The 109832-nt window shown below is 61.7% G+C and carries 114 protein-coding genes, 2 tRNA genes and 3 pseudogenes (1 of these 119 cut by a window edge); 58 read left to right on the top strand and 61 right to left on the bottom strand.

Annotation, left to right across the window (positions count from 1 at the left end):
- The 4 genes in view from ACS4RR_RS01725 to phnG are tightly spaced (at most 4 nt apart) and all read right to left on the bottom strand, a layout consistent with a single transcriptional unit that may run on beyond the window.
- A protein-coding gene (locus ACS4RR_RS01725) for an alpha-D-ribose 1-methylphosphonate 5-phosphate C-P-lyase PhnJ (RefSeq protein ID WP_064653503.1) crosses the window boundary here: on the bottom strand, positions 1 to 293 show its 5' portion. The gene continues 583 nt to the left of window position 1, outside the view; the window shows 293 of its 876 coding nt (coding positions 1-293); the start codon lies at positions 291 to 293; its stop codon lies beyond the left edge, outside the window.
- A complete protein-coding gene (locus ACS4RR_RS01720) occupies positions 290 to 1396 on the bottom strand; it encodes a carbon-phosphorus lyase complex subunit (RefSeq protein ID WP_456189623.1) in 1107 nt (368 codons plus the stop codon). Before ACS4RR_RS01720 ends, ACS4RR_RS01725 begins: the two co-directional genes overlap by 4 nt.
- A 4-nt stretch (positions 1397 to 1400) precedes the next feature.
- A complete protein-coding gene (gene phnH / locus ACS4RR_RS01715; protein ID WP_456189622.1) occupies positions 1401 to 2009 on the bottom strand; it encodes a phosphonate C-P lyase system protein PhnH in 609 nt (202 codons plus the stop codon).
- Positions 2009 to 2485, bottom strand: coding sequence for a phosphonate C-P lyase system protein PhnG (gene phnG, locus ACS4RR_RS01710; RefSeq protein WP_017966505.1), 477 nt, complete (start codon positions 2483 to 2485; stop codon positions 2009 to 2011). The genes phnH and phnG overlap by 1 nt, the downstream gene beginning before the upstream one ends.
- Positions 2486 to 2602: 117 nt before the next feature.
- Here phnG and phnF point away from each other — a divergent pair, with 117 nt between their 5' ends.
- The gene (gene phnF / locus ACS4RR_RS01705; RefSeq protein ID WP_017966506.1) at positions 2603 to 3340 is read left to right on the top strand and encodes a phosphonate metabolism transcriptional regulator PhnF; all 738 of its coding nucleotides are present in this window, start codon (positions 2603 to 2605) and stop codon (positions 3338 to 3340) included.
- A 144-nt stretch (positions 3341 to 3484) separates the two neighbouring features.
- On the opposite strand, the gene ACS4RR_RS01700 is transcribed toward phnF, so the two are convergent.
- The 7 genes from ACS4RR_RS01700 to ACS4RR_RS01670 form a co-directional block, all read right to left on the bottom strand.
- Entirely contained in the window at positions 3485 to 4120 is a 636-nt protein-coding gene (locus tag ACS4RR_RS01700) for a 2,3-bisphosphoglycerate-dependent phosphoglycerate mutase (RefSeq protein WP_017966507.1), read from the bottom strand.
- A gap of 21 nt (positions 4121 to 4141) precedes the next feature.
- Positions 4142 to 4966 (bottom strand): 4-hydroxy-tetrahydrodipicolinate reductase, encoded by an 825-nt coding sequence (dapB, locus tag ACS4RR_RS01695; RefSeq protein ID WP_260297510.1) that lies wholly within the window; start codon positions 4964 to 4966, stop codon positions 4142 to 4144.
- 15 nt (positions 4967 to 4981) lie between these two features.
- Positions 4982 to 6769 carry an ABC transporter ATP-binding protein gene (locus ACS4RR_RS01690; protein ID WP_260297511.1) on the bottom strand — a complete coding sequence of 596 codons (1788 nt, stop codon included), beginning with the start codon at positions 6767 to 6769 and terminating at the stop codon, positions 4982 to 4984.
- A gap of 146 nt (positions 6770 to 6915) precedes the next feature.
- The gene (locus tag ACS4RR_RS01685; RefSeq protein ID WP_260297512.1) at positions 6916 to 7941 is read right to left on the bottom strand and encodes a glucokinase; all 1026 of its coding nucleotides are present in this window, start codon (positions 7939 to 7941) and stop codon (positions 6916 to 6918) included.
- Between the two features lie 17 nt (positions 7942 to 7958).
- Positions 7959 to 8339 carry a methylglyoxal synthase gene (locus ACS4RR_RS01680; protein WP_260297513.1) on the bottom strand — a complete coding sequence of 127 codons (381 nt, stop codon included), beginning with the start codon at positions 8337 to 8339 and terminating at the stop codon, positions 7959 to 7961.
- Positions 8340 to 8467: 128 nt separating this feature from the next.
- Entirely contained in the window at positions 8468 to 9544 is a 1077-nt protein-coding gene (gene mepA / locus ACS4RR_RS01675) for a penicillin-insensitive murein endopeptidase (protein WP_456189621.1), read from the bottom strand.
- Positions 9545 to 9667: 123 nt separating this feature from the next.
- Positions 9668 to 10240, bottom strand: coding sequence for an isochorismatase family protein (locus tag ACS4RR_RS01670; RefSeq protein ID WP_260297515.1), 573 nt, complete (start codon positions 10238 to 10240; stop codon positions 9668 to 9670).
- A gap of 35 nt (positions 10241 to 10275) precedes the next feature.
- Here ACS4RR_RS01670 and ACS4RR_RS01665 point away from each other — a divergent pair, with 35 nt between their 5' ends.
- The 8 genes from ACS4RR_RS01665 to pncB all read left to right on the top strand — a co-directional run bounded on the left by ACS4RR_RS01665 (position 10276) and on the right by pncB (position 19768).
- Positions 10276 to 10905: a TetR/AcrR family transcriptional regulator gene (locus ACS4RR_RS01665; RefSeq protein ID WP_456189620.1), complete on the top strand. Its 630-nt coding sequence runs from the start codon at positions 10276 to 10278 to the stop codon at positions 10903 to 10905.
- Between the two features lie 113 nt (positions 10906 to 11018).
- Complete coding sequence (locus ACS4RR_RS01660) at positions 11019 to 12851, top strand: extracellular solute-binding protein (protein WP_456189619.1); 1833 nt, start codon at positions 11019 to 11021, stop codon at positions 12849 to 12851.
- 150 nt (positions 12852 to 13001) lie between these two features.
- Positions 13002 to 14090 carry a microcin C ABC transporter permease YejB gene (locus tag ACS4RR_RS01655; protein ID WP_260109798.1) on the top strand — a complete coding sequence of 363 codons (1089 nt, stop codon included), beginning with the start codon at positions 13002 to 13004 and terminating at the stop codon, positions 14088 to 14090.
- Positions 14090 to 15238, top strand: a complete 1149-nt coding sequence (locus ACS4RR_RS01650; RefSeq protein WP_260109799.1) for an ABC transporter permease — start codon at positions 14090 to 14092, stop codon at positions 15236 to 15238. Before ACS4RR_RS01655 ends, ACS4RR_RS01650 begins: the two co-directional genes overlap by 1 nt.
- Positions 15235 to 16872 carry an ABC transporter ATP-binding protein gene (locus tag ACS4RR_RS01645; RefSeq protein ID WP_260109800.1) on the top strand — a complete coding sequence of 546 codons (1638 nt, stop codon included), beginning with the start codon at positions 15235 to 15237 and terminating at the stop codon, positions 16870 to 16872. Before ACS4RR_RS01650 ends, ACS4RR_RS01645 begins: the two co-directional genes overlap by 4 nt.
- Before the next feature lie 8 nt (positions 16873 to 16880).
- Complete coding sequence (locus ACS4RR_RS01640) at positions 16881 to 17840, top strand: 2-hydroxyacid dehydrogenase (protein WP_456189618.1); 960 nt, start codon at positions 16881 to 16883, stop codon at positions 17838 to 17840.
- 88 nt (positions 17841 to 17928) lie between these two features.
- A complete protein-coding gene (locus ACS4RR_RS01635; RefSeq protein ID WP_260109802.1) occupies positions 17929 to 18276 on the top strand; it encodes a hypothetical protein in 348 nt (115 codons plus the stop codon).
- Positions 18277 to 18463: 187 nt separating this feature from the next.
- Positions 18464 to 19768: a nicotinate phosphoribosyltransferase gene (gene pncB, locus ACS4RR_RS01630; RefSeq protein ID WP_260109803.1), complete on the top strand. Its 1305-nt coding sequence runs from the start codon at positions 18464 to 18466 to the stop codon at positions 19766 to 19768.
- On the opposite strand, the gene ACS4RR_RS01625 is transcribed toward pncB, so the two are convergent.
- From ACS4RR_RS01625 to ACS4RR_RS01610, 4 genes are all read right to left on the bottom strand, one after another.
- Complete coding sequence (locus tag ACS4RR_RS01625) at positions 19750 to 19989, bottom strand: CrpP-related protein (RefSeq protein ID WP_017966522.1); 240 nt, start codon at positions 19987 to 19989, stop codon at positions 19750 to 19752. The genes pncB and ACS4RR_RS01625 overlap by 19 nt on opposite strands.
- 152 nt (positions 19990 to 20141) lie before the next feature.
- Positions 20142 to 20366 (bottom strand): hypothetical protein, encoded by a 225-nt coding sequence (locus tag ACS4RR_RS01620; protein WP_456189617.1) that lies wholly within the window; start codon positions 20364 to 20366, stop codon positions 20142 to 20144.
- Positions 20367 to 20426: 60 nt separating this feature from the next.
- Positions 20427 to 20636, bottom strand: a complete 210-nt coding sequence (locus ACS4RR_RS01615) for a KTSC domain-containing protein (RefSeq protein WP_170280170.1) — start codon at positions 20634 to 20636, stop codon at positions 20427 to 20429.
- A gap of 241 nt (positions 20637 to 20877) precedes the next feature.
- Complete coding sequence (locus ACS4RR_RS01610; protein ID WP_260109804.1) at positions 20878 to 21498, bottom strand: RBBP9/YdeN family alpha/beta hydrolase; 621 nt, start codon at positions 21496 to 21498, stop codon at positions 20878 to 20880.
- Positions 21499 to 21539: 41 nt separating this feature from the next.
- On the opposite strand from ACS4RR_RS01610, the gene ACS4RR_RS01605 reads away from it, so the two are divergent.
- Positions 21540 to 22016: an Lrp/AsnC family transcriptional regulator gene (locus ACS4RR_RS01605; RefSeq protein WP_260297520.1), complete on the top strand. Its 477-nt coding sequence runs from the start codon at positions 21540 to 21542 to the stop codon at positions 22014 to 22016.
- A gap of 63 nt (positions 22017 to 22079) precedes the next feature.
- Here ACS4RR_RS01605 and ACS4RR_RS01600 read toward each other — a convergent pair.
- Positions 22080 to 22169, bottom strand: a tRNA-Ser gene (locus ACS4RR_RS01600).
- Between the two features lie 228 nt (positions 22170 to 22397).
- On the opposite strand from ACS4RR_RS01600, the gene ACS4RR_RS01595 reads away from it, so the two are divergent.
- The 9 genes from ACS4RR_RS01595 to deoA all read left to right on the top strand — a co-directional run bounded on the left by ACS4RR_RS01595 (position 22398) and on the right by deoA (position 31106).
- Positions 22398 to 22715 carry a hypothetical protein gene (locus ACS4RR_RS01595; RefSeq protein ID WP_018070333.1) on the top strand — a complete coding sequence of 106 codons (318 nt, stop codon included), beginning with the start codon at positions 22398 to 22400 and terminating at the stop codon, positions 22713 to 22715.
- 317 nt (positions 22716 to 23032) lie between these two features.
- On the top strand, positions 23033 to 24025 hold the full coding sequence (locus ACS4RR_RS01590; RefSeq protein ID WP_064247499.1) for a BMP family lipoprotein: 993 nt from the start codon (positions 23033 to 23035) through the stop codon (positions 24023 to 24025).
- An 88-nt stretch (positions 24026 to 24113) separates the two neighbouring features.
- Positions 24114 to 25625 carry an ABC transporter ATP-binding protein gene (locus ACS4RR_RS01585; protein ID WP_260109806.1) on the top strand — a complete coding sequence of 504 codons (1512 nt, stop codon included), beginning with the start codon at positions 24114 to 24116 and terminating at the stop codon, positions 25623 to 25625.
- Between the two features lie 7 nt (positions 25626 to 25632).
- Complete coding sequence (locus ACS4RR_RS01580; protein WP_260109807.1) at positions 25633 to 26736, top strand: ABC transporter permease; 1104 nt, start codon at positions 25633 to 25635, stop codon at positions 26734 to 26736.
- Positions 26737 to 26746: 10 nt separating this feature from the next.
- Positions 26747 to 27718 carry an ABC transporter permease gene (locus ACS4RR_RS01575; protein WP_260109808.1) on the top strand — a complete coding sequence of 324 codons (972 nt, stop codon included), beginning with the start codon at positions 26747 to 26749 and terminating at the stop codon, positions 27716 to 27718.
- Between the two features lies 1 nt (position 27719).
- Positions 27720 to 28109 carry a cytidine deaminase gene (locus tag ACS4RR_RS01570; protein WP_162115540.1) on the top strand — a complete coding sequence of 130 codons (390 nt, stop codon included), beginning with the start codon at positions 27720 to 27722 and terminating at the stop codon, positions 28107 to 28109.
- The gene (locus ACS4RR_RS01565) at positions 28106 to 28906 is read left to right on the top strand and encodes a purine-nucleoside phosphorylase (protein ID WP_456189616.1); all 801 of its coding nucleotides are present in this window, start codon (positions 28106 to 28108) and stop codon (positions 28904 to 28906) included. Before ACS4RR_RS01570 ends, ACS4RR_RS01565 begins: the two co-directional genes overlap by 4 nt.
- A 114-nt stretch (positions 28907 to 29020) precedes the next feature.
- A complete protein-coding gene (deoC, locus tag ACS4RR_RS01560) occupies positions 29021 to 29797 on the top strand; it encodes a deoxyribose-phosphate aldolase (protein WP_260109810.1) in 777 nt (258 codons plus the stop codon).
- A gap of 1 nt (position 29798) precedes the next feature.
- Positions 29799 to 31106 carry a thymidine phosphorylase gene (deoA, locus tag ACS4RR_RS01555; RefSeq protein WP_260109811.1) on the top strand — a complete coding sequence of 436 codons (1308 nt, stop codon included), beginning with the start codon at positions 29799 to 29801 and terminating at the stop codon, positions 31104 to 31106.
- Between the two features lie 6 nt (positions 31107 to 31112).
- On the opposite strand, the gene ACS4RR_RS01550 is transcribed toward deoA, so the two are convergent.
- The 7 genes from ACS4RR_RS01550 to ACS4RR_RS01520 all read right to left on the bottom strand — a co-directional run bounded on the left by ACS4RR_RS01550 (position 31113) and on the right by ACS4RR_RS01520 (position 36673).
- On the bottom strand, positions 31113 to 31682 hold the full coding sequence (locus ACS4RR_RS01550) for a TIGR02281 family clan AA aspartic protease (protein ID WP_260109812.1): 570 nt from the start codon (positions 31680 to 31682) through the stop codon (positions 31113 to 31115).
- Positions 31683 to 31807: 125 nt separating this feature from the next.
- On the bottom strand, positions 31808 to 32437 hold the full coding sequence (gene upp / locus ACS4RR_RS01545; protein WP_003544477.1) for a uracil phosphoribosyltransferase: 630 nt from the start codon (positions 32435 to 32437) through the stop codon (positions 31808 to 31810).
- A 106-nt stretch (positions 32438 to 32543) separates the two neighbouring features.
- Positions 32544 to 33512 carry an adenosine deaminase gene (locus tag ACS4RR_RS01540; protein WP_260109813.1) on the bottom strand — a complete coding sequence of 323 codons (969 nt, stop codon included), beginning with the start codon at positions 33510 to 33512 and terminating at the stop codon, positions 32544 to 32546.
- Positions 33509 to 34729 carry a phosphopentomutase gene (locus ACS4RR_RS01535; protein ID WP_222292119.1) on the bottom strand — a complete coding sequence of 407 codons (1221 nt, stop codon included), beginning with the start codon at positions 34727 to 34729 and terminating at the stop codon, positions 33509 to 33511. Before ACS4RR_RS01535 ends, ACS4RR_RS01540 begins: the two co-directional genes overlap by 4 nt.
- Positions 34730 to 34931: 202 nt before the next feature.
- Entirely contained in the window at positions 34932 to 35513 is a 582-nt protein-coding gene (locus tag ACS4RR_RS01530) for a TadE/TadG family type IV pilus assembly protein (RefSeq protein WP_260109814.1), read from the bottom strand.
- Positions 35513 to 36148, bottom strand: coding sequence for a TadE/TadG family type IV pilus assembly protein (locus tag ACS4RR_RS01525; RefSeq protein ID WP_260109815.1), 636 nt, complete (start codon positions 36146 to 36148; stop codon positions 35513 to 35515). The genes ACS4RR_RS01530 and ACS4RR_RS01525 overlap by 1 nt, the downstream gene beginning before the upstream one ends.
- A gap of 114 nt (positions 36149 to 36262) precedes the next feature.
- Complete coding sequence (locus tag ACS4RR_RS01520) at positions 36263 to 36673, bottom strand: pilus assembly protein N-terminal domain-containing protein (RefSeq protein ID WP_017966539.1); 411 nt, start codon at positions 36671 to 36673, stop codon at positions 36263 to 36265.
- Between the two features lie 380 nt (positions 36674 to 37053).
- On the opposite strand from ACS4RR_RS01520, the gene ACS4RR_RS01515 reads away from it, so the two are divergent.
- The 10 genes from ACS4RR_RS01515 to ACS4RR_RS01470 all read left to right on the top strand — a co-directional run bounded on the left by ACS4RR_RS01515 (position 37054) and on the right by ACS4RR_RS01470 (position 46838).
- Positions 37054 to 37266, top strand: a complete 213-nt coding sequence (locus tag ACS4RR_RS01515) for a Flp family type IVb pilin (protein WP_456189615.1) — start codon at positions 37054 to 37056, stop codon at positions 37264 to 37266.
- A 124-nt stretch (positions 37267 to 37390) separates the two neighbouring features.
- Positions 37391 to 37903 (top strand): A24 family peptidase, encoded by a 513-nt coding sequence (locus tag ACS4RR_RS01510; protein ID WP_260109817.1) that lies wholly within the window; start codon positions 37391 to 37393, stop codon positions 37901 to 37903.
- Positions 37904 to 38013: 110 nt separating this feature from the next.
- Positions 38014 to 38829: a Flp pilus assembly protein CpaB gene (gene cpaB, locus ACS4RR_RS01505; RefSeq protein ID WP_222248561.1), complete on the top strand. Its 816-nt coding sequence runs from the start codon at positions 38014 to 38016 to the stop codon at positions 38827 to 38829.
- Positions 38830 to 38841: 12 nt separating this feature from the next.
- Positions 38842 to 40341, top strand: coding sequence for a type II and III secretion system protein family protein (locus ACS4RR_RS01500; RefSeq protein ID WP_260109818.1), 1500 nt, complete (start codon positions 38842 to 38844; stop codon positions 40339 to 40341).
- A complete protein-coding gene (locus ACS4RR_RS01495) occupies positions 40338 to 41096 on the top strand; it encodes a CpaD family pilus assembly protein (protein WP_456189614.1) in 759 nt (252 codons plus the stop codon). The genes ACS4RR_RS01500 and ACS4RR_RS01495 overlap by 4 nt, the downstream gene beginning before the upstream one ends.
- Before the next feature lie 14 nt (positions 41097 to 41110).
- Positions 41111 to 42388, top strand: coding sequence for a CpaE/TadZ family protein (locus ACS4RR_RS01490; RefSeq protein ID WP_260109820.1), 1278 nt, complete (start codon positions 41111 to 41113; stop codon positions 42386 to 42388).
- Positions 42389 to 42520: 132 nt separating this feature from the next.
- Positions 42521 to 43996, top strand: coding sequence for a TadA family conjugal transfer-associated ATPase (locus ACS4RR_RS01485; protein WP_260109821.1), 1476 nt, complete (start codon positions 42521 to 42523; stop codon positions 43994 to 43996).
- Positions 43997 to 44001: 5 nt separating this feature from the next.
- Positions 44002 to 45009 (top strand): type II secretion system F family protein, encoded by a 1008-nt coding sequence (locus ACS4RR_RS01480; protein ID WP_260109822.1) that lies wholly within the window; start codon positions 44002 to 44004, stop codon positions 45007 to 45009.
- Between the two features lie 15 nt (positions 45010 to 45024).
- Positions 45025 to 46011, top strand: a complete 987-nt coding sequence (locus ACS4RR_RS01475; RefSeq protein ID WP_260109823.1) for a type II secretion system F family protein — start codon at positions 45025 to 45027, stop codon at positions 46009 to 46011.
- 194 nt (positions 46012 to 46205) lie between these two features.
- Positions 46206 to 46838 carry a LysE family translocator gene (locus tag ACS4RR_RS01470; RefSeq protein WP_260109824.1) on the top strand — a complete coding sequence of 211 codons (633 nt, stop codon included), beginning with the start codon at positions 46206 to 46208 and terminating at the stop codon, positions 46836 to 46838.
- A gap of 47 nt (positions 46839 to 46885) precedes the next feature.
- Here ACS4RR_RS01470 and ACS4RR_RS01465 read toward each other — a convergent pair whose 3' ends face one another.
- A complete protein-coding gene (locus ACS4RR_RS01465; RefSeq protein ID WP_456189613.1) occupies positions 46886 to 47722 on the bottom strand; it encodes a tetratricopeptide repeat protein in 837 nt (278 codons plus the stop codon).
- A gap of 144 nt (positions 47723 to 47866) precedes the next feature.
- On the opposite strand from ACS4RR_RS01465, the gene ACS4RR_RS01460 reads away from it, so the two are divergent.
- From ACS4RR_RS01460 to ACS4RR_RS01450, 3 genes are all read left to right on the top strand, one after another.
- On the top strand, positions 47867 to 49258 hold the full coding sequence (locus tag ACS4RR_RS01460; protein ID WP_456189612.1) for a leucyl aminopeptidase family protein: 1392 nt from the start codon (positions 47867 to 47869) through the stop codon (positions 49256 to 49258).
- 170 nt (positions 49259 to 49428) lie between these two features.
- Positions 49429 to 49779 (top strand): MarR family transcriptional regulator, encoded by a 351-nt coding sequence (locus ACS4RR_RS01455; RefSeq protein WP_064247479.1) that lies wholly within the window; start codon positions 49429 to 49431, stop codon positions 49777 to 49779.
- 11 nt (positions 49780 to 49790) lie between these two features.
- Positions 49791 to 50648 (top strand): C40 family peptidase, encoded by an 858-nt coding sequence (locus tag ACS4RR_RS01450; RefSeq protein WP_260109827.1) that lies wholly within the window; start codon positions 49791 to 49793, stop codon positions 50646 to 50648.
- Between the two features lie 68 nt (positions 50649 to 50716).
- Here ACS4RR_RS01450 and ACS4RR_RS01445 read toward each other — a convergent pair whose 3' ends face one another.
- The 12 genes and pseudogenes from ACS4RR_RS01445 to ACS4RR_RS01390 form a co-directional block, all read right to left on the bottom strand.
- Positions 50717 to 52144: an amidase gene (locus ACS4RR_RS01445; protein ID WP_456189611.1), complete on the bottom strand. Its 1428-nt coding sequence runs from the start codon at positions 52142 to 52144 to the stop codon at positions 50717 to 50719.
- A 36-nt stretch (positions 52145 to 52180) separates the two neighbouring features.
- Positions 52181 to 53044, bottom strand: coding sequence for an ABC transporter permease (locus ACS4RR_RS01440; RefSeq protein ID WP_260109829.1), 864 nt, complete (start codon positions 53042 to 53044; stop codon positions 52181 to 52183).
- 3 nt (positions 53045 to 53047) lie between these two features.
- The gene (locus tag ACS4RR_RS01435; RefSeq protein ID WP_260111087.1) at positions 53048 to 53995 is read right to left on the bottom strand and encodes an ABC transporter permease; all 948 of its coding nucleotides are present in this window, start codon (positions 53993 to 53995) and stop codon (positions 53048 to 53050) included.
- Between the two features lie 322 nt (positions 53996 to 54317).
- The gene (locus ACS4RR_RS01430; RefSeq protein ID WP_260111088.1) at positions 54318 to 55847 is read right to left on the bottom strand and encodes an ABC transporter substrate-binding protein; all 1530 of its coding nucleotides are present in this window, start codon (positions 55845 to 55847) and stop codon (positions 54318 to 54320) included.
- A 150-nt stretch (positions 55848 to 55997) separates the two neighbouring features.
- Complete coding sequence (locus tag ACS4RR_RS01425; RefSeq protein WP_260109830.1) at positions 55998 to 56918, bottom strand: LysR substrate-binding domain-containing protein; 921 nt, start codon at positions 56916 to 56918, stop codon at positions 55998 to 56000.
- 56 nt (positions 56919 to 56974) lie between these two features.
- Positions 56975 to 57970, bottom strand: a complete 996-nt coding sequence (locus tag ACS4RR_RS01420; RefSeq protein WP_260109831.1) for a P1 family peptidase — start codon at positions 57968 to 57970, stop codon at positions 56975 to 56977.
- 232 nt (positions 57971 to 58202) lie between these two features.
- Positions 58203 to 58397: a hypothetical protein gene (locus ACS4RR_RS01415; RefSeq protein WP_003544544.1), complete on the bottom strand. Its 195-nt coding sequence runs from the start codon at positions 58395 to 58397 to the stop codon at positions 58203 to 58205.
- 522 nt (positions 58398 to 58919) lie between these two features.
- Positions 58920 to 61841: an aminotransferase gene (locus ACS4RR_RS01410; RefSeq protein ID WP_456189610.1), complete on the bottom strand. Its 2922-nt coding sequence runs from the start codon at positions 61839 to 61841 to the stop codon at positions 58920 to 58922.
- 120 nt (positions 61842 to 61961) lie between these two features.
- Complete coding sequence (gene purU / locus ACS4RR_RS01405; protein WP_018070299.1) at positions 61962 to 62846, bottom strand: formyltetrahydrofolate deformylase; 885 nt, start codon at positions 62844 to 62846, stop codon at positions 61962 to 61964.
- A gap of 215 nt (positions 62847 to 63061) precedes the next feature.
- A pseudogene (locus ACS4RR_RS01400) lies at positions 63062 to 64079 on the bottom strand (acyltransferase family protein).
- Between the two features lie 46 nt (positions 64080 to 64125).
- Complete coding sequence (locus ACS4RR_RS01395; protein WP_260109834.1) at positions 64126 to 65418, bottom strand: hypothetical protein; 1293 nt, start codon at positions 65416 to 65418, stop codon at positions 64126 to 64128.
- A 2-nt stretch (positions 65419 to 65420) separates the two neighbouring features.
- A complete protein-coding gene (locus ACS4RR_RS01390) occupies positions 65421 to 66470 on the bottom strand; it encodes a glycoside hydrolase family 5 protein (RefSeq protein WP_260109835.1) in 1050 nt (349 codons plus the stop codon).
- Between the two features lie 135 nt (positions 66471 to 66605).
- Here ACS4RR_RS01390 and ACS4RR_RS01385 point away from each other — a divergent pair, with 135 nt between their 5' ends.
- Together ACS4RR_RS01385 and ACS4RR_RS01380 are read left to right on the top strand one after the other, a co-directional pair.
- Positions 66606 to 68213 carry a GumC family protein gene (locus tag ACS4RR_RS01385; protein WP_260109836.1) on the top strand — a complete coding sequence of 536 codons (1608 nt, stop codon included), beginning with the start codon at positions 66606 to 66608 and terminating at the stop codon, positions 68211 to 68213.
- A 59-nt stretch (positions 68214 to 68272) separates the two neighbouring features.
- On the top strand, positions 68273 to 68605 hold the full coding sequence (locus tag ACS4RR_RS01380) for a hypothetical protein (protein WP_260109837.1): 333 nt from the start codon (positions 68273 to 68275) through the stop codon (positions 68603 to 68605).
- 123 nt (positions 68606 to 68728) lie between these two features.
- Here the strand turns inward: ACS4RR_RS01380 and ACS4RR_RS01375 are convergent, their stop codons facing one another.
- Both ACS4RR_RS01375 and ACS4RR_RS01370 read right to left on the bottom strand, forming a co-directional pair.
- Complete coding sequence (locus ACS4RR_RS01375; RefSeq protein ID WP_456189609.1) at positions 68729 to 69013, bottom strand: poly(hydroxyalkanoate) granule-associated protein; 285 nt, start codon at positions 69011 to 69013, stop codon at positions 68729 to 68731.
- A 228-nt stretch (positions 69014 to 69241) separates the two neighbouring features.
- A tRNA-Leu gene (locus tag ACS4RR_RS01370) sits at positions 69242 to 69328 on the bottom strand.
- Between the two features lie 168 nt (positions 69329 to 69496).
- Between ACS4RR_RS01370 and ACS4RR_RS01365 the strand changes: the two genes are divergently transcribed.
- Positions 69497 to 69916 carry a BA14K family protein gene (locus ACS4RR_RS01365; RefSeq protein ID WP_260109838.1) on the top strand — a complete coding sequence of 140 codons (420 nt, stop codon included), beginning with the start codon at positions 69497 to 69499 and terminating at the stop codon, positions 69914 to 69916.
- 9 nt (positions 69917 to 69925) lie between these two features.
- Here ACS4RR_RS01365 and ACS4RR_RS01360 read toward each other — a convergent pair whose 3' ends face one another.
- A complete protein-coding gene (locus ACS4RR_RS01360; protein WP_017966569.1) occupies positions 69926 to 70219 on the bottom strand; it encodes an Rdx family protein in 294 nt (97 codons plus the stop codon).
- Positions 70220 to 70422: 203 nt separating this feature from the next.
- Between ACS4RR_RS01360 and ACS4RR_RS01355 the strand changes: the two genes are divergently transcribed.
- Both ACS4RR_RS01355 and ACS4RR_RS01350 read left to right on the top strand, forming a co-directional pair.
- Positions 70423 to 71199, top strand: coding sequence for a type 1 glutamine amidotransferase (locus tag ACS4RR_RS01355; protein ID WP_456189608.1), 777 nt, complete (start codon positions 70423 to 70425; stop codon positions 71197 to 71199).
- A gap of 11 nt (positions 71200 to 71210) precedes the next feature.
- Positions 71211 to 71759, top strand: a complete 549-nt coding sequence (locus tag ACS4RR_RS01350; protein WP_260297548.1) for a sugar O-acetyltransferase — start codon at positions 71211 to 71213, stop codon at positions 71757 to 71759.
- Positions 71760 to 71927: 168 nt separating this feature from the next.
- Here ACS4RR_RS01350 and ACS4RR_RS01345 read toward each other — a convergent pair.
- Positions 71928 to 72873 (bottom strand): IS630 family transposase gene (locus ACS4RR_RS01345; RefSeq protein WP_222282285.1). Its coding sequence is split into 2 segments (ribosomal slippage): positions 71928 to 72533 and positions 72535 to 72873, totalling 945 coding nucleotides; the frame shifts between segments, so codons are not numbered across the junction.
- 122 nt (positions 72874 to 72995) lie between these two features.
- Between ACS4RR_RS01345 and ACS4RR_RS01340 the strand changes: the two genes are divergently transcribed.
- Positions 72996 to 73448, top strand: a complete 453-nt coding sequence (locus ACS4RR_RS01340; protein WP_260297549.1) for a GFA family protein — start codon at positions 72996 to 72998, stop codon at positions 73446 to 73448.
- Between the two features lie 2 nt (positions 73449 to 73450).
- On the opposite strand, the gene ACS4RR_RS01335 is transcribed toward ACS4RR_RS01340, so the two are convergent.
- The 4 genes from ACS4RR_RS01335 to tenA all read right to left on the bottom strand — a co-directional run bounded on the left by ACS4RR_RS01335 (position 73451) and on the right by tenA (position 76645).
- Positions 73451 to 73750, bottom strand: coding sequence for a CcdB family protein (locus ACS4RR_RS01335; RefSeq protein WP_260297550.1), 300 nt, complete (start codon positions 73748 to 73750; stop codon positions 73451 to 73453).
- Complete coding sequence (locus ACS4RR_RS01330) at positions 73750 to 73980, bottom strand: type II toxin-antitoxin system CcdA family antitoxin (protein WP_260297551.1); 231 nt, start codon at positions 73978 to 73980, stop codon at positions 73750 to 73752. The genes ACS4RR_RS01335 and ACS4RR_RS01330 overlap by 1 nt, the downstream gene beginning before the upstream one ends.
- A 58-nt stretch (positions 73981 to 74038) precedes the next feature.
- Positions 74039 to 75871 carry a translation elongation factor 4 gene (lepA, locus tag ACS4RR_RS01325; protein ID WP_017966575.1) on the bottom strand — a complete coding sequence of 611 codons (1833 nt, stop codon included), beginning with the start codon at positions 75869 to 75871 and terminating at the stop codon, positions 74039 to 74041.
- 75 nt (positions 75872 to 75946) lie between these two features.
- On the bottom strand, positions 75947 to 76645 hold the full coding sequence (gene tenA, locus ACS4RR_RS01320; RefSeq protein ID WP_260297552.1) for a thiaminase II: 699 nt from the start codon (positions 76643 to 76645) through the stop codon (positions 75947 to 75949).
- Between the two features lie 138 nt (positions 76646 to 76783).
- Between tenA and ACS4RR_RS01315 the strand changes: the two genes are divergently transcribed.
- Together ACS4RR_RS01315 and ACS4RR_RS01310 are read left to right on the top strand one after the other, a co-directional pair.
- Positions 76784 to 77350, top strand: a complete 567-nt coding sequence (locus tag ACS4RR_RS01315; protein ID WP_456189607.1) for a helix-turn-helix domain-containing protein — start codon at positions 76784 to 76786, stop codon at positions 77348 to 77350.
- A gap of 24 nt (positions 77351 to 77374) precedes the next feature.
- Entirely contained in the window at positions 77375 to 77893 is a 519-nt protein-coding gene (locus ACS4RR_RS01310; protein WP_260109844.1) for a GNAT family N-acetyltransferase, read from the top strand.
- A 15-nt stretch (positions 77894 to 77908) separates the two neighbouring features.
- On the opposite strand, the gene ACS4RR_RS01305 is transcribed toward ACS4RR_RS01310, so the two are convergent.
- Positions 77909 to 78520 (bottom strand): HAD-IA family hydrolase, encoded by a 612-nt coding sequence (locus ACS4RR_RS01305; RefSeq protein WP_260297553.1) that lies wholly within the window; start codon positions 78518 to 78520, stop codon positions 77909 to 77911.
- 133 nt (positions 78521 to 78653) lie between these two features.
- On the opposite strand from ACS4RR_RS01305, the gene ACS4RR_RS01300 reads away from it, so the two are divergent.
- The 4 genes from ACS4RR_RS01300 (at position 78654) to ACS4RR_RS01285 (ending at position 82630) form a co-directional block, all read left to right on the top strand.
- Entirely contained in the window at positions 78654 to 79679 is a 1026-nt protein-coding gene (locus ACS4RR_RS01300) for a histone deacetylase family protein (protein ID WP_456189606.1), read from the top strand.
- Between the two features lie 9 nt (positions 79680 to 79688).
- The gene (gene recX, locus ACS4RR_RS01295; RefSeq protein WP_260297555.1) at positions 79689 to 80237 is read left to right on the top strand and encodes a recombination regulator RecX; all 549 of its coding nucleotides are present in this window, start codon (positions 79689 to 79691) and stop codon (positions 80235 to 80237) included.
- Between the two features lie 237 nt (positions 80238 to 80474).
- A complete protein-coding gene (locus ACS4RR_RS01290; RefSeq protein ID WP_456189605.1) occupies positions 80475 to 81413 on the top strand; it encodes an IS110 family RNA-guided transposase in 939 nt (312 codons plus the stop codon).
- A 305-nt stretch (positions 81414 to 81718) separates the two neighbouring features.
- The gene (locus ACS4RR_RS01285; protein ID WP_260109848.1) at positions 81719 to 82630 is read left to right on the top strand and encodes an EamA family transporter; all 912 of its coding nucleotides are present in this window, start codon (positions 81719 to 81721) and stop codon (positions 82628 to 82630) included.
- A 146-nt stretch (positions 82631 to 82776) separates the two neighbouring features.
- Here the strand turns inward: ACS4RR_RS01285 and ACS4RR_RS01280 are convergent, their stop codons facing one another.
- Positions 82777 to 83256, bottom strand: a complete 480-nt coding sequence (locus tag ACS4RR_RS01280) for a group III truncated hemoglobin (RefSeq protein WP_222385598.1) — start codon at positions 83254 to 83256, stop codon at positions 82777 to 82779.
- 172 nt (positions 83257 to 83428) lie between these two features.
- On the opposite strand from ACS4RR_RS01280, the gene mbfA reads away from it, so the two are divergent.
- Positions 83429 to 84412 carry an iron exporter MbfA gene (gene mbfA, locus ACS4RR_RS01275; protein WP_222313406.1) on the top strand — a complete coding sequence of 328 codons (984 nt, stop codon included), beginning with the start codon at positions 83429 to 83431 and terminating at the stop codon, positions 84410 to 84412.
- A 421-nt stretch (positions 84413 to 84833) separates the two neighbouring features.
- Here mbfA and ACS4RR_RS01270 read toward each other — a convergent pair whose 3' ends face one another.
- Both ACS4RR_RS01270 and ACS4RR_RS01265 read right to left on the bottom strand, forming a co-directional pair.
- The gene (locus ACS4RR_RS01270) at positions 84834 to 85433 is read right to left on the bottom strand and encodes a transglutaminase-like cysteine peptidase (RefSeq protein WP_170260307.1); all 600 of its coding nucleotides are present in this window, start codon (positions 85431 to 85433) and stop codon (positions 84834 to 84836) included.
- 165 nt (positions 85434 to 85598) lie between these two features.
- Positions 85599 to 86453 (bottom strand): alpha/beta hydrolase, encoded by an 855-nt coding sequence (locus ACS4RR_RS01265; RefSeq protein ID WP_260297557.1) that lies wholly within the window; start codon positions 86451 to 86453, stop codon positions 85599 to 85601.
- Between the two features lie 178 nt (positions 86454 to 86631).
- Here ACS4RR_RS01265 and infC point away from each other — a divergent pair, with 178 nt between their 5' ends.
- The 5 genes from infC (at position 86632) to pheT (ending at position 91799) form a co-directional block, all read left to right on the top strand.
- A complete protein-coding gene (infC, locus tag ACS4RR_RS01260; RefSeq protein ID WP_075225634.1) occupies positions 86632 to 87168 on the top strand; it encodes a translation initiation factor IF-3 in 537 nt (178 codons plus the stop codon).
- Positions 87169 to 87479: 311 nt separating this feature from the next.
- Positions 87480 to 87683: a 50S ribosomal protein L35 gene (rpmI, locus tag ACS4RR_RS01255; protein ID WP_003570998.1), complete on the top strand. Its 204-nt coding sequence runs from the start codon at positions 87480 to 87482 to the stop codon at positions 87681 to 87683.
- A gap of 38 nt (positions 87684 to 87721) precedes the next feature.
- On the top strand, positions 87722 to 88126 hold the full coding sequence (gene rplT / locus ACS4RR_RS01250; protein ID WP_017966587.1) for a 50S ribosomal protein L20: 405 nt from the start codon (positions 87722 to 87724) through the stop codon (positions 88124 to 88126).
- Positions 88127 to 88276: 150 nt separating this feature from the next.
- Positions 88277 to 89359, top strand: a complete 1083-nt coding sequence (gene pheS / locus ACS4RR_RS01245) for a phenylalanine--tRNA ligase subunit alpha (protein ID WP_017966588.1) — start codon at positions 88277 to 88279, stop codon at positions 89357 to 89359.
- A gap of 16 nt (positions 89360 to 89375) precedes the next feature.
- On the top strand, positions 89376 to 91799 hold the full coding sequence (gene pheT / locus ACS4RR_RS01240) for a phenylalanine--tRNA ligase subunit beta (RefSeq protein ID WP_260297558.1): 2424 nt from the start codon (positions 89376 to 89378) through the stop codon (positions 91797 to 91799).
- 54 nt (positions 91800 to 91853) lie between these two features.
- Here pheT and ACS4RR_RS01235 read toward each other — a convergent pair whose 3' ends face one another.
- Together ACS4RR_RS01235 and ACS4RR_RS01230 are read right to left on the bottom strand one after the other, a co-directional pair.
- Entirely contained in the window at positions 91854 to 92213 is a 360-nt protein-coding gene (locus ACS4RR_RS01235; RefSeq protein ID WP_222385595.1) for a nuclear transport factor 2 family protein, read from the bottom strand.
- A 91-nt stretch (positions 92214 to 92304) separates the two neighbouring features.
- Positions 92305 to 93300, bottom strand: a complete 996-nt coding sequence (locus ACS4RR_RS01230; protein ID WP_260297559.1) for an aldo/keto reductase — start codon at positions 93298 to 93300, stop codon at positions 92305 to 92307.
- 233 nt (positions 93301 to 93533) lie between these two features.
- Here ACS4RR_RS01230 and ACS4RR_RS01225 point away from each other — a divergent pair, with 233 nt between their 5' ends.
- Positions 93534 to 94442 carry a LysR family transcriptional regulator gene (locus tag ACS4RR_RS01225; RefSeq protein WP_456189604.1) on the top strand — a complete coding sequence of 303 codons (909 nt, stop codon included), beginning with the start codon at positions 93534 to 93536 and terminating at the stop codon, positions 94440 to 94442.
- A 148-nt stretch (positions 94443 to 94590) separates the two neighbouring features.
- Here the strand turns inward: ACS4RR_RS01225 and ACS4RR_RS01220 are convergent, their stop codons facing one another.
- Positions 94591 to 95088 carry a YciE/YciF ferroxidase family protein gene (locus tag ACS4RR_RS01220; protein WP_017966593.1) on the bottom strand — a complete coding sequence of 166 codons (498 nt, stop codon included), beginning with the start codon at positions 95086 to 95088 and terminating at the stop codon, positions 94591 to 94593.
- Positions 95089 to 95201: 113 nt separating this feature from the next.
- On the opposite strand from ACS4RR_RS01220, the pseudogene ACS4RR_RS01215 reads away from it, so the two are divergent.
- Positions 95202 to 95894, top strand: a pseudogene (locus ACS4RR_RS01215) (hypothetical protein).
- Between the two features lie 21 nt (positions 95895 to 95915).
- On the opposite strand, the gene ACS4RR_RS01210 reads toward ACS4RR_RS01215, so the two are convergent.
- Positions 95916 to 96365, bottom strand: coding sequence for a GNAT family N-acetyltransferase (locus ACS4RR_RS01210; protein WP_170280213.1), 450 nt, complete (start codon positions 96363 to 96365; stop codon positions 95916 to 95918).
- 14 nt (positions 96366 to 96379) lie between these two features.
- Complete coding sequence (locus tag ACS4RR_RS01205; RefSeq protein ID WP_456189603.1) at positions 96380 to 97327, bottom strand: aldo/keto reductase; 948 nt, start codon at positions 97325 to 97327, stop codon at positions 96380 to 96382.
- A 178-nt stretch (positions 97328 to 97505) separates the two neighbouring features.
- Between ACS4RR_RS01205 and ACS4RR_RS01200 the strand changes: the two genes are divergently transcribed.
- A complete protein-coding gene (locus ACS4RR_RS01200; RefSeq protein WP_170260315.1) occupies positions 97506 to 98492 on the top strand; it encodes a Gfo/Idh/MocA family protein in 987 nt (328 codons plus the stop codon).
- Between the two features lie 103 nt (positions 98493 to 98595).
- Here the strand turns inward: ACS4RR_RS01200 and ACS4RR_RS01195 are convergent, their stop codons facing one another.
- Together ACS4RR_RS01195 and ACS4RR_RS01190 are read right to left on the bottom strand one after the other, a co-directional pair.
- The gene (locus tag ACS4RR_RS01195; RefSeq protein ID WP_170257332.1) at positions 98596 to 98973 is read right to left on the bottom strand and encodes a GtrA family protein; all 378 of its coding nucleotides are present in this window, start codon (positions 98971 to 98973) and stop codon (positions 98596 to 98598) included.
- On the bottom strand, positions 98970 to 99977 hold the full coding sequence (locus ACS4RR_RS01190) for a glycosyltransferase (protein WP_260109859.1): 1008 nt from the start codon (positions 99975 to 99977) through the stop codon (positions 98970 to 98972). The genes ACS4RR_RS01195 and ACS4RR_RS01190 overlap by 4 nt, the downstream gene beginning before the upstream one ends.
- A 160-nt stretch (positions 99978 to 100137) precedes the next feature.
- On the opposite strand from ACS4RR_RS01190, the gene ACS4RR_RS01185 reads away from it, so the two are divergent.
- A complete protein-coding gene (locus ACS4RR_RS01185) occupies positions 100138 to 101985 on the top strand; it encodes a hypothetical protein (RefSeq protein WP_260297561.1) in 1848 nt (615 codons plus the stop codon).
- A 100-nt stretch (positions 101986 to 102085) separates the two neighbouring features.
- Here ACS4RR_RS01185 and ACS4RR_RS01180 read toward each other — a convergent pair whose 3' ends face one another.
- Positions 102086 to 102331 (bottom strand): hypothetical protein, encoded by a 246-nt coding sequence (locus ACS4RR_RS01180; RefSeq protein WP_222248472.1) that lies wholly within the window; start codon positions 102329 to 102331, stop codon positions 102086 to 102088.
- A 341-nt stretch (positions 102332 to 102672) separates the two neighbouring features.
- Here ACS4RR_RS01180 and xseA point away from each other — a divergent pair, with 341 nt between their 5' ends.
- Positions 102673 to 104253 (top strand): exodeoxyribonuclease VII large subunit, encoded by a 1581-nt coding sequence (xseA, locus tag ACS4RR_RS01175; protein WP_456189602.1) that lies wholly within the window; start codon positions 102673 to 102675, stop codon positions 104251 to 104253.
- A 2-nt stretch (positions 104254 to 104255) separates the two neighbouring features.
- Positions 104256 to 104849, top strand: coding sequence for an NAD(P)H-dependent oxidoreductase (locus ACS4RR_RS01170; RefSeq protein ID WP_456189601.1), 594 nt, complete (start codon positions 104256 to 104258; stop codon positions 104847 to 104849).
- A 3-nt stretch (positions 104850 to 104852) separates the two neighbouring features.
- Here the strand turns inward: ACS4RR_RS01170 and ACS4RR_RS01165 are convergent, their stop codons facing one another.
- The gene (locus ACS4RR_RS01165) at positions 104853 to 105353 is read right to left on the bottom strand and encodes a MarR family winged helix-turn-helix transcriptional regulator (RefSeq protein ID WP_170280218.1); all 501 of its coding nucleotides are present in this window, start codon (positions 105351 to 105353) and stop codon (positions 104853 to 104855) included.
- Between the two features lie 81 nt (positions 105354 to 105434).
- Here ACS4RR_RS01165 and ACS4RR_RS01160 point away from each other — a divergent pair, with 81 nt between their 5' ends.
- Positions 105435 to 106346, top strand: a complete 912-nt coding sequence (locus ACS4RR_RS01160; RefSeq protein ID WP_456189600.1) for an EamA family transporter — start codon at positions 105435 to 105437, stop codon at positions 106344 to 106346.
- On the opposite strand, the gene ACS4RR_RS01155 is transcribed toward ACS4RR_RS01160, so the two are convergent.
- Positions 106294 to 107547 carry an aminopeptidase gene (locus ACS4RR_RS01155; RefSeq protein ID WP_456189599.1) on the bottom strand — a complete coding sequence of 418 codons (1254 nt, stop codon included), beginning with the start codon at positions 107545 to 107547 and terminating at the stop codon, positions 106294 to 106296. The two genes, ACS4RR_RS01160 and ACS4RR_RS01155, sit on opposite strands and share 53 nt — an antisense overlap.
- A 126-nt stretch (positions 107548 to 107673) precedes the next feature.
- The gene (locus ACS4RR_RS01150; RefSeq protein ID WP_456189598.1) at positions 107674 to 108357 is read right to left on the bottom strand and encodes a glutathione S-transferase family protein; all 684 of its coding nucleotides are present in this window, start codon (positions 108355 to 108357) and stop codon (positions 107674 to 107676) included.
- Positions 108358 to 108439: 82 nt separating this feature from the next.
- Here ACS4RR_RS01150 and ACS4RR_RS01145 point away from each other — a divergent pair, with 82 nt between their 5' ends.
- A complete protein-coding gene (locus ACS4RR_RS01145; protein ID WP_456189597.1) occupies positions 108440 to 108883 on the top strand; it encodes a MarR family winged helix-turn-helix transcriptional regulator in 444 nt (147 codons plus the stop codon).
- 74 nt (positions 108884 to 108957) lie between these two features.
- Here the strand turns inward: ACS4RR_RS01145 and ybaK are convergent.
- Positions 108958 to 109430: pseudogene (gene ybaK, locus ACS4RR_RS01140) on the bottom strand (Cys-tRNA(Pro) deacylase).
- Positions 109431 to 109462: 32 nt separating this feature from the next.
- Positions 109463 to 109813: an ArsC family reductase gene (locus ACS4RR_RS01135; protein ID WP_456189596.1), complete on the bottom strand. Its 351-nt coding sequence runs from the start codon at positions 109811 to 109813 to the stop codon at positions 109463 to 109465.
- Between the last annotated feature and the right edge of the window lie 19 nt (positions 109814 to 109832).

Here is a 109832-nt window from a genome sequence, read left to right as displayed (position 1 = left end):
GTATGCGTCGTCACCGCGACATTGGCGACCTTCTGGAAGAAGGCGCGGATGGAAACGGCGTTGGTCGTGTCGTCGGCGCCCTGGTCGATGACCTTCAGCACGTCATCAGGTCCGATGATCGAGGCCGTCACCTGCACGCCGCCGGTGCCCCAGCCATAGGGCATCGGCATTTCGCGCGAGGCGAAGGGCACCTGGTAACCCGGAATGGCGATTGCCTTCAGGATGGCGCGGCGGATCATCCGCTTGGTCTGTTCGTCGAGATAGGCGAAGTTGTAGCTGGCCAGATCGGTCATTCGGCGGCTTCCTTCATGGCTTCGCCACCGTTGCGGGCGGCTTCGAATTCGCGGCGCATGCGGCGGACGAGATCGAGTTCGGCCTGGAAGTCCACATAATGCGGAAGCTTCAGATGCTCGACGAAGCCCGTCGCCTGGACGTTGTCGGAGTGCGAGATGACGAATTCCTCGTCCTGTGCCGGTGCGGTGATATCCTCGCCGAGCTCTTCGGCGCGAAGCGCACGGTCGACCAGCGACATCGCCATCGCCTTGCGCTCGCTCTGGCCGAAGACTAGGCCGTAGCCGCGGGTAAATTGCGGCGGCGCCTTGGCCGACCCCTTGAACTGGTTGACCATCTGGCATTCGGTGATCTGGATCGTGCCGAGCGAGACGGCGAAACCGAGTTCCGGCACGTCGAATTCCACCTCGACGTCGCCGATGCGGATTTCACCGGTGAAGGGGTGGTTGCGGCCATAGCCGCGCTGGGTCGAATAACCGAGCGCCAGCAGGAAGCCCTCGTCGCCGCGGGCAAGCGCCTGCAGGCGGAGATCCCGGGTCATCGGGAATTCCATCGGTTCGCGGGTCAGGTCGCCGATCTCGTGATCTTCCGGCATGTCGCCGTCGGCCTCGATCAGGCCTTCCTCGCCGAGGATCTCGGAGACGCGCATGACACGGCCGGTCTCGGCCGCGCGCTGAGCGGGCGTCTCCACCGCCTCGTCCGAAAGCAGCGAGGGATCGAGCAGCCGATGGGTATAGTCGAAGGTGGCCCCAAGAAGCTGGCCGCCCGGCAGATCCTTGTAGGTCGCCGAGATGCGGCGTTCGATCGTCATATCAGCCGTGTCGAGCGGCCTGGAATAGCCGAAACGTGGCAGCGTCGTGCGGTAAGCGCGCAGCAGAAAGATCGCCTCGATCAGGTCACCGCGCGATTGGCGAATGGCGAGGGCTGCGAGTGTGCGGTCGAAAAGCGAAGCCTCGGCCATGACGCGGTCGATGGCGAGCGCCAGCTGCGCCACGATCTGTTCGATGCCGATCGCCGGCAGCGAACGGTCGCCGCGGCGGCGGTCGGCGAGCAGGCGGTGGGCATTGGCGATGGCGGTCTCGCCACCCTTGACGGCAACATACATGAGCTCAGATCTCCGTTGCTGTGATCTTGGTGGTGCGCGGCAGGCAGAGGAAACGCTTGCCCGCGGTCAGCACGATGTCGACGCCGCGCGGAAAGAGCGCGCGGTTCTCGGTCCAGAGCCGCAGGAAGGTCTCCGGCAGGCCGATCGGCGCGATCTCCGTCATGCTCTGGATGCCGGGACCCATCAGCGCCAGCCTGCGGCCACCCTCGAGATTGGCGAGTTCGATGATGAGGGTCGTCGAGCGGTCGGGATATTCCTGCGTGCCTGATGCAAAGAGGCCGAAGGAGGAAAGCGCGGTGCCGGCCTCGGTGAAGGCAAAGCGCGCCTCGGCTTTTTCGGTGGTCAACGGTGCGCCGGTATGGAAGCCGAGCCACTCCGGCACGGCGGATCTCGCCAGTCCCTGGGAAAGCCAGACTGATGTGTCGTGGTCGCAAAGCGTCAGCGCGATCGTGCCGGCGGCGATGCCGAGCGGTGCCGGCGGAGCGACATCCGGCTGAGCGGTCTGGATCGTGCCGGGGCGGGCCATGCCGTCCATCAGCATCTTGAAGACGCTTTGGGCATGGAAGACCGGCTCGGCAAAGCCGCCGGTCAAAGCTTCTGTCTTCAGGCCCATCAGTTGTCTCCCCGCACCATGGTGAAGAAATCGACGCGGGTTGCCGCCGTCTCGTCCGCCTTGCGGCGTTCGGCATCGGCGATCCGCTCTGTGATCGGTAAAAGCAGGGCCTGTTCGACGAAGTCCTTCGTCGCCTCCTCCTGCCAGAGCGCGTCGAAGATCGCGGCAAGCCTGGCCTTCTCGCGGTCGGTGCCGAGCGCCTGGGCATGGCCGACCGAGCCGGAGCCAAGCCGGACGGTCGCTCGCGTCACAGTCACTTCTCCCAGGTTGAAAGGAGCGCCGCCGCCGCCGATGCGTCCGCGCACCATCACCAGCCCGGTTTCCGGTCCGCGCACCGGATGGGCCACAGGCTTTTCCGGCAGCGCATCGAAGACCGCCTGGAGTTCGCTGCGCTCCGCGCGCGCCAGCAGATCGGCGGCGCGTTTGCGCCCGGATGCCGTCTGTGACGCAGCGTCTGTCCTGTCCGCTGATATCATCGCCGCTTCCCTTAAAATGTCTATTGATATAGACAACCATACAAGATATACTTAGCTCTAAATCGATGTCGTGACAAGCGTGTGACATCTAGAGTTAAATGGACGAGCAGGGGCGGAATGGCGGGATTGAAGCAGGTGCAAAGGCAAACCGGCGTGGCGCTCTGGCGCCAGATCGCCGATCGGATTCGGGAGGCGATCAGCACGGGAGCCTATGACGAAACGGGAATGGTGCCGCCGGAAACCATGCTGGCGCTGCAATTCGGCGTCAACCGGCATACGGTGCGCAGCGCGCTGGCGGCATTGGCGCAGGAGGGTATCGTCCGTGCAGTACAAGGTCGCGGCACGCTGATTGAGCGCAAGGAGCGGCTGAATTTCCCGATCACGCGGCGCACGCGCTTCACCGCCGGCATTGGCGATCAGGCGCGTGAAATGCGGGGCCTTCTGCTCGATGAGGCGAAGGAAGAAGCGAGTGCCGAGATTGCCCGCTGGCTGGGCCTGAAGCCGGGAGAAGAGGTGATCCGCCTGGAAACATTGCGTCAGGCGGACAAGCGGCCGGTTTCAAGGGCGACGAGCTGGTTTCCCGCCAAGCGCTTTGCCGGTATCGGTGAGGCCTACCGGACGGGAGAATCGATTACCAAGGCTTTCGCTGAACTCGGCCTGCCGGATTATGTCCGGGCGACGACCGAAGTGACGGCCGCCCATGCGAGTGCGGCCGACATGGCCGACCTCGAACTCACCCCCGGCGCGATCCTGCTGATCGCCAAGGCGATGAATACCGATCTTGAGGGTGTGCCGGTGCAATATTCGATCAGCCGCTTCGCGGCCGACCGGGTACAGTTCACCATCGAGAATTGAGCGCCTTTCCCCGCCTAGAGCAATTCCAGCAAAAGTGCGTAGCGGTTTTGCGTCCGGAATTGCGTGAAAACAAAGAGATAGAGCATCTCCGTGATTCGTAGAAAAACGGAAATGGTCTAAGAAGCGGGGAAAGATCAGCCAAGATTAATGCGCGCCCGACATGTCGCCGAGCACTTCCTTGGAAGCGACGGTGGAATCCGCCTTCAGCTTGTAGACCATCGGCACGCCGGTCGCGAGGTTGAGGGCGAGCACGCCTTCGCGGGTGAGCTTGTCGAGCACCATCACCAGCGAGCGCAGCGAATTGCCGTGCGCGGCAACCAGCACCTTCTCGCCTCTGAGCACGCGCGGCAGAATTTCGGTGAGGTAGTAGGGCCAGACGCGGGCGCCGGTGTCGCGCAGGCTTTCACCGCCGGGCGGCGGCACGTCATAGGAGCGGCGCCAGATATGCACCTGTTCCTCGCCCCATTTGGCGCGCGCATCATCCTTGTTGAGGCCGGAGAGATCGCCGTAATCGCGCTCGTTCAGCGCCTGGTCGCGGATCGTCAGGAGATCGGGCTGGCCGACCTTGTCGAGGATGAGCTTCAGCGTGTGCTGCGCGCGCACCAGCACGGAGGTGTAGGCGACGTCGAATTTGATGCCGTATTCGGCGAGCGCCGCCCCGCCGGCATTGGCTTCCTGGATGCCGAGCTCGGTCAGATCGGGATCCTTCCAGCCGGTGAAGAGATTCTTCAGGTTCCAGTCACTCTGGCCGTGGCGAACGAGGACGAGGGTACCGCTCATGAATATGCCTCCGTAGTATCGTTATGAGGAAGAAAGCCCGAGCACGTCGAGCATGGAATAGAGACCCGGCTTCTTGTCGCGCGCCCAGAGCGCCGCCTTGATGGCGCCGCGCGCAAAGATCGAGCGGTCGGCCGCACTGTGCGACAGGGTGACGATTTCACCTTCGCCGGCGAAAAGCACGGAATGCTCGCCGATGACCGAGCCGCCGCGCAGCGTCGCAAAGCCGATCGTGCCCGCTTCGCGGGCGCCGGTATGGCCGTCGCGCACCCGGACCGATTTCGCGGCAAGATCGATGCCGCGCCCCTTTGCCGCAGCCTCGCCGAAAAGAAGGGCGGTGCCGGACGGCGCATCTACCTTGTGCTTGTGGTGCATTTCCAGGATCTCGATGTCCCAATCATCAGGATCGAGCGCACGTGCTGCCTGCTCTGCGAGCACGCTGAGCAGATTGACCCCGAGGCTCATATTGCCCGACTTGACGATGCGGGCATGGCGGGCGGCGGCGGCGGTCCTCGCATTGTCGTCGTCCGAACAGCCCGTCGTGCCGATGACATGGACGATGCGGGCCTGCGCGGCGAGGCCTGCGAATTCCACTGTTGCAGCAGGCGAGGTAAAGTCGAGCACGCCTTCGGCGTCGAGAAAAGCGTTGAGCGGATCGTCGCCGATGATGACCCCTGTCGGGCCGAGACCGGCGATCTCGCCGGCATCCTTGCCGACGAAGGGCGAGCCGGCACGCTCGACCGCGGCATGCAGCGTGACACCTTCGATGGAATGGATGAGCCGGATCAGCGTTTGACCCATGCGTCCGGCTGCGCCAACCACCACCAGTTTCATCGCAGCATCGCTCATATCAGTCTCACCAGGTCAGTTTGAATCGGAGGCCGAAGGCCTCTGCAGGTTGTTGAGGCGAGCGTAAAGACCGTCGCTGACCTTCGCAAGCGTCTCGTGATTGCCTTCCTCGACGACACGGCCCTGCTGCATGACGACGATCTTGTCGGCGCGCACCACGGTCGACAGCCGATGGGCGATGACGACGACGGTGCGTCCGCTCATCGCTTCGTCGAGCGCCTTCTGCACGGCGGCTTCGGATTCGGTGTCGAGGGCCGAGGTCGCCTCGTCGAGAAGCAGGATCGGCGCATTGCGCACCAGGGCGCGCGCGATCGATAGCCGCTGGCGCTGGCCGCCGGAAAGCGTCACGCCGTTTTCGCCGACCGGCGTCTCGTAACCTTGCGGCTGTGCTGAGATGAAATCATGCGCATAGGCAAGCCGCGCCGCCTCTTCCACCTCGGCATCGGTCGCTTCCGGCCGGCCATAGCGGATATTGTCGCGGATCGTGCCCTCGAACAGATAGGGCTGCTGCGAGACATAGGCGAGCTGCTGGCGCAGCGACTTCTTGGTGATGTGGGCGATATCCTGCCCGTCGATCAGAATTTCGCCCTCGCGCGGATCGTAGAAGCGCGGAATGAGGCTGATGACGGTGGATTTGCCGGCGCCGGAGGGCCCGACAAGTGCTGTGGTCGCACCGCCCTCGGCGGTGAAACTGACGCCGCTGAGCACGCTCTCATTGCCGTAAGCGAAGGACACATTGCGGAATTCGATTCTTGCCTGCGTCACCGTCAGCGGCCGGGCATCCGGCAGGTCGCGCTGGCGCGGTTCCATGTCGAGCAATTCATAGATCATCCGCGCATTGACGACGGCGCGCTCCATCTGCACCTGCAGGCGGGCAAGCCGGCGGGCCGGGTCATAGGCAAGCAGCAGCGCCGTGACGAAGGAGAAGAAGGCGCCGGGTGGCACATTGAAGTAGATCGAGCGGTAGGCGGCATAGGCAAGCACGCTGGCGACGGCAAAGCCCGCGAAACTTTCCGTCAGAGGAGAGGTGCGCTCGGAAAGCCGGGCAATCCGGTTCGCCCGGCTTTCGGCGCCTTTGATGAGCTTGTTGACCTTGCGCTCCAGCTCTTCTTCCATCGTGAAGGCTTTCACGATGGCGATGCCCTGGATCGTCTCCTGCATGGCGCCGAGAACGTGGCTGTTCAGATGCACGGCCTCGCGGGTCGCCGAGCGCAGCCGCTTGGAAACATAACGCAGTGCATAAAGCAGCGGCGGCGCCATGATGAACACCGCAAGGCTGAGCAGCGGATCCTGGAGGATCATCACGGCGAGCAGCGAAACGAAGGTCAGCAGGTCGCGCACTGTCGAGGTGATCGTCAGGTTGAGCACGTCGCGAATGCCGCTGACGTTTTGGCTCACCTGCGCAGCGATATGGGCAGAGCGCGCCTCGCTGAAGAAGCCGACTGAAAGCGTCATCAGATGCGCATAGAGCCGGCGCTGGTAGCGGGCGACGATATCGTTGCCGACCTTGGAAAGCGCCACCGCCTGACCGTAGCTCGCAAAGCCGCGCAGCACGAAGGCGATGAAGATCGAAAGACAGATGATCCAGACGACGTCGGCGCGGCGATTGGCGAAGGCCTCGTCGATGATCGCCCGCATGATCCAGGCGGTGAACGCCGTCGAAACCGCCACCACGATGAGGCAGGCGATCGCAAAGACATAGCCCCACAGATGATCGCGGCCGTTTTCAGCGATGATGCGCTTCAGGATGCCGGTTACGGTATCGCTGCTGACGCCCTGCGTTCTGCTTTCCGCCGCTTCCAAATAGGGTTTCCTGTCTCGGACCAAGCGCCCCGCGATGACGACGCGCACTTTTGCCGGGGTCTATAAAGAGTTGGGACTGGTTTGGCTAGAGCGCCGCGCGTCCGCCAGGACGCGCCAAGAACGCTGTATTTCTTTGCGCGCCAGGCTTAACGCCGCCAGCGGCGGCCTTCTGTCGAGACGCCGAAATTCGCCGGCATGCGCGCATAGGAGGAAAGCCCGGCAAGCGCTGCCAGCGGATGTGTCACCACATAGGTCGGGATGGTGCGAAGCAGCGCCGTATGCGGCGCCTTGTCCTCGAAGGCAATCCGGAATTCCGGCTTCTTCAGCGCCGGGATGATCTTCTGCGAGATGCCGCCGGAGAGATAGACGCCGCCGCGCGCCATGAACACCATCGCCATGTCGCCCGCCACGCGGCCGAGATAGGTGGCAAACAGCGAGATGGTCTCTATGGCTGCCTTGTCGCTGCCGGCAAGCGCGTGCGAAGTGATGTCGGCGGGATCCTTCATCGTCGGCTGGATGCCGTCGACAATGCAGATGGCATGGTAGAGATTGACGAGGCCGCGCCCGCAGAGGATCTGCTCGGCCGAAACGCGGCCTTCGATCGTCTCGATATGCGGGAAGATTTCATAGTCGCGCTTGCTGCGCGGCCCGAGATCGACATGGCCGCCTTCGCCGGGAACCGGGATCCAGCTGTGCTGGGCATGCACGAGCCCGCCGACGCCGAGGCCGGTGCCCGGTCCGAGCACGACGCGGGAGGCGATCATGTCGCCGGTGGCGTCGCCGATGCGTTCGCGGTTTTCATCCGAAAGCGCGGCGATTGCCAGCGCCTGCGCCTCGAAATCGTTGACGACGAGCACATCCTCCATGCCGAGGCCCTCGATCATCGTCTTTGGCCGCACCACCCAGTCGCAATTGGTCAGCGGGATCTCGTCGTCGTTGATCGGGCCGGCGACGGCGAGGATCGCCGAGCGCGGCCGCACGGCGGTCTTGTCGAGAACGCCGTGCTGGATCGCTTCGTCGATCGTGGCGAAATCCGCCGTGCGCACGTTCGGGAACTGTTTCGGCTCGGCATAGGCATCGGTGAGGATGGAGAAGCGGGCATTTGTGCCGCCGATATCGCCGATCAGGATCGGGAAAGGCAGCGGAGCGGTGCTGTTGTTCGGTTTTGGCATGGCCGGTTCCGTGCTGATCAGGCTTTAAGTGTCGGAAGAAGTTTTATAGCGGTCGCGTGATTGAGCGCCATCGGAATATCGTAAACGATCGCCAGCCGCATCAATGCCTTCACGTCGACATCGTGCGGCATCGGCGTCAAAGGGTCGACGAAGAAAATCAGGGCGCCGACCTCGCCGGTCGAAATCAGCGCGCCGATCTGCTGGTCGCCGCCGAGCGGTCCGCTTTTCAACCTGGTGACGTGGAGGTCGGGGGCGGCGTCGAGCACGCGCCCGCCAGTGGTGCCGGTGGCGACGATCTTCCAACGGGAGAGAATGTCCCTGTTGGCGCGGGCGAAATCCGCCATGTCGTCCTTCTTCTGGTCATGCGCAATCAATGCAAGGCATTTGCCGCCGGCCATCAACCCCTCCGCCCGAACAATTCAATCGATTTGACCGCTTCTATACCAAGAGTTTGCGATTTGAAAGGCAGCGCACCCCGGGTCTCCGTCCGCGGGTTTGGTCTCAGGGCGGGATCCCAGAACCTGGATCATTGTATCGCCGGCTTGTCGTTCGGAACCGGGCCGACATCGGGTAAAGCGCCATCGGCGTCGGTGGCGGGCGCTGCGGCCGGAGCGGCGGCCAGCACGCTTGCGGCGGAAGCTCCGCCATAGGTGGCGGCCTGCATCGAGGCCACGGAAGCAGCATCGAGCACGGCGGCGCAAGCTTTCGGCAGGTCGGAGACCATCATCTCGCGCGGCGGCTTCGGCGGCTTGGCGCCGGGCTTCGGCGGTTTCGGCGGTGCCCAGGGCGCCGGCGTGAACCACCAGGCGAGCGACTTGTCGCAGCCGTCGCCGGCAGCGACGGGGGCCTGCGGTGTACATCCCGCAGCACCGGGCGGGCACTTGATGCGCATGTGGAAATGCGAGTCGTGGCCGTATTCCGGCCGGAGCTTGCCGAGATTGGTGCGGTCGCCCGTCCAGGTGTCGCACATCTTCTTCTTGATCGCCGGATTGACGAAAATCCGCTCCACTTGGGGATAGCTCGCGGCCAGCATCAACAGCCGCGCGTGCGATTCCGTCCAGACCTTGGGATCGATCGTCAGAAACTTGTTCTTCTCCAGCATCGAGGTGAAGGGAAGATCCTCGCGCTCCTCGGCCGTCATCCGGCGCGCGGGCATCGGCGTGAACCAGATGTCCGCATCGAGGCCGATCTGGTGGGAGGCATGACCGCTGGGCATCGGTCCGCCGCGCGGCTGGGCGATGTCGCCGACGAGAATGCCCGGCCAGCCGGCATGTCTGGCGGCGTCCTGTGAAAATCGTTCCAATAGCGCGATCGTGGCCGGATTGCCCCAGCGGCGATTGCGCGACAGCCGCATCGCCTCCCAGGTCGGCCCGTCGGTCGGCAGCGCCACCGCACCCGTCATGCAGCCCTTCGCGTAAAAGCCGATCGGCTGCGCCGGTCCCTGCGTCGGCAGGCTGACGGCGCCGAACTGCCCCTTGGCACTGCCCGGACTCGGCGTCTTCTGCTCCGCGCCGACGTCACCGGCGGCAAGGCTCGCGCCGATTGCGCCGGCAAGCGTCAGTTTGCCGAATGTCCTGAAAGCCTGAGTGAAGCCGAAAGCCATACTGTTCCCTTGAAGCGCTGCCGAAGTGATTTGCGATCGAACCTATCGTGAAAAGCGATTTTGGTGAATCGATGATTTGGCTGGCGGTGGGAGAAGAAGGCGGTGACGGATCGCCGCAGCGGCTCAGCTATTGGTGACGACCTCCGCGGTTTTCCGGATGCGCGCCAGCCGCGGCAGGATATACCGGCAGGAAAAATCATGCATTTCAGGCGCAAAGCTGGTCATCGCATCCTCGGCGGCGATGACGGCATAGTTATGCGCGAAGGCATCGCGTATGGTCGATTCGACGCCGAAATTGGTGGCGACGCCGGCAAGAATCACCGTCCTGATACCGCGGCGGCGCAGCTGCAGATCCATCTCGGTGCCGTAGAAGGCGCTCCAGTGATGCTTGACGATATGGACATCGGCGGTAAGGGCCGCAATCTCCGGCGGCACGGCAAGGGCAGCGGCCGGCAGGCCGCCTTCCGGAAAGTGCAGCGTCTCATCGGCCGGTTGGTTGACAGCATCGGCATAGTCCGGGGAGAATCCGACGGTGACGAGGATGATCGTTCCGCCGGCCGCCTTCAGGCTGGTGGCGATGGCGGCGGTATTTTCGACCACCTGCTGGCCGGAATGGGGCGCCAGCGCCCGGCCAAGGACGAGGCCTTGCAGATCGATGGAAATGAGCGCGGTGGTTTTGGGATCGTAAAGCGGCATGAAAGGGCTCCATAAAATATGAGGATATCCTCACAATGAGTAATATGAGGGATACCTCACAAAAATCAAGCCCCGAGCCGCAGACCCGTGTCCCGAAGCGCCAGCGCGGCCATGAGCGCGTAGCCGTCCTGCTCGAAGCCGCGGCAAAGGTCTTCCTCGAAAAGGGCTACGATGCCGCGACGATGACCGAGATCGCCGCCGCCGCCAACTCTTCTATCGGCTCGCTCTATCAGTTCTTCCCGACGAAGCTGCTTCTTGCCGAGGCGCTGCATATCGACCGGCTGCAGCATTTCAATGCGGCATTGGCCGCGCTCGAGGACGAATCCGCGGGAAGGACTGCAGCCGAGATCGGCGATGTGGTCTTCACGCGGCTCGGACGCTACATCGAGGATTTCCCGGAATTTCCTGTTCTGGCGGCCAGACGCGACATTCCCAAGGAACGCAAGGCACGCTCGCGCGCCGAAATGCGGGCAAGCATCGTCGCCTTGCTGAAAAAGGCCAACCCTTCGGTGGAGCCCGATGTCGATCTGCTTGCGGCCCTCATATTGGAGCTTCTGCGCATCGTCGTTGCCGCCGCCTATGATCCCGACAGCGCCGGCGACCCGCGCCTTGTAACAGAGTTGCGCCGCATGTTGCGAAGGCGGCTCGAAGAGGCGGCGCCTTGACACGGACCCGATGGGTCAAAATTTGGCGCGCCCGGCAAAAACCAAACTCTCTCCTGTTTTTCGCCCGTATTTTTCGTATTGTCGAACCCACCAATAATCAGGGGAAAGCGTGAATGGCGGTTCTGTGGTCGAAGATCGGTTTGTTTTTATCGCTTGCGGGTGCTCTCGTTCCCCTCTCGTCCAAGGCTGAGGACCAGGAATTCCGCATCGGAAGTTCGGTCATTAATGAACTGAAATACCAGCCAGGCTTCACCCATTTCGACTACGTCAATACCAACGCCCCAAAGGGCGGCGACCTGCGCCTTTCGACAACAGGCACCTTCGATACGTTCAATCCGCTGCTGGAAAAGGGCGAAGTGGCGACAGGCGTGGCGCTGGTCTACGACACTCTCATGAAACCTGCCGATGACGAGGTTCTCGCTTCTTATGGTCTGCTTGCCGAAGGGCTCTCCTTTCCCCCTGATGTCTCCAGCGCGACCTTCCGCCTGCGCAAGGAGGCGAAATGGGCGGACGGCCAGCCCGTGACGCCTGATGACGTGGTCTTCAGCTTCGACAAATCCAAGGAGCTCAATCCGCTCAACTTCAATTATTACAGCCATGTGGTGAAAGCCGAAAAGACCGGCGATCGCGACGTCACCTTCACTTTCGACGAGAAGAACAACCGCGAGCTTCCGAATATTCTCGGCCAATTGACGATTGTGCCGAAGCATTGGTGGGAGGCGCCGGGGCCGGATGGCAAGCCGCGAGACATTTCCAAGACGACGCTGGAGCCCGTCATGGGCTCGGGTCCCTACAAGATCGCCGATTTCTCTCCGGGCGCGCGCACTCGTTTCGAATTGCGCGATGATTATTGGGGCAAGGATCTCAATGTGAATGTCGGCCAGTACAATTTCCGCAACATCATCTACACCTATTTCGGCGATCGGGATGTCGAATTCGAGGCCTTCCGTGCCGCCAATGTGGACTATCGCCAGGAAAACCAGGCAAGCCGGTGGGCGACAGCTTACGACTTTCCTGCGGTGAAGGATGGCCGTGTCAAGCGCGAGGAGCCGCCGAACGCGCTACGCGCAACGGGCATCATGCAGGCTTTTGTACCCAATATGCGGCGCGACCTCTTCAAAGACATCAAGGTGCGCGAGGCATTGAACTATGCATTCGACTTCGAGGACCTCAACCGCAACCTCGCCTTCAATGCCTTCGAGCGGATCGACAGCTATTTCTGGAACACCGAACTCGCCTCATCCGGCCTGCCGCAGGGACGGGAGCTGGAAATACTGCAAGGTCTGAAGGACAAGGTTCCGCCGGAGGTGTTCACAACGCCATACACCAATCCCGTTGCCGGTGATCCGCAGAAGATCCGCGACAATCTGCGCAAGGCCATCGCTCTTTTCAAAGAGGCGGGCTGGGAGCTCAAGGGCAATCGCATGGTCAACGCGAAGACCGGCCAGCCGATGAGCTTCGAAATCCTCTTGTCCAACCCGTCCTTCGAGCGCTCGGTCCTTCCCTATGCGAACAACCTCAAGAAGATCGGGATTGATGCCCGTCTGCGCACCGTCGATGCCTCGCAATATACGAACCGCGTCAGAAGCTTCGATTACGACATGATCTGGGGCATCTGGGGCGAGACGATGAATCCCGGCAACGAGCAGGCCGACTACTGGGGTTCCGAGGCGGCAAAGCAGCCTGGCTCGCGCAACTATGCCGGCATCGCTGATCCGGCCGTCGATGCCTTAATCCGCATGATCATTTTCGCGCCGAACCGGGACGAGCAGGTCGCGTCGATCAAGGCCATGGATCGCGTCTTGCTGGCCAATCACTATGTCGTGCCATTGTTTTACTCCAGGACATCTCGCCTTGCCTATTGGAACACGATCACCCGGCCGGCCGAGTTTCCCGCCTATGGTCTGGGTTTCCCGGAAGCTTGGTGGTCGACCTCGGCAAAATGAGCGGGCTTGCAATGCAGGGGCCCTCGGCTCCAAATGGCACGAGCAGATCACGACAAGCCGGCAGGGCCGGCAAGGGAAGGCTGGCGGATTGAGCGGCATGAGACTGGACGGCAGGCAGACAGGAAAAACATTCCCGGAGGCTGAAGGCTGATGGGCGCCTATGTCATTCGCCGCCTGCTTCTAATGATCCCGACCATCGTCGGCATCATGGCGATTTCCTTCATCGTCATCCAGTTCGCGCCCGGCGGTCCCGTCGAGCAGGTGATCGCCCAATTGACCGGTCAGGCTGACAGTGCCGACCAGCGCCTATCCGGCGGTGGCGATCTTCTCGGCGGCACCGGCAGCGATGAAGGCTCGAAATATCGCGGTGCCCAAGGGCTCGACCCGGAACTGATCGCCAAGCTCGAAAAACAGTTCGGCTTCGACAAGCCGCCGCTGACCCGTTTTGGCGAGATGATGTGGAATTACAGCCGCTTCGATTTCGGCGAGAGCTTCTTCCGCAACACCTCCGTGCTCGAACTCATCAAGGAGAAGTTGCCGGTGTCGATCTCGCTCGGCATCTGGATCCTGATCTTCTCCTATGCCATCTCCATCCCGCTCGGCATCCGCAAGGCAATCAAGGATGGATCGACCTTCGACGTCTGGACCTCGGGCGTCATCGTCGTCGGCTATGCCGTACCGAGCTTCCTGTTCGGCATTCTCCTGGTCGTGCTTTTCGCCGGCGGCTCGTTCTACGACTGGTTTCCGTTGCGCGGCCTGGTCTCCGACAATTTCGATCAGCTGGCCTGGTGGCAGAAGCCGCTCGACTATTTCTGGCACCTGACCTTGCCGCTGATCTCGCTTTCCCTGTCCGCTTTCGCGACGACGACGCTTTTGACCAAGAATTCCTTCATCGAGGAAATCAAGAAGCAATATGTCGTCACCGCCCGCGCCAAGGGCCTGAACCAGCGGCAGGTGCTCTATGGCCATGTTTTCCGCAATGCCATGCTGATCATCATTGCCGGTTTCCCCGGCGCCTTCATCTCCGCCTTCTTCACCGGATCGCTGCTGATCGAAAATATCTTCTCGCTCGATGGCCTCGGCCGTCTCGGCTACCTCTCTGTGGTCAACCGGGATTATCCGATCGTCTTCGCCACACTTTACATCTTCTCGCTGCTCGGTCTGTTCGTCAGCTTGATTTCCGACCTGATCTACACCTGGATCGATCCGCGCATCGATTTCGAGCGGAGGGATGTCTGATGGACGCCGCCGCAAACCCCGCTGTCACGACACCCGTCAAGCCGCCGCGCAAAGGCTTGCTCTCACCAACCAACATCCGCCGCTGGCAGAATTTCCGGGCGAACGGCCGCGGTTACTGGTCGCTGTGGCTGTTCATGCTGTTGTTTATCCTCAGCCTGTTTGCCGAATTCATCGCCAACGACCGGCCGATCATCGCCTCCTACAAAGGCGAGGTCCTGTTCCCAGTCCTCGTTGATTATCCCGAGGAAAAGTTCGGTGGCTTCCTGGCCGAAACCGACTATCGTTCCTCGGTGATAACAGACGAAATCAATGCCAACGGCTGGATGATCTGGCCGCCGATCCGCTATTCTTATCGCTCGGTCAATTCCAACATTCCGCATTCGGCGCCGACCGCTCCCTTCTGGTTGATGACGAAGGAGGAGCGTTGCGCCGGCTATCCGCAAGGGGTGAACGATCCGGATTGCACTCCCGGCAATCTCAACTGGCTCGGCACCGACGACCAGGCGCGCGACGTGTTGGCGCGCGTCATCTACGGTTTCCGCATATCGGTGCTTTTCGGCCTGGTGCTGACCATCTGCTCGGCTGTTATCGGCGTGACGGCGGGTGCGGTGCAGGGTTATTTCGGCGGCTGGACCGATCTGCTGCTGCAGCGCTTCATCGAGATCTGGTCGTCGATGCCGGTACTCTACATTCTGCTGATCATCGCCGCACTGCTGCCGCCCGGCTTCTTCGTGTTGCTCGGCATCATGCTGCTCTTCTCCTGGGTCGGCTTCGTCGGCATCGTGCGGGCCGAATTCCTGCGCGCCCGCAATTTCGAATATGTCCGCGCCGCCCGTGCGCTCGGCGTCAACAATCGCACCATCATGTGGCGCCACCTGCTGCCGAACGCGATGGTCGCGACGCTGACCTTCCTGCCTTTCATCCTCTCCGGTTCGATCACGACGCTGACCTCGCTCGATTTCCTCGGCTTCGGCATGCCGCCGGGCTCCCCCTCGCTCGGTGAGATGATCGCGCAGGGCAAGACCAATCTGCAGGCGCCATGGCTCGGCCTGACGGCCTTCTTCGCCATGTCGATCATGCTTTCCTTGCTGATCTTCATCGGCGAAGCCGTGCGCGATGCCTTCGATCCGAGGAAGACGTTTCAATGAGTGACATGACAGAACCGCTGCTTTCCGTCCGTGATCTCTCGGTTGCCTTTCATCAAGGCGGAGAAACCTCGCTCGCCGTCGATCATATCTCCTTCGATATCGCCAAAGGCGAGGTCGTGGCGCTCGTCGGCGAATCCGGCTCCGGCAAATCGGTCTCGGCCAACTCGATCCTTCGGCTTTTGCCCTATCCGTCGGCAAGCCATCCCTCCGGCGAAATCCTGTTCAAGGGTAAGGATCTCTTGAAGGCGTCGGAGCGGGAACTGCGCGACGTGCGCGGCAACGACATCACCATGATCTTCCAGGAGCCGATGACCTCGCTCAATCCGCTTCATACGATCGAGAAGCAGATCGCCGAGATCCTTGCCCTGCACCAGGGCATGACCGGCCAGTCGGCGCGCCAGCGCGTACTGGAATTGTTGAACCAGGTCGGCATCCGTGAGCCGGAGAAGCGGTTGAAGGCCTATCCGCACGAACTCTCCGGTGGCCAGCGCCAGCGCGTCATGATCGCCATGGCGCTCGCCAACCGGCCGGAATTGCTGATTGCCGACGAGCCGACCACCGCCCTCGACGTCACGGTGCAGGCGCAGATCCTCGAATTGCTCCGGCAGTTGAAGGCCGTCCACGGCATGTCGCTGCTGTTCATCACCCATGATCTCGGCATCGTGCGCAAATTCGCCGATCGCGTCTGCGTCATGACCAAGGGCAGGATTGTCGAAACCGGAGCCGTCGAGGACGTCTTTTCCAATCCGAAGCACGACTATACCCGGCACCTTCTGGCCTCCGAGCCGCGTGGCGAGCCGCCATTGGCCGATCCGTCGAAACCGATGGTGATGGAAGGTTCGGATATCCGTGTCTGGTTCCCGATCAAGGCCGGGCTGATGCGCCGTGTCGTCGATCACGTGAAGGCGGTCGACGGCATCGATCTTTCGCTACGCGCCGGCCAGACGCTCGGCGTCGTCGGCGAGTCCGGCTCCGGCAAGACCACGCTCGGCCTGGCGCTCACCCGGCTGATTTCCTCAGAAGGGCGGATCGCCTTTGTCGGCAACGATATAGCCGGCTATTCGTTCAGCGAAATGCGGCCGCTGCGCAATCAGCTGCAGGTCGTCTTCCAGGATCCGTATGGATCGCTCAGCCCCCGCATGTCGGTCGGCGATATCGTCGCCGAGGGGCTGAAGGTGCATGAGCGCTCCCTGACCGCTGAAGAACGCGACCAGCGCGTCTGCTGGGCGCTTGAGGAGGTGGGTCTTGATCCGCTGACCCGCTGGCGTTATCCGCACGAATTCTCCGGCGGCCAGCGCCAGCGCATTGCCATTGCCCGCGCCATGGTGCTGAAACCGCGCTTCGTCATGCTCGACGAGCCGACCTCCGCCCTCGATATGAGCGTCCAGGCCCAGGTGGTCGATTTGCTGCGCGATCTGCAGAAGAAACACGACCTCGCCTATCTCTTCATCAGCCACGACCTGAAAGTGGTGAAGGCGCTCGCCAACGACGTCATCGTCATGCGGTTCGGCAAGGTGGTGGAACAGGGTCCGTCAGCCGACATCTTCCGCGCGCCGAAGGACGATTACACCAAGGCCCTCATGGCCGCCGCTTTCAACATCGAGGCGGTGCCGACGCCCGCCGTGCAGCAATAAAGAAGCTCATGTCCGCCCGTCCTCCCGTTCTCGTCGATATCAAGTTTAATGCCGAAGGCGTCGCGCGCGTGCTGAAGACGGCCTTTGCCGACCGCGGCAGCATCAATCTCGCCGATCCGGCCAATCAGGCACGCGATCTCAGCGCGGTCGAATACGCGCTTCTGTGGAAGCCGGATGCCGATCTTTTCGCGCGGGCGCCGAAGCTGAAAGTGATCTTTTCGGGCGGCGCCGGCGTTGACCATATCATCGGCATGGCCGGCCTGCCCGAGATCCCGATTGTTCGCTTCGTCGACCGCAGCTTGACGACACGCATGAGCGAATGGGTGGTCATGCAGTGCTTGATGCATCTGCGCGGGCAATACGCCCATGACAGCCACCAGCGCCAGCGCCAATGGGCAAAATTGATCGCGCCGGAGGCGGCGGAAGTGACGGTCGGTGTCATGGGTCTCGGCATTCTCGGGCAGGACGCGGTCGCCAAGCTGAGGGTGATGGGTTTCAATGTCATCGGCTGGTCGCGCACCCGCAAGCAGATCGACGGTATCGAAACCTTCGACGCCAGCGCACTGGACAGCTTTCTCGCAAGGACCGACATCCTCGTCGGCCTGCTGCCGCTGACGCCTGAAACATCGGGATTTTATAACGCCGCTCTCTTTGCGAAGCTGCGTCGTAACGGCGCGCTCGGGCAGCCGGTTTTCATCAATGCCGGCCGCGGTAAGAGCCAGGTCGAGGCCGATATCGCCTCCGCCATCCGAAATGGTACCCTCGGCGGCGCTTCCCTCGATGTCTTCGAGGCGGAACCGCTTGCATCAGACAGCCCATTGTGGGACTTGCAGAACGTCTTCCTTACGCCGCACGATGCGGCGGTCTCCGAAGAAAACGCGCTGTTCCGGCATGTCGAGACGCAGATCGCCCGTTTCGAGCGCGGCGAGCCGCTGCAATTCGTGGTCGACCGCGCCGCCGGCTATTGAGCTTTCGGAACCTTCCAGACAGCCGCCCGTTTCCTTTGCGGAAATTCTTCGCAGCCGGATCGGCCGGTCAAGACAGCGGAAGGAGATGATGATGGCGCATCAGAGGGAAACACGCTGGGAAAAATCCGATCGCAAGCTTCACAAGGAACAGCTGATCCCGCCGGTGAAGGCAAGGCAGGGACGCACCGGTTATCGCATTCTGACAGTGCTGATCGTTGCGCTGGTGCTTGCCTTCGTGGTCTGGATACCGGTCGAGATTTGGGGCAGGCGCGAGGCGAAAGAGGTGGCACCGCACCAGCCAGGCCAGCAGCTTCAGTCGCAGCAGCCTGCTCCGGCCCCCGCGCCGGCACTGCAGAACGGTACTGCCGTTCCAACCGAAACGCCGAACAACACGCCGGCCGCTCCGAATGTCGCGCCCGCAACTCCGGCCCAATAATCTTCAGCAAAACCACCTTCACGCCCCGCCGCCACACTGCGGCGGGGCGTTTATTGTTTTGTCTGGACTTTAGCCGCCGATTTTTCGATAAGAAGGCACACGAGCCGGTTTCGTGCGCCGGCTGGGAACTTGGCAGTACCCGGGAATTTGGCAGCACCTGACCGGAGTGGACAGGGGCGGGAGTTTCATGGCCAGGACCGATATCGCAAGACGCGTCTACAATCACGCCTGGAAACTCGATCCGATCATCCGCAGCCTGATCGATACCGATTTCTACAAGCTTTTGATGCTGCAGATGATCTGGAAGCTCTATCCGGGCGTGAACGCTTCCTTCACCCTGATTAACCGCACCAAGCGGGTGCGTCTGGCCGAAGAACTCGATGAAGGCGAATTGCGCGAGCAGCTCGATCATGCCCGCACGCTGAGGCTCTCCAAGAAGGAGATGATCTGGCTTGCGGGTAACAGCTTCTATGGTCGCGCGCAGATCTTTGAACCGGAATTCCTCGCTTGGCTTTCCAATTTCCAGCTGCCCGAATACGAGCTGTCGAAGAAGGACGGGCAATATGTGCTGGATTTCCACGGATCGTGGAAGGAAACCACCATGTGGGAAATCCCGGCGCTCGCCATCGTCAACGAGCTTAGGTCGCGCTCGGCGATGAAGGCGCTCGGTCCCTTCACTCTCGATGTGCTCTATGCCCGCGCCAAGGCGAAGATGTGGTCGAAGGTCGAACGGCTGAAGGAACTGCCGGGCCTGCGCATCTCCGATTTCGGCACCCGCCGCCGTCACAGTTTCCTCTGGCAGCGCTGGTGCGTCGAGGCGCTGAAGGAAGGCATCGGCCCGGCCTTTGCCGGTACCAGCAACGTATTGCTGGCGATGGATTCCGATCTTGAGGCCGTCGGCACCAATGCTCACGAGCTACCGATGGTCGCCGCCGCCCTGGCCGAAACCGACGAGCAGTTGCGCAACGCGCCCTACAAGATCCTGCGCGACTGGAACAAACTCTATGGCGGCAACCTTCTGATCGTCCTGCCGGATGCCTTCGGCACCGCCGCCTTCCTGCGCGACGCGCCGGAATGGGTCGCCGACTGGACCGGTTTCCGCCCGGACAGTGCCCCGCCGATCGAAGGCGGCGAGAAGATTATCGACTGGTGGAAAAAGATGGGCCGCGATCCGCGCCAGAAGCTGCTGATCTTCTCCGACGGTCTCGACGTCGACGCTATCATCGATACCTACCGGCATTTCGAAGGCCGCGTGCGCATGAGCTTCGGCTGGGGCACGAACCTGACGAATGATTTTTCCGGCTGCGCGCCGATCGAGATCTCCGGCCTCAACCCGATCTCCATCGTCTGCAAGGTCAGCGACGCCAACGGCCGTCCGGCGGTGAAACTCTCCGACAACCCGCAGAAGGCGACCGGCGAACCGGCCGAGGTCGAACGCTACCTGAAATTCTTCGGCGCCGAGGACAGGGTCGATCAGACCGTTCTGGTGTAGGTCTGGGCCAATGTGCCGCCATCCCGGGGCATATTGATGTGCCCCGCCATCGCATCCTCGATCGACCAACCGAAGCGCCAGGCGTCGAACATCGAGTACCATTCCTGGAAGTCGGTGATCGGCAGGATATCCGGCTTCGACATCGGATTGTCGGCTAGGCTGCGGCCACGGGCACGGTCCCGTGCGCCACGCTCCTGCATCTCAAGCAGCTTCTCGAACATCATCACTCTCGTCTTTATCCGGCTTTATGCAATCATGCTAATAAAGCATTGTCGAGTCCGGATGCGATATCTCGAGTTTTTCACAGGATTAGCCCCAATTCGCTAGCGCGGTGGGATGATGGGGACCCAAACTGGCGCGGGATCATACGATCTCAAGCAAACAAGCGGGGCATGTGGCGTTCGAAAACGATATGCATTTCGGCATGGCGCTCCACGAGCGTCCCGTGACGGGGAGGCTCGGCTTCCTGGCTGGGGTTCGCCGCCGAGCCTCCCGGCTGGCCGACCTTTAACGCCGGCAGCGCCGACACGTTGCCGCTTTCCGACCGCGGCGATCCAACCCAGATGATATCGAAGGCTAACAGCCGGTCAATATCCACCGGCCGCGTCCCGATTCCACGCAACCCCGCAATGCGTGCTGTCGCTATCCGCGCGGGTTTTCAGGCTGCCAATCTGCGAAACCGGGTTCTGATCCGGTCGAGATAATAATGGCCGGGAGACGGCGCCACCGTCATCGCGTGGGCTTCCGAGGAGGGAACGCCTTGGAACAGACGTTCCTCGCCATTCTTGAAACAAATCCTGAGCCGTCCGTCTTCCTGGCTGAAATAGACGGATTTGATGATCTTCGACTTTACCGAAAGTTCTTCCATCTGTTTTACCTCTGTTTTTGAGTTTGGCTGAACCTAAACCCAAACGTGCAAAGACGCGGTGAAGCCGCATGGTAAAAATTCAGGAATCTTTCGACGTTTTAAACCTCGTAGCGTCATCGGAGCGACGGGTCGAGAGCCTCGAACGTACGTTTGCGAGCGGCGCATTTCGTCGCTCCGTCTCGCACGCGTCCGCCGCAGCAAAGGCCTGTTTCCGCTATTTGGTCGGGAACTCGAAATAAGTTCAAGCCCGATCAGATTTCGCCAATCCGGCAGAGAAGGCCGTCAGCAACGCCTTTCCCTGGCCCCAGTCCTCAAGACCGCTTTGCCCGTTGATATGGCCGAAAGGACCAATCGCGACAAGGCCGCTGCCCCACAGATCCGCGCGCGCATGGGCATGGTCGAGCGTGCCGAAGGGATCATCGGCGCTTGCGATAATCAGAGTGGGGAAGCGTATTTTTTGCGACGGCGGATCGGCGAATCCGGCCGCCTCCTCAGGGAATGACGCGGACTGCGGATCCGGGACTGCCACAAGAAACGCTCCGGCAACGGCAAGCGAAGAAACCTGCTGCCAATGAGCAACCAGCAGACAGGCAAGGCTATGCGCGACCAGCAGGGGAGGGGTCGCCGATGCGCCAACGGCGCGCTCCAGAGCTGAAATCCAGTCCGCCAAGTCGGGCTTTTCCCAATTAGCCGGTTGGAAACGCCGCATGTCCGGGTTCGACCTTTCCCAACGTGTTTGCCAATGAGTCTCACCCGAACCGCCAATTCCCGGCAATATGATGATGTCCTTCATGTCTTTTCCTTTGATCATCCGCGCAGGTGAAAATGATGCATTTTCTTTTGCTTCGGAATGAATGATCATCGGAAAACCACGCCGTTCTCCGATGATTTTAAGGTGATCCCATGGCTTTTCAGGAAAACAATCGGGTATTGCTCGATCCGACCGATATCGCCATCATCGAAGCGATGCAGGAAAATGGACGCATTGCGATCTCCGAACTCGGTCGGCGGGTCGGGCTCTCTCAGCCGGCAGCATCGGAACGCGTCAAGCGGCTGGAAGACCGCGGCATCATTGTCGGTTACACCGCCCGGATAGACCCGACCGCTTTGGGAATTGGAATGACGGCTGTGCTTCGCTTGCGCACGACGCATGAGCATATCAAACCCTGTCTGAAACAGTTCGCGCAGATGCCGCAAGTCATGGAAGTATTGCGCCTCACCGGAGAGGACTGTTTTCTCTTGAAGGTGCTGGTCCCGTCGCCGGGAGAGCTGGAAACGATCGTTGACACGATCGCGCGATTTGGGGCTGTGACGACATCTCTGGTGTTGCGCAGCGAGAACCCGAAGCAGATCGGACGCGCCCTGCTGCAGCGCCCTTGAGAATAACAAAGCTTCCGCGTCCCGCGCGAAATGCGGTTTGAATCAATATTGAAAATGAGGGTATGGCGGACAGGGTGGGATTCGAACCCACGGTACGCTTTCACGTACACACGCGTTCCAGGCGTGCGCCTTAAACCACTCGGCCACCTGTCCATTGTTGGCGTTCGCGCCTAGGATAGGAGCAAATCGTCGGAACGGCGCGATATATACCGATGAATTTTTGTCGATCAACCGAAATCTAACAGTTTTTTGACTTCTTCAGATAAAACTCGCCTCGGCCCCTCCATTGTGCTTCACCTCATCGATGACTATGTAATTCTCAAGGTGGAGAATGGCGCGGCCGGCCGGAATTGTCCGGCATATCGAGCGTCGGAGGAATTGATGCGTTTCCTGTTGCGTCTGGCGAGTCTTGTCGCGCTTGCGGCGGCCGTGATTGCCGGGACCATCGATTCGATCCAATCGGTTGCGGCGTCTTCCGTGGTAATGACGCCGATCTCCGATGCCTGGCAGGATGTCAGCCCGACAACCCTGACGTCGCTGCAATCCTCCCTTTCCTATTATATCCACCCGCGTTTCTACACCTTCATCTTCCAGTGGCTGATGCTCCAGCCGGCCTTTGCCGTTTTCCTGGTGATCGCGCTGCTTCTGTGGATGATCGGCTACAAGAAGCCGCCGGTGGCGGGTCGCTTCACCGCATAGCAAGGTGGTTCCGCCAACACGATCCGGCGAGAAATCCGGGTGGGCATCGTCCGCTCTTCTATCTCGGTATTTGCCGCCGAATTGGCTAGAAAATCCGCATTTTGAGGCAAGGAATGTCCAAAAATCAGCCCCGAAGAGCTGATTTTCGGCAATCGCTGCAAATCTTTACCAGCTGAAAAATTTCTGGTGAATTTTTCCGTGAGCCATGCAAGGATGCGCGCAGCCAGGCCTCCGGGGGGAGGTCGGTGGTTCCGCAGACATGCCCGAAAAGGGCTTGCGGGAGGACCCCTAACGAATAGCAACAACAGGGCTGCACAATGAAAAAATCCCTTCTCACTCTCTTTGCCGTGGCTGCCATGTCGACGACGGCGCTTGCCGCCGATGTCAAGCCGGCGTTGGTTTACGGCACCGGCGGGAAGTTCGATAAGTCCTTCAACGAGGCGGCCTATAACGGTGCCGAGAAGTTCAAGGCCGAGACCGGCATTGCCTATCGCGACTTCGAGCCGACGGGCGACACCCAGGGCGAACAGGCCATCCGCAACTTCGCAAGCCGTGGTTTCAATCCGGTGGTTGCAGTTTCCTTCGCCTGGACCTCGGCCATCGAGAAGGTTGCAGCCGAATTCCCGGATACCAAGTTCATCATCGTTGACTCCGTCGTCGACAAGCCGAACGTCCGCTCGGTTGTCTACAAGGAAGAAGAAGGCTCCTACCTCGTCGGCGTTCTCGCCGGCATGGCGTCGAAGTCAGGCAAGGTCGGTTTCGTCGGCGGCATGGACATTCCGCTGATCCGCAAGTTCGAATGCGGCTACGAGCAGGGCGCACGCTCCGTCAAGGCCGATATCGAAGTCTTCCAGAACATGACTGGCACGACGGGCGCGGCCTGGAACGACCCGGTCCGCGGCGGCGAGCTCACCAAGAACCAGATCGACCAGGGCGCTGACGTCGTCTATGCGGCAGCCGGTGCCACCGGTCTCGGCGTTCTGCAGACGGCCGCCGACAACAAGAAGCTGTCGATCGGCGTCGACTCCAACCAGAATTATCTGCATCCGGGCTCGGTCCTGACCTCGATGGTTAAGCGCGTCGACCTCGCCGTCTACAACGCCTATAACGACACCAAGAACGACAAGTTCACCGGCGGCGTCCAGGCGCTCGGCGTCAAGGAAGAGGGTGTTGGCGCCGCGATCGATGAGCACAACAAGTCGCTGATCACGCCGGAAATGCAGGCTGCCGTCGACAAAGCCAGGGCCGACATCATCGCGGGAACCGTCAAGGTTCACGATTACACCTCGGACAATGCTTGCCCGAAGTGATCCGCGCCCGAATGTGATCGACGATTGAGATCGGGCGTATGGCGGAGGGGATTTTCGCCATACGCCCTTTTCTTATTTGGAGCCTGCAGTGACAGATAAGCCCGCTATCGAGCTTGTCGGCATCGACAAGAAGTTCGGTGCCGTCCACGCCAACAAGGACATCAACCTTACCGTTGCCAGGGGGACGATCCACGGCATCATCGGCGAAAACGGCGCCGGTAAATCGACCCTGATGTCGATCATCTATGGTTTCTACCATGCCGACAGCGGCGAGATCCGCGTCAACGGCAATCCCGTCACCATCCGTGACAGCCAGGCGGCGATCGCCACCGGCATCGGCATGGTGCACCAGCATTTCATGCTGGTCGATAATTTCACGGTGCTCGAAAACATCATGCTTGGCGCCGAAGCCGGCATGCTGTTGGCGAGGGGCGTCGCCTCGGCGCGCGCCGAGCTCAAGCGACTGGAAACGGAATATGGTCTGGAGGTCGATCCCGACGCGCTGATCGAGGAGCTTCCGGTCGGCCTGCAGCAGCGTGTCGAGATCCTGAAAGCCATGTATCGCGGTGCCGAGATCCTGATCCTCGACGAGCCCACAGGCGTTTTGACCCCGGCAGAGGCCGATCACCTCTTCCGCATCCTCAAGGTGCTGCGCGATCAGGGCAAGACGATCATCCTCATCACCCACAAGCTGCGCGAGATCATGGCGATCACCGATACGGTCTCGGTCATGCGTCGCGGCGAAATGGTCGCGACCCGCAAGACCGCGGAGACGACGGTGGAGGAGCTCGCCGAACTGATGGTCGGCCGCCGGGTGCTGCTGCGTGTGCAGAAGGGCGAGGCGAACCCCGGGGCCGCCGTGCTGTCCGTCCGCAACCTGACGGTCAAGGACAATCGCGGCGTCACCATGGTCGACAACGTCTCTTTCGACGTGCGCGCCGGCGAGATCGTCGGCATTGCCGGCGTCGCCGGCAATGGCCAGTCCGAATTGCTGGAGGCGATTGCCGGCATCCGCAAGCCGACCTCCGGCGAAATCCTGCTCGACGGCCAGACGATCGACAAGGCCGATCCGGCCCGCCTGCGTGATCTCGGCCTCGCTCATATTCCCGAGGACCGCCACCATATGGGCCTGGTGCTGAAATTCGAGGAATACGAAAATTCCGTGCTCGGCTATCACCGCCGGCCGGGCTATAGCCGCGGCCCATTTCTCGATCTCGAAGCTATCCGCAAGGATGCAATGGAGATGATCGAGAAATACGACATCCGCCCGCCGAACCCGCGGCTGAAGACGGCGAATTTCTCCGGCGGCAACCAGCAGAAGATCGTCGTCGCTCGCGAGATCGAACGCGATCCGAAGATGCTGATCATCGGCCAGCCGACACGTGGCGTCGATATCGGCGCCATCGAATTCATCCACCGCCGGATCATCGAGATGCGCGACGCGGGCAAGGCAATCCTTCTCGTCTCCGTCGAACTCGATGAGATCCGCTCTCTTTCAGACCGTATCCTTGTCATGTTTGCCGGCCATGTCGTCGGCGAGAAGACGCCCGATGCCGGTGAACAGACCCTCGGCCTGATGATGGCCGGCATTGCCGCATGAGGCCTTTATGAGCACTGCTTCCGTTCCGCTACCAAATTGGATCAATTACGGCCTCATCCCGATTTTGAACCTCGTCGTCGCCTTCCTGATCTCCGGCTTCGTCGTCTGGCTGATCGGCGAGAGCCCGCTCGATGCACTGTCGCTGCTGATCCAGGGCGCGCTCGGCAATGGCGAAGGCATCGGCTTCACGCTGTATTACGCGACGAGCTTCATCTTCACCGGCCTCTCCGTCGCGGTGGCGATCCATGCCGGCCTTTTCAACATCGGCTCGGAAGGCCAGGCCTATGTCGGCGGCCTCGGCTGCGCGCTGGTGGCGCTGGCGCTCGATCGCTACGTGCCGTGGTATGTGACGATGCCGATCGCCGTCGTCGGCGCCGGCCTGTTCGGCGCAGCCTGGGCCTTCATCCCGGCATTCCTGCAGGCAAAACGCGGTAGCCACATCGTCATCACGACGATCATGTTCAATTATATCGGCGCAGCGCTCATGGTGTATCTCCTGGTGCATGTGCTGATCGTACCAGGCAAGATGGCGCCGGAAACCCGCACCTTCCTGGAAGGCGGCCAATTGCCGAAGCTCGGCTGGGTCATGCAGCTGTTCGGCGCCAAGCTGGGGGCCGCCCCATTCAACGTCTCCTTCATCATTGCACTCGTCGTCAGCTACCTCGTCTGGTTGCTCGTCTGGCGCACCAAGCTCGGCTTCGAGATGCGCACACTGGGCGTCAGCCGGACGGCGGCGGACTATTTCGGCATTCCCTATGCGCGCACGGTGATCATCGCCATGCTGCTCTCCGGCGCGCTCGCCGGCATGATGGCGCTGAACCCGGTCATGGGGTCGTCGGCCCGCCTGCAGGTGGAATTCGTCGGCGGTGCCGGCTTCGTCGGCATCGCCGTCTCGCTGATGGGCCGCAACCATCCGCTCGGCATCATCGTGGCGGCGATCCTCTTCGGTATTCTCTACCAGGGCGGCGACTGGATTTCCTTCGAAATGCCGAACATCACCCGCGAGATGATCCTCGTCATCCAGGGTCTGGTGATCCTCTTTGCCGGCGCGCTGGAATATATGTTCCGGCCGGCGATGGTGCGCCTCTACCAACAGTTCAAGCGCGGTTAAGGAGCGGGCGATGGATTATTATGACATCTTCATCAGCGTTCTGAGCTCGACCATCCGCCTGTCGATCCCGCTGATCTTCACCGCCCTTGCCGGTCTGTTTTCGGAACGTGCCGGCATCTTCGATATCGGTCTCGAGGGCAAGATGCTGGGATCGGCCTTTGCCGCCGCCTGCGTTGCCTATCTTACCGATTCGGCCTGGCTCGGCCTCGGTGCAGGCATCCTCTGCTCGGTGGCGCTGAGCCTGGTGCACGGTTTCGCCTCGATCACCAATCGCGGCAACCAGATTGTGTCAGGCGTCGCCATCAACTTCTTCATCGCCGGAATCACCATCGTGCTCGGCCAAGCCTGGTTCGGCCAGGGCGGACGCACGCCGCAGCTGTCGCCGGAATCGCGCTTCGCGCCGATCATCCTGCCAGCCGCCGATGCCGCCCGCGAGATACCGATCATCGGCCCGATCTATGCCAATGTCATATCGGGCAACAATGTCCTCACCTATCTCGCCTTTCTCGCCGTGCCGTTTTCCTGGTGGGTGCTCTACCGCACACGCTTCGGCCTGCGGCTGCGCGCCGTCGGTGAAAACCCGGGCGCGGTCGATACTGCCGGCATTTCGGTTGCCTGGCTGCGTTACCGCGCCGTCATGTGCGCCGGCATTCTCTGCGGCTTTGCCGGCACCTATCTGGCGATTGCCCAGTCCGCCGCCTTCATCAAGGACATGTCGGCCGGCAAGGGCTACATCGCGCTTGCCGCTCTGGTCTTTGCCAAGTGGAAGCCGGTGCCCGTCATGTTTGCCTGCCTGCTCTTCGGCTTCCTTGATGCGCTGGCAAATTTCATGCAGGGAAAGCAGGTGCCGCTGATCGGCGAAGTGCCGGTTCAGGTCTTCCAGGCGCTGCCCTATGTTCTAACCTGCGTCCTGCTTGCCGGCTTCATCGGCGTTGCGACCCCGCCGAAAGCCGGCGGCGTGCCTTATACGAAGGAGCGTTAATATGTCTCACGACCTGTTCGAAGCCGCCCGCGGCGCCATGGCTTTTGCGCATGCGCCCTATTCGAAATTCCCGGTCGGTGCGGCGATCCGCGCCGAGGACGGTAAGGTCTATACCGGCGCCAACATCGAAAATCTCTCCTTTCCGCAAGGATGGTGTGCCGAGCCGACGGCGATCGGCGCCATGATCATGGGCGGCGCAAAGACGATCGTCGAAATGGCCGTCATTGCCGAAAAACTGCCGCTCTGCCCGCCCTGCGGCGGCTGCCGTCAGAAGATCTCCGAATTTGCCTCCAAGGAGACGAAGATCTACCTCTGCGATGAGGCGGGCGTGAAGAAGACCATGACGATGGAAGAGCTTCTTCCCTTCAGCTTCGAAACGGAACTCGGATGAAGGCGACGGTCAGCCTGCTCGCCGCATTGCTCGGGGGCATCAAGCCGCGCCACGGCATCATCCTCGGCTCCGGTCTCGGCTCCCTTGTCGGTGAGCTCGATGGCGCCGTGCGTGTTCCCTATCGCGACCTGCCGGGCTTTCCCGTCAGCGCCGTCTCCGGCCATGCCGGCGAAGTCGTCGCCGGCCGCCTCGGCGGCGTGCCCGTTATCATGCTCTCCGGCCGCGTGCATTATTACGAGAAGGGCGATGCCAACGCCATGCGCCTGCCGATCGAGGTGCTGAAGGCGCTCGGCGTCGAAGCGCTGATCCTGACCAATTCGGCGGGATCGCTGCGTGACGACATGCCGCCCGGTTCGGTGATGCAGATCACCGATCACATCAACTATTCCGGCATGAACCCGCTGATCGGCGAGGAAAGCGATCACCGTTTCGTCGGCATGACCAATGCCTATGATGCGGGCCTTGCCGCGGCGATGCAGAGGGCAGCGGCAAAGCTTGAAATCGAGCTGGCGAAGGGTGTCTATATGTGGTTCTCCGGTCCAAGCTTCGAAACCCCGGCCGAAATCCGCATGGCGCGCATCCTCGGCGCCGATGCCGTCGGCATGTCGACGGTGCCCGAGGTGATCATCGCAAGAATGCTGGGCCTGAGGGTTGCAGCCGCCTCCGTTATCACCAACTATGGAGCAGGCATGACCGGCAACGAACTCAGCCATGAAGAAACCAAGGACATGGCGCCCATCGGCGGCGCCCGTCTCGCCGCCATCTTGAAAGACATGATTGCGGCTGGAACAGGATGATTTTGGGCCGGGTCGGCCTAAAATCTGAATCCTGTTCTAAGTTAAATAGTTAAAGCATGATGTCGTCTGAAAACCGCCCACACTTTTCGACATCATGCTCGAGAGGAAGCGAAGATGAATAGCCATTCCAACCGGGAGACTGCGGCTGTCGCCCTTTCCCTTCTCGATCTCACCAATTTGAAGGACGATTGCACCGAGGCGCAGATCGAGATGCTCTGCGCCCGTGCACAGACGCCCTACGGCAACAGCGCTGCGATCTGCATCTGGCCGCGGTTCGTCGCCCAGGCGCGCAACATCCTCGGCACCGGCCATGCCGTGCGCATCGCGACCGTCGTCAACTTCCCCTCGGGCGATATGGAAGTGGCCGATGTCGCCGCCGAAGCGCGTGAGGCAATTGCCGATGGCGCCGATGAGATCGATCTGGTCATCCCCTACCGCAAGCTGCTCGCCGGCAATGAGAAGGCGGTGACCGACATGGTCAAGGCCGTGCGCGCCGAATGCACCGGCTCCGTCCTGCTGAAAGTCATCATCGAGGCCGGCGAGTTGAAGGATGCGGCATTGATCCGCCATGCCTCTGAACTCGCCATTGAGGCCGGCGCAGATTTCATCAAGACCTCCACCGGCAAGGTCGCCGTCAACGCGACGCTCGAAGCCGCCGACATCATGATCCGCGCCATCCGTGAGAGCGGCCGCAAGGTCGGCTTCAAGCCGGCCGGCGGCATCGGCTCGGTGGCGGATGCCGCACTCTATTTGAGCCTTGCCGAAACCATCATGACGCCGGACTGGGCGATGCCGTCGACGTTCCGCTTCGGCGCTTCCGGCCTGCTCGACGATATCCTGGCGGTTCTGAGCGGAACACAGTCGGCACCGGCTGCAGCATCGAGCTATTGAAATGATCCCGCAGGAGATCATCCGGCGCAAGCGCGATGGCGACGAACTCGACGCCGCCGATATCAGCTCCTTCATCGCTGCGTTGGCTGCCGGCCAATTGTCGGAAGGCCAGATCGGCGCGTTCGCCATGGCCGTCTGGTTCAAGGGCATGTCGCGGGCCGAAATCGTGGCCCTGACGCTGGCGATGGCCGATTCCGGCGACAGGCTGCAATGGGCCGATATCGACCGCCCGATCGCCGACAAACATTCGACCGGCGGCGTCGGCGACAATGTTTCGCTGATGCTGGCGCCGATCGCTGCTGCCTGCGGCCTTGCCGTTCCGATGATCTCCGGGCGCGGCCTCGGCCACACCGGCGGCACGCTGGATAAGCTCGAATCCATTCCCGGCTATATGATTTCCCCGGATGCGGATCTGTTCCACAAGGTCGTGAAGGAGGCGGGATGCGCCATCATCGGTCAGACCGGGACCTTGGCGCCCGCCGACGGCAGGCTCTATGCCGTGCGCGACGTGACCGCCACTGTCGATTCCATCCCCCTCATCACCGCTTCTATCCTCTCGAAGAAACTTGCGGCCGGGCTCGAGACGCTGGTGCTCGACGTCAAGGTCGGCAACGGCGCTTTCATGGCCGACCGCGGCCAGGCGGAGATCCTCGCGCAGTCGCTGGTCGAGGTGGCCAATGGCGCAGGCGTGAAGACCTCGGCCCTGATCACCGACATGAACCAGCCGCTTGCCGATAGTGCCGGCAATGCCGTCGAGCTGCGCAATTGCCTGGATTTCCTGGCGGGTAGAAAAAAGGACACGCGGCTTGAGACCGTCGTTCTCGCCTTCGCCGCCGAAATGCTGGTGAAATCCGGCATTGCCGCTTCGTCTGATGAAGCCGAGACGATGGCGCGTCGAGCTCTGGCATCGGGAAAGGCGGCAGAGGTCTTCGCGCGCATGGTGTCGATGCTCGGCGGCCCGGCCGATCTCATCGAAAACCCCGACCAATATCTGGCCAGGGCACCTGTGGAAAAACCTGTCCCGGCCCCCCGGTCCGGCTGGCTTGCCGCCTGCGATGCGCGCGGTATCGGCGTCAGTGTCATCGACCTCGGCGGCGGAAGACGCCATCCGGCGGACCGGATCGACCATCGCGTCGGCTTTTCCGAACTCCTGCCGCTCGGCACCCGCGTAAACGCAGGTGAACCGATCGCTCTCGTTCACGCCGCTGACGACACCGCGGCGGAGAGGGCGGCGACAGCACTTGCCACGCACTACCGCATCACCCACGACAAGCCGGAGTTGACACCGGTGATTGCGGGGCTGGTCTAAAACGGTTTACTGCTTGAGGCTGAGCGAACCGTCGGCGACGGAATAGGAGGCGAGCTTCTGTAGGAAGCTCATGCCGACCAGCGTCGTCGTCAGCGCATCGTCCCTCAGGACGAAGGCTTCGACATCGCGGACGCGAATACCGCCGATTTCGACCCGGTCGAGTGTCACATGCGCGGCCTTCGTCTGGCCGTTCGCGGTGTTCACCCCATAGCGGAAATCGAGCTGGTTGGCCGTGAAGCCCAGTCGGCGGGCGAGAGTCTCGTTGAGCGCCACATAGGTGGCGCCGGTATCGATCAGGCCCTGCACCGGCTTGCCGTTGATCTTGAAGCTGCCGGTATAATGGCCCTGCGCATCGGCCTGCAGGCGGATCGCATTGCTGCTGGATACGGGCGCGGGGACTGCGGGCTCATTGCTTTCGGTCGATACGTAATTGGCGGAGAGAGTGTCAGCGGGTTGCTGGCTGGTGCTTCCGAAGAAGGAAGGCACCTGTGTGGCGAGCACCGCGGCGATGCTGGCGAATAGGACGGTACGCACGAGCATGAAACAGAAATCCTTCCTGTATAAACCCCGCTTCATGCGGGGCCTCATGCTTCAGGCTTCCTAAACCTCAAGTGCTGACAAGTTGCTAAGATCGACGACAATAGGCCAGGATCGAACCACCGGGCCTTAAAGTCTTTCCATTTGGTAAAGGAAGGCTGAAATTACTTGGTGCCGTACATGCGGTCGCCGGCATCGCCGAGGCCGGGCATGATGTAGCCCTTCTCGTTGAGATGACTGTCGATCGATGCGGTGAAAACCGGAACATCGGGATGCGCGGCGCGGAAGTTGCGGATGCCTTCCGGGGCGGCAAGCAGGCAGAGGAAGCGGATATTGTGGGCGCCGCGTTCCTTGAGTTTGTCGATCGCCGCGATCGAGGAATTGCCGGTCGCAAGCATCGGGTCGACGACGATGATCAGGCGCTCGGCCACGTCCTCCGGCGCCTTGAAATAATATTCGACCGGCTGCAGCGTCTCGTGGTCGCGGTAGACGCCGATATGTGAGACTCGGGCGGAAGGCACGAGATCGAGCATGCCTTCGAGCAGCCCGTTGCCGGCGCGCAGGATCGAGGCGAAGACCAGCTTCTTGCCCTCGAGGATCGGCGACTCCATCGTCTGCAGCGGCGTCTCGATCGTTTCCATCGTCAATTCGAGATCGCGGGTCACCTCGTAGCAGAGCAGGGTCGAGATTTCGCGCAGCAAGCGCCGGAAACTTCCCGTCGATGTCTCCTTGCGCCGCATGATGGTGAGCTTGTGCTGCACAAGCGGATGATCGATGACCGTGACGCCGTCCATGGGGAAGCCTTTCATTCTTTCTATCGGATGTTTCTTTCACGGAAATCGGCCCGACCGCAAGAGTGGCGGTCAATTTGCGTCGATCTTCCCCAGTCTCTCTAGTCTTCTAAAGCCGGGCGAGCAAGACCTTCCGCGTCTCCTCGTCGACGAAGGCCGCCTCGATCGCCGTGCGCGTCATGGCGTCGATCTCCGCGTCGCCGAAGCCGAAAGCCCCGGCGGCAAGCTCGTATTCTCGCTTGAGTGAGGTATGGAAGAAAGGCGGATCGTCTGAGCTGATCGTCACCCGCACGCCTGCTTCCTTCAGATGGCGCAGCGGATGGGAGGCGAAATCGGGAAAGACCCCGAGCGCGATATTGGAGCCTGGGCAGATCTCGAGCACGGTGCCGAGATCGGCAAGCCGCTTCACCAGATCGAGATCCTCGATGGCGCGCACCCCATGGCCGATGCGCGAGGGGCGCACCGCGTCGAGCGCGTCGGCGACGCTGAAGGCGCCACAAACCTCGCCGGCATGGATGGTCAGTCCGAGGCCGGCATCGCGGGCGATATCGAAGGCTCTGATATAATCGGCGACGCGCCCCATGCGTTCCTCGCCGGCAAGGTTGAAGCCGGTAATCAAGGGATTGCCGGCCTTTGCCGCATATTCGGCAGCACCGATCACACTCTCCGGACCGAAATGCCGCTCGCCGGTGACGATCAGCCGAGCCTCGATGCCGCTCTTTTCCTTGGCCCGCCGGATGCCTTCGCAGATACCTGATATATAGGCATCGGCGCCCAGCCCGATGCGCTTGCCGTGATCGGGCGAAACGATGAGCTCACTGTAGATCGTATTGATGCCGGCCAGTTCGTCGAGATAGGTTTCGGTCAGAAGCGCATAGTCCTCCTCGGTCTTGTAGACCTCGGAAACCTTGTCGTAACATTCGAGGAAGCTTGCGAAGTCATGCCAGACATAGGCTCCGTCGCGAAGCGCGGCGCTGATGTCGACGCCGTATTTCCGCGCCTGCGCCGCGGTCAGAGCTGGAGGGGCCGCACCCTCCAGATGGCAGTGCAGTTCGACCTTCTTCAAATGCGATGTCACAGAAAACTCCTTCCGTGCGGTCCGGCCGGGATGCCGAGATGCCGGGCGATGCTCTCGCCGATATCGGCATAGCTGCGGCGCACGCCGATCGAACGCGACCGGATGCTGGGGCCGTAGGCGATAACAGGCACGCGCTCGCGCGTATGGTCCGTGCCGCGCCAGGTCGGATCGCAGCCATGATCGGCGGTGAGCACGACGAGATCGCCGGGCTTCAGTTTCTTGTGGACTTCGGGCAAGCGCGCATCGAAGGCTTCGAGTGCCGCGGCATAACCCGGCACATCGCGGCGATGGCCGTAGATCATGTCGAAATCGACGAAATTGGTGAAGACGAGATCGCCATCCTCAGCCTCGTCGATCGCCGAAAGCGACGCATCCATCAGCGCCTCGTTGCCGTTCGCCTTGATGACCCTGGAAATGCCCTGATGCGCAAAGATGTCGCCGATCTTTCCCACAGCATGCACGTGCCGTCCGTGCTCGATAAGACGGTCGAGCAGCGTCGGTTCCGGCGGCAGCACGGAAAAGTCGCGCCGGTTTCCGGTGCGCTGGAAGGAAGAGGTAGACTGGCCGACAAAGGGCCGGGCAATGACTCGGCCAATATTGTAGGGATCGAGCAGTCCCCGGGCCAAACGGCAGAAGGCGAGCAGACGATCGAGGCCGAAATGCACCTCGTGCGCCGCGACCTGGAAGACCGAATCCGAGGAGGTGTAGCAGATCGGCTTGCCGGTGCGGATATGCTCCTCGCCGAGCCGGGCGATGATCTCCGTTCCCGAGGCATGGCAGTTGCCGAGGATGCCGGGCACATCAGCCTCCCTGCACAATGTCTCGATGAATTCCTGAGGAAAGGCGTCGCCCTCTGTCGGGAAATAACCCCAATCGAAACTGACAGGTGTCCCCGCGATCTCCCAATGACCTGATGGCGTATCCTTGCCACGGGAGATTTCAGTGGCGGCGCCATAAATACCGTAGACCTTCTCCGGGACGGGCATGCCGGCCGGAAACCGGCCGGAAGCGGACCGGGCGATATGCATCAGCCCGAGTTCCGACATGTTGGGCAGGGAAAGCGGCCCTTCGCGCAATCCGGCGCGGTCCCCGGCTCCGGCTGCGCAAAACTCGGCGATATGGCCGAGCGTATCAGCGCCTTCGTCGCCATAGGCCGCCGCATCCGGCGCTCCGCCAATGCCGAAGGAATCCAGAACGAAAAGAAAGGCACGCGCCATTTTACACCCGAGAAAGCCGATCGCCGGCCTCTGGAATGTCGGAGGCGGCTGAGATCCAGCCATATAATGCCGCGGCCGGCTTGGCAAATTACTGCGCCGCGCGTCTTTTTCAGACGACGCCGTAACACTTTGAATTGCTGAATAACCCCTCAATCGATTTCGATTTAGGAGTTATTCAGCAGACAAGAGCGGGAAGGGGCCGTCAGCAGTCGCCGCAGGGAATCGAGTCGCCTTGCCGCTGGCGGTAGAAATAACTGCGCCCGATGGTGATCGTGCGCATGCCGTCCGGCATGAAGTTCGGGGCAAACAGGAACATCGTATAGGGGATGCTGAGCTCGGTGCGGACAAGGAAGCTGTTCGCCGTCTTCATGTCCGATGGCACGTTGCTCACTGTGGCGTTCTTGGCATAGGGCACCGTCCCGTCCTGCGCCCAGGACCAGAGCACCTTGGCATTGGCGCCGGCATCGATGGTAACCCCGGTGATCTTCAGCGTCAGCGACGTCGAATTGTAGGGCACGAAGATCGCCGTTGCGACCGACGGCATCTGCGCGAGCGCGCTCTTCGTGACGGATTGCTGCTGGGTGATGAGGTCGGCCACCGTTCCTGCGGCGCGTGTCACGCGCTTGCTGACGCTGAGGCCGATCGTGATCTCGAAGGCACCAATATAGAGCATGATGAGCACGGGAAAGAGGATCGCGAATTCGATCGCTCCGGCGCCCTTGCGGTCTCGGATGAGTCGCCGCGCCGTCAGGACCAATCTGGTGAACGGGTTGCGCAACGCCATTATGGATACTGCTCGTTCTGGAAGGCCGCGGTCGCGACGATCAGATATTGGCTCGGCATCGAACCGTCGGAGGGACGTATCGTGGTGATATAGGGCCGGACCAGATCCGTGATGATTTCCCAGCGGTAATAGGCGCGGACCATGTTGATCGTGCCGGCGCCGCCCGGCGCATATTTAAAGGCCGCTGTATTGATGTCGGCATATTTGTCGGTGGAAAGTTTGGGGATCGTCGTCGGAATGGCCGAAAACGCGCTGAACGTCTGCACATCCAGGTAGAGCTTGCTTGGAGTGGCGACTTCGCTCGCCGAGCAGCGGATCAGGATCGAGATCTCGTCGCAGAAAGCCTGGCGGAATTGCGCCCGGTTCATATCGGTCGTGCGGCCGAGATTGTAGGTGATCTGCCCGGTTCGCATCCGGCGGCTCATCGAGTCAACGCCGTTGGAGACGAGTTCCTCGGCGGCGAAGGCGACGAAAGTTTCGAGGATTGCGAAAATCACCAGGAAATAGGGAATGGCAAGCAGGGCGAATTCGATCGCCGCAGCACCCTCGCGCGAGCGGGCGAGAGCGCGAAACCGTAAGAAACGGAATGGCGTAAAGGCGCGCCCCTTATCCGTCTTCTGATCAATTACCGTCATTGCCTGGACCTAAGCGACATTCTTCGTCCGTCACACTAGGATCCGTTCGTTGATTTTCCGTTTCAGCCTGACACGACGATTTTAACGAATGGTCGAGAAAGCTCCGAGATATGCTCAGGGTGAGGCGGTCGCGGTGGCTGCTTGCTGCGCATGCTGCTCGCAATTCGGCGTACAGGACAGCACGGAGCGCTCGGTCTGCCGGTAGACACGCACCGTATTGCCTTCGTCGATCGACACCAGGATGCGCTCGTCGAGGATCGCATTGCCGTCGGCATCGAGAAGCACCAGATTGGTGGTGCCGAAACTGCGGCCTGTCAGTACGATGGTCTTGGCGTCGGCGACCGTCGCATCGGCGACCTTGGCATTGCCGACGATCACCTTGCTGACGGGACGATCGAGCTTCAGCACGCGCGCGTGATCCATGTAGACGCGCAGCATGTCGTCGTCTGCGGCCGCGGAAACTCCCGAAACACCGAAAGCGGCGATCATGCCGGCAAAGAAAATGGTTTTGCCGCTTGATGACATTTGGTCCTCTTTCACGATCACAGCGCAATATGCACATAGAATGGAAAAAAATGGTGAACGAAGCCTTAAGCCCGCCGCTCTGTTCCAGGATGAAGCGTAATGCTCCAATTCGGCACGATTTCAGGACGACGCACGCTTCGGTTGGAGGCGGAATTTGTGCTATTTCCGGATGAATGCAGCAGTTATTCCAAGAATATTGTTAAATATTGAGGTAAGTGCGTAAGAAAATACTGACTCTACAAAGGCCTATTGTCTCATTCACATGTCGTTAACTCTTTTCCTTAAGCCGATGGAAACGGCCATTCGCTAGGTTGCAGTCATCCGATCAACGGCAAACAGTTGGCGGACGTGCTGAACATCAACTGGAGTTAGGAGTTACCATGACCAAGCTTTTTAGCCGTTTTCTGAAGGACAAATCCGGCGCGACCGCAATCGAATACGGCCTGATTGCCGCTCTCATTTCCGTAGCGCTCATCACCGGCGCAACAACCCTCGGCACCAAGATCGGCGACACGTTCAACAACTTGAGCGACCGGATGGATGACGCCGCCACCCACGCTGCTGGCACCACCACCACCACTCCGTCTCCGTAAGATAGGGTGTCGCTAAGCGGCGTCTGGAAAACGCCGGCCGGATTTGCTCCGGCCAGCTATTGAGCGGGCTCACAGGCTGAACGGCCGTGAGCCTTTTCGCATCAAGTCACAATCGGGTATACGCATGATCGCAGCTGCAGTCTTCGTAATACTGCCACTCTGCCTCGCCATCGCGGCTGTCTCGGATCTGTTCACCATGACGATCCCGAACCGCGTTTCCCTGATCCTTGTTGTCTCTTTCCTCCTGCTTGCGCCGCTCTCCGGCCTGAGCCTGGAGGCGATCGGCATGCATCTTGTTGCTGCCGCCATCGTCTTTGGCGCCTGCTTTGCCCTTTTTGCCTTCAATGTGATGGGCGGCGGCGACGCCAAGCTGCTGAGCGCTACCGCGCTCTGGTTCGGTCTGAACCAATCCCTTGCATTCCTGATGACCGACGTCGCAGCGGTCGGCGGCCTCATCACCTTGTTGATCCTGCTGGTGAGAACGCAAACGAACACGATCCTCGCCATCGGGCTGCCGGTGCCGAGCTCTTTGCTGCTCGCCAAGAAGATCCCCTATGGCATCGCGATCGCGATCGGCGGTTTCATGGCCTTCCCTTCCTCGCCGCTTTTTCTCGTCGCGCTGGAAAGCCTGAAATAACGGCATTTTAAATGCCCGTTAACTTAAAATGTAAGCGTTCTATTAACCATAATTACACCAATTGCTGAGCATTCTACAGGGCGAACATATCGTGCCCTGAGGAATGATCGATGAAACCGGCCCGCCTTATAATCCTAGCTGTCGCCGTGGTGGCAGCCGGCCTCGCCGGCCTCCTGGCAATGCGCATGGCGGGCAGTGGCGGTGTCGTCACCCAGGTCCGCTCGGTGGTCGAGAAGGAACCGACCGTCAACGTCCTCGTTTCAAGCGCCAATCTGCCGGTCGGCGCAAGGCTGGACGACAAATTGGTGCACTGGATGGCCTGGCCGCAGGGCGGCGTCGTCCAGGGCCTCATCACCGAAGCCGACAAGCCGGATGCGATCAAGGATCTGCAGGGCGCCGTCGTGCGTCTGCCGATCTTCGAGGGCGAACCGATCCGGCCGGAAAAGATCGCCGATTCCAGCAGCCGCATCCTCTCCTCGCTGTTGCCGGCCGGCAAGCGTGCCGTCGCGACCGAGATATCGGTGGCAACAGGTGCCGGCGGTTTCATCCTGCCGAATGACCGCGTCGATGTCATCATGGTCCGCAAGGGCACCGAAGCCGCCAAGCTCATTACCGAAACCGTGCTGAGCAATGTTCGCGTTCTCGCCATCGACCAACAGATCCAGGAAAAGGACGACGGCTCGAAATCGGTGGTCGGCACGACCGCGACGCTCGAGCTCACCCCTGATCAAACGAAGGTTCTCGCTGTCGCCCAGCAGATGGCGGACCGGCTGTCGCTCGCGCTGCGCTCGGTCGCCGATGCGCAGGAGCAGGATACAAGTGCCGCCGACTATCTGCTGAGCGGTGACAACGGCAGTGCGATCATCCAGGTCATCAAATCGGGCGCCATCGTCACGGATGCCAGCGCAGCACCGAAGGCGGAGTAAGAGAACGTGCAAATGGGCAATTCAACGCGGCGCGCCGGACCTCTCCTGACAGGCTGCCTTTGGCTGGCAATCGGCGTCTCCGGTATCGTTCCGACCTCTTTCTCCCCGCTTCTCGGCGCAGGCGAGGCGCACGCCGATTCCGATAGCCTGGTCCGGATCTCTCAGACTGGCCCCAATGCCCATCGCCGATTGAAGCTCGGGCTCAACAAGGCCGTCGTCGTCGATCTGCCGGACGACGCGCACGATATCCTCGTCTCCGATCCGACCATGGCCGATGCCGTGACCCGTACCTCGCGGCGCATCTACCTGTTCGGCAAGAAGGTCGGCCAGACCAATATCTTCGTCTTCGGTGCCGGTGGACAGGAGATCGTCAATCTCGACATCGAGATCGAACGCGACGTCTCCGGCCTCGAAGTCAATCTCCGCCGCTTCATTCCGGACTCCAACATCAAGGTCGAAATCGTCTCCGATAACATCGTGCTGACCGGCACCGTGCGCACGCCGCAGGACGCCACGCAGGCGGCCGATCTGGCGCAGGTTTTCCTGAAGGGCGGCGAGGCGACGACCAGAACCGAGACCGCATCCGGCACCGGTGGCGATAGCTCGGTGGCGCTCTTTGCCGAAAACCGTCAGGCCTCGCAGGTCGTCAATCTTCTCCAGATCGAGGGCGAGGACCAGGTCACTCTCAAGGTGACGATCGCCGAGGTCCGCCGCGAAGTGCTGAAGCAGCTTGGCTTCGACAACCTCGTTTCCAATTCCTCCGGCATAACGGTCGCCCAACTCGGCAGTCCCGGCACTGACAGTGCCACATCGACGGTTGGCGGCGGCCTGGCGGCGCTCTTCAAGAGCTCGATCGGCAAATACGACATTTCGACGTATCTCAACGCGCTGGAGCAGGCCAAGGTCGTCAAGACGCTCGCCGAGCCGACGCTCACGGCGATATCGGGTCAGGCCGCGACCTTCAATTCCGGCGGCCAGCAGCTCTATTCGACGACCGACAGCAACGGCAACGTCACTGTCGTGCCGTTTAACTACGGTATCAACCTCGCCTTCAAGCCGGTCGTGCTGTCATCGGGACGCATCAGCCTGCAGATCAAGACCAATGTCTCCGAACCGGTGGCCGGCAGCGGCAACGCCACCTATCAGCGCCGTTCGGCGGAGACCTCGGTGGAGCTGCCCTCGGGCGGTTCGATCGCGCTCGCCGGCCTGATCCGCGACAACATTTCCCAGACGATGGGCGGCACGCCCGGCGTCTCGAAGATCCCATTGCTCGGCACGCTCTTCCGCCAAAAGGGTTTCGAGCGTCAGGAAACCGAACTCGTCATCATCGCAACGCCCTATCTCGTGCGTCCGGTGGCGCGCAATCAGCTCAACCGGCCGGACGACAATTTCAGCCCTGAGAATGACGGTGCGACCTTCTTCCTCAACCGTGTCAACAAGGTCTATGGCCGCCGGGAGGCGCCCGTCGCCGACGCGCAGTTCCACGGCTCGATCGGGTTCATCTACAAATGAGCGGGACACGATCGGCAGCAATGGCAGAAAACAGAGATCAGGCGATGGCCCACATGAATTCGACGACACCCCGCTTCGGAATCTCGAAGGCGTTTTTTGCGACGGCTGCCATTTCGATGGCCGTCCTTTCCGGATGCGCCGGCCCGCACGACCAACTGACGACCGGCGGCATTCCGGACGATTACCGCGCCCGCCACCCGATCATCGTGACGGAGGCGGAGCAAACGGTTGATATACCCGTCGCCTCCACCGATCGCCGCCTGACCATCGCCCAGCGCGATCTTATCCGCGGTTTTGCCGCAAACTACATCTCGCGCGCCTCAGGCCCTGTTTACGTGCTGTCGCCGCAAGGCTCGCCCAATTCGGCAGCAGCCTATCAACTGCGCAATCAGGTCCGTGCCGAGCTGGCGTCGCGGGGGATCGCAAGCTCGAAAATCGTCAACACCTCCTATGCCGCGGCCGGCCCCGGTGATGCGGCGCCGATCCGGCTGAGCTTTACCGGCACCACCGCGGTCACCACGCAATGCGGCCAGTGGCCGAAGGACATCTCGAACGATTTGAGCAACCAGAATTACTATAATTTCGGCTGCGCCTCGCAGAACAATCTGGCCGCCCAGATCGCCAATCCTGAGGATCTGGTGGCACCCCGCGGCATGACCCCGATCGACGCGCAGCGGCGCAACAATGCCATCCAGGAATACCGGACGACGACATCGACGATCGAAGATGTTGCCGACAGCAACAGCGGCTTCTGAGGCGGAACGAGACCATGAGCGCGATCGAATACGAAATCAGGAATCCCAGCGAGCTTCGCCATGCCGAGGAGGCGGTGCGCATGGCGGATCTGGAAAACATGAGGCCGCTGCCGCGCATCTCCGTCCACGCCTTCTGCGAGAGCGAGACCCTGCAGCGTGTCATGGAACGCTGCGCCAATGATCGGCGCGTGGCGAAGGTCAGCATGCGCATCACCAGCGGCGGCACCGCCGCTGCCGCCAATATGTTTTCCGGCGTCCCGACACCGAACCTCATCATCCTCGAGACCAAGGCGAATGCCGCGAACCTGCTTGCCGAACTCGCGCCGCTTGCCGCGGTCTGCGATCCGACGACCAAAGTCGTCATTATCGGTTATTACAACGATATCGGGCTTTATCGCGAGCTCATCCGCAATGGCATTTCCGAATATATGGTTCAGCCCGTCGCCATGCCCGATATCCTTGCGGCGATGGCCTCGATCTTCGTCGATCCGGACGCCGAGCCGCTCGGTCGCAGCATCGCCTTCATAGGCTCAAAGGGCGGCACCGGCGCCTCGACCATCGCGCATAATTGCGCTTTCGGCATTTCCAATCTCTTCTCCACCGAGACGATCCTCGCCGATCTCGACCTGCCCTATGGTACGGCGAACATCGATTTCGACCAGGATCCGGCCCAGGGCATCGCCGAAGCAGTCTTCGCGCCCGATCGTCTCGACGAGGTCTTCCTCGACCGCCTGCTGACGAAATGTTCCGAGCATCTGTCTTTGCTTGCGGCACCCTCGCTGCTTGACCGTGCCTATGATTTCGATGGCCAGGCTTTCCAGCCGGTGCTCGATGTTCTGCAGCGCAGCGCGCCCGTCACCGTGCTCGATGTTCCGCATGTATGGTCGGAATGGACGCGCTCGGTGCTATCGAGCGTCGACGAGGTGGTCATCGCAGCGGTTCCCGATCTCGCCAATCTGCGCAACGCCAAGAACATGCTGGACGCGTTGCGCAAGATGCGGCCGAACGACAGGCCGCCGCATCTCATCCTCAATCAGGTCGGCATGCCGAAACGTCCGGAGATTTCGCCGTCGGATTTTTGTGAACCGCTGGAAATCGATCCGATCGCGATCATTCCCTTCGACATCAATCTCTTCGGCAACGCTGCCAATAGCGGCCGGATGATCTCTGAAGTCGACCCGAAGTCGCCGACGGCGGAGACCTTTTCGCAGATATCGCACATCGTGACCGGCCGTGTCGCGATCAAGAAGGCGAAGAAGGGCGGCCTAATGGGCCTCCTGAAGCGCAAGTAGACGATGAGCAATTCCAGCAAAAGTGGGCAGCGGTTTTGCCTCCGGAATTGCGTGAAAACAATAAAATGGAGCATTTCCGTGACTCGGAGAGATCGGGAAATGTCCTAGAACGAGCAGATTGGATCGAGTGGCATGTTTGGAAAACGCGGAAACGAAGGTTCCGGAAAGGTCGGAGGTGCCGTTGCGCTCCCGCCGCCGGCTCCGGCCGCCACCCCTGCGGCCTCTTCCCCGTCGATTCTAGTCGAACCCTCGCGTGAGCCCGCACGCCAGCAGGTGACGCCACCGTCGATGCAGACGCCGCCGCGCAAGCGCCCGGCCCGCACCGATGAATATTACGACACCAAGGCGCAGGTCTTTTCGGCGCTAATCGACACCATCGATCTCTCGCAGCTCTCAAAACTCGACGGCGAAAGCGCGCGCGAGGAAATCCGCGACATCGTCAACGACATCATCACCATCAAGAACTTCGCGATGTCGATCTCCGAGCAGGAGGAACTGCTCGAGGATATCTGCAACGACGTTCTGGGTTACGGCCCGCTGGAGCCGCTGCTCGCGCGCGACGATATTGCCGACATCATGGTCAACGGCGCCGGTCAGACCTTCATCGAAGTCGGCGGCAAGACGATCGAATCGGAGATCCGCTTCCGCGACAATGCGCAGCTTCTCTCGATCTGCCAGCGCATCGTCAGCCAGGTCGGCCGCCGTGTCGACGAATCGAGCCCGATCTGCGATGCCCGCCTGCCGGATGGCTCGCGCGTCAACGTCATCGCGCCGCCCCTGTCGATCGACGGGCCGGCGCTCACCATCCGCAAGTTCAAGAAGGACAAGCTGACCCTCGATCAGCTCGTTCGTTTCGGCGCGATCACGCCGGAAGGCGCAACCGTGCTGCAGATCATCGGACGTGTGCGCTGCAACGTCGTCATTTCAGGCGGCACCGGCTCGGGTAAAACCACGCTTCTGAACTGCCTCACCAATTATATCGACAGGGACGAGCGCGTCATCACCTGCGAGGATACGGCCGAATTGCAGCTGCAGCAGCCGCATGTCGTCCGTCTCGAAACGCGCCCGCCGAATATCGAAGGCGAGGGCGAGATCACCATGCGCGATCTCGTCAAGAACTGCCTGCGTATGCGTCCCGAGCGCATCATCGTCGGCGAAGTGCGCGGACCGGAGGTCTTCGACCTGCTGCAGGCGATGAATACCGGTCACGACGGCTCGATGGGCACCATCCACGCCAACACGCCGCGCGAATGCCTGAGCCGTATCGAATCGATGATCGCCATGGGCGGCTTTACCCTGCCGGCAAAAACCGTGCGCGAGATCATTTCCAGCTCGGTCGATGTAGTCATTCAGGCGGCACGCCTTCGTGACGGTTCGCGCCGCATCACCCAGATCACCGAGGTGATCGGCATGGAAGGCGACGTCATTATCACCCAGGATCTGATGCGCTATGAGATCGAAGGCGAGGATGCAAACGGCCGCCTGATCGGCCGGCACATGTCGACCGGCGTCGGCAAGCCGCATTTCTGGGATCGCGCCCGCTACTTCAACGAGGAAAAGCGTCTTGCCGCCGCCCTCGACGCGATGGAAGCGAAGACGAAGGAATAGGCGAGATGTTCGGATTCGATCCCACAGTGCTGGCAATCGTCGCCCTCGCCGCCGTCTCCGCGGCGGCGGTCGCCTATGCCCTGTTGTTTTCGAAAATCGAGGCCGACAAGAAATCGGCAAGCCGCATCAACCGCGTCAAGTCGGCCGAAAGCGACCGGGTCAAGGTCAAGGCTGCCCGTGACCGGGTGCAGGAGCTGTCGAAGCGCCGCAAATCGGTGCAGGACAATCTGAAGGATCTGGAAAAGCGCCAGCACGAAAAGACCAAGAAAACCTTGTCGATGAAATCCCGGCTGGTACAGGCCGGCCTGGCGATCACGGTGGCGAAATTCTATCTCATCAGCGCCGTCTTCGCTTGCGTGCTGCTGCTCGTCGCCTTCGTCGTTGGTGTATCGTGGATGGTCATGGTCGGTGTCGTCGTCGTCGCCGGTCTTGGCCTGCCGCGTTGGGTTCTCGGCTTCCTGATCAAGCGCCGCCAGACCAAGTTTTTGAACGAGCTTCCCAATGCGCTTGACGTCATCACCCGCTCAATCAAGTCGGGCCTGCCGCTCAACGACGCGATCCGCCTTATCGCCACCGAAGGCACAGAACCGGTCAAGAGCGAATTCCGGCGGGTGATCGAGGCGCAGCAGGTGGGCCTCAGCATCCCCGACGCCTGCGCCCGCATGACGATCCACATGCCGCTCCAGGAAGTCAACTTCTTCGCCATCGTTATCGCCATTCAATCGCAGGCTGGCGGCAATCTGTCGGAAGCGATCGGCAACCTCTCCAAGGTGCTGCGCGAGCGCAGGAAGATGAAGGCCAAGGTCCAGGCCCTGTCGATGGAAGCCAAGGCATCGGCCGTCATCATCGGCGCTCTGCCCTTCATCGTCGCGACCCTCGTCTACATGACGTCGCCGAACTACATGATGATCCTTTTCACCGACCCGCGCGGCCATCTCATCATGGGTTTCTCGGCGATCTGGATGTCGATCGGCATCTTCGTCATGCGCAACATGGTCAATTTTGACATCTAGCCGGAAGGAAGCACCATGTCGCAGGATCTTGCCGCAATGCTGACCAATCCGAGCATGCTGATCGCGCTCTTCGTAGCGATCGCCGTCTTCGCGACTTTTTACACGATCGCCATTCCCTTCTTCGAGCGCGGCGATTTGAACAAGCGCATGAAGGCTGTTTCGACCGAGCGCGAGCAGATCCGTGCCCGCGAACGAGCCCGCATGAACACCGAAACCGGCGCCGGCAAGGCCTCGCTCAGGAACCAGAACAACCGCTCGGTCCGTCAGATCGTCGAGCGCTTCAATCTGCGCAAGGCGCTGGTCGACGAAAACACGGTCAATAAGCTGCGTGCCGCCGGTTTCCGCTCGGAAAATGCGCTGAATACCTTTCTCGTGGCGCGTTTCCTGCTGCCCTTCCTTTTTCTGACGCTTGCCGCCGTCTGGGTCTTCGGCCTCGGCAATCTCGCCGGAAGAGGCATGCCCATCCGTCTCTTCGCCGTCATCGGCGTCGGTTATCTCGGCTTCTACGCCCCGAACATCTATATCTCCAACCGCATGGGCAAGCGCCAGCACTCGATCAAGCGCGCCTGGCCGGATGCGCTGGACCTGATGCTGATCTGCGTCGAATCCGGCATCTCGATCGAGGCTGCGATGCGCCGTGTGTCGGAAGAACTCGGCGAACAGTCGCCGGCGCTCGCCGAGGAGATGGTGCTGACCACGGCCGAGCTCTCCTTCCTGCCGGATCGCCGCGTGGCGCTCGAAAATCTTGCCACGCGCACCCAGATCGAGCTGGTGCGTTCGGTGACGCAGGCGCTGATCCAGGCCGATCGCTACGGCACGCCGGTCGCGCAGGCGCTGCGCGTTCTCGCCCAGGAAGGACGCGACGAGCGGATGAACGAGGCGGAAAAGAAGGCGGCCGCCCTGCCGCCGAAGCTGACGGTGCCGATGATCCTGTTCTTTCTGCCGGTGCTGATCGCCGTCATTCTCGGTCCGGCTGGCATTCAGGTGGCAGACAAGTTCTGACGGTTGAGCCGGAAAAAGGCGACCGCTTTCGGCGGAAGACGATGTTTATCAAGGACCATCGGTCCGATCAGCCACCAGCAAACGCGCGTGACCGCAGCCGGCAGAGCTGGTAAATGGGGTGAATGGCCATCGGCAAGCGCAGGCGCCCCCCGCGGCGCCCCTGATGTTCGTTCAATCCAAAAGAGAGGTTTCCGATGTCTTCTGCGGGCATTTTCATCAGCATCATGGCAGCCTTGGCCGTCGGCGCGATGAGCCCTGGCCCGAGCTTCGTCGTCGTCTCCAGGATCGCCATCTCGCGGTCCAGGCTGGATGGCCTTGCGGCCGCACTTGGCATGGGCGCTGGCGGTGTCGTTTTTGCCGTGCTGGCGCTTGCCGGGCTGACGGCGCTGCTGTCTCAGTTCGAATGGCTCTATGTCCTGCTGAAGGTCGCAGGCGGTGCCTATCTCGTCTATATCGCAGTCAATATCTGGAGGAGCGCCGGTCGGCCGCTCGAGGTCTCTGACACCGTCAACGGCAATTGTGCGCCGAGGCTGAGCTTCATGACCGCGCTGCTGACCCAACTCAGCAACCCGAAGACCATCATCGTCTATGCCAGCATCTTTGCCGCACTTTTACCGAGGACGGTGCCGCTCAGTCTCATCGTCGCGCTGCCGCTCGGCGTCTTCGTCGTGGAGGCGGGGTGGTATTCGATCGTGGCCTTCGCTTTTTCGGCCCGCCACCCGCGGCGGCTCTATCTTGCAGCCAAGAGCTGGATCGACCGCAGCGCGGGTGTCGTCATGGCCGGCCTCGGCCTCCGGCTCATTCTCGCGGGCGTAAGTGATCGATAGGCTGTCGCACGTGACTTCGGACGCTCTCGAGCGCAGAGGAGATCCGGTCAGTTGGTATTGCTGCCGTCCGCTGCGCCCGGCGTCTTGTCCTTGGCGGCGAGTTTCTGCCAGGAATTTGGCTGTGAGAGCATGCCTCTGAGATAGGCGACATTGGCATCGGCCTGTTGCGGCGAAAGTTCGCGCCGCGCGATCTGCTCGGCTTCCGGGAAACGTCCTTGCAGACCGACGACGAGGGCAAGGTTCTGCCTGACGCGGCTGTCGGCCGTCGCCTGGCTGGCGGCGGAGCGCAGATAGGTTTCGGCCGTGCGCAGGTCGCCGGTCAGCACGTAGGACATGCCGAGGTTGGAAAGGATGGAGGGCTCGTTCGGCTGGATGTCGAGCGCGTCGCGGTAGCGCTGCCTGGCATCGCTTGCCCGGCCCATCTGGTCGAGGATCGCGCCTTGGGCCGAGACCAGCTTCCAGTCCGGACGGTCGGGTGTCTGGGCGCGGCCGATCGTGTCGAGCGCCTGCTGGAACTGGCCGGCCGCCGCCTGCGCCTTGCCGTAGGCGGCCAGCACGTTGCGGTCGCCGGGATTTGCAATCGCCACCTGCTGCATGACCGCGAGCGCCTGTGTGTCGCGGCCGTTCATGCGCAGCAGATTGGCAAAATTGACGCCGGTAATGGGATCACGCGGGTTCTTTTCATAGGCCTGGCCGAGCCGGTCCGTCGCCGAGCGCAGCTCGGTCGCGTCCATCTCGTCAACCGGCTTAGTGAGTTTCGGCACCGAGCCTGTCGTCATCCGGTCCTTGGTCGTCGAGCAGCCGGCGAGTGCCAGGACGAGCAGCGAGGCCGCGGCGCCCTGCAGGATACGATTCGTGAATATGGTGGTGAGCGAGGCAGGCATGGCGCGTTCCTGGATTCCGAAATCGGCGCCTGACCTCGAAGCGGAACAGGGAAAGGTTTGACGCGTAATCTTCGCTCCAGCAATAGTCTGTTAACCCTAACAGACCGTTAAGGAACGATTCCTTACGACCGCCGAAGGACAATCATGGCCCCCTATCAGTTCATCGAGAGACCGACTCCTTTCAACACGAAGGGCGGTTCGACGCTGCCGATCTTTGCCGTCACGCCTGCCCATATCGACACCGGCACGATCGATCCGATCGCGCTCGATTGGGCGCAGAGGGCAGGCTACAAGGCCGAAAGCGGGTCGCTGCTGCTGATCCCGACGGCTGAGGGCCATCTCGGCGGCGCGCTTTACGGCCTCGGCACCAACCCATCCGAGCAGCCATACATCACCGGCAGGCTCGCCCGTGCGCTGCCGGCCGGCGACTGGCACATCGAGACCGCGCCGCTGACGGCAAATCGCCTGGCGCTCGGCTTCGGGCTCGGCAGCTACCGTTTCGACCGTTACAAATCCGAAAAATCGGCGGCGGCGACGCTGATGATCCCCCGCGATGCCGACGCCGCCGACATCAAGCGCCAACTGGCTGGCGTCTTTCTTGCCCGCGACCTGATTAATACGCCGACGAACGACATGGGCCCGAACCAACTCGAGGCCGTTTTCCGTGGCCTGGCCGAACATTACAAGGCGGAGATATCGGTGATTGCGGGCGACGACCTGCTCACGCAGAACTTCCCGCTGGTCCATACCGTCGGCCGCGCCAGCGCCGATGCGCCACGCCTTCTCGAACTGCGCTGGGGCAAGAAGGGCCATCGCAAGGTGACGCTCGTCGGCAAGGGCGTCTGCTTCGACACCGGCGGTCTCGACATCAAACCTGCCGCCTCCATGCTGCTGATGAAGAAAGACATGGGCGGCGCGGCGAATGTCATGGGGTTTGCCCTGATGATCATGGACGCCAAGCTGAAGGTCGACCTGCGTGTTATCGTGCCGGTCGTCGAAAACGCGATCTCGTCCAACGCTTTTCGGCCCGGCGACATCTACCGCAGCCGCAAAGGCCTGACCGTCCAGATCGACAATACCGACGCCGAAGGCCGTCTGATCCTTGCCGATGCGCTTGCCTACGCCGATGAGGAAGAGCCCGAGCTCTTGATCGACATGGCGACGCTGACCGGCGCCGCCCGCGTTGCTCTCGGTCCGGACCTCCCGCCCTTCTTCACCGATGACGCCAATCTGGCGCATGACCTGACCGAAGCGAGCCTGGAAACCGACGATCCGCTCTGGCGCCTGCCGCTCTATTCCGGCTACGAAAAGGACATCCGCACCAAGTTCGCCGACCTTACCAACGCACCCGCCGGCGGCATGGCGGGTGCGATCACTGCGGCCCTCTTCCTCAAGCGTTTCGTCAGCAAGGCGAAGAGCTGGGTGCATTTCGATATCTTCGGCTGGGCTCCGTCCGAACGGCCGCATTCGCCGGGCGGCGGCGAGGCACAGGCGATCCGCGCGCTCTTTCACCATATCCGCGAAAGCCTGCGCTGAGCCCATACGCAAAAAAGTGTTGAGGCGCGCCGCGTGTTCACGCGCTGCGCCTCGCTATCGATCGTTAAAATTTTATTCACCCTGCCGGGCGGCAATTTCCAGCGCCCCTTGCATGTGCATGGCAACTGCCGGAAAATGAAACGTTAGCGTAACGATCTTCCGGAGGGGCCGTGCCGATCGAACTGACCGCCTCGCAGGCGCTGGGGCTCTGGCATGGCGCGGCGCTCGATCAGGTCCGCCACGATGACCGCGATTTGACGTTGCGCCAGATGGCGATCCTGCTGCATATTTATCTGGTGCCGCCGCCGCACACCGTGCGCGGGCTTGCCGCCACGCTTGAAGTCACCAAGCCGGTCATTACCCGCGCCTTGGATACGATGGGCGAGATGGGCCTGGTCGATCGTGTGCGTGACGATGCCGACCGGCGCAACGTGATCATCAAGCGTACCGTCGGCGGCGCGCTCTACCTGGAAAAGCTCGGCGATCTCATCCGAGATCAGGCGCGCCGACTGCCGATCTGAAAGGAATGCGAATGACGATGCTCGACCGCCGCCTGCATGCCTATAGACCAGATCTCGCGGAAGCGAGGCTTGAGGGCAAGGTCGAGGCGTTGCGCTTCGTGGAAGGCGCGCCGGCCCGTGTTGCCGTTCCCGTCGTGGGTTTACGCCCTGAACCGAATCTTGCGCGCGGCATCGATACGGAGCTGCTTCTCGGCGAGGACGTGACGGTTTTCGATCGCGCCGACGGCTGGTGCTGGGTGAAAGCCGCCTCGGACGGCTATGTCGGTTATGTCGCGGCAGATGCGCTCTTGGAAGGCAAGCCGGCGCCGACCCATATCGTCACCGTGCAACGCAGCTTCGTCTATCCGGAACCGGAACTGCGCAAGCCCTACCAGGCCATCGTGTCGATGGGAAGCCGCGTTCATGTCGCCGGCGAGGCGGAAGCGCGGGGCAATCGCTACGTCGTCCTCGATGACGGAACGGCAATCTTCGCCAAGCACGTCCAGCCGATCGGTGCCCTCGATGGCGCCGATTACGTGGAGATCGCAGCCCGTTTCCTGGAAACGCCCTATCTCTGGGGCGGGCGCTCCGGCCTCGGCATCGATTGCTCCGGCCTTGTCCAACTGGCGATGCTGATGACGGGCAGAGCTGCGCCGCGCGATACCGACCTGCAGGCGGCCGGCCTCGGCCAGCCGATCGACCGATCCGAAATCCGCCGTGGCGACCTGGTATTCTGGAAGGGCCATGTCGCCGTCTTCGAGGATCCGGAAACGATCCTCCATGCCAATGGCCACAGCATGACGGTGGCGCGCGAGAATTTCGCGGCCGCGGTCGAGCGCATCGGCTGGCTCTACGAGCAACCGACCGGCTATCGCCGCCCGATCAGCTGATCAGCTGACTGCATAATTCCTTAAATCGGAATCGATTTAAGGACAAAATTATGCAGCCATTCAAAGTGCTACAGCGTCCTTTGCGCGTCCGAAAAGACGCGCGGCGCTGTAGTCGGAGGCCGCGGCCAGGATCTTACCCCGCCCGTCCAGTCCTCGAAGGCTTTCGACAGTCTCAGCACCCGCAGATCATCGAAACGCGGCCCGACGATCTGCAGGCCGATCGGCATGCCCGATCGGGAGAAACCGCAATTGATCGAAGCAGCCGGCTGCTCAGACATGTTCCACGGCACCGTGAAACCGATGTGCTCGAACGGCAGGGCCGGATCGTTGGTCGGCGATGCCCATTCGGCCGGATAGGAGATGATCGGATTGGTCGGCGAAAGCACGGCGTCGACCTCGGTGAACAGCCGTCCGCAGCTCTTGCGCATCTCGATCGTCTGATTGAAGCCCTTGACCGCATCGACACCGCTGATGTCGGCGCCGCCCATCGCCCAATCCCTGATATAAGGCAGGATGCTGTCGCGCCGTTCTTCGTCGAGGTCCGCGATATCGCCCCAGAACCGGGACCGCCAGAAATTGTCGAGGCCATCCAGCATCGCGCGCGTCAGCACCGGCTGCACTGATATAATGGTGGCGCCGGCCTTCTCGAAATGTTGCGCCGCCGCTTCGACCGCGACCCTGATCTCGTCGTCCACCGCAAGCCCGCAGCCGGCATCGAGCATCAGCCCGATCTTCAAGCCCGACACGTCGATGTCGAGATCCATCCAGTTGAAATCGTTCGGCGGCAGGCTGGTGCCGTCGCGCCAGTCCGGGCGCGACAGCGTCGCCATCGAAAAGGCCGCATCCTCGACCGTGCGCGCCATCGGCCCGACGCAGCGCCCGACATAATAGGGATCGGCTGGAATGCGCCCGTGGCTCGGCTTGAAACCGAAGATGCCGGTCCAACCGGCGGGAAGGCGCACCGAGCCGCCGATATCGGTGCCGATATGCAGCGGTCCGTAGGCGGCGGCCGCCGCTGCGGAAGCCCCGGCGCTCGATCCGCCGGGATTTTGCGTGGTGTTCCAGGGATTGCGGCTGAGAGGATGAAAGCTCGAAAGCCCGGAGGAAAGCATGCCGTAATCGGGGCAGGTGGTCTTGGCGAAGATCACCGCGCCGTCTTCCCGCAGTCGGGCCGCGGCCGGTGCGTCGGCCTCTGCCGGCTTCAGTTCCACTGCCCTCGTGCCGAGCGGAACCGGCTGGCCCTTCGTGGCGATCAGCTCTTTCAGCGTTACCGGGATGCCGTCCAGGGCGCCAAGCGTTTCTCCCTTCGCCCAGCGCTCCGTCGACGCTTTCGCCTGGGCGCGCGCCGATTCCGGATCGTAGAGGTAGAGTGCCGAAATCGAAGGCTCCCAGGCCGCGATATGGTCTTCGAGGGAAAGCCAGTATTCGAGAGGGGAGAGGCTTTTATCGGCGAAGTGCTGACTGAGTTCGCGAATGGTAAGGTCGGTTTCGGTCATGGCATGGTCTTTCGGGCTTTTCGTCTTGGGAGGACATCAGCGGCTCGCCTCGCGCGGATCGAGCAGATCGCGCAAACCGTCGCCGAGCATGTTGAAGCCGAAGACGGTGAGCGCGATGGCAAGACCGGGCAGGATCGCCAGCCAGGGGGCGAGCGCCAGATAGGTTTGCGCATCGGCAAGCATCCGGCCCCAGGTCGGCGCCGGCGGCGCTATGCCAAGCCCGAGGAAGCTGAGACCCGCTTCGGTGAGGATTGCCAGCCCCAGCTGGATCGCGCCATGCACGATGATCTGGCTCATGATATTCGGCAGCACATGGCGCAGCGAAATGGTCAGTCGCGTATTACCGATCGCGCGCGCCGCCGTCACATAGTCGCGGCTCCAGGCCTGCAGCGAGGTCGCAAGCGTCACCCGGGCAAAGACCGGGATCATGAAGACGGCAATCGCGGTGATCGCGGTGAACCGCCCTGGCCGGAGAAAGGCGCCGAGCATCATGGCGGACAGGATCGGTGGAAGCGCGAAGATGACGTCGCAGATGCGCATCAGCAGTGCTTCGAACGGACCGCGGATCGCCGCCGCCGAAATGCCGGCGATCGAGCCTAGCGCCCCGCCGATCATCACCGCGGTGATGGCGATCGACAGCGAATTCCAGCAGCCCGCCATCAGCATCGAAAGCACATCGCGGCCGAACTGGTCCGTGCCGAGCAGACCGAAGGCAAGCGGCGGCTGCAATTTGTGGATGATCTGCATTTTCGCCGGCGGCAGCGGCGTCCAGACGAGCGACAGCAGCGCAACGGCGACCAGCAGGCCGATGATGACAGTCCCAGCAATCAAGTTCATTCGCCGGCTAAGTCTAAAGACTCGATGGCGGCCGGCGATCGCGGGGGATGCAATCGGTACCATGGTTCAGGCCGCCTTTCTCATCCTGGGATCGATCGCCAGATAGGAGAGATCGACAATGAAATTCATCACGATGACCAGGCCTGCGAAGAACAGCACGACGTCCTGCATGACGATGACGTCGCGCTGGGAGAGCGCCTGTAGCGCGAGCCGCCCGAGGCCGGGCAGGTTGAAGACGTTTTCCACCAGCACCGCGCCGGCGACGAGAAAGGTGAATTGCAGCCCGATCATCGTCAGGATCGGGATCATCGCATTCGGCACGATATGGCGCCACAGCACCGCACTGCGTGACAGTCCCTTGGCGACGGCAGTGCGGGCAAAATCCTCATGCATCGTGTCGAGCACCGCCGAGCGCGCCACCCGCGTCAACACGCCCGCCTGCGGCATCGCCAGCGCGACAGCGGGCATAACCAGCGCCTGCAGCGCCGGCAGCAGGCCGGCACTCCAGCCCGGGAAGCCGCCAGCCGGCATCAGCCCGAGCATCGTCGAAAACAGAATGATCAACAGCAGCGCCACCCAGAAGGCGGGCATCGCAATGCTGATCTGCGAAAAAAGGGTTCCGATGATGTCGAAGATGCCGCCGCGGCGCGAGGCGGCCAGCACGCCGAGCGGCAAGGCAATCGCCACCGAAAGCGCGATCGCCATCAGCGCCAGCGGCAGCGTTACCGCTAGCCGCTCGATGATCAACCCCGCGACCGGTACGCCATAGGTTAGCGAATTGCCGAGATTGCCGGAGAGCACGCCGGTCAACCATTGCCCGTAACGCAGCAGCAGCGGTTGATCGAGCCCGAGATCGTGGCGCAGCGCGGCAAGCGTTTCCGGTGTCGCCGAGGTGCCGAGCATGATCGAGGCGGGATCGCCGGGCAGAAGGTCCATGACGGTGAAGATCAGCAGCGAGACGACGATCAGTGTGACGAGGAGACCGGTGAAGCGGCGGGCGAGGATTGGGATCATATGATAGGTCCGCTCGCCGTTCTGGCAACTCCACTCTCCGTCATCCCAGGCCTTGAGCCTGGGATCCATGCCATTGCTGCTGATGGATGCGGTGTGGATGCTCGGCTCAAGGCCGAGCATGACGGAGGGTGGGGCGGGCGGAAGGAGCTATTCATGACGCAGGCGCCCGCACCAGGAATGCCATCCGCCAGCGAAACCAAACAATGTCGGCCCGAACTGAACTGACTTGTGAGGAAGGAGAGGGCTGTGCGTCATATCGGCTAAATGCATGTCGGATTTCTCCAAGGCCATCACCTCATCGCATCCCGCCTGACCTGTTCGCTCACTCGTCCCAGGAAACACCAGACAGCACGTTGGAAGGGATCGGCTCGTTCTCCCACAGGCCCTTCAGCTTGCTATCCCAGACGCCGAGTTTCGGCATGACGAAGAGGTAGAGCGCCGGCACGTCCTCGGCGAGGATCTTCTGCGCTTCGCCGTAGATCGCATTCTGCGCGGCGGGATCGGCGGTCTCCTGGACCTTCTTCATCAGCGCGTTGAAAGCAGGGTTCTTGTAATTGAAATAATAGGGATCGCGGGAATAGATGTCGATGTCGAGCGGTTCGGCATGGGCAACGATCGTCATGTCGAAGTTGCGGTCCTTCATGATGTCCTGGACCCACTTCGCCGGAAATTCGGTCGGCTCGATATTCATCGTCACGCCGATCTCGGCAAACATCGCCTGCATCACCTGGGCGCTGCGCGGCGCATAGGCCATCTGCGGCGATTTGATCGTAAAGGTAAAGCCGTTGGGGTAGCCGGCTTCGGCGAGCAGCGCCTTCGCCTTCTCGACGTCGTAGGGCAGCACATTGGTCATGTCCTGATAGCCCGGATCGTTCGGCGTGTAATGGCTGCCGATCGGCATGCCGAGGCCGGACCACGCGCCGTCGATCACCGTCTTGCGGTCAATCGCCATCATCAGCGCCTGGCGGACGCGTTTGTCGTCGAAAGGCTTCTTGGCAGTGTTCATGCCGGCAACGACCTTGAGCTCGGTATTGCCGATCCTGGTGACGAGCCTCGCATCACCGTCGAAGGAACTCATCAGCTCAGGTGCGGCAAATTCCGGGAAGGCATCGAGATCGCCGGATTTCAGCGCAGCCGCCTGCGCCTGCGGATCGGCGATGAAGCGGAAGGTCACCGTGTCGAGTTTGGCGGCCGCATCCTTGTTCCAATAATCGGCATTCCTGGTGAGTTCGACCTTGTCGCCCTTCGCCCAGCTGGCGAATTTGAACGGACCGGTGCCCACTGGCGTCGTCTTGTCGTCGGCAGCCGTCTTCGGTGCGACCATCACTGAGGCCGGCCAGCCGAGCCAGTAGACCAGGCTGCCGGTCGGTGCCGAGAGATGCAGCACCAGCGTTTCGGCATCAGGCGTGTCGATCGAGGCGATCGAGGCGAAGAAGCGTTTCTGCGGATTAACCGAATCGGCGCCGCGGGCGCGGTCCAGCGAAAACTTGGCGCTCGCGGCATCGAAGGCCTCGCCGTCATGGAATTTGACGCCGGTCTGCAGCTTGAACGTATAGGTCAGGCCATCGGGCGAGATTTCCCAGCTTTTCGCCAGTTGCGGCTGGATCTTGCCGGCCTGGTCGATCGTCACCAGCCCCTCGAACACGCTCTGCCAGGTCACTTGGCCGATCGCGACCGGTGCTGCGATCGTCGGGTCGAGACCGGTCGGCTCGACGCTCATGCCGAGATTGAGCGTGGTCTTCGCCGCCTCGGCCGGCGTCATCGCCGTCATCACCAGGCCGGCCGAAAGCGCGGCACCGAGCGAAAGCCGCCTGAAGAAACGCGCTGAAGGCGCAAACGAAAGCTTGGTCATCATGTTCCCTTATCTGGCCGCGCGTCGATGACGAAGACCTTTTGCGAGGAGAGTGACACTATGCCGGTGCACACACAATGACGATTTTGTGTCCTCAGTGTAGCCAAAAAAGCTACACCGTAAATCTGCGGGCAATGCAAGCTCGAAGCGTCAGTCTTTCGTCTCGGCCCGGCGGTTGGTGCGCTCGCGCATGAACCTCTCGATGAAGTCGAGGAGTTTCGTCGCCGCGTAGGACAGCTGCCGGTCCGGCGCCACGCAAAGATCGACATGGGTGCGGATGCCGGTCTTGCCGGCGAGCGGAATGGCAAGGAGCTGACGCGCTTCAATCTCACGGCGAACAGTCAACGCCGGCAGCAGCGTTGCGGCAGCCCCTCTGAGCACCAGTTCCTTCAGCATTTCGAGAGAGCTGGTGACGAAGACGGGATCGAGGCTCAGCCCCTCCTTCTCGAGCAGCGCGTCGAAGGCCTGGCGGAAGCCGAAGGATTGATCCGGCAGTGCCAAGGCGTAGTCGGCGAGCGTCCTCAGCGGGATCTCGGCATGCGCAGCGGCCGGATGCTGCGGCGTGGTGATGAGGTCATAGGCGATCTCGGAGCGCAGCCGCACCTTGGTGCCGGACATAGGAGGCGCAAACAGCGTCACCGCAATATCCGCCTCGGCGCTGTTGACGGCGTCGACCGCCTGCCGCGCGCTGGTGATCGTCACGGCAAAGCGCAGCTTCGGATATTTCAGGCTGAATTCGGCGAGCGCCGGCGCCAGCAGATTGGCGACGGTCGCGCCATTGGCATAGATGCTGACGCGGCCGCGCTGCAGGCCCTTCAAGTCTTCGATCAGCTGCTGTACGTGATCGAGTTCGCGCAGCGTCCGGCCGGCGCGGGCGGCAAGCAACTCGCCGGCGGCCGTCAGCTTGACGCCGCGGGCGCTGCGTTCGACGAGCGGCGCACCGAAATGATATTCGAGGTTCTCGATCTGCCGGCTGATCGCCGTCGGCGCGACATTGAGATTCTCGGCCGCCTGGCGCATCGAATTGGTCCTGACCAACTCGTCGAAATACATCAGCGCCCGGATCTGCATTCACGTCTCTCCGCCATTCGGCATATTGGATCTGTAGAGAGTCTGACCCTATTCAATCAGCCGCTGCTCGCATAGCGGTCGCGCCAAGCCTTTTGCGCGTCCTCGGCCGGCAGCGCGGTCGCCGCGTAGACCCCTCGGGCGATCGCCCGCGCCATGACGATAGTCGCGAGATGGCAAAGCTCCATCAGGCTCGCCATATCGTCTCTTCGATGCTTGGCCGTCGAAGCGGCAAAGACGGTGTCGCCGTCGAGCGGCAGGTGCGCCGGCAGCAGTGCCCGGGCGAGGCCGTCATGGCCGGCGAGCGAAAGCCGATGCGCTTCGGCCTTCGTCAGCTGCGCATCGGTCACGACAGCGCCGATCGTCGTCGCCGGGGTGTTCATGCCCTTGAGCCGCATCCGGTGGTCGGTCACATCAGGCATGCCGAGCCCGCCGAATTCCGCGTCTTTCTCGAAAGGCGCCGCCCAGAAATGTGGCCCGTCGCCGATCGTCGCCGAGCCGAGCGCATTGACGGCGACGATTGCCGCGACGCGGTGCCCGGCGCTGCTGACGGCGCTGGCTGAGCCAAGCCCGCCCTTGACGGTGGCCGTCGTCGCCCCTGTGCCGGCGCCTGTCGTGCCGAGCGCGAATGCGCCCTTGGCGGCCGCCTTCAACGCCGCATAGCCCATGTCGCGATAAGGCGAGTGAAGGCCCCAATCCTTGTCGCCGCCGTTCAGCAGGTCCATCAGGATTGCCTGCGGCACAATCGGAATACGCACCGACCCGACTGCAAAGCCGCGGCCGAGTTCGCGCAGGCCCGCCTGCACGCCGCCGGCGGCATCCAGCCCGAAGGCAGAGCCGCCGGAGAGCACGAAGGCATCCACGGCATTGACGGTCATCGACGGATCGAGCAGGGCGGTGTCGCGCCCGCCGGGCGCGCCGCCGAGCACGGTGCCGGATGCGACGGCCGGTTCGTCGAAGACGATGACCGTGACACCGGAACCGAGCGCAAGGTCGGTCGCATGGCCGACGGAAACGCCTTCGATGTCGGTAATGAGGTTCAGAAGATCGGGCAAGGGCGGATCCTTATCCGGAAAGGCGGCCGGTAGGACTGTACTGCATAATTCCTTAAATCGGAATCGATTTAAGGATAAAATTATGCAGAAATTCAAAGCGTTACAGCGTCCTTTGCGCGTCTGATAAAGACGCGCGGCGCTGTAATGCCCTCAAAAAACAAGACCGGCCCCATTTGGCGGGACCGGTCGGACATTACGAAAAGCCGTGAATGCTGATTGCGGCCTCATGTCCTCAGGCATGAAGCGGCTTCGGATGACGGCGGGTCATCAGGTCATGGATAGCCAGCCGCACCTCGTCCGGCGAGCCGAAGCGCTGCTCGTCGAGGTCGTGGACATGAAATTTCACGGCGATGAACTTCAGCCGATCTTCATCGGGAATGACGATCCCGACGGGAACGCCTGCGTATTCGATAACTTGCTTCTTCATAGATAGAACTCCTGCCGCGCAACATGCGCAGCCATGGCGAATTGACTTGTCTGGTACCGTTGAAAGGAGGACGAACGTCACATTCGACAGTTCGGGCGGGAGAGGGCGCCCGGACGGTCATTGCCAAGCACAGATCGCCCAAGGAGATCGGCGAGAATATCGATGTCTATCATGCTCGTTCCTTATGTTGGCGTTGCACTTGAGAGGTCCCGGTAGAGCCCGGAATCGGTGAAGGCTGTCTTCGATAATCTACTAACTTGGTAGAGATTACCCTATAGCCTGTCAGAAACATATTCCGAAACGTGTCAAAATATCGACGATCCGAAAAAATTCATTCCGTCGCAGTCCGAACTTACAGAAAGAAACATATCAGTCTTTCGTTAAATTCGCATGACAGAATCGGAAGTTCGATCGATCACCGCGGCAGACATAGGAAGCCTTGCCGTATCAAGCAATGGCCTGTTTCATTAAAAATCGACATGCCTCGAAATGACCGATTTGGTTAATGCCGGAAGCCCTGTGTCACCAGCCCTCTTCGAGTACCTTCTCCAGCATGTCCGCGAAGAAATCCGCGCTGTCGATGCTGATGCAGAGTGGCGGTTTGATCTTCAGCACATTCTGGTGATCGCCGGTCGGCTGCATGATGACGCCGAGTTCGAGAAGCCGGTCGCAGATGGCAGCCGTCTCTTCGGTCGCCGGCTCCAGCGTCGTTCTGTCGCGGACGAATTCGAGGCCGAGATAGAGGCCTATGCCGTGCACGGAGCCCGCAATCGGATGGCGGTCGATCAGCGCGGCGAGCCGCGCCTTCAGATGATCGCCGACCGTCCGGGCATTTTCCTGCAGCTTTTCCTCGGCCATGAGGTCGAGCACCGTCATGCCGGCGATGCAGCTGACCGGGCTGCCGCCGGTGGAGGAAAAGAAAGTGCCCTCCTTCTCCAGCGATTGCGCAATCTCCCGCGTGGTGATGACGGCGCCGAGCGGATGGCCGTTGCCCATGCCCTTGGCGACGGTGATGATATCGGGCACGACCCCTTGCTGCTCGAAGCCCCAGAAATAATGCCCGAGCCTGGCATAGCCGACCTGCACCTCATCGGCGATGCAGAGGCCACCACGGGCGCGCACCTGCGCATAGATTTCCCTGAGATAACCGTCCGGCAGCGGGATGCCACCGGCATTGCCGTAGACCGATCTGCAGATGAAGCCCGCAAGGCCTTCGCTCGCAGCATCAATTGCCTCCAGCACCGGCGTCGCCATGCCGAGATAATCCGCTGCCGTATCGGGACCACGGAAGTCGCCGCGATAGGTGTTCGGCGAAACGACGGTATGCACCCAGTCCGGCCGGGTGGTCAGTGCCTTTGGATTGTCGGCGATCGAGGTCGAGACGGCATCGCTTGCCGCCGACCAGCCATGATAGGCTTCGAGCAGGCAGAGCATGTTGCGCGCGCCGCTATGGGCTTGCGCCAGCCGTAGCGCCAGATCGTTCGCCTCCGAGCCGCTGTTGACCAGGAAGACCGCGTCGAGCCCGTCCGGCGCCAAGGCGGCGAGGCGTTCGGAAAATTCGGTGATTGCGGCATAGTGGAAGCGCGAATTCGTGTTGAGCCGCAGCCATTGGGCGTGGATTGCTGCCGCGAACCTGGGATGGCCGTGGCCGAGGGTGGTGACGTTGTTGACCATGTCGAGATAGGCGCGGCCTTCGACATCGAACAAATGCTCCTTCCAGCCGCGTTCGATCTGCGGCGGCGCCGCGTAATAGTTCTTCTGCGGCCTCGCGAGATGCGCCCGCCGCCTGGCGAAGAGCGCGGCGGTATCAGGTTGCGGCGCATCCGCTTGCGGGCTGAGAAGCAGCGAGGGCGAAGGGCAGAGCACCGACCAGGCCGCCGCCGCGCGGGGTGTGGAAAAGAGCGGCGGTTCGAGACCGGCGACGCTGCAAAGCTGGACGCGCAGCCCGCCGAGCGACGACGCCTCTCCGGTAACCGTGCCAAGCGGATCGCCGGCGGCAATCTGGGCTCCATCCTCGACCGACAGGTCGAGCCCATCGAGATGCAGGGTCATGCCGCCGCTGGCGAGCGTCAGATGCTGGTCCTTCCAGGCGATACGGCCGGCAAAGGGCGCTGCAATCGCGCTGCCTGCGGCAAGGCATATGTCGACATGCAGGGCGCAGGTCGCCTGTCCCTTCGCGGTTCCCGCACGGGAAAGCCGATATTCGCCGTAGCGCGTCGCTGCCGTGCCGTTTTCGGTTGCCACACGGGCAAGCAGCCGCCAGTCCATGTCGGCATTTAGCCAGTTGCCGGCGGAAAAATGCGGGCTCCGCACCCCAAGATCGACATAGGCGATCCCGGCGGGATCGATGTCCGGCAGCAACGGCAGCCAACCCGATGCTTCCGGGGCGGCGACATTTGCGCCGGCCGCCCTGAGGATCGCGGCTTCCATGAGTTCGAAGGGAACGGACATCGCCGTATCGAAGATCGCCCGCTCGTGCTCGAGATTGCCGCGGACATAGTCATTATCCGGATCGACCGAAATCTGCTGCTCGCTGCTGGCAACCAGAATGACCGCGCGTGCGACGGTCAACGGCCAGAGCGCCTTCAGCTCCTCGCCGGTCAGCGGATAGATCGCCTGATAGGCGGTGACGGCCGGCAGGATATGAAAAGGGTCGCCATCCGCCTGATGCAGCAGCGAAGCGCATGTAACGGCGAGGTCGCCGACCAGCCAGCCGCGGATGATATCGCCGAAATCGATCACCCCGTCGGGAATGGTATGGCCACGGGCGTCGCGGTGGCCGACGACATTGTCGCCGGTGACGTCATGATGCACGGCCTGCAGCCGAAGCGATGGCGCCAACGGCTGGATGCGGCGAATGGCCATCACCATGGTCTTGGCGATCCGGTCGCGTGCCGCACTATCGGTGATCGCGGACAGCAGCTGCACCGCGACCGGCCCGGCGCGCCTGAGATCCCATTGCAGGCTGCGGTCGAGACCGGGATGGTCGAAATCGGCAAGCGCCCGCGCCAGCCTGGCGCAGAGCGCGCCGAGGGCTGCAACGGAAGCCGGCGCCAGATAGGTCAGCTCCGTCAGCCCCTGGCCTTCCAGATATTCCAGCAGCCGGACCTGATAGCCCTGCCCACGCACGGTAAGGACGACGATCTCCCGCCCCTCATTGCTGCGGATCACCTGCGGAACGCGCGGCGCATCTTTCCTGCTTTTGAGGTGATGGATCGCCGCATTCTGTGCTTCGAGCTCGCGGATCTCGTAGGCTGCATGGCAGATCTTCAGGACGTAGCGGCCACGATCGCTATCGACGCGATAGTTTCGATCCTGCTGGCTGCCGAGTTCGGTAAGCGTGCCGGAGAGGCTGTAATGAGCAAGGAGGATCTCTTCCGCGTCGCTGGCGGTGACGTCGGGACGCGGCAGCGCCATGCGATCAACAAGCGCCTCGTCGGTCATGGCACCCCTCCCGCTGCATGATTCGATTACCTATTGAAGGAGATAATCGAGTACTTGCCGCTGGCAGGCAACGGGAGATTGTCATTCGCCAGCAAAAGAGATGCAGGGTCTAGGCGACGCTCAACCCATGCGTTCGGAGGCGTAACCGCCGGGGCTTGCCGGGAAGACCACGGTGCGGTTGCCGTTCAGGAAGGTGCGGTGATGGATATGGGCATGGATGGCCCGCGCCAGCACCTGGCTTTCGACGTCGCGGCCGATCGAGACATAGTCGTCGGGCGACTGCGCATGGGTGATGCGCGCCGTGTCCTGCTCGATGATCGGGCCTTCGTCGAGATCGGCGGTGACGTAATGCGCCGTCGCGCCGATCAGCTTCACGCCGCGTTGATAGGCCTGCTTGTAAGGGTTGGCGCCCTTGAAGCTCGGCAGGAAGGAATGATGGATATTGATGATCCGGCCAGACATCTTTTGGCACATCGCATCCGAAAGCACCTGCATGTAGCGCGCCAGTACGATCAGCTCCGTGCCGGTCTGTTCGACGATATCCATGATCTGGCCTTCGGCCTGCAGCTTGTTCTCCTTCGTCACCTTGATGTGGTGGAAGGGGATGTCGTGGTTGACCACGACCTTCTGGTAATCGAAATGGTTGGAGACGACGCCGACGATGTCGATCGGCAGGGCGCCGATCTTCCAGCGGTAGAGCAGGTCGTTGAGGCAATGGCCGAAGCGCGACACCATCAGCAGCACCTTCATGCGGGCGTTGCCGTCATGGATCTCGGCATCCATGGCAAACCGCTTGCAGATCGGCTCGAAGCCTTCCTTGAGTTCGGCAAGCGGCACGCCTTCCTCGGAGATGAAGCTCACCCGTGTGAAGAACCTGCCGGTGTCGAGATCGTCGAACTGCGAGCTGTCGACGATGTTGCAGCCCTTGTCGGCCAGATAGCTCGAAATCGCCGCCACGATGCCGCGCGTCGACTTGCAGGATACCGTCAATACGTAACTTGTCATGTCTTTCCCTCTTCCCTCTCCAAGGCCGCCGCTGTGCTTAGATCAAAGCCCGGGCCGCGAATAGGCCGGCGCACTTTCATTCATGCGACAAATTGCAAGAGAAACCATCATTTTTGCGCAAGTTCTCTCATTGCTCAGTCTCAAGCTTAGGAGAAGTTGCGCAAAAAACTGTACCGTCAGCGCCGCTTGGATGCGTAATCTCGCCTTCGAGCGTTTTAGGCCGGCGGCCGGCTCGCCACCGCAACCTTCGCGGCGCGGCGAGGTGATCTCATGGATGATCGCGCCGCCGATCGACGAGAGCACCAGCGAGAGGATCACGAAGAGCACCGGCTGCTGCAGGATGCCGATTGGCAGGCGATCGGCGGCGACCCTGAGAAAGGCCAGCGTGAAGGCGTGGGTGATATAGATGCTGTAGGAGCAGTCGCCGAGATAGTTCAGCCATCCCAAAACCGGCAGCCTGGAAAAATCGATGGAGATCGCGCCGTAGACGATGAAGATCGCCGGGATTCCCCAGGCATAGAACCGGCTTTCCGGCGGCATCAGCGCCTCGTTGATGAAAAGAAAGGCAAAGCCCATGGCAAGGGCCGCCCAGGCCCAGCGGCTCGGCAGCAGCAGCTTCTGCCCGTAGAGCCAGCCGAGCACGACACCGGCGAGGAATTCCAGCATGATCGGTTCGCCGTAGAACCGGGTCACAGTCGTTTCCGGCAGCAGCCGGCAGGCGATCAGGATGACGGCAAAGACGGCAAACATCGCCGGGATGCGCCGAACTTCCGAAAGCGGCAATAGCAGCGCAAAGACGAAGTAGAAGAACATTTCGTAATTCAGCGTCCAGCCCGGAACGACCACCGGCGTGATCGTGCTGGGATCGGCGGGATTGCTCCACGGCAGGAAGAACAGCGAGGCTGCGAGATGCGGCAGGTCGAACACCGTCGATTTCAGCAATGACGGGGCCACCAGCGCCACCGTCGCCGAAAACAGCGTCGCCAGCCAATAGAGCGGCACGATCCTCCTGATGCGCCGGCGGGCGAAATCGACCGGGCTCACGGCGCGTCCGCTTGTCGTCAGCCACATCACGAAGCCGCTCAAGACGAAGAAGATGTCGACGCCGGTTTCGCCATAGACGAAGGCGGTGGCGTCAAGCGCGGGATTGACCTTGGCAAGCTGCAATATGGCGTGGAAATAGACGACCATCAGCGCCGCGATGGCGCGCAGATATTGAAGCTGGACAAGCATCGGGCGTTTTGCTCCCTCGGGCTCGCGCGAACAGGCGCCGCTGCGGTCAACTCAATACATCTGCCGGACGACCCTGCCGGATGCGCGGGCTGTCGTGGAAGCGCATATATCCGACGACGAACCACAGGAGGCCGGCGATCTTCATCGAGAAGACCGCAGTTCCCCCGATCATCATATTCAGAAAAATGAAAAGAGAAAGTGAATGGGCGCAGCGCCGCTGTGCTGCCGTGCGCCCGGCGGGAAAGAGGCAGACGAACAGCCATAAGGCGATGACGCCGAAGATCGTCGCGGCGTAGATCAGGTAAACATAGCCGCTGTCGGCGAATTCGGCCACCCGGTCGACCGAAAGCCCAAGGATGGCGAGCGGATCGAGCTCCATAATCTTCTTCATCGTCAGGTTGATGCGGCCGGTGAAATTGTCGCCGGTAGCATTGGGTTTCAGCACGTAGACGAGGAAGCCGGCGGCGACGATCAGCGGCATCAGCGCCAGATTGAAATTCTTCGGGATCTTCGGAAAGACGAAGTAGCCGACGATGCAGGCAAAGCAGAAGATCAGCATCGTGCGCGTGTCGTTCGTCACCAAGATCAGCACGGCCGTGCCGATCATCAGCAGCCGGTCCCAGCGGCCGAGTCTGTCCCACATCGAAATCAGGTAGACCGCGATCACGCCGCAGAAATTGGCGAGCGACACCTGCTCGAGGAAGATCGACGAGGAACGATGGTCGATGATGCCGAAGGAGAAGCGCTCGGGAAAGCCGAGCGCGTTCTGAAAGAGGCCCGTCGTGTTGTAGCTCAGCGGCAGCAGCCCGCGCGTATTGGCGAAATAATCGGACGGGTGGACGATGCTGACGTAGAACGGCACGCTGACGATCTCGAAGATCAGGAAGATCATGACGGCAAGGCTTGCCCAGCGGAAGGCGAGCTTCATCGTTTTCTCGTTGCTCCAGCCGCCGAGCCCGGTAAAGCAGAAGATGATCAGCACGTTGCGGAAGTGATCGATGAACAGCATGCGGTTGAGCACGCTGACATAGATGGTCACGATGAGCGTGAACAGCAGGAACAGGAAGGCCGGCAGGTCGGTCTCGTAGATCCCCTTGTGCAGGATATAGATGATGGCGCTCGCCATGATCAGGCCTTCGCTGGCGGCGACATGCGTCATCGACAGCGGCACGACGTTGTGGTTGATGAAGGCGAGAATGCCGTTATAGAGCACGGAGAGCAGGCCGAGCCAGAGCACTGTATGATCGGTGCGCGATGCCTCGCGGGCGGCGCCGAGCCGGTTGCCGGCTCCAGTGGCGCCTACAGCGAATGTTGCTGTCCTGTGATCGACGACCGCCATTTTCATTTCCCCGCCGGCTTGACGGCTGAGCAAGTGCCGGTATCGGCTTTTGCCGCCTCGGCAAGAAGCCGCATCTGCGGCCGCTCGGGGCCTTTGCGCGGCTGGACGTTGAACGGCTCGTCCGCCGGCCACCATTCGCCCGCCGCCCAATAGGACCAGCCGAGCCAGGCGTCGCTATTTCCGGACATGGTGGCGTAGATTTCGGTCAATCCGCTCATGCAGTCCTTGTCGGTGGAGGCGCCGAATTCGCCGAGGAAGCCGCGCTTGTGGTGCTGCTTCAGCCAGGCGGTAACGCTGGCGATTGCCTCGACTGCGGCGCCTGCACCTTCGCAGGTCGGATGGGTTCCGGAGGAATCGGCGTCGAGATACTGGTGGACCTCATAGGCGTAGAAGTCGAGCGGATCGCGCACGCCGAGCATCACCGTGCCGTTGGCGCCGCCGATCACATCCTTTTCCCAGCTGCCCGCGCCGCTCCATGCCGTGCCCGGCACCAGGATGAGGTTGCGCGCGCCAACGGCGCGGATGCTGCGGATCGCGGCATTGGCGGCATCCAGCCAGTCCGTTGCCTTGATGTCGTGCGGTTCGTTCATCAGGCCGAAGAGAACGCCGTCCTGATTGGCGAATTCGACGGCAAGCCTTGCCCAGAAATCACCGAAGGCGGCATCCGTCGCCGGCGCCGTGCCGACCTGGGTCTTGTCGTAATAGCCGAAATTATGCGGGTCGAGCAGAACCGCCATGCCGTGCTTGCGGATCAGGCCGATGGTATCTTTGATCCGCTTGAGCTCGTCCTCGTCGAGCCGTCCGCCGAGCGCCGGCTGCAGCCGCTCCCAGCGGAAGGGCAGCCGGATGATCGTCATGCCCTTCTTGGCGAAATAGCCGATAGTGTCTTCGCCGGGATAGGTGTAGTTGGTGCCGTAGATGCCGCCGCGCTCGCCATATTCGCCGCCGGACAAATTGACGCCGCGATAACAGGGAGCCTCGGTCGCAAAGGCCGGCGACGGGATCAGAGCGGCCGCAAGCAGCAGCGCTGTCAGATGTCGTATCGTCCTCATGGCCATCCTCGTTATCGCGGCAAATCGCAACATCGGCGTCGCTGACGTTATTTTAACGGTCCGTTAGCTAAGAATTTCTAAAGTATCGGCACCTCGGCTTCAGTCTTTCACGCTGGGCGGGACACGAGTGCGCGTATGAACCAGTATGACAGGAACAGGGTAAGCCGGCTCCCTGGCTGGCGCAGTTTTGAGCCGTCTCAGACTGCGCCGGAAGGCGTGCGCATGCGCAGTCCTGTCGTCCGTCCGGATGATTTCGTCCGGCCATCGCCCGAACCCGCGCCGCCACCCTTCGTGCCGCCGGCAAGCATTGCCGAAACCCGCCAATATGAGCGGCTGGCGCCTCCTCCTCCAAAACAGCCTGTCGTCGACGCGCCGTCGAATGCTGCGTCGGCACCTGGCGCCCCGCTTCTCGACCTCCGCTCCAGTATCGCCGCGATCTGGAGCCGGCGGTTGGTCGTGCTGGGCCTGGCCCTTCTCGGAGCTGTGGCCGGCGGGGCGGTGGCGCCGCGCATCGCCCAGAAATTCACCGCCGTCAGCAGCCTCTATTTCGACCCACGCCAGATCGGCCTTGCCGATGCCAGCGCGCAATCTTCGGGTCCCTCGCCGGAAATGATCTCGGCGCTGATCGACAGCCAGGTGCAGATCCTGACTTCGGGCAATGTGCTGCGCCGCGTTGCCGAAGCCATGAAGCTCGACCAGGATCCCGAATTCACCGGCGGCCGGACGGATGGCGCTGCCGTAATCGGCACTCTGCAGAAGGCGCTGGTGATCACCCGCGAGGCCAGCACCTATGTCGTCTCGCTTGCTGCCACGACCAACGATCCCGAAAAATCCGCAAGGCTTGCCAACCAGGTCGTCACCTCCTTCACCGAGGAGGAGGACAGCGCTTCGAACGGCATCTACGAAAACACCTCGTCGACACTTGACGGACGGCTCAACGACCTGCGCCAGAAGGTGCTGGAAGCCGAGCAGGCTGTCGAAACCTTCCGCGCCGACAACGACATGGCCGCGACCGAGGGGAACCTGATCTCCGACCAACGGCTCGTCTCGCTGAACACGATGCTGGTGACGGCACAGGAAAAGACCATCCAGGCGAAGGCCCGCGCCGATGCCGTCGCCAATCTCCGCGTCGAAGACATCGTCGCCGGCAACCAGGCGGAAGGCGGCGTCACCTCGCCGCTCGTCAGCCTGCGTCAGCAATATGCCACCCAGGCCGCCGCCGTCGGCAGCCTCGAAAGCCAGATGGGCACGCGTCATCCGCGCCTGCAGGCGGCCCGCTCCTCGCTGCAGAGCATATCAGGCGAAATCAAGGGCGAATTGCAGCGTCTCGCCACCTCGGCAAGGGGCGAATACGAGCAGGCAAAGGCCGCCGAGGACAGCATCGCCAAGGAGCTTGCCGTGCAGAAGGCGCTACAGGCGAGTTCGTCGGACAAGCAGGTGGAATTGAACGAATTGCAGCGCAAGGCGACGGCGGCGCGCGATATCTACGAGACGGTGCTGAAACGCTCCAGCCAGACGAGCGAGGAGCAGAACTTCAATCAGAGTAACATTCGCGTCATTTCGCCGGCCGAGCCGCCGGTCAAGGGAGACGGTCCCGGAAAGACGATTCTATTGATTGCCGGCGTCATCGGCGGTTTTCTCGCCGGTTTCGTCCTCGGCGCCGGCTTTGCGATCCTCGCCGGCCTCTTCAGCCATCCCGTCATCAGAAGTTATTTTAGGAAGTCCCCCGCTGCAGCCGCTTGATGACGGTCGTCGGTTTTCCTACATCGGAAGGACGGGTTATTGCCGGCAGGAGAGTTCCCATGCGGCTGTTGATGATGCTTCTGATATCGCTCGTAGCCGTGTCGAGCCTCGCCCCGGCGTTCGCCTTTGCCGTCGACTGGACGAAATCCGTCGATTCGGGCGTTCGGCCCCTCTATCCCTACAAGGGTCTTCCCGGCGTCAAGGCGCAGCCGGATAAGAAAGAGGAGGAATCTTACAACTGCCGCACCGAAACCGTGCAGATCCGCCGCCGTTATGACGAAATCTTCCGTTCCGGCGGCATGCCGACGCTGATCTATGTCTGCGAACGCGATGGCTTGATTACCACGGGTGGCAAAGTTCCGCTCCGCGGCCACTATCAGCCGGTGCGGTAAACGCTTCGGGTCGACGCCGTCCGATGACGCCCGCCCAGGCCGCAGCCAATCTCGGAATTCCGAAGTGCTATATAGATCATGGTGGGAATTCCCTGCCGCCACACCTTGGCCGGATGGTTGCGGCTAAGCCTCCAGACTAAGCTGGAGTGGAGTGTCGTCTGCCTCGGCGACCTTAGGCTTACGTTTTGTTGCCGCACGGCGTGGTGGCTTGGCGGTCTTCGGCAGAGTATCGGAGCCGAGCTCGCATGCCTCGGAGCTGGGCAGCAGCAGGCCAGCCGTAGGCGCCGCAGCGGCTAGCTCAATGACCGACTTCGGGCGAGACATTTCAATGGCCGGCTCGGTGGCCGACACCTCGCGTGCCTTTGACGGCTCGGGTTTGCTGGCTGCGGATGTGGCGAATCGGATCATTGCAAGACTCCATTGCGTTCTCTTTATGTTCGCATTTGGAGATGGGTGAGTCAATGCAGGCCAGCTATCAAGAGCGGCGGGAATAAGCGTCCAGAAATGAGGACCTTGGGAGCTACCGAGCGAACAAGCCTTTGCGCGCATCATGACTGGCCTTTGTTGCAAGGCACCTGCGCAACTTTAGTTTGGAAAGGCTTAACTCCTTGATCTTGGTAGCGATCAAGAATGGAATGGTGCCCAGAAGAGGACTCGAACCTCCACACCCTTTCGGGTACCAGCACCTGAAGCTGGCGCGTCTACCAATTCCGCCATCTGGGCGACGGAGAGCGATGTAAGGGGGTGGCCCCTGACTGTCAACTGGGTTTTTGAAGTTTTTCTGACAGTTGGCGAAAAAGCAGCCAATCACATGCAAGGGAGCGCCGAAGGGTGGGCATAGCGCTCCCGTTGGCACGCCCTATATAGAGGAAATACCGAAAGGAATGCCTCATGCTTGCTCCCCATACGCTTCTGCTCGCCGGTCTCTTGGCCGTTTTGTCACCCGCCATCGCCGGGGCCGATTCGCTGAAGCTGGGCAAGCCGGGCATCGGGCCGCTTAATACGGGATCGACGCTCTGCGATTTTCGCGGCTGCTTCGGGTTCGGGCCGCAGCAATGGCATCGCCCCGCCTATGTCCAGCCGAACTATCGTCCGCGGGGCTCGGGGCCGACCTATTATCGGCCGGGCGCTGCCGGGCCGCCGCAGCTGACCTATGATCCGCCGCCGGTGCAAAGGGTGCAGCCGAAGCCGCGCGACATGAATAGCCATGCCGCTTGGTGCAGCAACGAGTACCGCTCCTACAATCCGCGGACGGATCGTTTCCTCACTTATGAGGGCATCTACAAGACCTGCCGATCGCCCTACCGCTGAGCCGCGTGGTCAACTTTCGAGCGAGGCGCGGTCGACATGGCCGAGATCGCGACCGGGCTCGACGATGTCGCGGACCCGCTGTTTCAGCTCCCTCGGCCCGGGAAAGCCGCCGTCGCGCTTGCGCTCCCAGATCAGATCGCCATTGACGCGGATCTCGAAATTGCCGCCGGTGGCGGGAATCAGCGCCACTTCGCCAAGACTGTCGGAAAAAGTATGCAGCAGCTCCTGCGCCATCCAGCTGGCGCGCAGCAGCCAGTTGCACTGGGTGCAGTAGAGGATCGTGACGCGGGCTTTTTCGGTCATGGCGATGTCCTTTCGTTTGCCGAGATTTAAGCCCTGTCGCGCGCCGGCGCAATTGCCTCGCCAGAGCATGATGCCGAAAAGTGTGAGCGGTTTTCGGGCGACATCATGCTCTAACTATTTAATTAGGAACAGGATTCAGATTTTGGGCCGAACCGGCCTAAAGCCTGAATCCCGTTCTGGCGTCTTGCGCGCCGCTCTTCCGCATGGTCTCTTCCGGTGGTCGGCCATACCAGGAAGAGCCTATGCGCGTCGCAGTGATCGAAAATATGCGGAATACCGGCCTCGGCGCGCTTGCAGCAGCCCTCGACGAGGCGGGAGCGGAGATCGAGTGGTTCCGGGTCTGGCAGGATGGCATGCTGCCGAAAGATATATCCGGCCATGACGCGCTGGTCGTCCTCGGCGGCGAGCAGAGCGCGCTGGACGACGAAACCCACCCTTATCTGCCGGAACTCGTCCAGCTCACGCGCCGCTTCGGCGATGCCGGCAAGGCGGTGCTCGGCATCTGCCTCGGTAGCCAGATCCTCGCCCGCGCCTATGGCGCCGACAATCACTTAGGAATCGCCCGCGAATTCGGCTGGCACAAGATCGCCGTCACCGCCGAGGGCCGGGCCGATCCGCTGCTGTCGGCGCTCGGCGGCGAATTCACCATCTTCGAATGGCATGCCGATACGTTTTCGTTGCCCGAAGGCGCGGTGTGTCTCGCCTCGAGCCCTGTCGCCGAAAACCAGGCCTTCCAGATCGGCCGCGCCGTCTATGGCACCCAGTTCCATTTCGAGGCCAATGCAGCGGTCGTCGCGCAATGGACGGCCGAATTCCCCGATACGATTGCGCGCATCGCGCCGGGCTGGCTGGAGAACCGTGCCGAACTGGCGGCAAGACATGCCGGAGCCGCCGATGCTGCAGGCCTTGCTATCGCGCGTGCCTGGGTCAGCCTGATCGAGCAGCAAGAGGTCGAAATGCTGTCGCAGGCCTCGGCGTGAGAGGCGATGCGATGCCGGCGAGCGAACGCGAAAAGATGGCGGCAGGCGAATGGTATTGCTGCCTCGATGATGAGCTCGATCTCCTGCGCCGGCAGGCGCGCTTAGCCGTCCACGCGCATAACACGTTGCCGCCGGATGAGCGTGGCGCCGCCGCGCCGGCCCTGCGAGCGCTCTTTGCGCTGGCCGCGCCCGATATCTTCATCGAAGCACCGTTTCACTGCTCCTATGGCATCAATATCACTCTCGGCGAGCGCGTCTATTTCAATGCAGGCTGCACCATCCTCGATTCCGGCCGCGTGACGATCGGCGATCGCAGCATGTTCGGCCCCGGTGTGCAGATCTATTGCGCCGAGCATCACAAGGACCCGGCATTGCGCAGCACGGGCATCGAGATCGCCCGGCCGGTCACGATCGGCGGCGATGTCTGGATCGGCGGCAGCGCCATCATTCTCGGCGGCATCACCATCGGCGACGGTGCGATCGTCGGCGCCGGTGCGGTGGTGACAAGGGATGTGCCGGCCGGCGCAACCGTGGTCGGCAATCCAGCCCGCATCCGCTAGAGCAATTCCAGCAAAAGTGCGTAGCGGTTTTGCGTCCGGAAAACAAAGAGATAGAGCATTTCCGTGATTGGGAGAAAACGGAAATGCTCTAACGCCGGCAAGGCCGTCCATTCCGCGATGACCTCGCCACCTCGACAGCGAAGAAAGCTCCGCTAGAGCGGGATTGTTTTATGTCCGTTCATATCCGGCTTCCTTGAAGTAGTTTTGGCACTCTTTCGGCGAGACGGTTTGAAGGGTGGCTGCCAGCGCGTCGTCGATGGCCTGTCGGGTTCGAGCCTGCGCCTTGCGCAGCTCGTGCTTGATCTTGGCGAAGAGTTTTTCGATCGGATTGAGATCGGGGGAATACTGCGGCAGGAAGAACAATCTGGCGCCGGCCTTGCGGATGGCGGCACGGATAGCGCCGGCCTTGTGCGAGCCGAGATTATCCATGACGACGATGTCGCCGGGTTTGAGCTCCGGTACCAGCACCCTCTCGACATAGATGCGAAAGCGTTCGCCATTGATCGGGCCGTCGATGATCCACGGTGCGCTGACGCGGTCGGCCCTGAGGGCTGCGACAAAAGTCATGGTATTCCAGTGGCCGAAGGGCGCATGGCCCAACAGCCGTTCGCCGCGCGGCGCCCAGCCCCTGAGCGGCGTCATATTCGTCTTCGTCCAGGTTTCGTCGATAAAGACAAGGCGAGATGGATCGATGCGATGGCGATGCTTCAGCCAGCGCGCCCGCCGGGCGGCAACATCGGGCCGCTCGCGCTCGCTGGCGACCAACGTCTTTTTTATAACTCAGCCCTTCCTCATGCACGAAGGTCCGGACGGCGCTGTAATCCACTTTCAGGCCGCGCTCTCCGAGTTCCGCCACCAACCCGCGCAAGGTGAACGCCTGCATGTGGCAGCGATCGATCAACCAGACCCGATGTTTACCTGAGATCGCCCGTGGCTTGTGCCCGCCCATCTGGCCGGGAGCCGCGCTGCCCGTCTCACGCAAGCGCCGGACCCAGTCGATCGCGGTGCTGATGCCAATGCCGAAGCGCTTTGCCGCCGCTCGACACGACAGGCCCTCGCGCGTTACTGCGCCAACAACGCGTTCCCGAAGATCATCCGAAAAAGGTTTCGCCATCCAGACCGGCCTCCTGCACCGGCCAGAATGGTGAATCTGATTTGCACCAGAAAGGGAATCCCTGTTCCGATTCCGACTAAAACAATCCCGCTCTAGATCAGAAGGCAAAACGGGAGGACATCATGAGCGAACTGAATTTACCGATGGAAGGCGGCTGCCGTTGCGGTCGGGTGCGGTTGAAGATCAGTGCCCCGCCGCTGCTCACCATGGCCTGTCATTGCACGGGGTGCCAGAAGATGACATCAAGCGCCTATTCGCTGAGTGCGGCCATCCCGAGCGAAGGCTTCGAGGTGACGCAAGGCGAGCCGGTGATCGGCGGTCTGCATGGCGCCACGAAGCATTACTTCTGCCCGCATTGCATGAGCTGGATGTTCACCCGGCCGGAAGGCATGGACTGGTTCGTCAATCTGCGCGTGACCATGCTCGACGACCCCAGCTGGTTCACGCCCTTCATCGAGACATGGACAAGCGAGAAGCTGTCCTTCGCCGACACCGGCGCGGTGTACAGCTACGAGGCGCTGCCCGAGATGGACGCCTATGAGGGGCTGGTAAAGGAGTATATGGCGGGGAGTTGATCTCAGAAGCCCTGGAAGACAAAATCGACGGCAGCGATAATGCGATCGCTGTCGGCGGTAAGATCCGCCACCACTTTTCCAATTTCCACGGTCGGGACCGATGCCATGCGCTGGGTGGCCATGACATAGGTTTCACCCTCAATAGGAAAGCGTGGGTTCAGTCGCGAGATCGACCAGCTCAGTTCTTGCACGGGATGCAGCGGAACCATGACGCGCGAAGGCAGATCGTCAAGCAGATTGGCCTGAAGATCGATGGCCAGGAGATTTCCGCTTTTAAGGCGATAAACGTGAAAGCGTACCATTAAAACTGACGGTATTTCGCGAAGGGCAAGCCGTGCTTTTCAACATATTCGTTTTCCAGACGGATAGCCTCGGCGTTCTCGATACGCCAAAGCCGCTCGCGCTCCGCCTTTATGGCCTTTGCGATACCTTCTTCCGCCGCCCGGGAAATGTTGATCTGGAGCTCGCGCGCCTGCGAGACGAGTCCTTCGTCAAGAGACAGGTTCGCTGCTTTTCTTGGCTGCTGGGCCATAACGATCTCCTCAGTCTTATGCGCACATTGTATGCGCATAAGATGACGTTGAGAAGCGTTATTCGTCGCCCATCTTCAGCGCTGCGATGAAGGCTTCCTGGGGAATTTCCACCTTGCCGAACTGGCGCATGCGCTTCTTGCCGGCCTTCTGCTTGTCGAGCAGCTTGCGCTTGCGGGTGGCGTCGCCGCCGTAGCATTTCGCGGTCACGTCCTTGCGCAGCGCCGAGATCGTCTCGCGGGCAATGACGTTGCCGCCGATCGCCGCCTGGATCGGGATCTTGAACATGTGCTTCGGGATCAGCTCCTTGAGCTTCTCGCACATGTCGCGCCCGCGCTTTTCGGCCGCCGTCCGGTGCACCATCATCGACAGCGCGTCGACCGGCTCGCCGTTGACGAGGATCGACATCTTCACGAGGTTGCCCTCGCGATGGTCGGTCAACGTATAGTCGAAGGAGGCATAGCCCTTCGAGATCGACTTCAACCGGTCATAGAAATCGAACACGACTTCGTTGAGCGGCAGGTCGTAGGTCAGCATCGCGCGCGTGCCGACATAGGTAAGTTCGATCTGGATGCCGCGCCGGTCCTGGCAGAGCTTCAGGATGCCGCCGAGATAGTCGTCGGGCGTCAGGATCGTCGCGCGGATCCACGGCTCGTGGATTTCCGAGATCTTGACGACATCGGGCATGTCGGCCGGGTTGTGCAGCTCGCGCTCCGTGCCGTCGGTCATGTACATCTTGTAGACGACCGAGGGCGCGGTGGCGATGAGGTCGAGGTCGAACTCGCGCTCCAGCCGTTCCTGGATGATTTCGAGATGCAGCAGGCCGAGGAAGCCGCAGCGGAAACCGAAGCCGAGAGCGGCGGACGATTCCATTTCGAAGGAGAAGGAGGCGTCGTTGAGGCGAAGCTTGCCCATGGCGGCGCGCAGATCCTCGAAATCGGCGGCATCGACCGGGAAGAGACCGCAGAACACCACCGGCTGGGCCGGCTTGAAGCCCGGCAACGCCTGGGCCGTCGGCCGCTTGTCCTCGGTGATCGTATCGCCGACGCGGGTATCGGCCACTTCCTTGATCGAGGCGGTGATGAAGCCGATCTCGCCGGGGCCGAGGCTGTCGATATTGACCATCTTCGGCGTCAGCACGCCGACGCGCTCCACCTGGTATTTCGCATCGGTGCCCATCATCCGCACCGTCTGGCCCTTGGTCAGCACGCCGTCGATGACGCGCACCAAAACCATGACGCCGAGATAGGCGTCGTACCAGCTGTCGACGAGCAGCGCCTTCAGCGGCGCCTTCTCGCCGCCGGGGCTCTTCGGCGCCGGCAGCTTGTGGACGATCGCCTCCAGCACGTCGGGAATGCCGAGGCCGGTCTTTGCCGAAATCAGCACCGCTTCCGATGCATCGATGCCGATCACTTCCTCGATCTGTTCCTTGATGCGGTCGGGTTCGGCCGCCGGCAGGTCGATCTTGTTGAGGACGGTGACGATCTCGTGGTTGTTGTCGATGGCCTGATAGACGTTGGCGAGCGTCTGCGCTTCGACGCCTTGGCTAGCGTCGACGACAAGCAGCGAACCCTCGCAGGCCGACAGCGACCGCGAGACTTCATAGGCGAAGTCGACGTGGCCGGGCGTGTCGATCAGGTTGAGAATGTATTTCTCGCCGTTATTAGCCTGGTAGTGCAGGCGCACGGTCTGCGCCTTGATGGTGATGCCGCGCTCGCGCTCGATATCCATATTGTCGAGCACCTGCTCGGACATTTCGCGCTCGGCAAGGCCGCCCGTCGTCTGGATCAGCCGGTCGGCCAGCGTCGATTTGCCGTGGTCGATATGGGCCACGATCGAAAAGTTGCGGATATGGGACAGCGGAGTGGTGGAATTGGTGCTCATGCGCGCCATATAGCAGCGCCGCCCCCTGCCGCAAAGCGGTAATTATCCCGCTGTTTACGCTATGACGTCCTGTGCCGAGCCCTATCAGACCGGCCACGTCTCCTGCCGCCAGGCCGAATCCCAGAACATCCATTCATATTGCGAGGCGCGCACGAAGACATCGGTCATTTGAGCCCGCTCAACCGGCGATGCGGCGCGGGCGGCGATGTCGGCCAACGCGATCACTTCGCGGGCACCGGCGGCAAATTGCGGATCGCCATAGGTGTTGATCCAGGCCTGGAAGGCATTGCCCTCGATAACAGGCCGGTTCTTGATCGCTTCGCCGACATGCCAGTAGATCCAGAAGCAGGGAAGGATCGAGGACAGCGCCACCGCGTAGGAGCTGTGATAGGCGGTGGCGAGCAGGAAGTTCGTATAGGCAAAGCCGGCAGGCGAGGGTTCGGCGGATGTGACGTCGGCGGAGGTGATGCCGAATTGGGTGAGGAAGCCTGCATGCAGGCCCTGCTCGACGGTGATCGCCTTCTGCGCCGAACCGAGGAAGCGCAGGACCTGCGCATTGTCGGGCGCCTTGGCCGCGACGATCGCAAGGCATCGCGCATAATGCTTCAGGTAGAGCGCATCCTGCAGGATGTAATGCCGAAAAATCTCAGGCGGCAATGTGCCGTCCGAAAGGCGCTGCAGCAGCGGCAAGGCCTCGATTTCAGCCATGATCGGAGCGATCCTGTCCCAGGCGGCAGCCGTGAAGCTTCGCGTCAGTTCCGTGCTCTGCGTGCTGGCGTCCATTGTTCTCTCCTCGGATTACGCCGCCATATATGGACGGCGCAGCGGCGAAAGCAAGGCGCGTTTTGCCGCTTTTCATAGGCACTTGATTCCATCATCGGATAATGTATTTCTCTTATAGTGGAATCATGAGACCTGAAAATGGAACCGGAACTCGAACAGGCGATCGGCATCCGCATCCGCACGCTGCGGCAGGAAAAGGCTCTGACGCTCGATGATCTTGCTGCCGCCTCCGGCGTCAGCCGGGCGATGATCTCGCGCATCGAGCGGGCGGAGGCGAGCCCGACCGCCTCGCTGCTGGCAAGGATCTGCGCCGCGCTCGGCCTGTCGCTGTCGGCCTTCTTTGCGGAAGAGGGGCACGCCTCGCCGCTTGCCCGGAGGCAGGAGCAACAGGTCTGGCGCGATCCGGAGACCGGTTATATCAGGCGGTCTGTTTCACCCCCGGGCACGGCTTCCGATGTCGATATCGTCGAGGTCGAGTTCCCCGCCGGTGCCCACGTCAGCTTCCCCCCGCATGCGAGCGCCCATGGCATGACGCAGCATATCTGGCTGTTCGACGGCGAGCTGGAGATGACGGCGGGCGAGACCGTCTACCGGCTGCGCCCGGGCGATTGCCTCTTCATGCCGGTCGGCGAGGGCCATGTCTTCCACAATCCGGGCAACGCGCCGGCACGCTATTGCGTCGTGCTCGATCGCGGCGGCCGATAACAGCATTCATTTCAGGAGAACAGCATGCCTGCCATTCGCAGCCTTTCCGCCGAGGAAGCCCGCGCGGCCATTCCGGCTCTTTCGGAAATACTTATCGATTGCGTCGCTGGCGGCGCCTCCGTCGGCTTCATGCAGCCCTATGGGCTTGAGGATGCCGAGTCCTATTGGCGCGATGTCGCCGATGCCGTTGCCACCGGCGCCAATCTGCTGCTGGTCGCCGAACTCGGCGGCAGGATCGTCGGCACGGTGCAGGTGGGTGCCGCACAGATGCCGAACCAGCCGCATCGCGGCGACCTGAAGAAGCTGTTGGTGCACCGCTCGGCCCGCGGCAAGGGACTCGCCCGGCTGCTGATGGATGCCGCCGAGTGCGAGGCGGCAAGCCGTGGCAAGACCCTGCTCGTGCTCGACACGGCAACCGGCAGCGATGCCGAGGCGATCTATCCGCGCCTGGGCTGGCAGCGCGTCGGCGTCATTCCCGATTATGCGCTGTGGCCGGAAGGCGGCTTTTGCGCCACCACCCTGTTCTACAAGCGGCTCGCCTGATTGCGCCGGCCCCGCTCATGCCGGCCTGGCGAAGACAGGAAGCGTGCCACCGAGTGTCGCGCCCGCCGTCCATTGCGCGGCATTCCAGCCGAACTGTCGCGCCGCTTCGATATTTTCGGCCAGATCGTCGATGAAGGCGATCTCGCCGGGAAGCACGCCGGCACGCTCGGTCGCCAGCCGGAAGAAATCGGGCGAAGGCTTGCTGTGTCCGAGTGCTGCGGAATAGATGATGTCGTCGAAATGCGCTTTAAGGCCGATCTGCTCCATCAGGTAGCGTGCCCTCCTATGTTCCTGGTTGGTCGCCAGCAAGAGGGTGATGCCGCTTTGCCTGAGAGCGGCGAGCTCTTCCAGCAGATTGAGATCGAGGCGGGAATCGTTTTCGAACCAGTAGTCGATCAGTGTTTTAGCGCTGAGATGGGGTGCGATCTTTGCGAGCACGCCGGCGAGCCGCGGTTCCAGCGCCTCGCGGCCGATGATGATATCGCGCCAGTGGGTCTGAAAGAATTCCTCCTGCAGCAGGTCGATACGCAGGCCGAGATCGCGCTCCAGATAGGTGAAGAGAGGCAGGCCATCGGCGGGACGACCATGAACGAGCACGCCGTCGACATCGACCATCAGCACTTTCATGCGGAAAATTTCCTCGTTCTCAAAACCCCGGCGAAGGTGGCGTCATTATTCCGGACGATCAAGAGCCCGCGCCGCTTTTTTGTCAGGGGCGAGCCGTGTAAATCTCCATTGTCAATCAAGGGCAGGATCTGAAATGCGCGTCATCTATTCCGAGGATCACAGGCTGCGCGATGCCAGGACGGAGCTGCACGCCGGCCAGCTGGTGACGCCCTTCGAGGCGCCGTTTCGCGCCGAATGGATCCTGGCGGCGGTCAAGGAGGCGGGCTTTACCGATGTCGTGGCGCCCGATGCGCACGGGCTGGAAACGGCCCGAAAGGTGCATGATCCCGCCTATCTGGATTTTCTCGCCACCGTCTGGGACCGCTGGGTATCGGCCGGTTTCACCGGCGAGGCGATCGCCAATTCCTTCGCCGTTCGCCGCACTAGTCAGCGCGTGCCCGACAATATCGTTGGCGCGATCGGCCATTACGCCAATGCCGCCGATACCTCGATCACCAAGGGGTCCTACGAGGCAGCGATCGCTTCGATGCGATGCGCTATATCAGGCGTCGACTGGCTGAATGCCGGCAATCGCTTCGCCTTCGCGCTCTGCCGCCCGCCCGGCCACCATGCCGGCATCGATCTCTTCGGCGGCTACTGCTTCATCAACAATTCGGGCGTCGCCGCGCAGCGGCTGCTCGATCGCGGTGCCAGGAAAGTCGCGGTGCTGGATGTCGATTTCCACCATGGCAACGGCACGCAGGATCTCTTTTATCACAGAGGCGACGTCTTCACCGCCTCGCTGCACGGCGATCCCATGCACGCCTTTCCCTATTTCCTCGGCCATGCCAACGAGGAAGGCGAGGGGGAGGGCGCCGGCGCCAATCGCAACTATCCGATGCCGCCGGGCACGCCTTGGGATGTCTGGTCTTCGGCCCTTGCTGATGCGCTCACCCGCATCAAGACGTTCGGCGCCGAGGCGATCGTCGTGGCGCTCGGCGTCGACACCTTCGAGCGCGACCCGATCTCTTTCTTCAGCCTCACCTCCGACGATTTCACCCGCATGGGCGCGATGATCGCTTCCGCCGGCCTGCCGGTGCTCGCCTGCATGGAGGGCGGTTACGGCGTGCCGGAGATCGGCCTTAACGTCGCCAATGTTCTCAAGGGTCTGGAAGCCTGAACCCAGCCGATGACCGACGAAACCGTTCCATCCCTCCCGACAGCCCGCATGCTGAGCTGGGCGCGCAATTCCACCGTCTATCGCCTCGAGCGGCGGATGATGACGGAAAAGCAGCTGTTTGACGCCATCACCCGCAAGGCGAAGGAGACATTCGAAGATATCAGCGCGGCACAACTTAAGGCCGTTGCCGATTTCGCCGTCAAATTTGCCTATGACAACAAGGTGCTCGACGATCACGCCTATGCGGAAATCAGCACGCGCTCGGCCGTGCGCGGCGGCAAATCGAAGCGCGCGATCGCCCAGAAGCTTGCTGCCAAGGGCGTCTCCAGCGACAAGGTCGAGGCGGCACTTGAAGAGGCTGACGATCTCTATGCGGCAGCGATATTTGCCCGCAAACGCGCCTTCGGCCCCTTCCGCCGGGTCGAGCTCGACGAAAAGCGAAAGGCCAAAGAGCTTTCGGCTTTTGCCCGCAACGGCTTCAGCTTCGACATCGGCAGGAGGGTCTTCGAGATGAGCGTCGAAGACGCCGAAGAGGTCATCCTTGCTGGCCGTCGCTGATATTGCATCGCCGCGGCCGGGGAGATCGCCGATACCGGCCCCTTGTATCTGCATGTTAGATTTTATGTGCGATGGAAGCGATTGAGCCTCTGGCTGGGTGGCCACCCAGCCAGAGGCGTGACGAAGTCGCCCGTTTCCCCCTCCGGTTACAACCGTGGATGAGCCTGGGATCTTCGTCATCGTCACGTACGACCGAATAGTCGCTTGGCTTCAACCGCACGCACAAGGCAGGTTACCGTGAACAGAGTTATATGTGGAGTGGATGTTTCGAAGGACTGGCTGGATGCGTTTATCCGCCCGTCCGGGGTTTTTGAGCGTTTCAGCAACGATGCGGCCGGCATCGGCGCGCTGGCTGCGCTCTGCCGGGAGCAGGGTGTCGAGCTCGTCGTCATGGAGGCGTCGGGCGGCTACGAGCGTTCGGCCTTCCTGCTGTTGTGGGAGTTGGGGATCGCCTGCGCGCTTGCCAATCCGCGCCATGTGCGCCGCTTTGCCGAGGCCATGGGCTTTCTGGAAAAGACCGACCGGATCGATGCGGCGATGATCGCCCATTATGCCGAGGCCAGGCGGCTGTCTGCCCTGCCGCCGCCGAAAGCCGCGCAGCTGCGGCTGTCGGCGCTGATGACGCGGCTGTCTCAGGTCACCAGCGATCTGACCGTCCAGAGGCAGCGCCGCAGTGCTGCCCGCGATCAGCAGAGTGTGGCAAGCCTCGACGAAGTGATCGCGCTTCTGGTGCGCCAGAGCCGCACCGTTGAGGGCGAGATTGCCTCGATGATCGACGACGATCCGCTCTGGGCCTGCCTCAACCAAGCCTTTCGCTCGATCAAGGGGGTGGCGGACCGTACCGTTGCCCGGCTGATGGCCGAACTGCCCGAAATCGGCCAGATCTCCAACAAGGCGATCGTCAAACTGGCCGGCCTGGCGCCGATTGCCAACGATAGCGGCAAACGCAGCGGACCCCGGCCGGTGCGCGGCGTGCGCTCCGGACCGCGTGGCATCCTGTTCCTGGTCGCCGCCACCGCGGCCAGGTACGATCCGCATTTGGCTGCCTTCAGGCAAAGGTTGCAGAGCGCTGGCAAGCCAAAAATGGTTATCCGCATTGCGCTCGCCCGAAAACTGCTGGTCATTCTCAATGCAAAAGCACGGGATGCGCGAAGAGAATTCGAATGCGCAACTTGACAACCCAGATAGTCGCTCATCCGGCTGCCGCCACCTTCTCCCCGCTCGCGGGGCGAAGGGGGATAGCCGCGACCTCTCCGTCCCACTTCGCTCTCGCAGGGCACGTCCCCTCGCCCCGTTTACGGGGAGAGGGTTAGGGTGAGGGGCACTAATCGGCGATCTCCTGGGCCAAGGCGCGGGATCGATCCCGCACCGCCGGCCGATCTACGGCGCATCAGCATCAGCGCTCTTGATCCCGGCATGAAAAGTTTGAATTTGGCTCTCACCCGTCTTCGGCCTAGAACCGCGCCAGGATCGGGGGCCACATGGACATCAAGAATATCGAGACCGGGACGGATGGCGCAGCTTTGATGGCGCAGCCGGGCGTATCGACGGTTTCGGGCGGCTTGGCGGCCGGGGTCGCGATGTGCCTGATGTCGATGTCTTCGATCCAGTTCGGCGCGGCACTGTCTTCGTCAGCCATTGCGACCTATGGCGTTGCCGGCGCCACCTGGTTGCGGCTTGCTTTCGCGGCGATCATCCTTGCCGTCGTCGTCAGGCCTTCGGTGCTGCGTTATAGCGGCGCCCAATGGCGGGCGATATTGCTGCTCGGCACAACGACGGCCGCCATGACGCTCTGCTTCTTCGCGGCGATCCAGCGGCTGCCGCTCGGACTGGCGATCGCCATCGATTTCCTTGGGCCGCTCTCGGTTGCCGTCTTCGGCTACGGCCTGACCTGGCGGCTCGTCTGGCCGTTGATCGCTGCGGCCGGCATCCTCTTCCTTGCCCATGACGGCGAAGGTTGGGTCGGCAATCCCTCAGGTGTCCTCTTAGCCCTCGGCTCGGCGGTGGGATGGGCGGTCTATATCCTGCTGACGAAGAAGGTCGGCGCTGCCTTCAAGGGGCTGGAAGGTCTCTCCATGTCGCTGATCGTCGCAGGTCTTGTCGCGACACCCTTCGGTCTGGTGGAGACGGCGGGTGCCTTCACGCTGAAGGGACTGGCCGAGGTTCTCGGCCTTGCCATCCTCGTGCCGCTCCTGCCCTATGCGCTGGAGATGGTGGCGCTGCGGCGCATGCCGGCGGCTTCCTTCGGTATCCTGATGAGCCTCGAACCGGCGATCGGCGCCCTTGCCGGTTTTCTGATCCTCGCCCAGCCGATGACCGCGCTGCAGATGCTGGGAACGGCGCTCGTCGTGGCGGCCAGCGCCGGCGCCACCGCCTCGGCGGCGAAGACCTAGAGCATGATGCCGAAAAGTGTGAGCGGTTTTCGGACGACATCATGCTCTAACTATATAATGTAGAACAGGATTCAGATTTTAGGCCGACCCGGCCTAAAATCATCCTGTTCTAGAAAAGTGTCAGCGTTTTTCCGGGAATATCGTCTCTACACGATAGTTCGGGCGGGTTTGCGCGTGGGATCGTCAAGTGCCGGATTGTAGAACAGCGACAGCGTCAGGCTCTTGGCGATCCGCTCGGCCGTCGCCATAAACCAGGCCTTGGCCTCCGGCGATGGGGCGATATCGTCGAGCGTTGCGGCAAACAGCGACAGCCACTTCGGAAAGAGATCGGGTGTGAGGTTCGCAACGCCGGTATGCGCTTGCACCGGTTTGCCGCCATAGGCGCCGCTGCGGAAGGCGACGGCCGACCAGAAGCTCTTCATCTTTTCCATATGCGCCGGCCAGCGGCCGGATAGCCTGGCGTCGAACACCGGGCCGAGATCGGGATGCGTTAGCACGCGCCCGTAAAAGGTCTCGACCAGCCTGTCGATGAAAGCCTCGTCGACGCCCATGTCCCGCATTTCGGCCTCCGCCCTTTCGCGGATCGCCGCGACATGAGCAGGGCGGCCCTGAATGTCATTGTCCATTTCAAAACCCCGGTGCCGCGTGATGCGGCGCCCTCTCATATAGGTGTTTATGGCGATGAGCCAAAGTCGTCCGTGCCGCTTGCGGCAATCTGTCAGCTGGCCTGCTCCATGCCCTTGACCGTCACCACCTCCTTCTTTAGGTTTAGAATTATTCTAAAAATTGGAGAGAGTCATGCTGGCGCGGTTTTTCAGATCCCCGAAACGATCTTTCGAGTCGCTGTCCGAGCAGGAGATTCTCGCCCTTGGGATCGCTTCCGAGGAAGACGATGCCCGCATCTATCTCGCTTATGCCGACAGGCTTCGCCACGAATTTCCGGCCTCGGCCAAGGTCTTCGAGGACATGGCCGAGGTCGAGGATACCCATCGCAAATCGTTGATCGAGATGCATCGCCAGCGTTTCGGTGAGCGCATTCCGTTGATCCGGCGCGAGCATGTGGAGGGATTCTACGAACGCAAGCCGGACTGGCTCAGGGCAAACCTTTCGCTGGATGCGATGCGCAGGGAAACCGAGGCGATGGAGGAGCAGGCCTATCGTTTCTATGTCGAGGCGGCAAAGCGGACCTCGGACGCCTCGACGCGCCAGCTTCTCGGTGATCTCGCGCTTGCTGAACAAGGGCATGAAGATATCGCCCGCATGCTCGGAGACAAACATACGCCCCAAGACGTCAAGCATGACGAGGACGAGACGGTGCGCCGGCAATTCGTGCTGACCTATGTGCAGCCGGGCCTTGCCGGGCTGATGGACGGCTCGGTCTCGACGCTGGCGCCCATCTTCGCCGCCGCCTTCGCCACGCAGGATACTTGGCAGACCTTCCTCGTCGGCCTTTCAGCCTCCGTCGGCGCCGGCATTTCGATGGGCTTCACCGAGGCCGCCCATGACGACGGCAAGATCTCCGGCAGAGGCTCGCCGGTCAAACGCGGCCTTGCCTGCGGCATCATGACCGCGCTCGGCGGCCTCGGCCATGCACTGCCCTATCTGATCCCGCATTTCTGGACGGCGACCATCACCGCCGCCATCGTCGTCTTCTTCGAACTCTGGGCCATCGCCTTCATCCAGAACCGCTACATGGAAACCCCCTTCCTGCGCGCCGCCTTCCAGGTGGTGCTCGGCGGCAGCCTGGTACTCGGCGCCGGTATCCTGATCGGGAATGGGTGAGGAGCGGTCGGGCGAAGCCCGAGCAATCGATCCGGTGAATCGATTGCAGCGACGAACGCCCTGAGCTCAAGCGAAGGGCCGGAGACGGTGCGTCACACTCGGCATCAAGCCGGCTCTTGCCCATCGCTTGCGCTCCGTGCATTCGCTCCTATCGTCGCTCACCCCCTCATCTGCCTGCCGGCATCTTCTCCCCGCTGGGGAGAAGGGATGTATGGCGACGTCTCGCCCTTCTTGAAGCATCTTTTGTAGAAGCGATGGCGCGTCTTGCTCCCCCTTCTCCCCAGCGGGGAGAAGATGCCCGTAGGGCAGATGAGGGGGGGGAGGAGCGCAAGCGAAAGGCAGCCCCCTTTATAAAGAACCACCCACAAAACAAAAAAAGGCCGGCAAACCGCCGGCCTTTCCACATTTTCTATTGCGACCCTTACCGCAGCGCGCCGACCAGGACGTCGCGGTCGTTTTCGATGGTGACCCAGCGGCCGGCATTGTAGCTCGACTGGCGCTTGACGAAGGAATAGGGCGTACCAAACCACGGCTTGACGTCGGAGGCGAGGTTGTCGAGCACAAAATCGCCCTCGGCGGTGCGCAGCGTCAGCACGGCATGGCCTTCGCCATCCGGCTTGCGCACGACCGTCATCAGCAGATCGGCAGCCGAAAAGCCGCGCTGGATCAGCATGCGGCGCTTCAGCAGCGCGAAATCTTCGCAGTCGCCGGCAGTGGTCGGATAGGCCCAGACCTCATCCTTGCCGTAGATTTCCTTGTCGGTCATCGGCGTGATCGTGCGGTTGACCGTGGCGTTGACCGAACGCACCAGCGACCACTTCTCCGGGTTCATGGCAACCGGGCCTGCGTTGCGGTTTGCGCCGCATTCGCTGCGGTGGATCTGACAGAAATCGTAGTGCCCGATCGGCTGTGAGGTGGCATTGCCTGTCACCATGGAAGCATTTCTGCTGGGGGCTGGTATGGCGGCCGTCGCCATCGCAAACATGGCCATCATGGCCACAAAGATACCCTTGATCCGCACGCCCGCTCTTTCCTTGCATCGCCCTTATTTATTAACAAAGTGTTAATGGAGAGGGCCGGAAAGAGTCAATCGTTACTTCTTGGGAGGACCTTGCGACTCGCCGGTATGGTTAAAATGCAACGGCTTGGGGAGCTTGCATCAGGCGAATTTATCCGCCTCTGCCGTTCAAGCGGGCATCTGCCTATTTGTTGATGAACGGATGATGTCTTTGACGGCACTCAAAAGAAGCGCGATATCGCCGGGGCGGGAAAGGCGGTGATCGCCGTCGCGGACGAAGGTCAGCACCACGTCGTCGGCGGGAAGATGTTCGACCAGTTTCATCGCATGCGCATGCGGCACGTCGGGATCTTTCATGCCTTGGAGGATATGCACCGGGCAGCCCGTTTCGATGATGCCGTCGAGCACCCGGTTCCTTCGGCCGTCCTCGATCAGCGCCCGCGTATAGATGTTGGGTTCCGGGCTATATTGCGAGCGCTCTTCGAAATAGCCGCGCTCCGCAAGCGACTTGCGCTCCTTGGCCTTCAGGTTCGGCTCGATCAGCTCCGAGGTGAAATCGGGTGCCGGCGCGATCAGCACCATCCCTGCGAGCTTTGGCCCTGCGAGCTTTGGGCCTTCGAGCGTTCCGCCGCCCTGTCGCGCAAGTTCCTGCGCCAGCCTGAGCGCGATCCAGCCGCCCATCGACGAACCGACGAGGATCACCCGGTCGGGCGCGACATGACGGATGACGGCAAGCGCTTCCTCCAGCCAGCGCGAGATCGTGCCGTCGCCGAAGCTGCCTCCGGAAAGTCCGTGGCCGGAATAGTCGAGACGGATGCAGGCGAGCCCAAGCTCCGCCGCCAGCCCGTCGAGTTCCACCGCCTTGGTGCCGCTCATGTCGGAGCGGTAGCCGGACAGCCAGACGAGCGCCGGTGCGCCGTTGCCCGCCTGCGCCGGGCGGACGAGCATGGCGATGTCACGCGCTGCCTCGCCCTCGCCGACCGTCAGGAACTGCGGCTGGGCATTGGACATCTGATCGGACATCGGCGAAACTCCTGTTGTTTTGGTCTATAAAACAGATTCTTGGCAGGCTGACAGCGGGTGATTTTTCCGCTAAAGGATGATATTGACTCCGTTGCAGCGATGACGCGACACGTTTGTGCACCCCTGATTGGGAGCGCGATGCTGCAACGTTCCGAAACAACGCGAGGAGAATACGACCATTCGCAGACCTTTTAAAACCGACGCGCCCGTGAAGGACGGACCGCGCTCGAACCGTGAAATCCGCATTCCCAAAGTTCAGCTGATCGGGGCTGACGGAGAGAATATGGGCGTCGTGCCTACCGACCAGGCCTTGAGAATGGCGGAAGAAGCCGGACTCGATCTCGTCGAAATTTCCCCCAATGTCGAACCGCCTGTGTGCAAGATCCTCGATCTGGGCAAGCTGAAATATGCCAACCAGAAGAAGGCTGCCGAGGCGCGCAAGAAGCAGAAGATCGTCGAAGTCAAAGAAATCAAGATGCGCCCGAACATCGACACCCATGATTACGAGGTGAAGATGAAGGCGATGGGTCGCTTCTTCGACGAAGGCGACAAGGTCAAGGTGACGCTGAAGTTCCGCGGCCGTGAAATGGCCCACCAGGAACTCGGCATGAAGCTTCTGCAGCAGGTCAAGGCCGATACGATCGAGTTCGCCAAGGTCGAAGCCGAACCGAAGCTCGAAGGCCGCCAGATGATGATGGTGCTGGCGCCGAAGTAAGCGCCAGGCAGTTTTTCGCCCAAGGCCGTCCGTAAGGGCGGCTTTTGTGCTTTCTGCCACTGTATTTTGGGAGCAGCGAAGATTCCTCCGCCGCCCCGTTGCACTTTCATGACGCTGCGGTTATAAGCGCGCGTCCGAACTGACCGGCAGGGCATGCCGTGGCAGTTTCGAATGCTTGCGGAACGGTTCGTCGCCGATGCCGTAGATCAACAACAAACGCTCCCGCACCTTGTTGCGACGGCCGGAGAACCGGACTTCGCGAGAAGGGCTTTTTTGATAAAGCGCGCAGGGAGGACACAAGGAGTAGCAAAATGCCCAAGATGAAGACGAAGTCCTCTGCCAAGAAGCGGTTCAAGATCACCGCAACCGGCAAGGTCAAGGCTGCCGCTGCTGGCAAGCGCCATGGCATGATCAAGCGTACCAACAAGTTCATTCGCGATGCACGTGGCACCATGGTTCTCGCAGAACCGGATGGCCGCAAGGTTATCAAGAATTACCTGCCGAACGGTCTCTGAGACTCGTCCGCGAACGCTAGATTTAAGGAGATCATGATATGGCACGTGTAAAAAGAGGCGTCACCTCTCATGCCAAGCACAAGAAGGTTCTGAAGGCAGCAAAGGGCTTTTACGGCCGCCGCAAGAACACCATCCGTACCGCCAAGGCTGCTGTCGATCGTTCGAAGCAGTACGCCTACCGCGACCGCAAGGTCAACAAGCGCAACTTCCGTGCGCTTTGGATCCAGCGCATCAACGCCGCCGTGCGTGAATTCGGCCTGACCTACGGCCGCTTCATCGACGGCCTGAACAAGGCTGGCATCGAAGTCGACCGCAAGGTTCTCTCCGACATGGCGATCCACGAGCCGGAAGCATTCGGCGCGCTGGTCAGCGCTGCCAAGAAGGCTCTTGAATACCTCAAGGAAGCCGGCACGGCGAACGAGTTTGAAGGCGCGATCAAGTAACTAGCGCTTCCCAAGCTTTTGAATTTATGATTTTGGGAAACCCGCGCTGGTTTGGGCTAGCGCGGGTTTTTCTTTCTTTATATTCCTGGCGCCGGCCGGCGCCGCCTGCCTCCCGATCGCCCGCCTGATACTGGACGGAAAGAAGTGACAATGTCAGATATCGACCAGCTCAACACATCGCTGCTCGCAGAAATCGCCGCTGCCGATGACGAAACGGCGCTGGAAGCCGTGCGTGTTTCCGCCCTTGGCAAGAAGGGCTCCGTCTCCGAACTGTTGAAGACGCTCGGCGCCATGACGACGGAGGAGCGCCAGAGCAAGGGTGCTGCGATAAACGTTCTGAAGAACGCGGTGACCGAGGCGCTCACCGCCCGCAAGGCGACGCTGCGGCAAGCGGCGATCGATGCTCGGTTGAAGGCCGAAACGGTCGATGTCAGCCTGCCGGTGCGCTCTTCGCCGGCCGAGCGCGGCCGTATCCATCCGATCAGCCAGATCGTCGATGAGATCACCGCGATCTTCGCCGACATGGGCTTCTCGATCGCCGAAGGTCCCGACATCGAGACCGATTATTACAATTTCACCGCGCTGAATTTCCCCGAAGGCCATCCGGCCCGCGAGATGCACGACACTTTCTTCTTCAACCCGGATGAAAATGGCGAGCGCAAGGTCCTGCGCACCCATACCTCGCCGGTGCAGGTGCGCACCATGGAGGCGCAGACGCCGCCGATCCGCATCATCATTCCCGGCAAGACCTACCGCCAGGACTCGGACGCCACGCATTCGCCGATGTTCCATCAGGTCGAAGGCCTGGTGGTCGACAAGAAGGCCAATGTCGCCAACCTCCGCTGGGTGCTGGAAGAATTCTGCAAGACCTTCTTCGAGGTCGATAGCGTGACGATGCGTTTCCGCCCGTCCTTCTTCCCCTTCACCGAGCCCTCTTTCGAGGTCGATATCCAGTGCGATCGCTCCGGCCCGATCGTCAAGTTCGGCGAAGGCACCGATTGGATGGAGATCCTCGGCTGCGGCATGGTCCACCCGAACGTGCTGCGCTACGGCGGGCTCGATCCGGACGAATATCAGGGTTTTGCCTGGGGCATGGGCCTCGACCGCATCGCCATGCTGAAATACGGCATGCCCGACCTGCGCGACTTCTTCAACGCCGACGTCCGCTGGATGACGCATTACGGCTTCCGCCCGCTCGACATGCCGACGCTGTTCGGCGGCCTCAGCGCTTGAACGGAGAATTGGGACGATGAAATTCACGCTCTCCTGGCTGAAAGAGCATCTGGAAACGGATGCCGGCCTCGATGAAATCTGCACGCGCCTCACCGAGATCGGGCTGGAGGTCGAGGATGTCGACGACAAGGCGGCCTTCAAGCCCTTCGTTATCGCCAGGGTCGTCTCGGCCGAAAAACACCCGCAGGCCGATCGGCTGAAGGTGCTGATGGTCGATACCGGTTCTGGCGCGCCGGTCCAGGTCGTCTGCGGTGCCCCGAATGCGCGCGCCGGTCTCGTCGGCGCCTTCGCAGCGCCCGGAACCTATGTTCCCGGTATCGATGTGACGCTTGCCGTCGGCAATATCCGCGGCGTCGAAAGCCATGGCATGATGTGCTCCGAAAAGGAGCTGCAGATCTCCGACAGTCACGACGGCATTATCGACCTGCCGGACGACGCGCCTGTCGGCACGAGCTATGCCGCCTACGCTCATCTCGATGATCCGGTTATCGAGATCAACCTGACGCCTAACCGGCCGGACTGCACCTCGATCCACGGCATCGCCCGCGATCTCGCCGCCTCCGGTCTCGGCACGCTGAAGACGCGGCCCGCCCCGTCCTTCGCCGTCGAAGGCGAGACGCCGGTGAAGCTGACGCTCGATCTCGACGATCCGAAGCTCTGCCCGGGCTTTGCGCTGCGCCTCGTACGCGGCGTCCGGAACGGCCCGAGCCCGCGCTGGATTCAGCAGCGGCTGATCGCCATCGGCCTGCGCCCCATCAATGCGCTTGTCGATGTCACCAATTACATGACCTTCGATCAGGGACGGCCGATCCATGTCTTCGATGCCGCCAAGATCAATGGCAACCTGACCGTCCGCCGCGCCGCCGAAGGCGAGACGGTGCTGGCGCTCGACCAGCGCGAATACAAACTGTCGCCGAACAACGTCGTCATATCAGATGAAAACGGTATCGAATCGATCGGCGGCATCATGGGCGGCGAACATTCCGGCTGCGACGAAAACACCGTCGACGTGCTGATCGAATCTGCCCTCTGGGACCCGATGAACATCGCCAAATCAGGCCGCAGCCTCGGCATCATCACTGACGCTCGCTACCGCTTCGAACGCGGCGTCGATCCGAACTATATGGTCCCCGGTCTCGAACGCACGACGGAACTGGTGCTGGAACTTTGCGGCGGCAAGGCCGCCAAGGCCGAGGTCGTCGGCTACAAGGGTTACGAACCGAAGATCGTCGATTTCCCCTATTCGGAGGTCAAGCGCCTGACGGGCCTCGACGTCTCGAATGAGGAGAGCGACACGATTCTGACGCGTCTTGGCTTCAAGGTCTCCGGTTCCGGCGAGCGCGTCTCCGTCGCCGTTCCCTCCTGGCGTCCCGATGTCGACGGCAAGGCCGATCTCGTCGAAGAGGTCATGCGCATCCACGGCGTCGACAATATTAAGCCGGCGCCGCTCGAAAGCCATGCGGCCGTCAATGGCAAGATCCTGACGACGCTGCAGATCCGCACCCGCCTCGCCAAGCGGGCGCTGGCCGCGCGCGGCATGCTCGAAGCCGTCACCTGGTCCTTCATTCCGGAAGACCAGGCAAAGCTGTTCGGCGGCGGTTCGCCCACCCTCAAGCTTGCCAACCCGATCGCCGCCGAAATGTCGGATATGCGTCCCTCGCTTCTGCCGGGCCTGCTGACCGCAGCCCAGCGCAATGCCGACAAGGGTTACGGCGATGTCGCCCTCTTCGAGGTCTCCGGCACCTATGAGAATGACAGACCTGAGGGTCAGCGCCGCGTGGCCGGCGGCATTCGCCGCGGCACGGCCTCGCTTGCCGGCGCCGGTCGCGCCTGGTCGAACCCCGCCAAGGGCGGCGGCAAGCCGGTCGACGTCTTCGACGCGAAGGCCGACGCGCTCGCCGTCATCGAAGCCTGCGGCCTGCCGATGGGCAATATCCAGATCGAGCAGGGCGGGCCGGAATGGTATCATCCCGGCCGCTCCGGCACGATCAAGATGGGGCCGAAGGTCGTGCTCGGTTATTTCGGCGAATTCCATCCGCTGACGCTGGAAGCGCTCGATGTCTCCGGCGCTCTCTGCGGCTTCGAGGTCTATGTCGACGCCATGCCGGAGGCCAAGCGCAAGGCGACGCGCACCAAGCCGGCGCTCGAACTGTCGCCCTTCCAGGTGGTGCGGCGCGACTTTGCCTTCGTCGTCGACAAAACGGTGGAAGCAGGCGCCATCGTCAAGGCCGCCACCGGCGCCGACCGCAAGCTGGTGACCGGCGTCAACGTCTTCGACATCTTCGAGGGCGCATCGGTTGGCGACGGCAAGAAGTCGGTGGCAATCGAGGTGCAGATCCAGCCGGTCGAGCGCACGCTGACGGACGAGGATTTCGAGGCGCTGACGCAGAAGATCGTCGCCAGCGTCATGAAATTCACCGGCGGTGTCCTCAGAAGCTGAGCTCCATTCAGCGTCGCCATATAATGGACCGGTCGCAAATAGCGGCCGGTCTTTTCACCGATGCAGATGGTAGAGTTTGCTGACGATGGTCCAGCGGCCGTCGATCTTCAGCAGCGAGAGATAGTCGGTAAAGCGCATGCCGGCGAAATCGTCGGTGACCTTGACGCTTGCCGCATCGCCTTCGACATCGACGCTCTGGATGTCCATGTAGGGCTGCGTGCCGGGCGGCGCCGGCTCCTCCTGCAGGATCGCGGCGATGAATTCGTCCCGCGTCAGCCATTCGACCGCATTTTCGTAATGGCCGATGATCGAGCTTTTTGGATGAAAGGCCTTTTTCAAGGCTGCCTCATTGGCGAAGGCCATGCCTTCGACATAGAGATGAACCGTCTGTTCGACTGCCTGCCTGTCCGACATATTTTCATCCCGTTCTTCGAGATGGCGTTAAATAGTTTCGCCAGCCCCGAAGGCAAGCCCGGCCGGTTGCGCCGACCGGGCTTTTTCAGGTTCAGATGTTGGTCATCGCAAGCGAGGCATCCGAGTAACGTTTCCCGGCCACCTGCCCGGCCGGGATGACCTCTTCAAGCCTCGCGAGTTCCGCGGGGCTCAGCACGATATCGGCGGCAGCGGCGTTCTGTTCGAGATGATGAAGCTTGCGGGCGCCCGGTATCGGCACGATGTCGTCGCCCTGGTTCAACACCCAGGCGAGCGCCAGCTGTGCTGCCGTCACGCCCTTCTCGGCTGCCAGCCGCTCGAGCATTGCGACGAGGGCGGCATTGGCGTCGAAATTTTCCGCCTGGAAACGTGGCACCTGCCGGCGGAAATCGTCCGCGTCGAGATCCTCCGCCTTGCGGATCGCTCCGGTCAGGAAGCCGCGCCCGAGCGGGCTGTAAGGCACGAAGCCGATGCCGAGTTCGCGGCAGGTGGCAAGAACCTCTTCTTCGGGGTCGCGCGTCCAGAGCGAATATTCACTCTGCAGGGCTGCGATCGGATGGACCGCATGCGCGCGACGAATAGTGGCGCTGCCGGCTTCCGAAAGCCCGAGGGCGCGGACTTTCCCTTCCTTCACCAGCTCTGCCATGACGCCGACCGTCTCTTCGATCGGCACGTTGGGATCGACCCGGTGCTGGTAGAAGAGGTCGATGGTCTCGATGCCGAGGCGTTTCATCGAGGCTTCGGCCACCGCCCGCACATGCTCGGGGCGGCTGTCGACGCCGGTGATGGCGGCAGTACCCGGCTTGCTGGCATCGATCTTGAAGCCGAATTTGGTGGCGATCACCACGCGGTCGCGGAACGGCTTCAGCGCTTTGCCGAGAAGAACCTCGTTGGTAAAGGGACCATAGACTTCGGCGGTGTCGAAGAAGGTCACACCGAGATCGATGGCGCGATGCAGTGTCTTGATCGATTCCGCATCGTCGCTGGCGCCATAGGCAAAGCTCATGCCCATGCAGCCAAGTCCGACGGCCGAGACGGTCAGATCGTTTCCGAGTTTCCGGTTTTTCATGATGTGCTCCTTTGAGCTGATTTTGAGCCGCCAGAGCATGATGCCGAAAAGTGTGAGTGGTTTTCGGACGACATCATGCTCTAACTATTAATTCAGAACAGGATTCAGATTTTAGGCCGCCCGGCCTGAAATCATTCTGTTCTGACTGGTTGCGGTACGGGCAGACCATATCGCTGCCGCATCAATCAGAAAATACATGCAGTTTCTAACAGGTTGTTCTATCATTTCGATCAATGAACAGAACACAGCTCTCGCAACTCGCCGTTCTCGCCGCCGTCTCGGAGCATCGCAGCTTCCGGGCCGCGGCGAAGGAACTCCTCGTCGCGCCCTCGGCGATCAGCCATGCGATATCGAGCATCGAGGAAAGCCTGGGGGTGCGGCTTCTGGCGCGCACCACCCGCAGCGTCGCGCCTACGGAAGAGGGCCGGCTGCTGCTTGAAAGACTTCGTCCCGCGCTCGATGAGATCGACATTGCCTTGGAGGCCGTCCGAGATACGCGCGCCAAACCGGCTGGAAATCTGCGTATCACCGCGCCGCGCTTCGCCTCCGATCTGCTGCTCGCTCCGCGGCTCGGCGACTTTCTCAACCTCTATCCCGATATCACCCTGGAGATCGCCAATGAGGACGGTTTCACGGATATCGTCAAGGAAGGTTTCGATGCCGGCATCCGGCTGGAGGAGAGCCTGGAGGCTGATATGATCGCGGTCAGGGTCTCGCCCGATCTGACGACGGTAATCGCCGCTTCGCCCGAATATTTCGAGCACCATCCGAAGCCGGAGCATCCGCGCGATCTCGTCCGTCATCGCTGCATCAAGCGGCGCTTCACCAACGGCTCGATCTATCGCTGGGAATTCGAAAAGGACGGGCAGGAACTCGTCGTTTCGGTCGACGGGCCGCTTGTTGTCAGCGAGGATCGACTTGCCCTGCTTGCGGCGCTGAACGGTGCTGGCCTTGCCTATCTCTTCGACATGCGGGTCAATGCCGAACTGGCGAGCGGCAAGCTTGTGCGGGTGCTGGAGGATTGGTGCCCGCCCTATGCCGGGCCGTTTCTTTATTATCCCACCCGGCGGCAGATGCGCCCGGCGCTGCGCGCCTTCATCGATTTTTTCAGATACAGCGGGCAGGATACGGGCGGCCGGTAAGGATTACAGCGCCGCGCGTCCTTTCAGACGCGCAAAGGACGCTGTAGCACTTTAAATCTGCGCATCGTGCTTTCCGAAAATCGATTCCGACTTTTCGGGCCGATGCGCTGGAGCCGGGCCGCCCGTTCTTATTAGGGCGCCGTTTCCATCAGGCAGCCTTTGCCTTCTGGTTTGCCGCCGTGGTGGCGAGCTGGGAGAGGGTCTTGTCGGTGGCCGTTTCCTGTTGCAGCGTCTGGTCGAGCAGGCCGACGACCTCCTTGAGACCGAGCGTCGCGGCCCAGGTCTTCAGCGTGCCGTAACGGGCGATTTCGTAATGCTCGACGGCCTGGGCAGCCGAAATCAGGCCGGCATCGAGGGCCGCCGTGCCCTTGAATTCCTCCATGATGTCCTCGCCCTCGGCGATGATGCCCTGGATCGCCTCGCAGGTCTTGCCCTGGGCGCGTTTATCGATCAGTTCGAAAACCTGCTGCAGGCGCTCGACCTGGCCTTCGGTTTCCTCACGGTGTTTTTCGAAGCCCTTCTTCAGTTCGGAGGATTGGGCGGCCCGCGCCATCTTCGGCAGGGCGCGCAATATCTGCCGTTCGGCAAAGTAGATGTCCTTCAGCGTGTCATAGAAGAGATCTTCCAGCGTCTTTTCCTTGGCCATTTTCTCGATCCTTGTTCTGGGGAAAACCGCGAACGCGGCGACACATTAAGAAGAGAAGATCGCGTTAATTGTTCCCGATCGATTTCGGGTGGACTGGAAATCGGTGCCGGGCGATGATTCCTGCCGTCGATGTGGGAGGGTAAAGTCATGCGAAAGCCGAATTCGATGAAGGGTCTGGAGGATCTTGGCCGTGTGCGGCTGTCGCAAAACTTCTTCCTCCGCGATTTCCTGCATTCCGAAATCGCCGATTTCTACCGCATTCCCAATATCCCCGAAGATCCCGATCTGGCGATCGAGGCGGGCAAGAGGCTCTGCGAGGAATTGCTGGAGCCGCTGGAGGCAACGTTCGGACGCCTGCATATCCGATCCGGCTATCGTTCGCCCGCAGTCAACAGGTTCGGCAACGAGAACAATCTGAACTGTTCGACCAATGCGTCCACATCAGCGCATCACATCTGGGATATGAGGGACTTTGACGGCTGCATGGGTGCTGCCGTCTGCATTGCCGTGCCGTGGATGGTCGACCACTACCACGATGAAAGCGACTGGCAGCGGCTCGCCTGGTGGATTCACGACCACCTGCCTTATGCCTCGCTCTGCTTTTTTCCCAAGCTCTGGGCCTTCAATATCCAGTGGCACGAACGGCCGAAGCGGGTGATCCAGAGTTATGTCAGCCCGCGCGGCATCCTGACCAAACCCGGCATGGCCAATTGGGCAGGCGATCATTCCGAGTGGTATGCTGGTTTTCCATCTCTTACAGCGCCGCGCGTCTTCTCAGACGCGCAAAGGACGCTGTAACACTTTAAATCGATTTCCGATTTAAGAAATTATGCAGTGAACCTGATGCGATAGCGGATATGGCCGTCGCTCTCGACATAGCTGTCGTACAGCGCACGCGCGGTTCTGTTCTGCTCGCTGGTATGCCAGTAGAGCCGCGACCAGCCCTGGGCTTTGCAGGTCGAAACGAGATCGTCCATCAGTGCCCGCCCGACGCCCTTGCCGCGCGCATTGGCATCGACGAACAGGTCTTCGAGATAGCAGTCCCTGCCACGGATCCACGTGCCCTCATGCGTGAGATAGAGCGCAAAACCCATGATCCGGCCATCGACCTCGGCGACGCGCATCGCAATCGCCGACGCCGGATCGAAGACCCGGCGCCACGTGGAATCGCTGATATCGGCATCGACCGTAACTTCGTAAAAGGCGAGGTAGGCGGCCCAAAGCTCGCGCCAGCGGGCTTCATCTTCGGGGCGGGCATCGCGTATCGTCACGGTCATGGCATCTCTTTCTTTCAGGCGCCGGCTTCGTCGAGCAGCGCCATCGCGTCATCGGAAAGCGCAAGTGTCGCCGATTTCGTCAGGCTTTCAAGCTGCGAAAGGCTGGTTGCACTGGCAATCGGCGCCGTGACGCCCTTCTTGCGCAGCAGCCAGGCGAGCGAAATTTCTGCGGGCGCTGCACCGGTCTCGGCCGAAACCTTGTCGAGGGCGGCCAGAATGCGCAGGCCTTTATCATCGAGATATTTCGAAACCCGGCCCTCGCGTGCGCGGCCTTCCGTATCGGCCTTGCTGCGGTATTTGCCGGTGAGGAAGCCGGCGGCAAGGCTGAAATAGGTGATGACGCCGATGTCTTCTTCGACGCAGAGATCGGCAAGCGGCCCCTCGAAGCTCGAGCGCTCGTAGAGATTATATTCCGGCTGCAGCACATCGTAACGCGGCAGGCCGGCCCTCTCGGCAGCGTCGAAGGATGCCTGAAGCAGTTTCGCATCATAGTTCGAGCAGCCGATGGCGCGGATCTTGCCCTGCTGCTTCAGCTTGGCAAAGGCCCCGAGCGTTTCCTCATGCGGCGTATCTTCATCCGGCCAGTGCGAGAGATAGAGGTCGATATAATCCGTCTGCAGCCGGCGCAACAGATCCTCGACCGCCTTCAGGATATAGGTCTCCTTCAGCGTCTTTCCCTGTCCCATGTCGGAGCCGACTTTGGTGACGATAACGGCCTTGTCGCGGGAGATCTTTGCCTGGCTTAGCCAGCGCCCGATGATCTCTTCAGAATCGCCGCCCTTGTTGCCCGGGACCCAGGAGGAATAGACATCGGCCGTATCGATCGTGTTCAGGCCCGCGTCGAAGAAGGCGTCGAGAATGGCGAAGGATGTTTTTTCGTCGGCCGTCCAGCCGAAGACATTGCCGCCGATGACGATCGGCGCGACCGATAGACCTGTTTTTCCAAGCCGGCGCATTTCCATGACGCTCTCCAGAAGTGTGAATAAATTGAAATCGCGGATACGGCAGAACGCCGCCCTGACCAACTTAGTGCGATCCGCGCATCCGGGAAGGCAAACTTCCGTGATTTCATGTCCCGCCATTGCGCCGCAGCTAGGGCCTGAATATGGTTCGCGGAAATCAGTTCGGGAGGCTTGGATCATGTTGCGTTTCGGTATCATTTCAACGGCGAAGATCGGTCGCGACAATGTCGTTCCGGCGATCCAGGATGCGGAAAATTGTGTCGTCACGGCGATTGCCAGCCGCGATCTCAACCGCGCAAGGGAGATGGCCGACCGCTTCTCGGTACCGCATGCCTTCGGCTCCTATGAGGAGATGCTAGCCTCCGACCTCATCGACGCCGTCTACATCCCGCTGCCGACCTCGCAGCATATCGAATGGTCGATCAAGGCGGCGGATGCCGGCAAGCACGTGCTCTGCGAGAAGCCGTTGGCGCTGAAGGCAGACGATATCGACGACGTGATCGCCGCCCGCGACCGCAACCGGGTGGTGGTCAGCGAAGCCTATATGATCACCTATTCCCCGGTCTGGCAGAAAGTGCGCTCGTTGATCGACGAGGGCGCCATCGGTTCGCTCCGGCATGTGCAGGGCGCCTTCACCTATTTCAACCGCGACCCCGCCAACATGCGCAACGTCCCCGAGCTCGGCGGCGGCGGCCTTCCCGATATCGGCGTCTATCCCGTCATGGGTACGCGTTTTTCCACCGGCAAGGAGCCGCTCTGGATCCAGGCGATCACCGAGCGCGACGCGGATTTCGGCACGGATATCTATTCGAGCGTCAAGGCCGATTTCGGCGATTTCGAGCTGAGCTTCTATATCTCGACGCAGATGGCCAACCGCCAGGTCATGGTTTTTCACGGCACCGAAGGTTACATCGAGGTCAAGTCGCCGTTCAACGCCAATCGCTGGGGACCTGAGGAGATCGAGCTTGCCGACCGCAGCCACACTCAATCGCGCATCTTCCGCTTCCAGGACAGCCGCCAGTACAAGCGGCAGGTCGAGGCTTTTGCCAGAGCGGTGAAGAACGGCAAGGAAGAGATCGTCACGCTCGAAAATTCGAAGCTGAACCAGAAGGTGATCGATGCGATCTACCGGGCCAGCGAGAAGGACGGCTGGGAAGCAGTCTAGCGCATAAACCCGAAAATCGGAATCGATTTTCGGAAAGGATTATGCGCCACTTCAGAGGGTTAGAGCGTCCTTAGCGCGTCCTATTGGACGCGCGGCGCTCTACTCACTCGGCGCGGAAGACGAAGCGCGAATAGCCGAAGAAGCTGAAGATCATCGAGGCGACGCTGGCGATCACCATGGCCGCCAGCGGCTGAAGCGCCGGCAGCGACAGCAGAAGCGCGGAATAGAGGCCGTAATTGACGAGCGCTGCCGTCACCCCGACCGAGCCATAGCGGAAGCCTTCGGCGGCCAGCGAACGGCCGGTGCGATCGAAGGTGAAGCTCCGGTTGAAAGCCCAGGTTGCCGCCATGGCGAAGGCGATTGCGAAGAGCCGCGCCAGAAACGGCCCGAGCGGTGTCAGATGGAGGAGCGCCGACAGGATGCCGGCATCGACGAGGAAGCCGATGCCGCCGGCAATGGCGAAGCGGATGAGCTTTCTCATGCCGCATCCGCCTTGCCGGGAGGCGCGCGCGATACCGGGCCTGCGTCGCTGAGCGGTGCCTTCAACGCGCTCGGCCTTTCCAGGCCCATATAATGGATACGGAGTTGTTCGGCGCGGGCGCGTGCGACGGAATCCAGGATGACGCCGGCGGTGAACAGCATGAAGGAGATCATCATCAGCGCCGTCGACAGCACCCAGGTCGGCATGCGGCTGACGAGTCCCGTTTCGAAATATTCCGCCAGCACCGGCGCCATGAAACCGAGGCTCGCCAGCATGAAGGTGGCGCTGATCGCGCTGAAGAAGGCGAAGGGCCGGGTTTCCTTCATCAGCATCGCGAACATCCAGAGGATCTTGGCGCCGTCGCGGAATGTCGAAAGCTTGGAATGCGAGCCTTCCGGCCGGCGGCCGTAGTCGAGCTCCAGCTCGCTGACCGGCAGCTTCAGCCGCGAGGCATGCACAGACATCTCGGTTTCGATCTCGAATCCGCCCGATACCGCCGGGAAGCTCTTGACGAAGCGGCGCGAAAACGCGCGGTAGCCGGAAAAGATATCGGTGAAATCGGGGCCGAAGATCATCCGGTAAAGCAGGTTGAAAAGCCGGTTGCCGAGCGCATGGCCCTGACGGCCGGCATCGGCGTGCACGCCGCGCCTGGTGCCAACCACCATGTCGGCGCGCTCGGTCAGCAGCGTGCGCACCAGTTCCTCGGCATCACCAGGCGCGTAGGTGCCGTCGCCGTCGGCGATGATGTAGATGTCGGCGTCGATATCGGCGAACATCCGGCGCACGACATGGCCCTTGCCCTGACGCCGCTCGCGCACGACATGCGCGCCGGCAAGCATTGCCTGCAGCGCGGTGCCGTCGGTGGAATTATTGTCGTAGACATGGATCGCAGCATCGGGCAGCGTCGCCCGAAAACCCTGAACGACAGCGCCGATCGTCGCCGCTTCATTATAGCAGGGAAGCAGAACGGCAATATTCCAATTGTCGGTGCGCGATCGGGCCATGACTCTACTCGTTACACTGAAAGCCGCGCTCAGCCTAAATCATGCGCCGTTAATAAGACCCTATGACGCAGGCAAAATCAGCGGCTGCCACAAACGGCTTTACACTTTCTTGATCGGCGGCGGCTAAGCTTCGCCATCCGGAAACGAACCGCTAACCACGATGAACGCTGTGCAGCCGATCTCCCAAGCATCATCCGCAATCGACGCCTCTCGGGTCGGGCTACGCGACCTGCTGACGCGTCTCTGGCCTGTTGTCATCGCCTATAGCGTCATCCTTGCCGCCGCCATCCTCATCACCAAGCTTTCCGGTGCCACCGATTACGTCGGCCCCGACAATGACGACGGAATGCGTCTCGTCGAAGTTCGCGATTTTCTGACCGGGCAGGGCTGGTTCGACCTGATGCAATACCGTCTCGGCCTCGACGGCGGCACGCTGATGCACTGGTCACGGCTGATCGATCTGCCGATTGCCTCGCTAATCTGGTTCTTCAGCCTGTTTGTACCGCATGAGACGGCAGAGGCGCTGGCGCTCGGCGTCTGGCCGGTATCGCTCATCCTGCCCGCCATGCTCGCCATGGCGGTTGCCGGTCGGCGCATCGGCGGCGTTGCCGCCATGCACATCAGTCTCGGCTTGACCGGTCTTGCGATCTACACCGGAAACCGTTTCGCGCCGGGCGCCATCGATCATCACAACGCGCAGCTGGCGTTGGTCGCGACGATGATCGCGATGCTGCTGGATCCCGAGCGTCGCGCCTGGAGCTATGCGGTTGCCGGCATCGCGGCAGCCATCGCCATCGCCATCGGCGCCGAGACGACACCTTTCGTTGCCGCCGTCTGCCTGACCATCGCCCTGCTCTGGGCATGGGAGGGCGAAGATTTCGCTGCCGCCGCGAAGGCCTTCGGGCTGGCGCTGGCCATTGCGATCAGCATCCTCTTCTTCGCAACGGTGCCGCCCCGGCTTTATTCGATGGTCACCTGCGACAATCTCTCGCTTGGCTATTACAGCCTGGCGGCGATCGGCGGCGGACTGCTGTTGTTTTCGGCGGTTTTCGCGAGCCGCCTGCGCCGGCCCTTGCGCTTTGCCGCGCTGGCCGTCGTCGGCGCCGGCGTTCTCGGTTCGGCGGTGGTGATCGCACCGCAATGCCTGAGCGATCCGCTGGCCGGTCTCGATCCGATGCTGGTCGAGCTCTGGCTGAGGAATGTTTCGGAAGCGCAGTCGGTTTTCGTTCTCGGGCGCACCGATCCCTTCTCGATCGGTGGTTTTTATGCGGCCGGCTTGTTCGGCATCGCCGTCTGCATCTTCCGCGTCGTTCAGCGTGACCGTGTGCAGATCCACCTGATCCTGCTTTTCCTGCTGATGACGAGCTGGGCAATCGCGCTGGTCCAGGTGCGCGGTTCGACCTTCTCGAACCTGATCTCGATCCTGCCGCTTGCCCTGTTGATTATAGATGTGCGCCGCATTTCCAACGGCGACAGCGAGAATGTCGCCGCCGCCTTCGTCTATATCGTCACCGTGCTCGCCAGTGCTCCAGCCGCCTGGGCTGTCGGTGGCGGGTTTATCTCGCTGCAGATGGAGAATGCTGCCCAGAAGAAGGCGGTGAAGCCGGCAAAGGAAATTTCCTGCACGTCCCAAGCGGCGCTGACGCCGCTCGCCGGGCTTCCGACCGGACTGGTCTCCGCGCCCTCGGAAATGGGGGTGCCGATCCTGCGCTTCACCAGCAACCGTGTTCTCTCTGCGCCCTATCATCGCAATCAGGGCGGCATGCTGACGGAGCTGCATATCGGCATGGCGGAGCCGCAGGAGGCGGAAGCCTTCCTGAAGGGGACTGGCGTGACGGCGCTTGCCTTCTGCCCCGGCGACCTGCAGACGCGCGAGATCGCCAAGCTGAAGCCGGACGGGCTCTATGCTGAGCTCGGCAAGGGCAATATCCCGCCCTATCTGGAACCGCTTCCGAAGGCGGCGGACGTGGGCGTGCAGTTCTTTCGCTATCGGCCGGCGACGAATTGACGCCGGCAATCTTCAGATGGGATAAAGCATGTCGCGACAACGACATGCGTAAAAACAAAGCAATCGCGGGAAGCGTATCTGAAAGATCGCGACGCGCTTGTCAGTGCGAAACGCGCGTGGCGCGACGAAGGCGCTGATTGGCATAGAGCCCGATCACGAAAAGCATAAGGCCGCCATTATAGCCGAGCACGGCGTAGACGAATGCCAGAATGGACACCGGGCCGGGCGAGGTTATCGCCGCTAGCGCGAATGTCATTCCGATCAGCGCCGCGACCAACGCGATCACGCCTGCCGAACGCATCTGCCCGGCGCTGACGCCCAATGCTGCTGCTGTGAGAAAAATCATTTCAGCACCTTCCCAGAGATAACGAGGGGAAGCATAAGAAGCGCCAACTAACAAAGATTTACCGGCGGTCCTCGCCGAAAAGCCTTTATATTGCGGTGGTTAGCAATCCCTTTCGGGTAAAACGCATATTCTAACTATCCGTTCCGCAACAAAACATATTTACTCGATCTTGTTGTTATTCGCCCGGCTGCAACGAGTGCATGTGCAGGATCCCAGGAGATGAGCATGCTTGATGCAATGACGACGAACCCCTCGCGCGACCGATCGCAATGACCGGGAAAACCGATCCCAATGCCAGTGCCGATCTTTCCGTTTGCCGCCGTTGGACATAGAAAGAGGGGATGAGCAACGTCTTCGACGGCGATTCGCCGACCAACCTCGCCGAATATTCTGTTTCGGAACTTTCCGGCTCGATCAAGCGCACCGTCGAAACCGCCTTCGACCAGGTTCGTGTGCGCGGCGAAATATCAGGCTATCGTGGGCCGCACTCCTCGGGCCATGCCTATTTCGCGCTGAAGGACGATCGCGCCCGCATCGACGCCGTCATCTGGAAGGGCACCTTCTCGCGGCTGAAGTTCCGTCCGGAAGAGGGCATGGAAGTCATCGCCACCGGCAAGGTCACCACCTTTCCGGGCTCTTCGAAATATCAGATCGTCATCGAGACGCTGGAGCCGGCCGGTGCCGGCGCGCTGATGGCGCTGATCGAGGAGCGCAAACGCAAGCTCGGCGCCGAGGGCTTGTTCGATCCCGCTCGTAAGAAGCGGCTGCCCTTCATGCCCAGCGTAATCGGCGTCGTCACCTCGCCGACCGGCGCGGTGATCCGCGATATTCTTCACCGCATCTCCGATCGTTTTCCCGTGCATGTCCTCGTCTGGCCGGTGAAGGTGCAGGGCGAGGGGTCCGGTGAGGAGGTGGCAAACGCCATCCGCGGCTTTAATGCGCTGGAACCTTCAGGCGCCATCCCGCGCCCGGATGTGTTGATCGTCGCGCGCGGCGGTGGCAGTCTGGAAGATCTCTGGAGCTTCAACGACGAGATCGTCGTGCGTGCTGCGGCCGAAAGCGAAATACCGCTGATCTCGGCCGTCGGGCATGAGACCGACTGGACGCTGATCGACTATGCCGCCGATGTCCGCGCGCCGACGCCGACGGGGGCTGCGGAAATGGCGGTGCCCGTCAAGGCGGAGCTCGAGGCGCAGGCCGCCGCTCTTGCCGCGCGCCTGCAGGGCTGCATGAACCGGCAGATGGATCAGCGCCGCCAGTCGGTGCGCGCGCTGATGCGGGCATTGCCGTCGCTCGATCAGCTTCTCGCCTTGCCGCGCCGCCGTTTCGACGAGGCGGCCGCCGGCCTCGGCCGCGGGCTGGAGCTCAATACCAACAACAAGCGCCGCGGCTTCGAGCGCGTCGCCGCGCATCTGCGTCCTGATGTGCTGTCCAATCGCATCGCCGAGCGCCGCCAGACGCTGAACGAGCGCATGGCCCGCGCCGAGCGCATGGTCGAGCGGCTGGTCGACCGCTCGAAATCGCGCGTCGACCGCGCCGAAGCCATCCTCGCCTCGCTGCCGGCTCGGCTGAAGACCCAGACCGACCGCGGCCGCGACCGCCTTGGCAATCTTTCGCGCCATGCCGATACGGCGGTCCGCCACCAGCTGACCCGGGCGCGCGCCGAGCTTTCCGCGCAGGACCGCGTGCTGCAGTCGCTCTCCTATAAGAATGTGCTGAAGCGCGGCTACGCCGTCATTCGCGATGAGGATAACAGGCCGGTCTCGCAGGCTGCTCACCTCTCCGCCGGCATGGGCATCGCCATCGAATTCGCCGACGGCCGTGTCGGCGCCTTGACCACGGAAGGCGGCACGCCGCCGGCCGGCGCTAGGAAGCGCAGCGTAAGACCCGCAGACCCGCCGAAGCAGGGAAGCCTGTTCTGACGATGCGGATCCTGCTGGTGCTTGCCCATCCGCTGGAGGACAGTTTCGCCGCCGCCGTGGCAAGGACTGCGCGTGAGGCGCTGGAAGCGGCAGGCCATCCGGTCGACCTGCTTGATCTCTACCGCGAAGATTTCGATCCACGCCTTTCGAAGGCCGAGCGCGGCGGTTATTTCGATCAGCCCTACGATACCTCAGCCGTTGCCGATATCGTCGCCCGCCTGAAGGCTGCCGACGGCCTGATCTTCGTCTTTCCGCAATGGTGGTTCAATTTTCCGGCGATCCTGAAGGGTTTCTTCGACCGTGTTTTCGCCCCCGGCGTTGCCTTCAGCCATGATGCCGGCGGCGGTCGTATCGTGCCGCAACTGACCCATATCAGGCTGCTCTATGCGCTGACGACGACAGGCTCGCCCTGGTGGCTGGTGCGTCTCTATATGGGCGATCCGGTGCGCCGGCTGTTGAAGCGCGGCATCGCCGCCTTCTGCTCGAAGGGATTGAATTTCCGCATGCTCAGCCTGCACGACATGGACCGGGCCACCGATGCCAAGCGCAGGGCGCATCTCGATCGCGTGCGCAAGCTGCTATCGGCAATTCGATAGCCGCTATTCAAAGTCCGCAAGAAACTTGCGCAGCAGCCTGTCGAGTTCCGCCTTGTCGGCCGCGCTCAGATTTTTCGACAACCGGTGCTGATTGGCGACATGCGCATCGACGGCGGTCTCCACCGTCGCAAGCCCTTTTTCTGTCAGCGCGATGAGCACGCTCCTGCGATCCTCCGGATTGAGGATACGTTCGACGTAACCTGCCTTCTCCAGCTGGTCGATGCGGTTCGTCATCGTGCCGGAGCTGACCATGGTCATCTCCAGAAGCTCCCCCGGCGATAGCCGGTGGGGCGCGCCGGCGCGGCGTAGCGTCGCCAACACGTCGAAGGCGGAGGACGAAAGCCCCTGCTTCATGAGCACGGCCTCCACTTCGCGGCCGAGATGGGTACTCAGACGTTTTAGACGCCCGAGGATGCCCATCGGTTCGACGTCGAGATCCGGCCGCTCCCGTCGCCATTGCGCCAGAATCTTGTCGACATGGTCCATCTTGCCGTCATCGCTCATGCTTCATCGATATCATTCATTATCTTGACGTCAAGATAAGAGGGCGTAGAATGAATTTATCTTGAAATAGAGATTCTTGAGATGAAGACAAATTCACGTTACGTCGCCGATCTTGCGGCAACCGCGCTCGCCCCCGCCATCTGGGGCAGCACTTATATCGTCACCACCTCTTTCCTGCCGGCCGGATATCCGCTGACGGTGGCGATGCTGCGCGCCCTGCCGGCCGGTTTGCTGCTTCTCTTCCTGGTCAGAAAGCTGCCGTTCGGCATCTGGTGGGGAAGGGCTTTCGTTCTCGGCGCGCTTAACTTCTCGTTCTTCTGGGCGATGCTCTTCGTCTCGGCCTACAGGTTGCCGGGCGGGGTTGCCGCAACGGTCGGCGCGGTGCAGCCGCTGATCGTCATCGCTTTGTCGCGGCTTTTTCTCGGCAAGCCGATCCGGCCGCTTGCCGTGCTGGCCGGTCTCGCCGGCATGGCCGGCGTCGGATTGCTGGTGCTGACGCCGAAGGCGGGGCTCGATCCGATAGGTGTCGCTGCCGGTCTCGCCGGCGCCGTCTCGATGGCCTTCGGCACGGTGCTGACGCGGCGCTGGGCGCCGCCGGTCTCAAACCTCACCTTCACCGCTTGGCAATTGACGGCGGGCGGCATGCTGCTGGTGCCTTTCGCGCTTTTCCTCGAACCGACGCCGCCGATCCCGACCGCTGCAAACATCGCCGGCATCGCCTATCTCGGGCTGATCGGCGCAGCCTTTACCTATCTGCTCTGGTTTCGCGGCTTGTCACGCATCGAGCCCTCGGCGGTCGCCTCGCTCGGCTTTCTGAGCCCGCTGGTCGCGACAATGCTCGGCTGGCTGGCGCTCGGCCAGAGCCTGACGCCGGCGCAGATCGGCGGTTTCGCCATGGTGCTTGCCAGTGTCTGGTTCAGTCAGCACATAATGAAGCCGGTCAGGCCCATTCGCCCTGCCGCATCACCGGAACCCGTGAACCATCCGGCTTGAGGCCGTCGATATCGATCTTGTCGGAGCCGATCATCCAGTCGATATGGATCAGGCTGGAATTGCCGCCCTGAACCTTGATCTGCTCCTGGCTCAGTGTCGCGCCATCGAGGAAACACTTGGAATAGCACTGGCCGAGCGCGATGTGGCACGAGGCGTTTTCGTCGAACAACGTGTTGTAGAACAGGATGCCGCTGGCCGAGATCGGTGAGGAATGCGGCACCAGCGCCACTTCGCCGAGCCGGCGCGCGCCCTCGTCGGTATCGAGCACCTTGTTCAAGACCTCTTCGCCGCGCGAGGCCTTGGCCTCGACGATGCGCCCACCCTCGAAGCGCACCTGGATATTGTCGATCAGCGTGCCCTGGTGCGAAAGCGGTTTGGTGCTCGAAACATGGCCTTCGACGCGCAGCGCATGCGGCGTAGTGAAGACTTCCTCGGTCGGGATATTCGGATTGCAGGTGATGCCGTTCTTGGCGGTGGAAGCGCCGCCATGCCATTCGTGCCCGTCGGCAAGACCGACCGTCAGGTCGGTGCCCGGTCCCTTGAAATGCAGCGAAGCGAAGCGCTCGCCGTTCAGCCAGGCGGAGCGCTTGGCGAGATTGGCATTGTGTTCGGTCCAGGCGGCGACGGGATCGCTGACATCGACGCGCGAGGCGGCAAAGATCGCCTTGGCGAGCTTGGCAATGGCGATCGGTTCCGGATCGTCGGGGAAAACCACCTTGGCCCAGGACGGGTTCGGATAGGAGACGATGTTCCAGTTGATGTCGAAATTCGAGATCTTCTCCAGCGCCGGCTTGTAGGCGGTCGAGTTGGCGCGATTGGCGCGGCCGACCTTGCCGGCATCCTGCTCGGACAGCAGCATCGGATTGTCGCCGGCAACCGCAAGACGGGCCGCTCCATTGGTATAGGCCTTGGCCATGCCCTCGTAGAGCCAACCGGAGGCGCGGTCGAAGCTCTCGTCGCTGCCATACTGATAGCGCGCCAGCGTCGTTTCCTCATCGGAATAGAAGGCGGAGACCAGCCCGGCGCCGGCCAGATAGGCATGTTTGGTGATCAGGCGGACGAGCGGCAGCGCCACGACAGGGGCGGTGATCACCAGATCCTGACCTCTTTGCAACTGCAGCCCGACCTTGACGGCAACTTCCGCAAGCTTTTCCAGCTTGATGGGATCAACGGTGTTCTGGCTCTGGGGCATGAAAGTCATCGTTCAACCTGCCTTCTGTCATCGACGGTGTGAGGCTGGAAGACTTAGACCCGTTTGCGGCGAAAATGAAGCGCGCCGCTGCCGAATTGCAGCGGCCGGATTATATGTCCGGCCGCTCGCGGGGCTTTAAGCTGCGGCAGGCAACCTGAGCAGGATCGAGTTATGCTTGTCGAGGAATCCCATTAGCCGCTGCGGGTAGTCTTCACCAACGGCGGCCTGGACGCTTGCCCGTTCGGAGAGCGCCTTGCGCCAACGCGTCACCCGCTCAAGCCCTTCGAAGATGCCGCTGGCGCCAAGCGTGTCGAAGACATCGAAATACCGAAAGACCGGTGCAAAGACAGCGTCGACGAGGCTGAAGTCGTCGCCGGCGAAATACGGCCCATCCGTCAGCACCTTCTCGAGCGTTGCGAATTTGGCGATGAGCGCCGTGCGTTTGGCCTCCAACTGCGCGGCATCCTGCGCCGTCTCGTAACCCCAGAGATCAGAGAGCACGGACGAACCGAATTCCATCCAGCCACGATGGCGGGCACGTGTCAGCGGGTCTTTCGGATGCAGCGCCACACCTGGCTGTGTTTCCTCCAGATATTCGCAGATGACGCTGCTTTCGAACAGCACCGCCTCGCTGCCATCCTCCTCCTCGATCCGCAGCAGCGGCACCTTGCCGAGCGGCGAGATCTTCAGGAACCAGTCGGGCTTGTCGGCAAGATCGATATTAATGCGCTCGAAGGGCACGCCTTTTTCAAGCAGCGCAATGGCGGCGCGCTGCACATAGGGGCAGAGATGATGGCTGACGAGGGTAAGTTTACTCATGGCGGTCTCCACTTTACGGCGATAGATGCAAATACATCTAATATCGCTTGCGGCGGAATTCAAGATAGATGTAACTGCATTTATGTCCGAAAAATCGTCAAATCCGAGCGAAGCGGTCACTTCTGCCTGGACGAGCATCATGCGCGCCCGCGAACGGCTGCTCGCTGCCATCGAAGCCGACCTGAAAACGGCCGGCATGCCGCCTCTTGCCTGGTATGACGTGCTGTGGGAATTGGCACGCTCGCAAGACGGCAAGCTGCGCCCCTACGAGATCGAGGAGCGGACATTGCTGGCCCAGTATAATCTTTCCCGGCTGATTGATCGGTTGGAAAAAGAGGGCCTGGTCCGGCGCGAGGTCTTCGCTGAGGACGGACGCGGCCGCTGGGTGGTGATCACAGATGTCGGCCGAAAGCTTCGCGAGCGCATGTGGATCGTCTATGCCAGATCGATCGAGACCCATATCGGCTGCAAGCTTGCCGAAAGCGAAGCGAAGGCGATCGCCGGCCTGCTCGACCGCTTTCTGTGAATCCTGCTCTCAATTAAAGAGTGAGAGCATGATGTCCCCCGAAAACCGCTCACACCTTCGGCATCACGCTCTGATCAGGCAATCAGCGGCACGGCGACGGCCTTCAACGCCTTCAACGCATCCTTTGATCGAGCCGCACCTGCAGCCCGCGCTGCCCGCCATTGATATAGACGAGCGGTTCGCCAAGCGCGGCTTCCTCGATCGCCGTCGGCACGGTCTTCTTCTGGCCGAAAGGACTGATGCCGCCGACATGATAACCCGTCAGCCGCTCAGCATCGGCAGGCTTCATCATGTTGGCCGATTTGCCGTGAAAGGCGCTCGCCAGCTTCTTCATGCTGACCTCGCGATCCGACGGCACGACGACGCAGACCGGCTTGCCGTCCACCTCCGCCACCAGCGTCTTCAGCACTCGATGCGGCGCCTCGCCGAGCGCTTCGGCCGCCTGCAGCCCGACACGCTCGGCATTGGGGTCGTAGTCATAGGCATGGATCGTGAAGGCGATGCCCGCCTGCGAAAGAACCTGGGTCGCGCGCGTGGTCTTGGACATCTCTTTCCCTCGTGAGTTCACCCGGTCGCCTGTCAGCCGCCGAATGCACCGGCGTAAATCTCCGGCTTGAAGCCGATCAGCAATTTCCCCTTCGCCTCCAGCACCGGCCGCTTGATCATCGACGGCTGGTCGAGCATCAGGGCGATCGCCGTCTCCCGGCTCAGGTTCTCGCGCTCCGCATCGGGCAATTTGCGGAAGGTGGTGCCGGCGCGGTTGAGGACGATATCGAGGCCGGCCTGGTCGATCCAGGCTTCGAGATGGGCGCGATCGATACCCAGCGCCTTGTAATCGTGAAACTCATAGGCGACGCTGTGTTCTTCCAGCCAGCTGCGCGCCTTCTTCATCGTGTCGCAATTCTTGATGCCATAGATAGTGACGGCCATGCCCGATTGATCTCCCTGT

Source organism: Rhizobium zaerense, from assembly GCF_051810725.1.
In the GTDB taxonomy this organism is placed as follows: domain Bacteria; phylum Pseudomonadota; class Alphaproteobacteria; order Rhizobiales; family Rhizobiaceae; genus Rhizobium; species Rhizobium leguminosarum_I.
Note: the sequence above shows the minus strand (reverse complement) of the source record. Positions and strands in the feature narration are given on the sequence as shown.

Excerpts from the sequence above, each read along its gene's own strand:
- ACS4RR_RS01445 (WP_456189611.1), bottom strand. The coding sequence starts at position 52,144 with ATGACCGAAACCGACCTTACCATTCGCGAACTCAGTCAGCACTTCGCC.
- ACS4RR_RS01145 (WP_456189597.1), top strand. The coding sequence starts at position 108,440 with ATGTCCGAAAAATCGTCAAATCCGAGCGAAGCGGTCACTTCTGCCTGG.
- pncB (WP_260109803.1), top strand. The coding sequence starts at position 18,464 with ATGGCCAGGACCGATATCGCAAGACGCGTCTACAATCACGCCTGGAAA.
- dapB (WP_260297510.1), bottom strand. The coding sequence starts at position 4,966 with ATGAGCGATGCTGCGATGAAACTGGTGGTGGTTGGCGCAGCCGGACGC.
- recX (WP_260297555.1), top strand. The coding sequence starts at position 79,689 with ATGACCGACGAAACCGTTCCATCCCTCCCGACAGCCCGCATGCTGAGC.
- ACS4RR_RS01490 (WP_260109820.1), top strand. The coding sequence starts at position 41,111 with ATGAGCGCGATCGAATACGAAATCAGGAATCCCAGCGAGCTTCGCCAT.
- phnG (WP_017966505.1), bottom strand. The coding sequence starts at position 2,485 with ATGATATCAGCGGACAGGACAGACGCTGCGTCACAGACGGCATCCGGG.
- ACS4RR_RS01635 (WP_260109802.1), top strand. The coding sequence starts at position 17,929 with ATGATGGCGCATCAGAGGGAAACACGCTGGGAAAAATCCGATCGCAAG.
- mepA (WP_456189621.1), bottom strand. The coding sequence starts at position 9,544 with ATGGCTTTCGGCTTCACTCAGGCTTTCAGGACATTCGGCAAACTGACG.
- ACS4RR_RS01355 (WP_456189608.1), top strand. The coding sequence starts at position 70,423 with ATGGTCTCTTCCGGTGGTCGGCCATACCAGGAAGAGCCTATGCGCGTC.
- ACS4RR_RS01580 (WP_260109807.1), top strand. The coding sequence starts at position 25,633 with ATGAGCACTGCTTCCGTTCCGCTACCAAATTGGATCAATTACGGCCTC.
- ACS4RR_RS01605 (WP_260297520.1), top strand. The coding sequence starts at position 21,540 with ATGGCTTTTCAGGAAAACAATCGGGTATTGCTCGATCCGACCGATATC.
- ACS4RR_RS01185 (WP_260297561.1), top strand. The coding sequence starts at position 100,138 with ATGAACGCTGTGCAGCCGATCTCCCAAGCATCATCCGCAATCGACGCC.
- ACS4RR_RS01685 (WP_260297512.1), bottom strand. The coding sequence starts at position 7,941 with ATGCCAAAACCGAACAACAGCACCGCTCCGCTGCCTTTCCCGATCCTG.
- ACS4RR_RS01625 (WP_017966522.1), bottom strand. The coding sequence starts at position 19,989 with ATGTTCGAGAAGCTGCTTGAGATGCAGGAGCGTGGCGCACGGGACCGT.
- tenA (WP_260297552.1), bottom strand. The coding sequence starts at position 76,645 with ATGGACGCCAGCACGCAGAGCACGGAACTGACGCGAAGCTTCACGGCT.
- cpaB (WP_222248561.1), top strand. The coding sequence starts at position 38,014 with ATGAAACCGGCCCGCCTTATAATCCTAGCTGTCGCCGTGGTGGCAGCC.
- ACS4RR_RS01720 (WP_456189623.1), bottom strand. The coding sequence starts at position 1,396 with ATGTATGTTGCCGTCAAGGGTGGCGAGACCGCCATCGCCAATGCCCAC.
- ACS4RR_RS01460 (WP_456189612.1), top strand. The coding sequence starts at position 47,867 with ATGGCCCCCTATCAGTTCATCGAGAGACCGACTCCTTTCAACACGAAG.
- ACS4RR_RS01375 (WP_456189609.1), bottom strand. The coding sequence starts at position 69,013 with ATGATCCGATTCGCCACATCCGCAGCCAGCAAACCCGAGCCGTCAAAG.
- ACS4RR_RS01500 (WP_260109818.1), top strand. The coding sequence starts at position 38,842 with ATGGGCAATTCAACGCGGCGCGCCGGACCTCTCCTGACAGGCTGCCTT.
- ACS4RR_RS01150 (WP_456189598.1), bottom strand. The coding sequence starts at position 108,357 with ATGAGTAAACTTACCCTCGTCAGCCATCATCTCTGCCCCTATGTGCAG.
- mbfA (WP_222313406.1), top strand. The coding sequence starts at position 83,429 with ATGCTGGCGCGGTTTTTCAGATCCCCGAAACGATCTTTCGAGTCGCTG.
- ACS4RR_RS01595 (WP_018070333.1), top strand. The coding sequence starts at position 22,398 with ATGCGTTTCCTGTTGCGTCTGGCGAGTCTTGTCGCGCTTGCGGCGGCC.
- rpmI (WP_003570998.1), top strand. The coding sequence starts at position 87,480 with ATGCCCAAGATGAAGACGAAGTCCTCTGCCAAGAAGCGGTTCAAGATC.
- ACS4RR_RS01435 (WP_260111087.1), bottom strand. The coding sequence starts at position 53,995 with ATGATCCCAATCCTCGCCCGCCGCTTCACCGGTCTCCTCGTCACACTG.
- ACS4RR_RS01640 (WP_456189618.1), top strand. The coding sequence starts at position 16,881 with ATGTCCGCCCGTCCTCCCGTTCTCGTCGATATCAAGTTTAATGCCGAA.
- ACS4RR_RS01225 (WP_456189604.1), top strand. The coding sequence starts at position 93,534 with ATGAACAGAACACAGCTCTCGCAACTCGCCGTTCTCGCCGCCGTCTCG.
- ACS4RR_RS01530 (WP_260109814.1), bottom strand. The coding sequence starts at position 35,513 with ATGGCGTTGCGCAACCCGTTCACCAGATTGGTCCTGACGGCGCGGCGA.
- pheT (WP_260297558.1), top strand. The coding sequence starts at position 89,376 with ATGAAATTCACGCTCTCCTGGCTGAAAGAGCATCTGGAAACGGATGCC.
- ACS4RR_RS01305 (WP_260297553.1), bottom strand. The coding sequence starts at position 78,520 with ATGAAAGTGCTGATGGTCGATGTCGACGGCGTGCTCGTTCATGGTCGT.
- ACS4RR_RS01365 (WP_260109838.1), top strand. The coding sequence starts at position 69,497 with ATGCTTGCTCCCCATACGCTTCTGCTCGCCGGTCTCTTGGCCGTTTTG.
- ACS4RR_RS01465 (WP_456189613.1), bottom strand. The coding sequence starts at position 47,722 with ATGCCTGCCTCGCTCACCACCATATTCACGAATCGTATCCTGCAGGGC.
- ACS4RR_RS01350 (WP_260297548.1), top strand. The coding sequence starts at position 71,211 with ATGCCGGCGAGCGAACGCGAAAAGATGGCGGCAGGCGAATGGTATTGC.
- purU (WP_018070299.1), bottom strand. The coding sequence starts at position 62,846 with ATGACAAGTTACGTATTGACGGTATCCTGCAAGTCGACGCGCGGCATC.
- deoA (WP_260109811.1), top strand. The coding sequence starts at position 29,799 with ATGATCCCGCAGGAGATCATCCGGCGCAAGCGCGATGGCGACGAACTC.
- ACS4RR_RS01200 (WP_170260315.1), top strand. The coding sequence starts at position 97,506 with ATGTTGCGTTTCGGTATCATTTCAACGGCGAAGATCGGTCGCGACAAT.
- lepA (WP_017966575.1), bottom strand. The coding sequence starts at position 75,871 with ATGGCGCGCATGAGCACCAATTCCACCACTCCGCTGTCCCATATCCGC.
- ACS4RR_RS01525 (WP_260109815.1), bottom strand. The coding sequence starts at position 36,148 with ATGACGGTAATTGATCAGAAGACGGATAAGGGGCGCGCCTTTACGCCA.
- ACS4RR_RS01430 (WP_260111088.1), bottom strand. The coding sequence starts at position 55,847 with ATGACCAAGCTTTCGTTTGCGCCTTCAGCGCGTTTCTTCAGGCGGCTT.
- ACS4RR_RS01395 (WP_260109834.1), bottom strand. The coding sequence starts at position 65,418 with ATGGCGGTCGTCGATCACAGGACAGCAACATTCGCTGTAGGCGCCACT.
- ACS4RR_RS01195 (WP_170257332.1), bottom strand. The coding sequence starts at position 98,973 with ATGAGAAAGCTCATCCGCTTCGCCATTGCCGGCGGCATCGGCTTCCTC.
- ACS4RR_RS01670 (WP_260297515.1), bottom strand. The coding sequence starts at position 10,240 with ATGCCGCTTTACGATCCCAAAACCACCGCGCTCATTTCCATCGATCTG.
- ACS4RR_RS01180 (WP_222248472.1), bottom strand. The coding sequence starts at position 102,331 with ATGATTTTTCTCACAGCAGCAGCATTGGGCGTCAGCGCCGGGCAGATG.
- ACS4RR_RS01380 (WP_260109837.1), top strand. The coding sequence starts at position 68,273 with ATGCGGCTGTTGATGATGCTTCTGATATCGCTCGTAGCCGTGTCGAGC.
- ACS4RR_RS01440 (WP_260109829.1), bottom strand. The coding sequence starts at position 53,044 with ATGGTACCGATTGCATCCCCCGCGATCGCCGGCCGCCATCGAGTCTTT.
- ACS4RR_RS01330 (WP_260297551.1), bottom strand. The coding sequence starts at position 73,980 with ATGGCCCAGCAGCCAAGAAAAGCAGCGAACCTGTCTCTTGACGAAGGA.
- ACS4RR_RS01485 (WP_260109821.1), top strand. The coding sequence starts at position 42,521 with ATGTTTGGAAAACGCGGAAACGAAGGTTCCGGAAAGGTCGGAGGTGCC.
- ACS4RR_RS01410 (WP_456189610.1), bottom strand. The coding sequence starts at position 61,841 with ATGACCGACGAGGCGCTTGTTGATCGCATGGCGCTGCCGCGTCCCGAC.
- ACS4RR_RS01205 (WP_456189603.1), bottom strand. The coding sequence starts at position 97,327 with ATGGAAATGCGCCGGCTTGGAAAAACAGGTCTATCGGTCGCGCCGATC.
- ACS4RR_RS01610 (WP_260109804.1), bottom strand. The coding sequence starts at position 21,498 with ATGATCATTCATTCCGAAGCAAAAGAAAATGCATCATTTTCACCTGCG.
- ACS4RR_RS01665 (WP_456189620.1), top strand. The coding sequence starts at position 10,276 with ATGAGTAATATGAGGGATACCTCACAAAAATCAAGCCCCGAGCCGCAG.
- ACS4RR_RS01340 (WP_260297549.1), top strand. The coding sequence starts at position 72,996 with ATGAGCGAACTGAATTTACCGATGGAAGGCGGCTGCCGTTGCGGTCGG.
- ACS4RR_RS01170 (WP_456189601.1), top strand. The coding sequence starts at position 104,256 with ATGCGGATCCTGCTGGTGCTTGCCCATCCGCTGGAGGACAGTTTCGCC.
- upp (WP_003544477.1), bottom strand. The coding sequence starts at position 32,437 with ATGGACGGCGTCACGGTCATCGATCATCCGCTTGTGCAGCACAAGCTC.
- ACS4RR_RS01450 (WP_260109827.1), top strand. The coding sequence starts at position 49,791 with ATGACGATGCTCGACCGCCGCCTGCATGCCTATAGACCAGATCTCGCG.
- ACS4RR_RS01615 (WP_170280170.1), bottom strand. The coding sequence starts at position 20,636 with ATGGAAGAACTTTCGGTAAAGTCGAAGATCATCAAATCCGTCTATTTC.
- ACS4RR_RS01390 (WP_260109835.1), bottom strand. The coding sequence starts at position 66,470 with ATGAGGACGATACGACATCTGACAGCGCTGCTGCTTGCGGCCGCTCTG.
- ACS4RR_RS01315 (WP_456189607.1), top strand. The coding sequence starts at position 76,784 with ATGGAACCGGAACTCGAACAGGCGATCGGCATCCGCATCCGCACGCTG.
- ACS4RR_RS01265 (WP_260297557.1), bottom strand. The coding sequence starts at position 86,453 with ATGTCCGATCAGATGTCCAATGCCCAGCCGCAGTTCCTGACGGTCGGC.
- ACS4RR_RS01220 (WP_017966593.1), bottom strand. The coding sequence starts at position 95,088 with ATGGCCAAGGAAAAGACGCTGGAAGATCTCTTCTATGACACGCTGAAG.
- ACS4RR_RS01570 (WP_162115540.1), top strand. The coding sequence starts at position 27,720 with ATGTCTCACGACCTGTTCGAAGCCGCCCGCGGCGCCATGGCTTTTGCG.
- ACS4RR_RS01515 (WP_456189615.1), top strand. The coding sequence starts at position 37,054 with ATGACCAAGCTTTTTAGCCGTTTTCTGAAGGACAAATCCGGCGCGACC.
- ACS4RR_RS01210 (WP_170280213.1), bottom strand. The coding sequence starts at position 96,365 with ATGACCGTGACGATACGCGATGCCCGCCCCGAAGATGAAGCCCGCTGG.
- ACS4RR_RS01310 (WP_260109844.1), top strand. The coding sequence starts at position 77,375 with ATGCCTGCCATTCGCAGCCTTTCCGCCGAGGAAGCCCGCGCGGCCATT.
- ACS4RR_RS01575 (WP_260109808.1), top strand. The coding sequence starts at position 26,747 with ATGGATTATTATGACATCTTCATCAGCGTTCTGAGCTCGACCATCCGC.
- ACS4RR_RS01650 (WP_260109799.1), top strand. The coding sequence starts at position 14,090 with ATGGACGCCGCCGCAAACCCCGCTGTCACGACACCCGTCAAGCCGCCG.
- ACS4RR_RS01300 (WP_456189606.1), top strand. The coding sequence starts at position 78,654 with ATGCGCGTCATCTATTCCGAGGATCACAGGCTGCGCGATGCCAGGACG.
- xseA (WP_456189602.1), top strand. The coding sequence starts at position 102,673 with ATGAGCAACGTCTTCGACGGCGATTCGCCGACCAACCTCGCCGAATAT.
- ACS4RR_RS01385 (WP_260109836.1), top strand. The coding sequence starts at position 66,606 with ATGAACCAGTATGACAGGAACAGGGTAAGCCGGCTCCCTGGCTGGCGC.
- ACS4RR_RS01415 (WP_003544544.1), bottom strand. The coding sequence starts at position 58,397 with ATGAAGAAGCAAGTTATCGAATACGCAGGCGTTCCCGTCGGGATCGTC.
- ACS4RR_RS01565 (WP_456189616.1), top strand. The coding sequence starts at position 28,106 with ATGAAGGCGACGGTCAGCCTGCTCGCCGCATTGCTCGGGGGCATCAAG.
- ACS4RR_RS01680 (WP_260297513.1), bottom strand. The coding sequence starts at position 8,339 with ATGGCCGGCGGCAAATGCCTTGCATTGATTGCGCATGACCAGAAGAAG.
- phnF (WP_017966506.1), top strand. The coding sequence starts at position 2,603 with ATGGCGGGATTGAAGCAGGTGCAAAGGCAAACCGGCGTGGCGCTCTGG.
- ACS4RR_RS01190 (WP_260109859.1), bottom strand. The coding sequence starts at position 99,977 with ATGGCCCGATCGCGCACCGACAATTGGAATATTGCCGTTCTGCTTCCC.
- ACS4RR_RS01165 (WP_170280218.1), bottom strand. The coding sequence starts at position 105,353 with ATGAGCGATGACGGCAAGATGGACCATGTCGACAAGATTCTGGCGCAA.
- ACS4RR_RS01475 (WP_260109823.1), top strand. The coding sequence starts at position 45,025 with ATGTCGCAGGATCTTGCCGCAATGCTGACCAATCCGAGCATGCTGATC.
- ACS4RR_RS01660 (WP_456189619.1), top strand. The coding sequence starts at position 11,019 with ATGGCGGTTCTGTGGTCGAAGATCGGTTTGTTTTTATCGCTTGCGGGT.
- ACS4RR_RS01285 (WP_260109848.1), top strand. The coding sequence starts at position 81,719 with ATGGACATCAAGAATATCGAGACCGGGACGGATGGCGCAGCTTTGATG.
- ACS4RR_RS01655 (WP_260109798.1), top strand. The coding sequence starts at position 13,002 with ATGGGCGCCTATGTCATTCGCCGCCTGCTTCTAATGATCCCGACCATC.
- ACS4RR_RS01470 (WP_260109824.1), top strand. The coding sequence starts at position 46,206 with ATGTCTTCTGCGGGCATTTTCATCAGCATCATGGCAGCCTTGGCCGTC.
- ACS4RR_RS01160 (WP_456189600.1), top strand. The coding sequence starts at position 105,435 with ATGAAGACAAATTCACGTTACGTCGCCGATCTTGCGGCAACCGCGCTC.
- ACS4RR_RS01235 (WP_222385595.1), bottom strand. The coding sequence starts at position 92,213 with ATGTCGGACAGGCAGGCAGTCGAACAGACGGTTCATCTCTATGTCGAA.
- ACS4RR_RS01280 (WP_222385598.1), bottom strand. The coding sequence starts at position 83,256 with ATGGACAATGACATTCAGGGCCGCCCTGCTCATGTCGCGGCGATCCGC.
- ACS4RR_RS01425 (WP_260109830.1), bottom strand. The coding sequence starts at position 56,918 with ATGCAGATCCGGGCGCTGATGTATTTCGACGAGTTGGTCAGGACCAAT.
- ACS4RR_RS01535 (WP_222292119.1), bottom strand. The coding sequence starts at position 34,729 with ATGGCGCGTGCCTTTCTTTTCGTTCTGGATTCCTTCGGCATTGGCGGA.
- ACS4RR_RS01360 (WP_017966569.1), bottom strand. The coding sequence starts at position 70,219 with ATGACCGAAAAAGCCCGCGTCACGATCCTCTACTGCACCCAGTGCAAC.
- ACS4RR_RS01550 (WP_260109812.1), bottom strand. The coding sequence starts at position 31,682 with ATGAAGCGGGGTTTATACAGGAAGGATTTCTGTTTCATGCTCGTGCGT.
- ACS4RR_RS01510 (WP_260109817.1), top strand. The coding sequence starts at position 37,391 with ATGATCGCAGCTGCAGTCTTCGTAATACTGCCACTCTGCCTCGCCATC.
- ACS4RR_RS01335 (WP_260297550.1), bottom strand. The coding sequence starts at position 73,750 with ATGGTACGCTTTCACGTTTATCGCCTTAAAAGCGGAAATCTCCTGGCC.
- ACS4RR_RS01645 (WP_260109800.1), top strand. The coding sequence starts at position 15,235 with ATGAGTGACATGACAGAACCGCTGCTTTCCGTCCGTGATCTCTCGGTT.
- ACS4RR_RS01135 (WP_456189596.1), bottom strand. The coding sequence starts at position 109,813 with ATGGCCGTCACTATCTATGGCATCAAGAATTGCGACACGATGAAGAAG.
- ACS4RR_RS01480 (WP_260109822.1), top strand. The coding sequence starts at position 44,002 with ATGTTCGGATTCGATCCCACAGTGCTGGCAATCGTCGCCCTCGCCGCC.
- rplT (WP_017966587.1), top strand. The coding sequence starts at position 87,722 with ATGGCACGTGTAAAAAGAGGCGTCACCTCTCATGCCAAGCACAAGAAG.
- deoC (WP_260109810.1), top strand. The coding sequence starts at position 29,021 with ATGAATAGCCATTCCAACCGGGAGACTGCGGCTGTCGCCCTTTCCCTT.
- pheS (WP_017966588.1), top strand. The coding sequence starts at position 88,277 with ATGTCAGATATCGACCAGCTCAACACATCGCTGCTCGCAGAAATCGCC.
- phnH (WP_456189622.1), bottom strand. The coding sequence starts at position 2,009 with ATGGGCCTGAAGACAGAAGCTTTGACCGGCGGCTTTGCCGAGCCGGTC.
- ACS4RR_RS01230 (WP_260297559.1), bottom strand. The coding sequence starts at position 93,300 with ATGAAAAACCGGAAACTCGGAAACGATCTGACCGTCTCGGCCGTCGGA.
- ACS4RR_RS01700 (WP_017966507.1), bottom strand. The coding sequence starts at position 4,120 with ATGAGCGGTACCCTCGTCCTCGTTCGCCACGGCCAGAGTGACTGGAAC.
- ACS4RR_RS01155 (WP_456189599.1), bottom strand. The coding sequence starts at position 107,547 with ATGACTTTCATGCCCCAGAGCCAGAACACCGTTGATCCCATCAAGCTG.
- ACS4RR_RS01520 (WP_017966539.1), bottom strand. The coding sequence starts at position 36,673 with ATGTCATCAAGCGGCAAAACCATTTTCTTTGCCGGCATGATCGCCGCT.
- ACS4RR_RS01590 (WP_064247499.1), top strand. The coding sequence starts at position 23,033 with ATGAAAAAATCCCTTCTCACTCTCTTTGCCGTGGCTGCCATGTCGACG.
- ACS4RR_RS01495 (WP_456189614.1), top strand. The coding sequence starts at position 40,338 with ATGAGCGGGACACGATCGGCAGCAATGGCAGAAAACAGAGATCAGGCG.